The organism is Pseudochrobactrum saccharolyticum (assembly GCF_008801715.1).
Classification (GTDB): Bacteria; Pseudomonadota; Alphaproteobacteria; order Rhizobiales; family Rhizobiaceae; genus Pseudochrobactrum; species Pseudochrobactrum saccharolyticum.
In genome coordinates this window covers 398,275-513,617 of record NZ_VZPG01000003.1, presented here as the reverse complement: position 1 = coordinate 513,617, position 115,343 = coordinate 398,275, and the positions used below count along the sequence as shown (strand labels likewise).

Genomic DNA, 115,343 nt, shown 5'->3' with positions numbered 1-115,343 from the left:
ACCGAAGCAGTTACTGAAACCGGACTTATTTCCGGTTATGCATCCCGTTTCAATATTGAGGATCAGGGCGGGGATATAGTGACCGCAGGCGCTTATCTTAAAAGCTTATCAGTGCGCCACCCGCTGATGTTCTGGAGCCATAATATTGATCAACCAATCGGGAAATGGCTCAAGGTTGAAGAAGATACAACTGGCCTTCGGGTTGAGGGGCAACTTGCTCTTTCAACAGTGAAGGGGCGTGAGACGTATGATCTGTTGAAGATGGGGGCATTGAAAGGCCTGTCTATTGGTTACCGAACCCTGAAATCAGAATTGCAAGGCACTGCGCGCCTTCTGAAAGAGGTTGCGCTTTATGAGATTTCAGTAACGCCACTTCCGATGCAGGAGGAGGCCGGAATTGATGCAATCAAGAATATTGGTGAATTGATTTCAGCCGCGAAATCCAACGGAGATTTTACACCACTTAAACGTGCAGTGGAAAGCGCCATGCGTGATGCTGGTTTCCCTGCATGGTTAGCAAAAGCGCAGGCTGCGCTTGCGCCACAAATCCTGAGCGATGGACAGCGTGACGCGTCCGCTTCGGAGACCGCGAGGCTGATTAAAGACAGCTTCAAACTCTGATTGTCCATCTTTAGGAGAATACACATGGACTTGGAAATTAAAGAAGCGCTCGATAGTGCAAAGACCACACTCAACGAAGTTAAAAAGGCGCAGGCTGACCTGTCTGAACAGTTGGCTGTTCTGGAAGAAAAGAAGGCATCCGGCGAGGATGTCACTGATATCAAGTCTCGCATTGAGGATAGCCGTAACGAGCTAACCGAACTCGGCGAGGCTGTCACTGATCTGACCAAAAAAATGTCAGCTGGTCGTCAGGAAGAAAAGTCCCTCGGTCGCATTATTGCGGAGCAGAAAAACTTCAAAGACCGCATTCTTGGCCGTGAAACTGTCGAAGTAAAGGATATTACATCTGCTTCATTCGGCACGATCACATTGCCTGCCGGCGCGCGTCGGGGAAACCGTGGTATGATTGCTCCGGTTAATCAGGCGCTGTTTTTGCGTGATATTATTCCATCTGCATCAACTTCTGCGGCTGTGATCGAATATCTGCAGGAAAGCGGCTACACAAACGCAGCCGCAACGGTTGCCGCCGGTGCGCAGAAACCACAGTCCGAACTCACCTTTGCAGCTAAACAGGCCGCTATGGTGAAGATGGCGCATTTCTTCCGCATTAACGAAGAAACGCTGGATGATGTTGACGGACTGGAAGCTTACATCAATCAGCGTGGGCTGTACGGCCTGCTCCTGAAAGAAGAAGCCGAAGTGCTGAATGGCACCGGTGCGGCGAACCGTGTTGACGGTTTGATTAAAAACTCGACCGCTTACAATAACGCCCTTATTCCAGGTACAACACCAGAGAACGCAATGGATGATATTCGCGTTGCCATTGCGCAGGTTGCTGATGCTGATCTGATTGCCTCAGCGGTGGTCATGAATCATCTGGACGCTGCAGCACTTGATCTGGCGAAGGACAAGGACGGTCGCTATTTGCACCCTGCCTTTGCAGGGAATACGGCTTGGGGATTGCCTGTCGTCCGCACTAAAGGCCTGCCGCAAGGCAAGTTCATTGTTGGTGGCTTTGTCGGCAATACACTGCTCTGGCAGCGTAAAGGTATTGAAATCCGCCGTTCAACCGAAGACCGCGATAACTTTGTCACCAACAAGGTCACCATACTGCTTGAAGAGCGCATTCAGCTTGAAACGTTGCGTCCTGAAGGCATTGTGCATGGTGATCTGACTGTGGCTCCTGCTGGTACTGGTGGCTAAGCTTAAAGGGGCGCATCAAGCGCCCCTTTCTCTTGTAAGTGAGGCCACTATGAAAATTGAACAATCCGGCGAACCTGTGGGTGAAGTTGTTTCTTTGGATCTGGTGAAACAACATTGCCGCATTCGGCACAACGATGATGATGACTTGATCGGGCATTACATCAACTCAGCCGTTGAGTGGGTGAAGGATGCTTGTCAGACTACACTTCTGAAAACGGAATTTACTGCTACAGGGAAAAGCTTTCATCTATCTTTTGATGGTTATCCAAATCCTGAAATCGTTTCTATCGCTTACGTGGATATGTTAGGCGCAACCGGTACAATCACAGAATTTGAAATCTGCGATAATCGATTGGTCGTAGAAAATGCGCCACAAGTTTCGAGCGTAACGGTCGTATTCAAAGCAGGTCTTGGCGCCGGGAATGTGCCGGCCAAACTAGCACAAGCAGTGTTGATGTTGGCGGCCAGTTTTTACCTGCAACGCTCCGACATCACGGGAGATCTTACAAACAGCGTGCCTTACGGCGTGAAGGCGATGGTTGCGCATCACAGAAGTTTTGCATTTTGACCCGTGAGGCTTTTTACTTATCCCTCACTTTTGAAATTCTCTTAAGATACAAAGATGATTAATAATGCTGTGTGGGGAAGTAGATGGAAAAAGTTTTAAGTGGGTCTGATATTTTTAATTTGCCTTGGGCAACTCTTGTGACATTCGCATGTGGGTATATTGGGTATTTTATTTCACACGTAGGATTGCGAGATCATCATAAGCAAATTGATGTTGCTTTTGGGACTTTGGTTTTTGGGTTTGTCGCAGCGTTTGGTTATACGCTACTGCGAAAACATGAATTCGGTTTACAACTATCTTCGCTTTTTGCGGTATTAGTCGCATGTTCGTCAGGCGCATTTTGGAGACTAGTCGGGCGGCGATTATTCTATAAGGCGCTGCATGTGGGCAATGTAAGTCATGCTGATGATGTGCCGACAGCATGGTTGTCCTTATTTGGGGTAACAAACGTAAAAGCAACACAGCTATCGGTTCGATTGAAAGATGGAACGATATTGCTTTGTGAGGATTTACATAAGTTTTCTCAGAAACCTAATGGTCCGTTCGCATTCTGGGCGTCCGGTGACATTCTCATGTATGTTACCGACATTAAGAATACAGATGGCAAATGGGAAACTGAAGATGATGTCGATTATGACGGCTGGGGAGCCGCCATAACTTATATTCCTGTGTCTGAAATTGCCCGTGTAAGATTTAGACGAAAGTAAATTATTTTTTAGGCGGCGGTGGAACATCAATTTGTTGGGTCGGAGCGGTGTAATTCCCCTCAACACCGCTGCCCCCGCCTGATGGGACGGTTTTTGGTGAGTAACTTTTATGCTCAATATTATTATTTTGATTATTACTCATGTTTGATTCCTTTAAATTTTAATTAAGCCATCCAAGCTGACTCTCCTTGAATAGTCTAGCCGTTAAACCTCATCATAAATTACTATAAGACAGGTGTTCTGATGATCGACGCAGGGCAGATGGATTACTCTGTCGCATTCGATGCGCCTTCCAAGATACCGGATGGTCATGGCGGTACTGAAAATGGCTGGACTGCTGATAATGTTGCTGTGAAGGAATACGCTGCATTTCGCTTTCTACGTGGTGGCGAAACGGTTCAGGCTGCTCGCTTACAGGGTAAGCAGCCGGTCGTTGTTACGGTTTACAGCAATTCGGTTACACGCCAGATTACTACAGCCTGGCGTATGCGTGACGTTCGTGCCGGTGCATATGATGCCAAAGGCAATTGGCGCGGCGATGTTTATAATATCCGCTCTATTGTTCCAACAAATGACCGGCAATTTCTAGAAATTACTGCTGAAAAGGGCGTGGCGCTTTGAGTGTTTCTGTCAGCTTGCAAGATGTGATTTTGAACAAGCTACAAGCTGATCAAGCTATCGTGGCGTTGGTTGGTTCCCGCATTTATGACGGTGTGCCAGAGAATGCAGAGTTTCCCTATATCAGCTTTGGGGCGACGGATTATTCGCCTGATGATGCGGATTGTATTGCTGGTCGCCACGAGACAATTCAGCTTGATTGCTGGTCACGTGATCAAGGGAGAAAATGGCCGTGTAAAGCATTGGCGGATGCGGTCAAGAAAGCGCTCCACGATATTGATGCTGATATGAGCAATGGGGCTTTAGTTTCAATGACCGTGACTTTGGTTCGAGTGATTGATGATCCTGACGGCATCACGGCTCACGGCATTGTTCAAGTAACTGCAATTATAGAGGATGAATAATGGCGCGCGTTCGATTTACCGAAGATTACGATTATAAGCCCACAAAACAAACGACTGTAGCTTACAAGGCCGGTATTGAAATGACCGTGAAGCAAGAATGTGCAGATCGGGCGATTGCTGCGGGCAAGGCTGTATCATTAGATAATACAAAACAATCAGTGAAGGCCGCGGAACAGGTTGCAGAATAATGGCGACTGCTTCCCGTATTATCGGACTTGTCAAACTTCAGCGGAAGATTGGCCGATTATCGAAAGTTGCTAAACAGGAAATCAAGCAGGCTCTTGAGCAGTCAGCCGAAGAAATAGTCAGTCTGGCGAAAAGTCTTGTTCCTGTGGATCAGGGTGCTTTACGTGACAGTATTGGCTGGACATGGGGCAAGGTTCCCAAAGGGGCGATGACCATTGGTAAGGTTGCTGAGGCAAGTCTTGCCGGTGAACTGACCATCACCATTTATGCAGGCAATAGCGATGCCTTTTATGCGCGTTGGGTAGAATTCGGTACGCAGAAAATGGGCGCTCAGCCATATTTCTATCCGTCTTACCGAGCGAACAAGAAAAGCACCCGAAACCGTATCAGAAGTTCTGTGAGACAAGCGGCCAAGCAGGTCGCTTCGTCCTGATCCAGTGAAAATTTGATTATTCATCTCCTGCCTGTCCGGCGGGATTTTTTGTGCTGCCATTATAGGAGAAATCATCATGGCGCAGGCTACAACGATCAAAGGCGGCAAGTTCCGCGTCCTGATTGGTAACGATGCAACACCGGCTGTGTTTACTGCTCCGTGCGGTTTCACGCAGCGCTCAATCACACTGAATAAGGGACTGGAAGAAGTTCAGGTTCCTGATTGTGACGACCCTGACAAAGTGGATTGGATGGGGCGCGATGCCACTAGCCTATCCATGAGTGTGAACGGAGAAGGGGTTCTTGCCGCAGAAAGCGTTGAGAAATGGTTGGATGCATTTGACAGCATCGACTCTGTACCGGTGAAGGTTGAATGGGAATTCCCACTCAAGACTGTGACATGGACAGGCGCGATGCATATTGAAAGTCTTGAGGCTGGCGCTACCAACGGCCAGCGCGCAACACTCAATGTTTCAATGCAGTCTGATGGCGAAATGAAACGCGTGGTCACACCAGTATGAGCAGGGATGCATCTGTTGAACTCACATGGGCGGATGGGACTTATACCTTTCGCCTTGGGTGGGGTGAGATCGAAGCACTGCAAGAAGCTTGCGATGCAGGGCCGTGGGTTATCCTTGAGCGATTGGCGAATAAGACCTGCCTGATCGGAGAGATTGCCCATGTTATCCGGCAAGGTCTGATTGGCGGTGGTATGGTTCCGACTGATGCCACCAAGCTTGTTCAGCGGTATGTTGAACAGCGGCCAGCTTCTGAAAATCTGATTTATGCGATGAGTATATTGCAGATCGGGCTTCACGGATCACCGGAAGAACCAGTGGGGGAGCAGGAGGCGGCAGATCAGGAGGAGAGCAACTTGACAGCCTCCCCAACGGGAAAATCCGATTTGCCGCCATCTACGGAAACGGTGCAGCTTTAGGATATTCGCCGCAGCAAGTGCGGCGCATGTCTATGTGGCAGTTTATGGCCTCTCTTGACGGTTATATCGCCGCCAATACACCGGAAAACGACAAAGGCCTGACAGAAAAAGAAAAGAATGAGCTGTTCGAATGGCTATAATTGGCCGCGCATACAGCCGTATTAATCCGTGTGTATCTCCCTGCCAACAATCACCATAACAAGACCGATGAGTGTTAGCGTTGCAAGAATTGTTAGCAGCAGAGGCGATGGTGTGTGAATTTGGATTGCTCCACTCATTTCAGTGAGCCTTCTTTGAAATGCAGCTTCACCCTCTGACAGATTAGGCGGAGTAGATAACCAAACGGCTATTGGTGTTGGTAGTATGAATAAAGCAGCGCCAATCCAGCCAGACGCTGTTAGCCTATACCTTTGAATGCTCATTAGCCCCCTCCATTTTCATGCTCGCTTATGCGGGCTTTTTTCTTATCAGGATACAGAACTGAATGGCAACAGATCTTGAAAAGCTCGTTGTGCAGCTTTCTGCTGACATTAGAGGTTTTGACCGTGAGCTTGCCAAAATGAACGGCATCTCTAACCGTCAATTCCGCGCTGTAGAAAACCGCGCGCGTCAGATGAATAAAAATCTTGATGCAATTTTTGCACGGTCTTTTAGCGGCTTGACTGCCCCATTGACTGGAATTGGCGCCGCGCTGTCTGTACGTGAAGTGGCGCGATATGCAGATGCATGGACAGTGGCGGGGAATAAGCTTGCAGCTGCGGGTCAGGTGGCTAGTATGCAGGCCAGATCGCTTGAAGACCTGAACAAGATTGCCAATGATACTCGGAGCGGCATTTCTGAAACGGCTGATCTTTATGCCAAGCTTATGCGTTCGACAAAGGGCGTCGCACAATCTGAGATGGAAGTTGCCAGAGCAACCGAGATTGTGAACAAGGCATTCAAGGCTGGTGGCGCTGCGGCATCTGAGCAGGCGGCAGGTATCTTGCAGTTAGGGCAGGGGCTTGGTTCCGGCATGCTGCAAGGGGATGAACTACGGTCGGTGCGTGAAAATGCGCCAATGCTGGCACAGGCGATTGCGGATTATTTTAAAGTCAGCATCGCTGGTCTAAAAGACCTTGGTGCCGAGGGTAAGTTGACCTCGGATAAAGTTTTCAAAGCCATACTTGCAGCGCAGCCGCAAATTGAGGCCGCATTTAATAAAACGAACTCAACGATCTCAGACGGTTTGACCAAGGTCAACAATGCGATGACCCAATATGTTGGTGAAACCGACAAGGGTCTTGGTGCGTCTCAGCGGTTGATTGCCGGTTTGAACGCGCTAGCGGATAATTTTGATACAACGGCTGATATTGTTTTGAAACTTGCCGCAATCATTGCCGGTGCATTGGTTGGTCGCTCTATTGTATCTATGGTGCGTGGTCTTGGCTTGGCGACAAGTGCAACTTTGTCTTTGATAGCTGCATTACGTACAGCATCGAGCCTTTCAGGGCTGGCTACAGCATTTGGTGGTATAGGTGCTGCAGCAGGACCGTTGGGTATGATTATCGGCGGAACTGTTGTCGGTGCGCTTGCATTATTTTCAACGAGTTCAGGCCGTGCAGGTGATGGCGCAGATTTATTTGCACAGCGTCTGAAGCGGATGGGCGAGGAAGCCGAAACTGCGGGCAATAAGGTTGAAGAGGCTCGACGTAAAACTAATGGGGAGGATTTATTCCTTCGAGAAAAAGAAATAGAGGCTTCAACCAAAGCTGTTGAAGATGCTCGACAGGCTGTTGATAATCTTTTTGAGGCTTGGATACCTGTACAGTCAATGAGCCTTGTGACTGATGAGCAGCGTGAGGAGCTTAAGCGCCTTAAAGATGGATTGGATGACGGATCGTTATCCGCTGAGGATGCGAAAAGCGCGATATTTGATATGGCGCGTGCCGATTACAATTTTGAGGAGGCCGCAAATCAGTTCCAGCCAGTACTTGATATGCTTGCAAACGTTATCGCAGGCTCACAGCAGGCGAGAGCTGAATTTGCCGCATTGTCAGGCATGAGTGCTATGAAAGAAGGGCGTTCTGAACGATCTGCCCTCGATCCTTATATTAAGGCACGTTCTGCCGGTAACGACTACATCAAAGACGCTCAACGCCGGAACACCCTGACCAAAGATCAGCTTGCACTTGAAAATGAAATTGCTGCAATCCGCAAAAAATCTGTTGAGGATGGTTTTATCCTTACAGATCAGCAGATCAAGGCGCAGGCACAGGCTAATCTTGCCGCAGATGCAAGGCGTTCTGCGGAAGGTAAAAAGCCTCGTAAAGAGCGTAAAACACCGGAGCAGGACTTCTCGGAAGATTTGCAATCAATCGCTGATCGTACTGCCGCTCTGATTGCTGAAACGGAAGCGCAGCGACAGATTAACCCTCTTATTGATGACTACGGCTACGCCATTGAAAAAGCACGGGTTACGCAAGAGCTTTTAAATGCTGCGCAAAAGGCTGGTGTAGCGATTACACCTCAATTGCGCTCTGAGATTGCAGCAACTGCTGAGCAGTTTGCATTAGCCACTCAGGAAGCCGGTAAGCTAGCGCAGGCTCAGGATGATATTCGTTCCAGCCTTGAGGATTGGCGAAGTGTCGGGAAGGATGCCACAGGCGGCGTTCTGAATGATTTTATTGCTGGTAAATCAGCGGCAGAAGCATTTGCCGATGCTTTGAATAAGGTCTTGGATAAACTGCTGGAAATGTCTCTTAATGGCATTTTTGGACAGTCCGGTGGCAGTAATTGGTTCTCATCTCTGTTTGGTAGTATCGTCGGTCGGAAGAATGGTGGCGTTGTTTATGCCGCTACCGGCGGTCTCTTGCGTGGTGCTGGTGGACCCAGATCGGATAGTATTCCGGCAATGCTTTCTAATGGTGAGTATGTCGTCAATGCAGCGGCAACTAAGCAATTCAGGCCCATCTTAGAGGCTATAAACAGCGGGCGTGGTTTACGTTTGAATGATGGTGGCATGGCTACATTGAAAGCTCCGACAATGCCGATCTTGAAGGCTGCTGGCACCAAGAGTAACGATGTCGGTTCAACGAAAATCGATGTTGGTGTCAGTGTCGATCAAAATGGCAATCTGCAGGCCTATGTAAAGAACATTGCGCAAACAACGACACAAAACGGCATTAGATCATACGATAAAAGCGGGGCTGCGCGGCTAAGGCGTGATAGCCGTGAGGCAAATCGCAGGGGATTGGTATGATTGATCTTATCTCGTCTGTGCGGTTTAAGGCCTCATATCCGCAGCTTAAACGGTTCGTTTCATCATCAAAATATGGGGGCAGGGCAATATCATTTGTTGAGTATGCCGATCCTGTCCGGATTATTGATATGGAAACGCTGCCTTTGCGTGTGCGGGAGGTAGTGCAACTTCAGGCGTTTATCGCAGCTGCCCGTGATGGCATGGAAACAGTGATTTATCGCCCTACTGCAGTCTGTGTACCGCAAGCATATTGGGGGGATGCAAATCATCCGCATATTGTCGGCACGGCTGTTCGTGGCACTGTCACCAATGGCCGCACCGTACAGCTGACCGGTGTGATGCCGGGTCTAAAATTACTGGCCGGTGATCTGATTTCTTTCACTCACAACAATTACCGGCAAATGTCGCAGATTGTTATCGGTGCGACTGCTGTCAGTACGCAAATGTCCGTGACCGTGGATCAGCCGATTGCGGCCTATATTGCGGCAGGAGCAACAGTTCGCTTCAAGCGTCCGGAACTGAATACCCGGCTTATGCCTGGCTCATTTCAGCTTCCAAATGGTTCGCGTCCAGTTGCTACTTTTCAACTCGTAGAGGTTCCAAGATGAATAATGATCTACAGAAAGTCATACAAAATAAGGCGGAAAAATATCCGCCTTATTTTGTCAATATTGATGAAGTGCTGGTAAGTCGTATCCCTATCTTTGACCCATATAAAGATAACTACGACACCTTCATTAAGCAAATTTCCCCTCAACCATTTGATTGATCGTGGCAGCTACTTTTTTCATTTCCCCAGCAGGCATGGCAATTACGAACATTGCTTTACCGAACATAATTTGAAGTCGCGGTTCACCGCTTTCCTTGTGAAAAACAACGCCTGCCCCAGTTGGGTAAAGAATAGCTCCACCCTCTGGGGTAATGTCTCCGCTCATTTCTGCCTGTTGTGACATGCCAGCAAGAATTTGCGAAATGAATGCACTTACAATGGCAGATTGAAGAGTTTCCGTTTTCCCATCAATGCTGATTTCTACATTGCCGTTTGGTAATGCTTTATTGTCGATCATCTTTCAATATTCCCTCGCTTGTTAACTCTTACAAGAGACCTGACTCGTTCGGGAGTGTCCAGTTATTGCCATTGGAGAAAAAATGGCTTTTCCTACACGATTACAGCAGTTGCTGGCTGAGGGGCGGGTGATAGTCCGCTCTATGGGTGATTTCAGATTTGGTACCGGAACATGGTATATGTGGAACGGTGTTGCGGAGCTGCAATGGGGCGGGAATACCTATATCCCAAACCAGCTGATTGCCATTGAAGAGCCGCCGTTTCAGATGGGGGCAGAGGCTTTGCCTATTGTGATTACCATGCCGACAGCATCGGATTTTGGTATCACTCCGGATATTCTGGCTCAGATTGAAAGTGTGGATTACAAAGGCCGTACGGTTATTTTGTATGATGCTTATTTTGATCCTGATACACATGAGCTTCTGCTTGTTGAGCCTATGCATCGTGGTTTTATCGATACGATTGACCATTCCTTCGATAATGGTGAGTTTGTGCTCAAGGCAAATATCGAAACCTCGGCTCTGGAAAACCACAGAGACGGATATCGCTCTGCATCCCATGCGGATCAGCAGTTGGTTTCTGCCGGTGATAAATTCTTTGAATATGCATCTGTCATCAAGCGTGAAAACTTCTTCATAACGGTGCCTTAAAAATCATGAGACATTCCGATTGGGAAAAGCGCTTTGTGGCTGTCACAGAGCGTCACCTCAACACGCCTTGTGTTTGGGGAAAGAGCGATTGTTTGCTGACGGTTGCCGATGCTGTTGAGGCAATCACCGGCACCGATCCGGCAGCGGATATCCGCGGAAAATATCGCAGCATGACCGGTGCATATAAACTCATCAAAGCGCGTGGCTTTTCCGATGTTGCATCGGTTCTGGCGGGGCAGTTTGAGGAAATTGCACCCGCCTTGGCACAGCGCGGCGATATCGGAGTGTATGAGAAAACTGCCGGATATTTTTGTGAGTATGGCTTCGCTGTCAAAGGCGATGATGGCTTGCGCTTCATCCCGCGCACTATGGCTGAAAGAGCTTTCAAGGTAGCCTGATGAAAATCCTGTTATTGCTGGTCTTTGTGCTGTTGGCTTCACCGGCCTCTGCAGAGCCGATATCGCTTATTGTCGGTGCTATTGGTGCAGCTGGTTCGTGGCTGTTCGGCGGTACAGTTCTGGCCAATATTGTTTTGGGTGGGCTGGCAGCTGCTGCCAAATTTGCACTGACCTCAATCTTTGCCAAAAAGCCGAAGGCTCAAGCCTCTAAAACTGAGACGCAATATGGTGAAAACCTCGCCCGTGAAATCGGCATGGGTGTTTTTGGTACCATGGGGCATCACGTCTACCGCAATGCTTTCGAAGAAGGCAACCGCATGGTGCAGGACGTGTTTAAGGTTTCAGATTTTCGCTGTGTCAGCCTTGAACGTGTGATGATGGACGGGAAATGGAAGGCCATTTCTTCAGTTGAGGAAGAGTTTGGCCGGCGTGTGCTGGATGTTCATGAAGGTGGTGAAGTTTGGGTGCGTTTTTATAATGGCGCCATGGCGCAAGCTGCCGATCCGCAGCTTATTGGTTATTCCAATCCTTCAGGCCGCTGGACTGCTGATCATCGTGGTGCTGGCGTTTCCTATGTGGCTGTTACCTCGCGAATGGATCAGGATAACCTGACCGCCCCGCCTAGCCTGTTGTTTGAGGTGCGCGGTGCGCCGCTTTATGACCCACGCAAGGATAGCTCTGTTGGTGGCTCCGGTGCGCATCGGTGGAATGATCAGAACACATGGGAGTTTTCCGATAACCCTGCTGTTATGATGTATAATCTTGAACGTGGTTTGTTCAATGGCACTGAGATGATGGTGGGGCGTGGTGCGTCCGCAGACCGTTTGCCGCTTTCCGAGTGGTTTACTGCTATGAATATCTGCGCTGAGGGCATGCCAGACGGTAGCAAACGCTACACAGCTGCCTTGATTGCTTCATCCGGTGATGCAATTACCCATGACAGCAATATGACCCCGCTGCGCGAAGCTTGTGCCGCATCGTGGGTTGAGGCGGTCATGGGTGAATATCCGATAATCGGTGCCAATCAGGCTGTTGTTGCCACAATTACAGATGATGATATCAATCTGGAAAAGCCATTTAAGCTGTCCTTGTCACGTCCGCGTTCCGAATTGGTGAACACGATTGCCGGTACATATGTCAGTCCTGAGGCATTCTATGAAACGACACCTTTGCAGACACGAATTGACCAGAATGCTTTGGCTCAGGATCGTGAACGCTTTGCATCCAAGGTTGATTATACCGCTGTGACTGACCCACGTGTTGGTGATCGTCTGGCAGATATTGCGATCCGTGCATCGCGCTATCAGGCCAGTGCATCAATCTGTGTGCATCCTAAATTTTTGGAACTGAAGGTTGGCCAGTGGGTCACATGGCAGTCCGGTCGGTACAATTTCAGCAAGACGTTTCAGGTTCTTACAAAATCGCTTGGTGCATTGGGTGCTGATGGCACACGCGATATAACGCTGGCGCTGCAAGAAGTTGGCAACGGCATTTTTGACCCGACTGCTTACACCACCAATCCGCCTGTGCCGACACCCGCAGGTGATCCGGTTTATCTTTTAGAAGTGCAGCATCCGCAATATTTTGCGAATATTGTTGTTGGTTCTGCCGGTGAAGAGCATGCGGGTATTCGCATCTCATGGGATGAAATCAAAGATCTGACTGTGACTGGCGTTGATATTCAGTATTGGCCGGATACTGACGCGACACAGATATTCGATAAGCAGGTCAACCGCGATGTTTCTACCGTGCAGCTAACCGATGGCCTGACCAGTCTGACAGAATGGTGGGTGCGCACTCGTTTGCGTGTCGCCTCCGGCACTCGAGCGGTGGCGTGGACTGTGCCTGTACGTGTTCTCACGTTGGATGCGCGTAGTGAGCAAGACCCTGTTGATTATGATGGTCTGGAAAAAGACATGCAGGGACTGTTGAATTGGGTCACAGGTCAAACCCGTGAGTTGATCAGGCAGGCCGAAGAGCAGGCAACACTGACAGCGGATAATCACAACAGCATTTATTCCAATATTCAAACGCTAAGCCGTACACTGAGTAGTACGTTTGGAAATGCAAAGGCACAGTGGCGCGAAGATATTTACACGGCAACAGGACCTAACAGTGCAATCGGTCAGCAGTTGGTGCAGATCAATGTATCATTGAGCGATAAAGCCGATACCAGTATTGTTAATCTGCTGCGGGCTCGTGTTGACGGTGTTGATGAAGACATAACTGCGATCACTAATGCTTTGTTGCAAGTTAACGCGGCTGTTGGCGGTGATGTGTCTGAGGGTACCTTCCGTATGGAAGCTATTGCCGGTAGCGGCGGAACCAGCATGCGTATTTCTGCTTTCGCTCGTGTTGGGGCGGGTGAGTCATGGCGGCGCGCAGGCTGGTTCGTCAATGTCACCAAGGATTTTGGCCAGTTTATGGTCTTTGCTGACCAGTTTGCCGTAGTTGATCCAAGTGACCCCGATAATATGACATTCCCGTTCGTGGTGAGGGATCGCCAAGTTTATATTGAACGCGCTCGTATTGGCCAGGTTTTCTTTGATCAGCTCACTTCCAATAACGGCAGGCTGGTTATCACTGGTTTCGGGGATCGTGCCGAAATCCGGATGTATACGTGAGGGCAGATGGCACAGTTCTTTATGGGCTATAAGCCGGGTGTTGGTCAGGTTCTCAAAGTTCTGAAATACAATGATGATGATGCGCTGACATTGGCGAACACGGCCTATGATCGGTATCTCTTCAACAGTGAGACACAGAAGCTGGCTTATATCCGAGATCAATGGACAGCATCATTCAATTATCACAACCTTTCTAATGGTCAGGTGAACGATTATGAAGGTACAAGCTCTACAGGAAAATATGCTGCCTATACCATAAAATATGGAGGCAGTATCCATCTTACCAATACGAATATTTATGCTCGCTATAATAATATCTTCAAAGATATTTCTTATGTACCAATGGTGGAAGCGCGGATATTCGAACCTGATGGACGGGTGTATTGTGCGCAACGTGTTCTTCACTGGATATCAGACAGCTTAAATAACGAAAGTGCCGTAATTGGCACCTCTCAATTTGGTTCTGCGTGGTTTAAGCCTTCGATGTATGGCGGTACAGGTGATTGGATACGTAGAACGAATAATTCTCTATCTTATATGGGCCTAGACAGCTGGTTATGCTGGATTGGTGGCGCGCCAGCGCCTAACGATGCTAACCGACCCGGAGTTATTGCTACAAACAGTGATGGACCTGTAGAGAAAAAAGTTATTGTTGCTTATTGGGATTTGCCTGCTGACAGCAGCCCGATGACAACTTACCCTCATGTGCAGGGGCTGGAAGCTCTGAGATGGAACAGGCAGGAGTTCATCCTTTCCCGCCCTGGTTATTCGGTTGACAGTTCTGCTGGTACGCGGCACAGGATCATTGATAGCAGTCTCAATCTCGCTTCAATCATCATGGCGGGGGAGACAACAACCATTGGTACTGGCGGATCGGTTGTGCTGCCGGTGCCATATGGGTTTAAGCTTTCGCCTGATGCGATTGTTGATATGATGATCCGGCTGCAAGGTCAGCCGCAATATATTCCGCCTCATATGTTGGGCGGATATGTCCGCAACAATTACATTAATGTTTCCTACAAAGTGCATGAGCAAAGTGTTGAAATTTTCAATGAAAGCTCAGAGCCGGTCATTGTTACCTATATGGTCTCTAATATTGATTTTTCTGCGCGTTCAACAGGTGGCAGGGAAATCCTATATAAGGGGCATGACGGCCAGCAATATTTCATCCAGATCAAAAAGCCCGGAACTTCTGATCCTGCATCCCGCGCCAATGATGTGATGATGGATAGTCGCCTGCCGATGATCCAGATTGTGAAAGAGGGGTATATCCCTTTTGATCAGTTTTCATCAGGTGCGGCAGAAAATACCATGCTGTTTGGTGCACAAGCTCATGAACTAAACTTTGAGAATAATGGGTTTATTCCTTTCCTGAAATACAGTCTCGTATTCTCTGACCGGATCATGCCGCCTGCGATGGCAATTTATTACAGCTACACATCAAGTGGCGGTCCTCAATATGGCCCACCCAGCAATCATTCATCACTTGCCCGTCTGGAAAATAACAAGGTCAAATTTTGGATGAACAAAGGCGCATGGTCAGCAAAATTCTGGTCAAACAGCTCTGGTTCTGAGCGCACCGACTATTACGGTGATCCGCTTGGTATTCGTTATTACGTTCTCGGAATAGCGCGACCTTAAGCTAAAGATCTCACCCTAATCTCTGATCTTCAATGCCTCTTGCATATGCGAGGGAAGGAATAAATATGGCTGTTTTATCTGATTATCTATCTGGAACGATAACTGTCACCAAGGGCTCAACTGCATTTACCGGCACAGGCACTGCATGGCGCGTGGCAGGTTTCCGCGAAGGGGATACAGTACAGTTACAGGGATTTACTGCGGTAATCGCGGGAACGTCTGCTGTTGATCCGCTGATTAAGAGTAATAACACTGGTAATTTCACAGAACCGTGGGCTGGCGCCAGTGGCACGTTCGCTTATCGCATGCGCTACTTGCCAGATGGTGCGCGGGTTACCGCTCAGACCAGAGCACTGATTGATAAGCTCGGTAATGGCAACATTGATGCTTTTGCAGGTTTGAACAGTGTAGCGGATAAGGTGCCTTTTTTTAGCGGTACCGGCACGATGGATGTCTCAACGCTTACAGAGTTCGCCCGTACACTCCTTGCAGGCGATGACGCTAATGCAGTCTACACGGCTTTAGGGGTTATACCTGAAAACCAGCTACCCAATAGATTGAAGGCGACAGGTTCATACGTTTCAGATTTGAATGAATTCAAACAAAACGGGTGGATGGCTGCTGGATCGAACACAGCAAACAAGCCTACAAGCATAAATGGTTATGTTCAGGGGTACTTTGAAGGTGGCGGTGCATGGGGCGTTCAGGTATTTTATGAAGGGCGAACTTCAAACCAAATAATGTATATTCGGTCTTGGCGAAATACATCATGGACTTCATGGGAGCGAATAGCGACGAAATCAGAAATTGATGTAAAGCAAGATATTATATCAACTTCCCGAGGTTTTTCATCTGGTTATTTCACCATCCCATCGTCAACCGGAAATATAATTGTTCAGTTTGGAACTTCTTCGATTGCTGTAGATAGTGGCGGCAGGGGAACTATATCTTTGCCAATTTCATACCCAACCACGCATGTTACAGCCATTCTGTCATCTGGAAATTATTCAGCATATTCAGGAACCGTTGCGCCATGGACGGGTGGGGAGGCCGGTCTTCCGAAGGGCGCGATTGAGTTTAGAGCTTCAGCCACATCTACAAACGTCCGCGTCAACTATTTATCTGTGGGGTATTGATATGAAGCTAGCAACCTTAAGCGAAGATGGAAAAGTTTTAGCTTTTTATGATCCAATCATTAACTCTGACAATATCCCACCTCATGCTGTTGAAATCACCGAAAATCAGTGGCAAGATTTGCTTGAAGATCAAGCAAATAAGCGATTGATAAATGGCAACGTTGTTGATGCTACCCCACCTGAAAATATTCAGTCTGCACTTATAGCCTATGCTGCCGACAAACGCTGGCAGAAAGAAACCGGTGGGTTTGAATTTAATGGCCTGCATATTGCTACTGATGACCGTTCTAAGATCATGATTGCTGGTGCGCGTGAAGCCGCAAAAGCCAATCCAAATTTTACAACGCCTTGGGTCACATCAACAGGCGAGATTGCCGTACTGGATGCGGCAGCAATTATTGCAATATCTGATGCAGTCGGAGCGCATGTTAACAACGCCTTCGGCATTTATTCGCAGGTATTGCCGCAAATTCTGGACGGCACAATTATCGATCAAGCCCAGATCGACGCTGCTTTTGCCTGACCGGCAATAATCACTCCAGCCTGTTAGTCAGGCACAATCACAGGAAAAATCAGATGGATAAAACCGTGCCAGCTGGCGCGGCGATCTTGCTTGTACTTACGAAAGGAACGCTATGCGTGAGACCTTAACGACCGCGCTTGACCTGATGTTTGGTCATGAGGGCGGATATGTGAATAATCCGAAAGACCCGGGAGGTGCCACGAAATACGGCATTACTCACAAGACATTAGCCGCGCATCGCGGCGTGTCTAGCGTTTCGCCCGCTCAGGTCAAAGCCTTATCCAAAGAAGAAGCTGCAAAGATTTATCGGCGCTCCTATTGGGTGCAATCCGGCGGTGATCTGCTGCCGGTCGGTATCGATTTCATGGCTTTTGACTATGGCGTGAACAGTGGCCCCGCTCAGGCGGTTAAATCGCTGCAGCGCGTGGTTGGCGTGACAGCGGATGGCATTGTTGGCGGCCAGACTGTCGCTGCGGTCAATGCTTACAAAGGTGATCTGATCGACGCTTATGCCGCTGAACGTCTGCGGTTCATGAAAACCTTGAAAACGTGGTCGGTGTTCGGGCGGGGTTGGCAAAAGCGAGTATCAGCAGTGGTATCGCAGGCTCGTCATATCATACGGGGAATGCAACCAACTACAGATGCCCCCATCCACTCAGCAAAAGCCAACCCCAAAGATCAGTCAATCACGGAAACGCTGAAAAAACCAGAGGCATGGGCATCTGTTGGGGGGCTTTTATCCGGTCTTGGCGGTATGGCCTCTGGTACCGGTCCCATGCAGTGGGCGCTTGCAATCATCATGGTTGGGGCATTCGCTGTTGGTGCATATTTCCTCATCAAGCGTATGCAGGATCAGGTAGCATGAGGATCAGTCTTCAACACATCACTGGTGCGGTTATCGGAGGGGCAGTTTCAGGCCTCTTTTTTTATGCGCTCGGGCAACATGACGGCAAACAGGATGCGGCATTAAAAGCTGCTCAAGCTGTCACGCAAGCAATCCAGAACAGGGTAGGGATTAATGAAACGATCGACAATATGGATAGTGTTGCTCTGTGTATTGAGCTTGGCGGGCTGCGCGACCAGTGCGAACAATTGCGCAGGCTGGCAGAAGATCAGCATTAAACCGGAAACGGCAGTCTATCTGGCAGGCAATGACATGAATGCAGGTAAAGGCGTTGCCGGTCACAATGCTTATGGGAAAAAGGCGGGGTGCTGGTGATGGGGGAGGATATCAAATGGCTGATCGGGATATCTGCTTCAATGGCAGTTTCATTCATCATTGCTCTGATCGCTTCATTCCGGTCGCTGGCTGCATCAATTAAGGCCGGTGATGATGCTTTACACGAGCGGATCAATAGAACGCGTGATGATTATGTGCGCCGCGTTGATCTCGACGGGCATGTAAACCAGTTGCGCGAAGGGATGAAGGAATTGAAAGACGAGACAAGGGAAAGTACGAGAGAAACAAACAAGCGATTAGATCAGGTTCTTGCGGTGCTGACACAGGAGCGAAAATAGCCGTCTTACTGCGTTTTAATCAATTTGCTCGGCGATAGTGGCCGCTGCAGCTCTTTGTAGGATGGAGTGTATGATACTTTATATCATGGTTATTTGTGTGTAACGCTAAGGCAGCTTAAAGGCTGCCTTTTATATGGTGACTAAATCCCGTGCAAAAGCGCTTTATTCACGCTTATGTTATCCATCAATCACTAAACTTCACAGCTGAATAGCTTAATGCTTTCAGAGGCATCGGCTTAAACGTAATAGCGCTATTTCCCGTATATTCGACACTAAATGCCATTTCGTAACGATCGGGCCCTACCGCCCAAAAAATTGGTGCCTTACGCCTACGGAGGGCGGTAACTTTTTTGTAGGCATTTTTCTCTGTATCCTTGAGTGTAAGGATATCTAATTCTGGAATGGCGGCGTATTGATGCATTAGTTTCAAGAGGCTATCAATTTCTCTACGTGTTTTTTTTACTTCACAGGCGATGTACTCATCGCGGGAATCGTCGGAAATTTGAGTAATGGCATCAAAAGCCCAGTCAACTGATTGTGCGCCAATGAGGTGCGCCGGCCATTCAAAATCAAAGTGAAGTCTTGCAAGTACACCAATCGTAATAATTGGCTCAACGGAAAGGGAAAATGTTCTTGGTGTAACAGATTTAGGGCCAGACGAAAAAAAGCCCTCGGTCCCTCCCTTTACAGCCTTATATTTTCCTGATCCGACATACTTAATGAGGCCAGCATTCCAGGCTCTGGCAAAATCCGCTTTATCGATTTCAGAAACTTTAACGGATGTCGCTTTAATGTCGGATGGTATAAAACTATTGTTAGTCTTGCTACAAAAATTTGGTATCAGAACGTCATGCAAGATTGCATCAAACTGCATTTAGATTTCCTTATATAGCCCATAATTAAATAGATCGCATTTGTGTTATTACTGATCCATCACGCTTTATTGCGCCATTATAAATGGCTTTATAAAGTTTCCCTTTAATATGCCAGCTGTATTTGCTTTTGCCTGAGCTTCAGCGGAATTATATTGCCAATCTTACTTTTTTGCCAACGAACGTCTAGACGCGTTGATTCAGCTGGGCGCTATGCATTCTAATTTTATAGAGATTGCACATTCCATCCTCGCTTCCTAAGAAACGCAGGATCGTGCCCTTGGTTCATTTCGGCGTTTTTGCGCCATCGTCTTTGTGTTCAAAGCAGAACCATTCGACGCCATAGCGGCCGTTAAATCCCCAGCTACCCCATTTCTTACAACCCTCGTGCATGCACCAATGGATATAGAGTGCCTCCTGTTTGGCAGGTTTGCTTTCCCATGGCGGGGTATCATCGCTCATTGTGCTGAGTCCTCATTCAAAATAGTCTCCTCATACCGTCATCCTCCTGATAAATAAAATACGATCCTTGCAGATCGACTTGACCAGCAAGGATATCCACGTTACTCGCGCCGCGATAGCTGCAAACATGACAGCGCAGTCTGTTGGGGAGCGTATTAATATCGGTATTCTCACCGCACATCATGGCCATAAAACGCGACGGGATATCTCTGATCCGTCCGCAGCCTCCGCAGGTAAGGCGCAACAGGTCAAGGTGACTTAAGCTGCGTAAAGTTGGCATCATGCCAGCCCTCCGGTAAAGCCGGACATTTCATCCTGCCGAACCATGGCCATGCGCATTTGACCTTTGCAGCCCCGTGCCTTGCATCGGGCGCGTTTCTCTATCTCATCCAGATATAATTGTTCGCGTCCTTTGGCTGTGCAGATTGTGGCCTTGTTAATGTAAACAAGCCTGCTGCATTTTTTACAGATCATTTCCAGCTTTTGAGTGTCAGATAAATCACTGACCCTGTAATTGGTTTTCCAGTTGCCCATTTAGGCGCACTCCTCTGTGGCGCAAACGAGTGCGCAAAAGGTCGGTAAGTTTTTAAAAATTCAATTCTGTTCTACAAATGTTCTCTTCCGAGAAAAGAGTCAAGGAAGATTCGGGAGCGCTAATTGAGGCTGTGAATCAGTGTGGATGACGGGAAGGGCAAGATTCGATTCGGGCGAATGCCGTGCAAAACGGTTGTAGAACAAACCTTGCCAGAATCTTGCCACTTACATGCGTATAGCTATGCGCAGCTATGCATATTCAAAAATCTAAATGTTTGGGAAAAGCTAGGAAAACTGGTGCTGCGAGAGAGGATTGAACTCTCGACCTCTCCATTACCAATGGAGTGCTCTACCACTGAGCTACCGCAGCATACTGTCCGTTGCGGCGGACTTCTGGCATAAGATTCGTGAAACCGCAAGCCATCAAATGCATTTCTTTTGCTTAAAATACAAAAACCGTACAAACCTGTGCATATGTATGCTTTTCCAAACAGGTTTGCTGGTGTAAAAGAACCGCATAATGACTGATAAGCCTGATACCCCATCCCAAAAAGCAGAAGCAGATCAGCGTGCTAAGCGCCGTTCTGAACAATTGCGTGCGAATCTTATGCGCCGTAAAGCGCAGATTCGTTCAAGACGTTCCGGTGCGGAAGATGAGCGCGGCGAAGGATTGCCTGCTGCCGGTAAGACTGAGACTGACTGAATACCTCGTCCGGATGATATTTCTAAACTTTTTCAATTTAGGATCATGGCCGGAAGACGAAAGCCTGAATATTTACAGTTCGGGGCTGCATTATGAGCCTCCCGCATAATGCAAAGCTGCCAGACGGATCATGGCTTTAATGAAAAGTGTGATTTTAGAATAAAAGACACATTTCTGATTGAATCAGACTGTTGTGTTGGCACCAAACTGCTTTATGGCAGCATCAATATCAGCGCAGACTTTGCACGGCAAAGATATCTGTAACAGAAAAACCGGAACAGGACAGAAGCAGCATCTGCTGTGGCTGTCTGAAAACAGGCTGTCTCGACAAATGCAGGGAATGCGTTTTGTGCCGGAAGACATTGCCGTGAAAGTGAAAAATTATGGATCGTATTAAAATCACCGGCGGCAACAAACTGAACGGCATTATCCCGATTTCCGGCGCGAAAAATGCAGCTCTGCCACTGATGATTGCATCGCTTCTGACCAATGAAACGCTGACGCTTGAAAATATGCCGCATCTGGCGGACGTAGAGCTGCTGACACGCATTCTCGGCAATCACGGTGCGGATTATTCGGTCAACGGCCGTCGCGAACATCAGAACGGCTCCTATGAGCGCACTGTGCATTTCACCACGAAGAATATCGTCGACACCACCGCGCCTTATGAACTGGTTGCTAAAATGCGCGCCAGCTTCTGGGTTATCGGGCCGCTTCTGGCACGTGCCGGTGAAGCGATTGTGTCGCTGCCGGGCGGCTGCTCGATCGGCACACGTCCGGTTGACCTGATGCTCGATAGCCTGACTGCACTGGGTGCAAAGATCGAGATTGAAAACGGTTATGCCCGTGCAACAACCAGTTCGGGTCTTGTCGGAGCTGAATTCACATTCCCGAAAGTCTCTGTTGGTGCGACCCATGTGGCGCTGATGGCTGCCTGTCTCGCCAAGGGCGATACAATCATTCACAACGCGGCCTGTGAGCCGGAGGTGGTAAACCTCGCAGAATGCCTGAATGCCATGGGTGCGAAAATTGAAGGTGCGGGTACGCCGACTATTCACATTCAGGGTGTAACCAGCCTGAATGGCGCGCGTGTTCGCGTGATTCCTGACCGTATTGAAACCGGCACCTATGCCATGGCTGTTGCCATGACCGGCGGTGATGTGGTTCTGCAGAATACCCGATCTGACCTGTTGCAGTCTGCACTGGATGTCGTGCGCCAGACCGGCGCAGAGATCACCGATGTGGAAAACGGCATTCGCGTGGTGCGCAATGGTCACGGCATTGAGCCGGTGAATATTACGACCGATCCGTTCCCGGGTTTCCCGACCGATTTGCAGGCGCAGTTCATGGGTCTGATGACCAAAGCCAAAGGTACATCGCATATTACGGAAACGATTTTTGAAAACCGTTTCATGCATGTGCAGGAACTGGCGCGTCTGGGTGCAAAAATCTCCCTGTCCGGCCAAACCGCAACGGTTGAAGGCGTTGAACGCCTGAAGGGTGCGCCGGTGATGGCGACCGATCTTCGTGCCTCTGCAACACTGGTGATTGCAGGTCTGGCGGCAGAAGGTGAAACCACTGTGAACCGCGTGTATCATCTGGATCGTGGTTTTGAACGTCTGGAAGAGAAGCTGTCTAATTGCGGGGCCGAGGTTTCCCGCATCAGCGGTTAATCTGTTTGCAGGTTTTTCTGAACCAGACCCCGATCTGTTGTCGCAGGTCGGGGTTTGCTATTAATCAGTAGTGCTTTTTACTGTTAAGTGCTTATATCAATGGCATAGACCGTTCTTAGCGAATTGAAATGCTCAAGGAGAATGATTGCGAATGCTCAAGCTTGTGGCAATGGATGAGGAAGACTTACAGATTATTTCTGCACATATGCAGGATGCGGTTCTGAAAGTCGGCGATCTGGATTACCGCCCTGCGGAGCAGCGTTTTATTCTTGCCTGCAACCGTTTTGCCCGCGAACAGCAGCCTGTGCGCACACGCGGTAAAGAGAGCTATGAGCGCCGCCGCAGCGTGTTGCATTTTGACCGTGTAACGCAGGTACGTGTACAGAATATCGACCGCACCGCACCACAGGATGTGTTGTCTTTGCTGGCGATTAATTTTGAACCGGCTGATGCGCCTTCCGGTGTGATTGAACTGGTTTTTGCAGCAGATAAGACCATTCGTCTTACTGTTGAAGTGATTGAAATGCGCCTTGCTGATCTGGGACCTGCCTGGGAAACCGGCAATAAACCGGATCATATAGCTGCTGATAATATGACGAAATGAGGGGTTAGCGTGGTTCAGACGCTCATACAAAGTGCCGCAGATTTTGAAAACCGTTTTGCGGCGTTTCTGGCAGGCAAACGCGAAGTTTCAGAAGATGTTGACCGTGCCGTGCGTGAGATCGTGCAGCAGGTACGCGAGCGCGGCGATCATGCACTGATCGACTATTCCAAACGTTTTGACCGGATTGATCTGGAAAAGACCGGCATTGCTGTGACGGCTGAGGAAGTACAGGAAGCTGTTAAAAATGCTGACCAGTCTGTGATTGATGCGCTGATTGTGGCGCGCGACCGGATTGAATCCTATCATAAGCGTCAGCTGCCGAAAGACGATTATTATACCGATACACTCGGTGTTGAGCTTGGCTCACGCTGGACAGCTGTTGAATCGGTCGGGCTCTATGTGCCGGGTGGCACAGCCAGCTATCCGAGCTCGGTGCTGATGAATGCGGTTCCGGCTAAAGTCGCGGGCGTTGAGCGTATCGTTATTGTGGTTCCGTCACCGGATGGCGTGTTGAATCCTCTGGTGCTGGTGGCTGCGCATCTTGCCGGTGTTTCAGAGATTTACCGTGTGGGCGGTGCGCAGGCTGTTGCAGCTCTGGCCTACGGGACTGAAACCATCAAACCGGTTTCTAAAATCGTCGGTCCTGGCAATGCCTATGTTGCGGCCGCAAAACGTCTGGTTTTCGGCACAGTCGGTATTGATATGATTGCAGGCCCGTCAGAAGTGCTGGTTGTGGCTGACAGTGACAATAATCCGGACTGGATTGCCGCGGATTTGCTGGCGCAGGCCGAGCATGATGCTTTTGCCCAGTCAATTCTGCTGACCGACAGTGCGGATTTCGCCAAATCGGTGGAAGATGCGGTGGAACGTCAGTTGCAGACCTTGCCGCGTGCGGAAATCGCCCGTGCCAGCTGGCAGGATTTTGGTGCGGTCATTCTGGTAAATGATTTTGACAGTGCTGTGCCGCTGATTAACCGTATTGCTGCCGAGCATCTGGAAATCGCAGTGGCTGATACGGATGGTCTGCTGCCGAAAATCCGTAATGCCGGTGCGATCTTCATCGGTAAATATACACCGGAAGCGATCGGTGACTATGTCGGCGGGCCGAACCATGTTCTGCCGACAGCCCGATCCGCGCGGTTCTCTTCCGGTCTGTCGGTGATGGATTTTGTAAAACGCACCTCGCTTTTAAAACTGGGTGCAGAGCAGTTGCGTCTTCTCGGGCCATCCGCGATTACGCTGGCTGAAACTGAAGGATTGCAGGCACATGGTCTGTCGATTTCACGACGACTGAATATGTAACGATGAATGAGGGACAGCGGGCAGGTTTTCTGTATACCGCCTGCGTAAAGAGTGATGACCGGAAAAAGTGACAATGCCCGGCTGATCGATGTGGAACTGGACGAGACAATCGGCCAGTCTACGCCGGATATTGAGCATGAACGGGCCGTCGCTATTTTCGATCTTATCGAGGAGAACAGTTTTTCTCCGGTTGGTGACAGTAATGGCGGGCCTTATCGTCTGCGTTTGTCACTGGTTGAAAAACGCCTGATCTTCAATATTACGCGTGAGGCAGGGGAGCTTGTGGCAACGCATATTCTCTCGCTGTCTCCGCTGCGTAAAACGGTCAAAGATTATTTTCTGATCTGCGAAAGCTATTATGCAGCCATCCGCTCGGCAACGCCGAGCCGTATTGAGGCGATTGATATGGGGCGGCGCGGCTTGCATAATGAAGGTTCTCAGACCTTAATGAACCGGCTTGAAGGTAAGATCGACCTTGATTTCGATACGGCACGGCGTTTGTTTACGCTTGTCTGTGTGTTGCACTGGCGCGGGTGACGGATGAGCATAATTCCTGATCCGTTACCGGATGCTCATGCAGATGCTGTCACTGTCAAAAAACCGGCTTCCGTTCTGTTCGTTTGCGGAATGAATGCGATACGCTCGCCGATGGCGGAGATTCTCACCCGTTCCATGCTGCGGGGCAAAACCTATGTCGCATCAGCGGGTGTAACACGCGGTGAACGTGATATGTTTGTGGATGCGGTGCTTGAGGAAGAGGGGTTGTCACTGAATGAAAGACAGCCTGTCGGACTGGAAGAGCTGAATGACGGTTATTTTGACCTGATTATTACGCTGACACCGCAGGCACATCATGTGGTATTGGAGCGGATGCGCAGTTTTGCGGCCAATGTGGAATATTGGCCGATGCCTGATCCGACACTGGTCACCGGTTCACGGGAGCAGCGTTTATCGGCCTACCGCGACGTTCGCGATCGTTTAAAACAGAAAATTACTGAACGTTTTCTGTGATTCAGCAGAGCTTTTAACAGTTCTCCATTTCAGTTGTTCACAAACGGACTCTAATCATATAGGTTCCGCGCAAATTCAGACCTTCTGCATGATGCAGATTTATTAAACTAAAAGACAGGTTACGTATGGCTAAAGAAGAAGTCCTTGAGTTCCCGGGTATTGTAACGGAACTTTTGCCGAATGCTATGTTTCGGGTAAAACTCGAAAACGAACATGAAATCATCGCTCATACGGCTGGTCGTATGCGTAAAAACCGCATTCGCGTTCTGGCCGGCGACAAGGTACTGGTGGAAATGACCCCTTATGACCTTTCCAAAGGTCGTATTACCTACCGCTTTAAATAAAATTTCTGCTGCCGGACTCATATCTGACCATGAAGACAACAATGTCCTATCCTCTGGTACTGGCCTCGGCATCGCCGCGGCGCATTGAGCTTCTGGCGCAAATCGGTATTGAGCCTGCATTTCTGCAGCCTGCTGATATTGATGAAACACCACAGCGTTCGGAACATCCCCGTTCGCTGGCAAAACGTTTGTCAAAACAGAAAGCAGAAAGAGCCAAGGACAAGCTGAAGAATGATGCGGATTATAAATCCGCTTTCATTCTCGCAGCCGATACTGTGGTAGGCGTGGGACGGCAGATCCTGCCTAAGGCGGAGAGTGAGGATGTGGCGCTTGATTGTCTGCGCCTGCTTTCCGGCCGTGCCCATAAAGTTTTTACGAGTGTTTGTCTGGTCACGCCGAAAGGCAGCCTGCGTCAGGTATTGGTTGAAAGCCGTGTGCGCTTTGACCGGCTCAGCCGCCGCCAGATGGATGCTTATATCAGTTCCGGTGAATGGCGCGGCAAAGCTGGCGGCTATGCTATTCAGGGGCTGGCAGGCAGTTTTATTGTCAAAATGGTCGGTTCCTACAGTAATATTGTCGGCCTGCCGTTGCATGAAACGCAGGCATTGCTGGAAGGTGAAAATTTTCCGGTTTATGACCAGTGGCATGAAGGCAAAGTGTGATGGCGGATAAAGACAAACCTGCCGTCTCCTATGAAAATGTGACGCCGTTGCGTCCGACGCGGCCTTGCCCTGAATGCGGAAAACCCTCAATACGCGACTCTTATCCGTTTTGTTCGCCGCGCTGCCGCAGTGTCGACTTAAACCGCTGGCTGTCAGATGCTTATGTCATTCCCGGCAAGCCGGTTGACGACAGCGATCAGGAAAACAGCTGACAAAAACAGAAGCGGTCAGGGGAGCAATATGAATTTTCTGATTGTTTTTCTCGGAGCAGGGATCGGCGGGGCAGCCCGTTACGGCACCGGTTTGCTACTGTCACGTTTCTCTGCACTGACAATGTTTCCGCTCAGTACATTTGCGGTCAATATTACCGGCTCTCTGCTGATGGGGCTGATTATCGGCTATTTTTCAGCGCGTAGCGGCCTCGCGGAGAACTGGAAATTGTTTCTTACCACCGGTATTATGGGTGGTTTCACGACATTCTCTGCCTTTTCACTGGAAACAGTGCTGCTCATGGAAAGCGGGTATATTGGCACGGCACTGGCTTATATCCTGTCCTCTGTGATTTTTGGGGCAGCAGCCCTGATGGCAGGGTTGTATTTGATGCGCTTAATTTAGAGCGCATCCCGAAAAGTGCGAAGCGCCTTCGCGGGGAAAACAGTCCGGCGGACTGTTTTCTTATCCCGTTTCGATCGGATGAGATGCTTATTAAAATAAAGAGTCAGAGCGGTTCTGCCGATTCAATAATAACCGGAGCCGCTCTGGCATATCACCACATTTCAATATGGATTTTTGAGCCATCGCTGAAGCGGTTGATATGAAACGGTGAAGGGTCAACAACGGGCTTTTCACCGGTCACCATATCGGCGATCAGTTTTCCTGCACCGGGGCCGATACCAAAGCCATGGCCGGAAAACCCGGTGGCGACAATGCAATTCGGCAGATGATCCAGCGGCGAGATGACCGGTACAATATCCGGCGTCGTATCAATCAGACCTGCCCATTGCTGGGCGATTTGTACATTTCTGAAGGCAGGCAAAGCTTGTTGCAGCGCTTTGAAAACGGCCTGATTGCCAGCTTTATGCGGCTCCGGATCAAGAATACGGATTTTCTCGAAGATAGATGTCTGATCTGCGGGGCGTAATTTCCACTCAAAAGCTTCTTCAATAAAGCGCTGGCCGAACCGCAGGCGTACGGTTTTCCATTCAGTGCGCAATGCAGGAATGAATTTGGGCAGAAAGCGGAAACTGTCCGGCACGATATCGGCAATACTGCCTGAGAGGCTGGCAACTGTATAGCCGCCATCCATCCGTTTGCGCAGTGCGAAGTCTGAAAAGGCGATGGCAGACTCAACGCCGGCTTCAACCGGTGTGGTGCGCAAGACCGAGGAGCGCATTTTCAGTTGCGGCAGGGTAATACCCAGATCAGAGCAAATCAGACGGGACCAGCTGCCGCCGGCAATCACTACAGCTTCACACTCAATCGCGCCTTGTTCGGTAATTACAGTGCTGACGCGGCCATTGGTGGTTTCAATCCGGCGCACGGCACAATTTTGCATAATGACAGCGCCGAGCTCGCGCGCTTTTTCTGCAATGGCAGGCGCTGCTTTTTGCGGCTCTGCGCGGCCGTCAGCCGCGGTATAGAGCGCACCATAGAGTGAACGCTGCAGGCCGGGTGCCAGCGCTTCGGCCTGTTGTTTGCCTACAACCTGACTGTCAATGCCGTGCTCTTTGGCAATGCTCACCCATTCGCGCCATTTATCCAGATTTTCTTCTTTTTCCGCTGCAAAGGCGATGCCGGTGGTGCGGAAGCCGGTTTCCCTGCCGGTCAGCGCATTCATCTGCGCCCATTGTTTCATACTCTCAACAATCAGCGGCATTTCGCGGCTGTCGCGGCCGGTATGACGGCACCAGCCCCAATTGCGGCTGGATTGCTCACCGGCAATCACACCTTTTTCCAGCAGGGTTACAGGAATACCGCGCTGCGCCAGATAAAGTGCCGTGGACACACCGATAATCCCGCCGCCGATAATCGCGATCTGCGTTTTTGCCGGTAAGGACGGAGAGGACTGGACGCTGTCTGTCTGCGGACCCATAAGATATTCCTGTATGCCTGTATTAATTGTACTTTGCAGCTTCGGCTATTCCGGTTGATTCGACAATTGCAGAAACAACGGCGGAACTTGCCTGCTGATGAAAAAAACATGTCATAATCCGCGCTCAGTTTTGTCATCAAACCAATTTAATAGATAATTTGCGGGCGAGTTTTTCCACACCTTGTGTAAAAGCCATCGAAATCGGAAATTTTGTGCCTGAGATCGGGAAATTGCAGACATAAGTTGCAATCAAGCACTTGCTATTATGCAGGCCAAAACCACATAATAACAACCGGATTTAACGAGATAATTTCGTTTCTATTATGTAGTTTTATGAGAGTGAAAACCGCTCTTGAGGAATTTGAGGAGGGCAGGCGCGGATGGTGACGGACGGAAAAGTCCTTTTTTTGCTCATCATACTGCCATTTATTGGCTGCGCCCTTACAGGCCTTCTCAGATCGAATGACCGGCAGGTTGCTGTCTGGTTCGCGGGGCTGACCGCGGTTGCCGCATTGCTGCTGACTATTGCGCTTTATCCTTATGTGACCGGTGGTAAAGTTCTGCACACGCAGATGGCATGGTTGCCTGCCTATGGTCTCAATGTCACTTTGCGGATGGATGGTCTTGCCTGGCTGTTTGCCATGCTGGTCACAGGCATCGGCCTGCTCGTGGTGATCTATGCGCGCTATTATATGTCATCGGAAGATCCGGTGCCGCGCTTTTTCTCATTCTTTCTTGCCTTTATGGGCGCGATGCTCGGCGTGGTGCTATCGGGCAATATGATCCTGATGGTGGTGTTCTGGGAACTCACCAGTATTTTTTCCTTCCTGCTGATTGGTTACTGGTATCAGAATGTCAGCGCCCGTGACGGCGCGCGTATGGCGCTGACCGTTACCGGTCTTGGCGGTTTCGGCCTGTTGCTCGGTGTGCTGCTGCTTGGTCATATTGTCGGCAGTTATGAGCTGGATGTTATTCTGGCATCGGGTAATCTGATTAAAAACCATCCGCTTTATACGGTGGCTTTGGTGCTGATCCTGCTTGGTACTTTCACCAAGAGCGCACAATTTCCGTTCCATTTCTGGCTGCCGAATGCGATGGCCGCGCCGACACCGGTTTCAGCCTATCTGCACTCCGCCACGATGGTTAAGCTCGGCGTGTTTCTGATGGTAAGGCTGTGGCCTGCACTGGCGGGCACAGAAGAATGGTTCTGGCTGCTTGGGCTTGCCGGTCTGACGACTTTGCTGCTGGGCGCTTGGTTTGCGCTGTTCCAGCAGGACCTGAAAGGCCTGCTTGCCTATTCAACCATCAGTCATCTGGGGCTGATTACCGCTTTGCTCAGCCTTGGCAGTCCTCTTTCAGCTGTTGCCGCGATTTTCCATATGGTCAATCATGCGATCTTCAAAGCTTCGCTGTTTATGGCGGCGGGGATTATCGATCATGAAACCGGCACGCGCGACCTGCGAAAACTAAGCGGTTTGTTCCGCTTCATGCCGATTACGGCAACTTTGGCGATGGTTGCCAGTGCGGCGATGGCCGGTGTACCACTGCTGAACGGCTTCATTTCCAAAGAAATGTTCTTTGCGGAAACGGTGGAGACACATCTGTCTTCATGGCTCGATACGGTCACGCCTTATGTGGCAACGCTGGCGAGCGCTTTCAGTGTCGCTTATTCGATCCGCTTTATCTATTCGACCTTCTTTGGTCCCGCACCGGTTGACCTGCCGCATACACCGAAAGAGCCGCCGCAATGGGTACGTTTCCCGATTGAGTTGCTGGTGCTGCTCTGCCTGCTGATCGGTATTGTGCCGACATTGATTGTCGGACCGTTCCTGCACACGGCTGTCGTGTCGGTTCTTGGCGGTGCCACACCGGAATACAGCCTTGCAATCTGGCACGGCTTTAATGTGCCGCTGCTGATGAGTGTGATTGCGCTGATCGGCGGAACCGTGATCTTCATGGTGATGAAAAACTATCTGGCAAAATGCGATGAAGGGCCGCCATTGCTGCGCCATCTCAATGGTCAGCGTATTTTTGAGCTGGTGCTGGTAACTGTTTCATGGAAATGGGCGCGTAGTATTGAAAGCCGGTTCGGAACACGTCGCTTGCAACCGCAAATGCGGGTGCTGATGCTGATTGCGATTTTTGCCGGTGCCTGGCCTGTTTATCAGGCGGGACTATTTATGGGGCCATTGGTGCCGCTTCCTGTGGATCCGGTCTTTGCCATTGTCTGGCTGATCGGCGCGCTTTGTGCGGTCGGTGCAGCCTATCAGGCTAAATATCACCGGCTGGCATCGCTGATGTTGCTTGGTGGCGCCGGGCTTGTGACCTGTTTTACATTTGTGTGGCTCTCCGCACCGGATCTCGCGGTTACGCAGTTGCTGGTTGAGATTGTCACCACAGTTCTGTTGCTGCTTGGTCTGCGCTGGCTGCCGAAACGCTGGCAGGAAGATGAAAATGCAAGCATTCCTCTTGTACCGCGCTTACGCCGTTACCGCGATCTGATTATCGCACTGGCGGGCGGCGGCGGTATGGCGCTTGTGTCCTATGCAATGATGACCCGTTTCAGCCCTGCAACGCTTGCCGATTATTTCCTCGGCAATTCCTATACGGAAGCTGGCGGCAAGAATGTGGTCAATGTGTTGCTGGTGGATTTCCGCGGCTTTGATACGCTGGGAGAAATCACGGTGCTTGGTATTGTCGGTCTGACGGTTTATGCGCTGCTGCGTCGTTTCCGTCCGGCATCGGACACTATGGAATCCCCGCAACAGCAGAAAATCCAGAACGCTTTTGACGAGGCTGATCCGGAGCGTCATGCCGGTGCAACCCTGTCCGAATATCTCGCTGTGCCTTCTGTGATTATGCAATATTTGTTCGGCGTGATTATCGTTTTCGCCATGCATTTGCTGCTGCGCGGTCATGATCTGCCGGGTGGCGGTTTTGCGGCCGGTATTACGATGGCGATCGGCTTTATTCTGCAATATCTCGCCTTTGGTACCCGCTGGGTGGAAAGCCATTTGCGCATTCTGCCGGTGAAATGGATGGGCTTCGGTTTGCTGACCGCAGCGGCAACCGGTGCCGGTTCATTCTTTGCCGGTTATCCGTTTCTCACCACCTATTTTGATTATGCGGAAGTACCGCTGATCGGCAAAATGCCGGTGGCATCCGCACTGCTGTTTGACATCGGCGTCTTTACACTTGTGGTCGGTGCCACCGTTCTGATGCTGATTGCCTTGGCACACCAGTCGATCCGTCATCGCCGCTCGGAAAAAACACAATCGGAACAGGCTGAACAGGCCATACTCGTTAAGCAGGGAGAGGGACGCTAATGGAACTTATTCTTGCTCTCGGTATCGGTATTTTGACAGCTTCCGGCCTGTGGCTTTTGCAGCGTCCGCGTACTTTTCAGGTGATTATCGGTCTGTCACTGATTTCCTATGCGGTTAATCTGTTTATTTTCAGTATGGCCAGTCTGCGCACAGATTCCGCGCCTATTCTGGGCGATCAGCCTGATCCCGCTCTTTATACCGATCCGTTGCCGCAAGCACTGGTACTGACTGCGATTGTGATCGGCTTTGCCATGACAGCCCTGTTTCTGGTGGTCATGCTGGCTTCCCGTGGTCTGACCGGTACCGACCATGTTGACGGCAGGGAGAGCCAGTAATGCAGGATTGGCAGGAACATCTGATTATCGCGCCGATTCTGCTGCCGCTCATCACCGCAGCTTTGTTGCTGCTCTATGATGAGCGTCGCCGTGTGCTGAAAGCTGCAATCAGCATTGCAGCAACTTTTGTGCTGTTTGTTGTGGCGATCATGCTGGTCAATATGGCCAATACGCCGGACGACCGCGTACTTCCTTATCTGCTGGGTAACTGGCCGGCACCCTATGCGATTGTGCTGGTGCTGGATCGTTTCTCGGCAATGATGGTGCTGCTGACCAGCATTCTCGGACTGGCGGCACTGTGTTTTGCGCTGGCACGCTGGCACAAAGCAGGTTCGCATTTCCATACGCTGTTCCAGCTGCTGCTGATGGGGCTGAACGGCGCATTCCTGACCGGTGATCTGTTCAACCTGTTTGTGTTTTTCGAGGTGCTCTTGGCGGCATCTTACGGGCTGGTACTGCATGGCTCCGGTGCCACCCGCGTTAAAGCGGGCTTGCATTATATTGCCGTCAATCTCGCGGCCTCATCGCTGTTTCTGATCGGCGTCAGCATGATCTATGGCGTGACCGGCACACTGAATATGGCCGATCTGGCACAGCGCATTCCCAATGTACCGGCAGATGATCTGATGTTCCTGCAGGCTGGCGGTGCCATTCTCGGCACGGCATTTCTGGTGAAAGCCGGTGCATGGCCGCTGAATTTCTGGCTGCCGACAACCTATACGGCTGCGGCCGCACCGGTGGCCGCATTGTTCGCGATCATGTCCAAGGTCGGTATTTATGTTTTGCTGCGCCTGTCTTTACTGTTTTTCGGTGAGCTGACACCACGGACAACAGGTTTCGGTGATGCAGGACTGTTTTACATCGGTCTGGCGACGATCACTTTCGGTCTGATCGGGGTACTGGCATCGCAGGCGCTCGGGCGTATTGCCGGTTACAGCGTGTTGGTTTCTTCCGGTACATTGCTGGCGGCAATCGGTACGGGCAATGTGGCGGTAACCGGCAGCGCTCTGTTCTATATGATCAGCTCAACGCTGACGATTGCGGCTTTCTTTCTGCTGATTGAGCTGGTGGAGCGCGGTCAGGATGCGGCGGCCAACGTGTTGGCGGTGACGATTGAAGCCTATGGTGACGAGGAAGAAGAAGAGGAAGAGGAAGTCGGCACAGTTTTGCCTGCAACGCTTGCTATTCTCGGTGCCTGTTTTGCCGTCAGCGCTATTTTGCTGATTGGTTTGCCGCCATTTTCCGGTTTCGTGGCAAAAATCTCGCTGTTGTCGGCATTGTTCAATCCGGCTGGCATGGGCACGGATGCACCGATTTCCGCAGCAAGCTGGGCCTATGTCACGCTGATTATTCTGTCCGGTGTCTCGGCACTAATTGCGATGTCGCGCTCCGGTATCCGTACTTTCTGGGCGTCGATGGAAGGCAATGTACCGCGCGTGCTGATTATTGAGCTGGTGCCGGTGGCGGGGCTGTTGTTTCTGTGTCTCGCTCTGACCATTCAGGCGGCACCAGTGATGCGCTATCTCGATGCGACCGCGCAGGCACTGCATCGTCCGCATAATTATATCGACCATGTTCTGGACGCAAAACGCTCAGCGGGATTTGAACCGGCCGCTGCCAGTACACCGGCTGCGAAGGGAGACGCACAATGAGAGCATTGTTTCCGCATCCCGTTTTGTCGCTGAGCTTCTGGATCATGTGGCTGCTGCTCAACGGCTTCACACCCGGTCATACGATTTTGGGCTTTTTCATTGCATTGGGCGCAGGTCTGGCTTTTACCTCGCTGGATCCGGAACCGGTGCGGGTTCGCTCGGTACGGGCAATTATCGAACTGTTTTTCCGCGTTGTTGCCGATATTTTCTGGTCAAATATTGCGGTCATCAAAATCATTCTTTTTGACCGGCCAGAGCGTCAGGCAGGATTTGTGACCATCAGCCTGCAATTGCGCGGACGTTTGCCGCTCGGCATTCTGGCCTGTATCGTGACCTCAACGCCTGGTACGGCATGGGCAAATTTTAATCCCGTAACGGGTGTTTTGCTGATTCATATTCTCGATAAAGACGGAGAAGATGAGTTCCGCACCGTGATAAAACAGCATTATGAACGCCTGCTGATGGAGATTTTCACATGAGTACAGTGATTTTATCCTGGGCGCTGCTTTTGTCCCAGCTTTGTCTGGGTGCAGCTCTGCTTTGTGCAACATGGCGTCTGATCGCAGGGCCGCGTGCGCAGGACCGTATATTGGGTCTGGATACGCTTTATGCGACGATGATGATGTTGTTTATCACCTTCGGTATTCGTACCGGCACATCGATTTATTTTGAAGCTGCCTTGGTGATTGCGCTGCTGGGCTTTGTGTCCAGCGTGGCGCTGGCAAAGTTCCTGATGCGCGGCGAGGTAATCGAATGAACCATGCAACGCAACTGCCGCTCTGGGCAGCCATTCTGGTTTCGGTCTTTTTGCTGGGCGGATCACTGATTACGCTGATCGGTGCGATCGGTCTTTTGCGCTTTAAAAAGTTCTATGAACGGATTCATGCCCCGACACTCGGCACGACTTTTGGCGTCGGCGGCATTCTCATTGCATCAATTATTTTCTTTACAGTCTTGCAATCGCGACCGGTTTTGCATGAACTGTTAATTACCGCTTTTGTGTTTGTGACAACGCCGGTAACACTGATGCTATTGACGCGGGCAACCATGCATCGCGATAAAACGGATGACAGCCGGCAATTGCCGACCTCAAACGACCTTTATTAGCGATTTCTGGACGTGCCTCTTCTCTGATTTGTGTTGCGACTTATTGTCCAGACCTGCTTTGCGGGTTGCGGAGGAGCAACAATAATAATATCTGAAATTTCAGTAATTTCTGAAAGTTCAGAAAATACGGGAGCAACTGATTTGGAATTGTCGCCAATCGTACAATCATTTGTACTGCACTTCGGTGAAATGGGCAGCCGCTGGGGTATCAACCGCACGGTCGGGCAGATCTATGCCTTGCTCTATCTTTCTAAAGACCCGCTCTGTGCCGATCAGATCGTGGATGCCCTTGGCGTCTCACGGTCGAATGTTTCTATGGGTATCAGAGAGCTGCAAGGTTGGAACCTTGTTTTGCTGAAGCACATTCCGGGTGACCGTCGCGATTTTTATTCCACACCGGGCGATGTCTGGCAGATTCTGCGCACATTGGCGGAAGAACGCAAAAAACGCGAAGTCGATCCGACTTTGAGTGTGTTGCGTGAAATTCTCATGGAAAAGCCGACAACGGAGAGTGATGCATTTGCGCAAGCGCGTATGGGCGATATGCATGGTCTGATTGAACGCCTGACCAACTGGTATGATGATGTGAAATCGCTCGAAACCGAACGACTGACAATGCTTTTGAGCATGGGGTCAAAGGTCACGCGTTTCCTTGAAGCCAAGGACAAAATCGTCTCGCTCGGCCGCAGCCGTGCGCAGAAAAAAGAAGGACAATCAGAGTGAAAGGAGGGACGGAGTGAGTGAAGCTTTATCCGGTTCGTCTGCCCCTTCGGAAATTCCGGCGGCAACGCCGGAACGATCCATGTCTGATGCAGCAACAGTTACCGGCAGCGACAAGGCTGCCGGAACTGTAAAGGCGTCTGCACGACGCCGTAAAAAACGTGCACAACCGGCCAATTTACGCAAAGGCGGCTGGTTACAGGTTCTGGCGGCGCTGATCTGGCTGCCGCAGGCGGGCCTGATGGCCTATGCGATTAATGAGCTGACCGTCAGCGGGACAGTCAGCAATCTTCTGACGATCGTTGCCGGTATTTTTCTGCTTGGCCTGCTGCGTACCATTTTGCAGGGCGCGGGCGAGCGGATTGCCTTTAAAACATCGCGCGCGGCACTGTCTGATCTGCGTGCAAAATCGGTGCAGGCGCTGGCTGACCGCTCCCCGCTGGATCGCAACCGTGCGGCATCGGGTGAGGCGGCAAGCATTCTCGCCGAACAGGCCGAAATGGTAGTGACTTATTGGTCGCGTTACCAGCCGGTGCAGATGAAAGTTATGATCGTTCCGATTGTCTTTCTCATTGCTGTGCTGTGGTATTCATGGGCTGCGGCACTGGTCTTGCTGGTTGCGGCACCGCTTATTCCGGTTTTCATGGCGCTGATCGGTTATCGCGCCAAAGCCGCCAGTGAAGAACAGCTGGTGGAAATGGGGCAGATGAATGGTTTCCTGCTCGACCGTTTGCGCGGACTGGCAACAATCCGCACATTCCACGCTGTTGACCTGACCGCACAGCGCTTGCGCCATAATGCGGAAACGCTGCGCCATAAAACCATGATCGTGTTGCGTATTGCTTTCCTGTCCTCAGCGGTACTGGAGCTGTTTTCTGCGCTCGGCGTGGCGATGGTTGCGGTTTATATCGGCTTCCACCTCTTGGGCGAGCTGAATTTCGGCGCGTGGGGCGCAACGCTGACATTGGGGCAGGGGCTGTTTATCCTGCTGCTGGCGCCGACATTTTTTGAACCGCTGCGCGAACTTTCTGCCGTCTGGCATGACCGCGCTGCCGGTGAAGCCGCGATTGATGCGCTGGAAAATATCAGTGCAGGCGGTATGAAACTCACCGCGGTTGCTGCGAATGCGATACCCGCTGAGACAGAAAAAAACCATGCTGTCACACTGCGCGATGTGGATTTCAGCTATGATGCAGATGACGAGACTGATCTGCTCTCCGGCTTTAGCTTGCAGATTGCGCAAGGCGAGCATGTTGCTCTCCTGGGGCCAAGCGGTAGCGGTAAATCAACGCTGCTGGCGATGATGGCCGGTCTGATCGCACCACGCAGTGGTGATGTTCTGATCCATGATACCGTGCTCGATCAGAGCAGTGCTGACACGCTGCGTCAGCAATTCTCATGGATCGGCCAGAAGCCGCATATTTTTTCCGGTTCTGTGCGTTCCAATATTACGCTCGGCCGTGAAGGTTTTGCCCTGAGCGATGTGCAGGCTGCATTGAAGACAGCAGCGCTGGATAATGTGGCCTCTGCCGCTGCAGCCAGTGATCTTGGTGAAAACGGCACCGGTCTTTCCGGTGGTGAAGGCCTGCGTCTGGCATTGGCAAGGGCAGCTCTGAAATCCGGTGCGGATATTATCTTTGCCGACGAGCCGACTGCCCATCTCGACAGTGAAACCGCGCTCAAGGCAACAGAGGGTCTTCTGGCTATGGCGCAAGGCAAGACATTGATTATTGCCACCCATGATGAAGAACTGGCGCGCAAAATGGGACGCATCATTCGCGTTGACAGGCTGAGCGGTGCGGAAAATCTGCATGTGCAGGAAGACAGCGGCAATGCTGCTGCACCTGTATGTTCTGCACGGAGGGCGGCAGAATGAAGAAACTTGCAGTTCTGAAACCTGTTCTCAAACTGTTTTTCTCGGAAAAGCGCGGCAAATTATGGGCCGGTATGTTGCTCGCTGCTGTGACTGTTTTGTGCGGTATTCTGCTGCTTGGTCTGTCCGGCTGGTTTATCACAGCAACGGCAATTGCCGGTCTGGCAACGGCCACAGCTTTGGCTTTCGACGTATTTGCACCGGCTGCGGGTATTCGTCTGCTGGCTATTCTGCGCACTGCGTCGCGCTATGCGGAGCGTCTGGTTACGCATGATGCAACGCTGGCTGTGCTGGCGGCATTGCGCGAGAAATTGTTCCGCAGCTGGGCTGCACCGCAGGCAGCAAAAGAACTTTTGCGCCGTCCGAGCCGTCTGCTGTTCCGCCTGACGGCGGATATTGATGCGCTGGATGCGCTTTATCTGCGCGTGCTGGTGCCTGCCGGTGCGGCTTTTGTCACCATGCTGGTGGTTGGTTTTGCTTTCTGGCTGATGGATAGCACTTTCTCGCTGGCAATGGTGGCGGTTTTGGTACTTGCCGGTTTTGGCCTGCCGTTGATTGCAGCACTCTGGGCGATGAAGCCGATGCGCCGCCGTGCCAAAGCTGTTGAAGCCGTACGCGCGCGCAGCATTGATCTGGTCTCCGGCCAGACCGATCTGCTGATGGCGGGACGATTGCAGGCGCAAAGCGCAAGCATATGTGCGGCTGACAAAAGATTGTCCGATGCTGATGATCAGCTCAACCGGATTGAAATTTCGGTCGGTGCCGGTTTTGGTATCGCTACGGCTTTGCTGCTCTGTGTTGCTTTGCTCGGCGGTGTCTGGCTTGCAGAGGCTGGCACTATTTCACCTGCTGTTGCTGCCTTTGCGCTGCTGATGGCACTGGGTGCGATGGAACCGTTTGCAGCATTACGCCGTGGTGCCATGGAACTTGGCCGCACGCTGATGGCTGCGCACCGCGTTGGCGACCGTTATGAAACCCAGCCGCATTTCTATGTGCCTGTACAACCGGCCGATCCTCATGAGGCTGTTTATCTGGAACAGATCAATATGCGCTATGAGGACAAGATGCCTCTGGTGCTGCAGGATATCAGTCTGAGCGTGCGCAAGGGTGAAAAACTGGCGATTGTCGGCACAAGCGGCACAGGTAAATCGACGCTCATGGCTTTGCTGGCCGGTGAGGTGACCGCGGATTCCGGTATTATCCGTCATGAGGCAGCAACGTTGCTGACGCAGAAAACCCAGCTGTTTCAGGATAGTCTCGCGGAAAATCTGCGTCTTGCTCAGCCAAAGGCAACGGACGATGATCTGATGCAGGCACTGGAAATGGCCGGCCTGTCAGAAACGGTAGGTGACATGCCGCAGCAGTTGGAAACAATGCTTGGCGAGGGCGGCCTTGGTCTGTCCGGCGGGCAGGCTCGCCGTCTCGCACTGGCGCGCCTGTTTTTGCACAATACCCCGCTCTGGCTGCTGGATGAACCGACAGAAGGGCTGGAGAAAGCCACTGCGCAGGACATTCTGCAGCGGCTGGCACAGGCCACAAGTCAGAATGGTGGCCACGGCAGAACTATGATTATTGCGACGCATCTGCGCCGTGAAGCTGAGATTGCCGACCGTATTGTCGTAATGAGCAATGGTCGCATGACGGCAGAAGCACTGAAAGGAACGCAGGCATTTTCAGATATTCTGAAGACACTGCGTCAGGTTTAACAAGAATACCTGTCCGGAGCCGGACGCGTTAACAGCCATGTCTTTGAAAAGGAAGCCCCGCTTTATGAAGCATGATCTTTTATACATAATCAGAGGGATGATCTGACAAAAACGGATCACATTATCTGATTTTGAAAGCGGTTTTCTCCCAAGCGCCGCTTTCATTCCCACACTGTGAGAACCCTGTAACCGGCCGGTATTACCAGCCGGAACGGATATGCATTTCCTGATGCTATAAATTAGTATAATCTAGAATTGGTCTATTTTAAGCGTGTCCCGAAAAGTGCAAAGCGGTTTTCGGACAAGATACGAATAAAAGCAAATAGATAGAGCATATCCGCCCTGCAGGTTTCTCACAGACATTTCCGGCAACAATGCCGGTCATACGGACTGTTTGATATACGCGCATTTTGACCGGAATGCCCCCTATTTTCCGGAGAGACGCGTAAAAGCTTTGTTTTCAAGCATAGTTTGCCGGATACCGAATAGTTTCCGGCGCTAAGCTACAACAGGAGCGCCGCGCCCCCGCGGCGGATGATGATGGAACTGGATATTGTTTCACTATCCCGTCTGCAATTTGCAGTCACCGCCATGTACCACTTTTTGTTTGTTCCTTTGACGCTCGGCCTGTCTATTCTGCTGGCGATCATGGAAACGGTCTATGTGATGACCGGCCGCCTGATCTGGCGGCAAATGACAAAATTCTGGGGTACATTGTTTGGTATTAACTTTGTAACCGGTGTCGCCACCGGCGTTGTGATGGAATTCCAGTTCGGTATGAACTGGAGTTATTACAGTCACTATGTCGGGGATATTTTCGGTGCGCCGCTGGCGCTCGAAGGGCTGATGGCTTTCTTTCTGGAAGCAACCTTTATCGGCCTGTTTTTCTTCGGCTGGGATCGCCTGTCCAAAATCGGCCACTTGACCGTGACCTATCTGATGGCGATCGGCTCCAATATTTCCGCTTTGTGGATTCTGGTTGCCAATGGCTGGATGCAAAATCCGGTCGGATCGCGCTTTAACCCTGAAACCATGCGTATGGAAATCACGGACTTCTTTGCCGTTGTTTTCAACCCTGTTGCGCAGGCCAAGGTCGTGCACACAGTATCTGCCGGTTATGTCACAGCTTCCATTTTCATTCTCGGTGTTTCGGCATGGTATATGCTCAAAGGCCGTCATCTGGAACTTGCCAAACGCTCGATGACTGTGGCGGCTTCTTTCGGTCTGGCCGGTGCTTTGTCGGTTGTGGTGCTGGGGGATGAAAGCGGCTATCTGACATCCGACCATCAGAGCATGAAAATGGCTGCGATTGAGGCCATGTGGGATACAGAACCGGCTCCGGCATCCTTCACGCTGATTGGTGTGCCGGATCAGGAAAACCGTGTGACCCATTATGCCATTCACATTCCCTATGTGATGGGGCTGATCGGTACGCGCTCGCTGACCATTGAAATTCCGGGTATTAACCAGCTGGTTTTGCAGGCTCAGGATCGCATCCGTGACGGCATCAGGGCCTATGATGCCTTGCAGACAATCAAAGCGACGCCACGGGGCGAGCAGGCACCGGCAGAAGCCAAACAGGCTTTTGAACAATATGGTGAGCGTCTGGGTTATGGTCTGCTGCTGAAGAAATATGTTGATGATCCGCGCACTGCTACGGATGAGCAGATCGTGGCTGCCGCCAATGATACTGTTCCAGGTGTGCTGCCGCTGTTCATTGCCTTCCGTGTGATGGTGGGCTTGAGCTTCTATTTCCTGTTGCTGACCGGTACCTTCTTTTTCCTGTCTGCACGCAGAAAACTGGACAAACACCGCTGGCTGCTCTGGGTTGCGGTCTTCTCTATTCCTCTGCCTTGGCTGGCTGCAGAAATGGGCTGGCTGGTTGCGGAATTCGGCCGTCAGCCATGGAGTATTGAAGGGGTTCTGCCAACAGCCGTGGCGGTTTCCAATCTCAGCCCCGTAACCGTGCTGATCTCGCTGACCGGATTTATCCTGATCTATACAGTTCTGTTCATTATTGAGATGGGCGTGATGATCCGTGCGATCCGCAACGGGCCGCAGCCGGATCATGCTCCGGTTTCCGCACCCTTTGAGAAACCTGTTCCCAGTAAACCGGTACAAATCGGGGAGGCAAAATAATGGTTTTGTCCGAACTTCTTGATTATTCAACCTTACGTCTGATCTGGTGGGTATTGCTGGGTGTGCTGCTCATCGGCTTTGCGGCGATGGATGGTTTTGACCTTGGTATTGAAACCATGCTGCCATTTGTTGCCCGCACCGATCTGGAACGCAGACTGGTGCTGGAAACCATTGAACCGGTCTGGGAAGGCAATCAGGTCTGGCTCATTCTGGCCGGTGGTGCGATTTTTGCCGCATGGCCGCAGCTTTACGCGGTGTCTTTCTCCGGCTTCTATCTGGCGATGTTCATCATTTTGTTCGCACTGATCCTGCGGCCGGTCGGCTTTAAATACCGCAACAAGCGTGAAAGCGCGCTGTGGCGCAACAATTGGGACCGGGCATTGTTCATCGGTGGTTTTGTGCCGTCACTGATTTTTGGTGTGGCTGTCGGCAATGTGCTGCTCGGCGTGCCGTTCCGTATCAATGACGATATGATGATCTTCTATGAAGGTTCATTCTTTGCCTTGCTTAACCCGTTTGCGCTGCTGGCAGGTCTGATGTCGGTCATCATGCTGGCCATGCATGGTTGTGTGTGGCTCTGTGTCAAAACCACAGGCATTGTGGCTGAGCGTGCTAAAAAATACGGTACGCTTCTTGCATTGCTGACAGTGGTCTTTTATGTCGCCGCAGGGCTGTATCTCTGGAAATCCGGTCTGGGTTACCGCATTACCAGTGAGATTGATCCGAACGGCCCGTCTAACCCGCTGTTTAAAACCGCAGTGGTTGAGCAAGGCGCATGGCTTGCCAATTATCTGCGTTATCCGGCTCTGTGGGCTGTACCTGCACTTGGCCTGCTGTCGCCTTTCGCGGTGATCCTCTTTTTGTGGGCACGGCGTCCGCTCGTGGCATTGCTGTTCGGTAAATTGTCGATCTTCGGTGTGATTACATCGGTCGGTGTGGCGATGTTCCCGTTCATTCTGCCATCCTCGCTGAATCCGAGTGCCAGCCTGACGGTTTGGGACAGCTCATCCAGCCATCTGACCCTGTTCATCATGCTGATCAGCACCGGCATTATGCTGCCGATCATCATGCTCTATACGAGCTGGGTCTATTATGTGCTGCGCGGAAAAGTGACGGAAAGCGATCTGGAAGAGGGGCATTACTGATGCCCGTTTCCGTCATCATTTCTGTCTCTTATATAATATGAGGTTTTAAATGTGGTATTTCGCCTGGGTTTTAGGACTACCTCTCGCAGCGGCTTTCGCGGTGCTCAACGCCATGTGGTATGAGCTGGTGGATGATGCTGCCAAACGCAAAGAACATGGCCATACAGGCTCTGAACATTAAATAAAAAAAGCCGGTCTGAGAAACTCAGACCGGCTTTTGAGCCCTGTCAGAACCGGTAATTCACACCGATTTTGAATGTATGAAAATCAAGCGAATTGGATGCTTTGCGTCCGTTTTTAACACTCGACGATCCTTCATGTTTGACGGTCTCATAGATCGCTTTTTCGTAAGGCTCACAATATTGCGGGAACTGAGTGCAGAAGTCACCCATGCCCGGCTGTTTTGACGGGTCAACAATCTCAACACCAATCTTTTCCTGTGTTTCCCAGTCACGCATGATACCGGCACGGGCATTGTTAAAGTTGAAATTGGTTTTGCCGAAACGTGTGTAGGAATAATCCGCCATCACCGACCACCGGTCATTAATGGCATATTCAATCCCGCCGCCGGCTGTCCAGCCGAATCGTGTTGCTTTCTCCTTTTCAGTCAGCGCAATTTCTGTGACCTTGTCAGAACTGTCTGCACTGACACGATATTGCTCGCGCGACTGGCTCTCGCGGGCAAAGGCCACACCGCCGCTGCCATAGAGCATCCATTTATTGTCAAAAGCATAGCCGAGTTTACCGCGCACAGCGGCAGTCCAGTCAATGTCATAGAGGGTCTGCGCCTGCACATTGCCGGTGCCGGCAAAATCGCCCTCTGTTGTGCGGGCTTTATGTGCAGCATTCAGATAGGTCTTGCTCCAGTCGGCAGCGATGCCCAGCACCACACGGTTTGGCAATTGCCAGTTATAACCGGCCTGCACACCAAACAAACCGCTATCCATGCCGAAATCAGCGGATTCCGTTGCTGCAACCGCATTGGATGTGCCGTCGAGAGCGGTTGTGTTGCCCCATGTCCGGCCAAAAACACCGCCTGCATGGGCACCGGCATAAAGGCCTGTCCAGTCAATCGGAGCGCCTTCAGCCGTTGGACGCCGTGTCAGGAAGGACGGCAGGGACGGCAATTGCTGTTCACCGCCGATATCAGCTGTGAGGCTGGCATAGAAAGTACGGCCCGGACCCGGCTGCGTTACAAGACCCAGAGGATCAATGTAGAATTTATCAAACACATTCTCGACGCGGAATGCCGCTGTCAGATTGTCAGTGATTTTATATTCTGCAAACAGGTCAACAAGCGCATAGGGTTTCCAGAGCACCGGTGTGATGAATTCAGATGCGCCTTGTGCAGTTACATCGCCATGACCGATAGCGCGCGGCCCCGTATAGGAGACACGACCGCCGAGCATCAGCCGTTCTTCCAGTAGTTTCTGCGACAGGGTCAGGTCAACCGAATATTTGGGCTGCACATGGTTGGTGGCATAGTCACCATAAAGGCTCTTGCCGTCGCAACTGTCGGATGTGCGGCAATATTCAACATTCAGATAATAATTGGCTGCCAGATCAGCTGTGAAACCGTCCAGCTCATAGCGACCGGAAAATTCCAGACCGGAAAACTTTGCACGGTGGATATTGCCGATATTCAGGGCAAAATTGCTCGGATTTTTAGTGTCATAAACAATATTGCGCGAGATGTAGTTTTTAACATCCCAGTTAAAGTAACCGAGTTTAAGCATACCCGTATCTTCATCGGTAAGCAGGCTGTTACGGACGACATTGGTGCCGATTTCCCAGTTGCTGGAACGCTCCGGTTTTACATCCGTATTTGCGGTAACGCTGTTGAACGCGGAAACGGATTCAATAATGCTCGGCGCGCGCAGCGTATTGGAATAATTGACATAGAACTGGGTCTGTTCCCACGGTTCAAAAGTCAGACCGACAGACGGGCTGAAACCGCCATCATTGGTTCTGGAACCCTGTCCCTTTGCATTCTTGATCTGATTGCGCTCATAGGGATCAAAGCGGTCTTTCGACCAGAAATGCGAATAGCGCAAGCCGCCATTCACAGTAAGCCAGTCAACAGGCTTATAGGCAGCCTTCGTATAAACGGCGACTTCATGGCGGATCGCATCGCGCGGTGTCATCCAGCCTTCCAGAGCTGCGGAATGTTCACTGCCGCGCGTATCTTCCACACGGAAAGACGTGCCGTAAGTCAGATCCAGATCGCCTGCATCAAAAGTGAAAGCGGATTTGTTCTGGATATCACCGCCCCACATATCACTGTCAGATCCGACACGGAAATCGGCAGGCAGGCCGATCCCTCCCGGTGTAACACCACGACCGCCACGTACCGGATTACGCAATTGCAGATGCGTCCAGTAGAGATTGGCGCGCAGATCAATCAGCTCATTGTCTTCCGGTTTCCAGTTATAACGCGCAGTCACCGTGTCGAGGCTGGTTCCCGCGGTTTGCTCTTGCTGTATGGACTGGTCTTTAATGCCGCTCAAGCGTGAGGCCAGCCTGTCACCGGCCTCGCTGCGATAACCCATATAGCCGAGCTGCACTTCATGATCATCCGCAAAACGGGCATTGAGTTTTGCCAGCCATGACTCGGTTTCCAGCTGAGTGTTGAGGACTTCCTCACCCGGACGGTAATTGGTCAGCCCCTGATTGGCATAATATTCGTTCCAGTAATTGCCCGGGCTTCTGGGTGTGCAATGAATGGCAATCATTGAATTGCAATAAGGCTGTCTGCCCAGATTGACCGGATCGGCAGCTGCAGAGCCACGCGTTCCTGCATGATAATTACCCTGTTTACGCCGTGCATAACCGGCCAGAACATCGATTGCATCGCCTTTATAGGCGCCGACAATACTGCCGGAAGCGGATGTCGGAGACAGGAATGACGGCCTGTCCAACCCGTCTTTTGAGCCGACAGGTGCTTTCATTGCATCCCACGGCGCATAGGGCCACTGATAACCGCTCAGAGCACCAGCCAGTGGTTTGGACGTGTTGCCGCCAATACCGCCTTTAACGCGGATACCCCAGTGATTACCGTCTTTAACAATATCGTCCACGCCGACAGTGCGCATGCTGACCGAACCGGCATTGCCCCATGAAGCGGTGTCCGCCCCCTTGTTGATTTCCACACCGGCAATAAAATCAGGATCAACAAAGGTGCGGTTGGAAACACCCTGATAGCCCTGATAGACGGTGACGGAGTTTTCCGCGCCGTCAATGGTTGTGGATACGCGCCCCATGCCTTGCATACCGCGAATATTGACATCAATTGATCCTGCACCATTGCGGGCTTCACCGGATTTGACACCGGGTGTACCGCGAAACATATCCGCAGGGCTGGAACCGCGATAACGCTCAATTGTTTCGCCGGAAATATAGGTGGTTGGTGCTGCCGTTTCATAAGGCGCTGTTGCGGCGGCGATTGCTCCGCCACTGGAAACAGTTATCTGGTTCAGAATGAGTGAGCCGTCCGGCGCAGCGCCGCCGGTATTGGCGGCAAGTCGCTCAGTAATCAGTACGGATTTTGTGCCGGTGAAATTATAGGTCAGGCCGGAACTCTGCAAAATCCGCGCCAGTGCCTGCTCCTTGGTGGCTGCACCTGAAATTCCCGGAGAAGATTTCCCGCGTACGACAGCAGGTTCATAGGATAGCTGGGTGCCGGATTGGCTGCCAAAGGCTGCGAGTGCGCGGTTGAGTGGACCGGACGGAATATTGAAGCCTGTCTGTTGCTGTGCCTGTGCATTGAAGCTGGTTGCTGTCAGAACCACGCCGGTTATCATTGCGGTGGTTGCCAGCAAAGCGGCTATCATGGCTTTGCTGCATTTGGTGTGTCGTGCCGCTTGTTTGGTGGCGCCTGTCATGCCTGCTCACTCCGTCGGTCAATCATTACAGGCGTTTTTTCTGCATGAGAAAACGCCCTCATATTCTTCTTTACGAGTGGCGGATAAAAATATTCAGTTTTTACTCATATTTTATACGGAAGAGACAATTGTCAGCAAAGACGCAATTTTTCGTGTCTTGGCGCCAAAAGGCCGGACAACTGCTGCAATGGCTGCATCAGGGTCGTTAAGATCAAACACACCGCTGACCGTGCGCGATCCGAGTGAAGGATCAGCGATCAATACGCGCCCGTTTTGCCAACGGGAAATTTTTGCACAAAGGGCGGCAACAGTTTCATTTTCCGCAAACAGCATGTTGGAGCGCCATGCTGCAATTTGTGATGGTTCCTGTTCACCGCGGGTAATCCGGTTAGTGGCGCTGTCAAAACTAAGCCACGTACCGGCCTCCAGCTTTTCTCCTGCCGGTGTGCCGGTTCTGGCTTCAACACTACCATGCGCCACGGCCACAGAGAGAAAGCCTTTTTCTGCAGAAACATCAAAAGCCGTGCCCAGCGCAGTGACCAGCATAGGGCCGGTTGAGACGGTAAAAGGCCTTGCGCTGTCCGGCTGAACTTGAAAATACGCCATGCCGGACAGCAGCCCGATACGACGACCTTGCTCGGAAAAATCAACGGCAATTGCACTGTCAGGCCCCAGCGTTGCGAGGCTGCCGTCAGGCAGGGGAAAGTCTCTGATCTCTGCCGTGGAGGTGATGTGATCGGCCTGCGACAGCAGCCACAGATGCGGCACTGTCAGCGCGCCGGTGGTCAGGGCTCCAAGGCCGAGTGTGGTTCCGGCGATAAAATTGCGGCGGGATAGTTTGCTTTTCTCCGGTATTTTCCGGTTTTCTGAGAACAAAGTGCCGGTCATGCCATGAATGGCAGCCACACGCGCCCAGGCTGCGGCATGGGCAGGGCTGCGGGTGACCCATGTTTTAATCATGTCGGCAGAAACGGGATTAACGGGGTCATTTTGCAGACGGATAGCCAGATCGGCTGCTTCACGAAACAGCCGCTGTGCTTCTTCTGTCTCATCAGCGGAATTGGTCATATGTTTCAAGCCTGTCCGGATAGATTACTGTCTCATTTCTGTTTACGAATGAGCGTGGTTAATTTTCAGTGTATGGGAAAATTTGTCACAGTCCGGTAAGGCGCCTGTCAATAAATTCATAGGCATCTCTGATGAGCGTCCATGTCCTGCCCACGGAGAGATTAAGTTCCGCTGCAATTGCCGCAATGGTCATCTCATCCATACGGTGCATCTCGAATGCTTTGCGCGTTCGGTCGGGCAGTTCCTGCAAAGCTTGTTGTGCCAGCATCAGTTTTTGCCGGTCATAGACCTGTTTTTCCGGTGAGGGGGAGGGGTCAGCAATGGCAGAAAAATCTTCGGGTGTGAGATCGGCTCTGCGCAGCAAACCTTCACGCCGCTGATGATCTGTACCGAGGTTGCGCGCAATTCTGAACAAATAGGCTGCGGGATTATAAGTGGTTTTGCTTTCCGCAGGGGGAGAAACCAAAACGCGTAAAAACGTGTCCTGCGTCAGATCGGCAGCCGTTTCTTCAGGAAGCCCTCTGCGGCGTAATGATTGTATAATATCACGCGCATGTTTTTTAAAAAGATGATGGAGATCCCACATCTGTGTAACCGTTTTCTGAAAGCATAGCGTCCGGCTCGTCAGGCAATGACGATAGAATAAATCTTGACTATTATAATCAAGTTTATTTTGCAAGGCATAAATCTACGCTTCAGATACGGGCAGGGGCTATGCCGGTGCGTGTGACCCAACGGCATAGCGGTCTGGTTGTCCCTGTGAGTTTTAAAAATTGGCCGTCAGAGATGCATAGAATGTCCGGCCTGGTCCCGGCTGCTGTGCAAGGCTGAGCGGATCGACATAGAACCGGTCTGTCAGATTTTCCACGCGCACGCTGGCGGTATAAGTGTCGTTGATTTTATATTCTGCAAACACATCCACCAATGTGTAAGGCTGCCAGTTGATCATAGTAATAAACTGCGACATACCCTGACCTGTGACATCACCATGTCCGCTCGCACGCGATGCGGTATAGGAAATGCGGCCGCCGACTGTGAGTGCATCATCCAGTAATTTCTGGGTCAGGGTCAGGTCTATACCATATTTAGGCGGTACGTGATTGGTGGCATAGTCGGCATAGAGAGATTTGTTTTCACAGGTTTCAGCGGTACGGCAGAACTCCACATTCAGATAATAATTGGCAGCCAGTGTGGCTTCGAAACCGCCGAGCGCATAATTGGCCGACATTTCAAGACCGGAGAAACGGGCGCGGTCAATATTGAAAATGCGCACATTCGCAGAGTTCGCATATCTGTGGAATTCGCGGGCGATGTAATCTTTTACATCCCAGTTGAAGTAACCCAGTTTGAGCATTGCACGATCTGTCCCGGTAATCAGGTCGTCCTGAATGAAGTTTGCACCGATTTCCCAGTTGTTGGAACGCTCTGCTTTGGCATCTTCATTCACGGTCATATTGAAAGCGGACACGGCTTCCATAATGCTCGGCGCGCGTAAGGTGCTGGAATAATTGGTGTAGAATTGTGCACCTTCAAATGGTTCGATTGTTACGCCCAATGACGGGCTGAAGCCGCCCTGTTTGAAACGCGCTTTGCCGTAAACCATATCAGGATGAACATATTTTGTGCGGCTGCGATCGCGCGACCACATATGGGAATAGCGCAGGCCGCCATTGACCGTTAGCCAGTCAACCGGTTTATATGCTGTCTTGATATAGGCTGCGGCTTCTTTGCGGGTGCCGTCACGCAAATCAAGAAATGTGTCCCATTTCCTTGTTCCTTCGGTCGGCTTGGTATCTTCTTCTTTGTAAGACGCGCCATAGGTCATATCAAAATCACCATAGGCAGTCGTGAACTGTGAACGGTTGCTGATATCGCCGCCCCATGTCCACAGATCAGGTCCGGATTTAAAGTCGACCGGTGCATCTGCCGGCAGCCAGTCGACCGGATTGCGTTGCTTCAGCTTCGTACCCCAAAGATTGGCCTTGAGATTAATCAGGTCATTCTCTTCAGGGTCCCAGCGATATTTAAATGTTCCTGTATGCGCTTCAATATCTGTCGTCAGGCGCTGTTGTCTGGCTTGTTGTCCGAGCGTACTCAAGGCATTTGCCTTAAAAGTACCAGCTTTGCTTTCAAAGCCGGTATAGCCAAGTTGAACACTATGCCCGTCGCCGAACATAACCTTGCCTTTCAGCAGCAGGGATTTCGTTGCCATCTGGGTGTTGAGAACCTGCTCACCTGGGCGGTAATTGGCCAGACCTGTGTTCTCAATATATTGCGGATACCATCTGTATTCAGGATTGGGTAAGTTACAAAGAAAACTGCATACGCTCATCCCGCCGAGATTGGCGATACCGGCGGCAGGGCCGTTTTTACCGGCATGGTAATTGCCGCGCTCGCGATAGGCATAGCCTGCCAGCAGTTCAATATTTTCGTCCTGCATGGCTGCAACGATACTGCCTGAACCATTGGTCGGCTTCAAAAAAGCCGGACGGTTCATGGTGTCATCCGAACTCTTAACACTTGGTACATAGAGGTGATCGAATTCCGGCTGCAGATCGCCGGGATAACCGCTATTGATAATTTCGTAGCCAGCAACGTTACCCTCTTCAGGCTTGCTGGAATTGGTGCCGAAACCGCCTTTGACACGCAGGCCGAAGCGGTTGCCTTCCTTGACTATATCGCCCGCCTCAATTGTGCGCATGGCGACCGTACCGGCAATACCGCTGGAAGCAGCATCGGAGCCTTTTTGGATATCAATGCCGCCGAGAAAATCCGGATCAACAAAGGTGCGGTTCGAGATACCCTGATAGCCCTGATAGACATTGATGGCATTTTCCGCACCGTCGATAGTGGTCGCGACGCGCCCCATGCCCTGCATACCGCGGATGTTCACATCAATCGCACCGGCACCATTGCGGGCTTCACCGGACATCACGCCCGGTGTGCCGCGGAAAATATCAGCAGGGCTTGCGCCGCGAAAACGCTCAATCGTCTGCTCTGAAATATAAGAGGTCGGTGCTGCCGTGTGATATGGCGCTTCAGCCGCGGCGATTGAACCGCCATTGGTCACGGTGATTGTGTTCAGTGTCACGGTGCCGTCTGGTGCAACTACGGATTGGGCGCTTCCTGCCGGATCATGAATTGTGAGCGTTGTGCCCTGAATGGAGTAATTCAGGCCGGAGCCGGACAGCAATCTGCCCAGTGCCTGTTCCCGTGTCATCATGCCTTGCACCGCAGGGCTTGTCTTGCCGGATACCATATCGGATCGCATCAGCAGTTTGAGGCCGGCACGGTCGGCAAAACCGGCAAGTGCTGAACCCAGATTTTGTGCGCGGATATTGAAACTGATCGTCTGCGATACAGTGGTCTGCGCATGGGCAATCATCGGCAATCCGGTGCCAAGCACTGCAATAAACGCAACCGAAGCCAGAAGTCCGGCCTTTTGCGCATGTTGGGACAAAGAGCGCTTTTTCGCCTTGATGATAGCCTGCATGGAAATATTCCGCCTTACCAATATGACACATTCCGGCCTCCGCTCATGACGGAAATTCCGGCCTCATAATTCAAAGACGAAACGGCGTGGCTGATCTTGCACCGGTAAAATATAAAAATATGATTATTCTTATCATAAATTTGAAACGAATAGTTTTTAGCGCAAAATTGTCACAAAAGGCAGGCGGATAACGGAAATCGGCAGGGTGGTTTCAATAGCCTGTAAAATCTCTTCCGGCTGGCTGAGATCAAAAACGCCGGTGACCTGCAGTGTTTGCAGACGGCTGCTGGCAAGAACAATTGTTCCGCCGCGATGGCGCTCAATTTCTGTAACCACATCGCCGAGCGGCTTGGCGTTGAAAATCAGTTTGCCGCGGCGCCATGCGGTTTCAATGTCGGAATCCACCTCTTCCGGTGCGGAGATATTACCTGTGTCTTCATAGCGGATGCGGGTATTAGCACCGGCGACAACCATATTGCTTGTCTGGTTTGCGGGCTGTATCCGGCTGCTGACGCCGACAGTGCCTTCAATCACCGTGACAGCAACCTGCTGAGGTTTGATATCAATATCAAAAACCGTGCCCAGAGCACGGGTCTGCCCGTCAAGCGCCTCAACAATAAACGGGCGTGTTGTGTCTTTTGCGACAGTAAACAAGGCTTGCCCTTCATAGAGGGTCAGGCGTCTCTCATTTGCTGACATATCAACGGAGAGTGCAGAACCGGCATTGAGAAACACGGTTGAACCATCAGTCAGCGTAATGCTGCGCTGCTCACCCGTAGCGGTTGTATAATCGGCATAGAGACGCGACCCGATGAGTCCCGTCTGATGCAGCGCGGCACCACCGGTTATCAGTCCGGCTAGCCCGAGAACCGCGCGTCTGGTGAATTGTTTTTGCTTTGCGGATTTGCGGATGCTTTTACCGGCACTGCCAATGCCGTGCCACAGTGCCTCAGCCTCGCGTGCTGCCATTTCATGCTCGGCGCTTTGACGACGCCAGTCTGCAAAACCCGCATGGTCCTGTGCTGTGGCTCGTCCTGAGCTCAGCTGTACAATCCGGTCGATTGCCTCATCGCTTAAGCTGATATCCGTTTTATATCTGATTTTTTCGGGCATAGCGGCTCAGGCGAGTGTACGGAAATGATCGCGGCAATGGCGCAATGCCTGCGCGAGATAACGTGCGACCATGCTTTCCGATACGCCCAGACGGCGGGCAATCTCATAATGGGTCAGCAGGTCACAGCGTGCCAGCAACAAGGCTTTGCGCGGTTTTTCCGGTAATTGCAGCAGGGCGTAAATAAGTTGCCGCAATTGGTCGCGGTCAATCGCAAAGACCTCCGGTGTCGGCGCAGTATCGGCAATCGCCTGCAAAATCTCTTCATCACTGAGGCAGGCTTTGTGGTGGCGCTGCTCTTTGCGCAGCAGATCAATCGCAATATTATTGGCAATCCGCATGATGAAGGCGCGATGATCGCGAACCTCAGAAGAGCGCTCCTGTATTTTGGACAGGCGCAGCCATGTTTCCTGCAATGCATCATCGGCCAGCTCATGGGAGCTGGTGCGTTTTTTGAGCATTTCGCGCAGCCATTTCAACTGCCGTAAATAGACAGACAACAGGTCTTCAGAATGGTCGGTTGATGGAATGCTCATGCCGTGTGACTGCGTGCAAAGGGAGGCGGATGAATAGATTTTTAATACTATACAAAAATACTCATATTTAAAAGCTGAAAAATTTCTGCACGGAAATATCCTGTGTGTAGCTGTGAAAGGACTGCTGAAAGGCCGAAATCGCCGCGTTTGGGCGGGTTCTGCAGTTTTCTGTATTTCCTCCGCTGAAGCTTAACAAAAATATTGTTTGTGTTGCCGTTCCGGATGCAGTTCCGCCAACCTGAAAGGTAATCAAATATGAGGTTTCTGTTGTGCCTCTCCCTGTCCGCATATTCTCTGGCCGCTTCGGCGGCTTTTTCGGCGGAGGCTGCTCCTTCAGACGCAGCGATTGCGGGGGCTCAGATCGCCGTGGCGGAGCGCACTGTCACCACCTCCGTTGCCAAGCCGGTACCAACGGAATGGAAACTGGGTTTTAACGGGCTGTTTGTGCCGCGCGAAGAAGTGGCTGTAGGCACAACATTGCAGGATCAGCGTATTGCCGCGGTTGAAGCGGAGGCCGGTGATTATGTAACCGCCGGACAGGTGCTGATGCGGCTGGATACGGTGAAACTGGATATCAAGCTCAGAGAAACAGAAGCGCGTGTTGCCCGCGCCCGTGCATGGCTGGCTCAGCAGGAGGCGACACAGGCGCAGGCGCAGTCCAGCCTGAACCGCACACAGCGCCTGCGCAGCAATGGTGCTGTCAGCGAGCAATCCTATGATGACAAGCTGTCGGCGCTGAATATTGCCGAGCAGAGTGTGGGAGTGGCAAAGGCCGAGTTCACGCAGGCTGAGGCGCAACTGGCGGAGGCGAAAAGCGAAAGGGCACGGGCTGTTATTCATGCACCGGTCAGCGGTATCATTTCAGAACGCAATGCGCGTGTCGGTGCACTGGCGGGTAGCGGCACACTTTTCAGCCTTATCCGCGACGGCGAGATAGAATTTGCGGCTGAAGTACCGGAAAGTGAAATCCTGCTGATGAAGGCAGGTCAGGCGGCGCATGTCACACTGCCTGACGGGAAAATCGCAGCCGGACATATCCGCTTATTATCGCCGAAAATCGACCGCCAAACGCGGCTGGGCAGAGCCTATATCGCGATTGAGGGCAAACAAATATCGCTCTTCTCCGGTGCTTTCGGCAGGGCAGACGTGGTGTTTTCGCAAAGCAAGGCAATTTTGGTCAATGACTCTGCGCTTTTGCATGGCCGTGAGGCATCCGATGCCTCGGTCTTTGTTGTTGTCGGCGGTAAGGCTGTCAAGAAAACAGTCAAGCTCGGCTTGCGCAAGAACGGAGCTGTTGAAATCCGTTCGGGTTTAAGCGCAGGCGATCACATCATTGAAAAAGCAGGGCCGCTGCTCCGCGACGGCGAGACGGTAACACCTGTTCCTGCACGGGCGCCTTAAAAATCCGGATTCCCTGAAAGTATTGTTTATGACCAGTAATATTTCCGCCTGGGCAATCCGCAAGCCGGTGCCGACGCTTGTTCTTTTCATTGTTCTGACCCTTGCCGGCTGGGCTGCATTCAATAAGCTGCCGGTGAATGCCAATCCCAATGTATCCTTTCCGGTGGTAACGGTTGCGGTAACGCAGGCCAGTGCTGCCCCTTCCGAAATGGAAGCGCAGATTACACGCCGTATTGAAGGTGTGGTATCCGGCATCGCAGGGGTCAAACATCTGCGCTCCTCCATTGCGGATGGTGTGTCGACGACTACAGTGGAGTTCCGCATCGGAATTAATCCCGACCGTGCCACCAATGATGTCCGTGAGGCCGTGGCGCAGATCCGCTCAGATTTGCCGCAGACTATTCAGGAACCGGTGGTCAGCCGTGTCGATGTTGAAGGCGGGGCAATCCTTTATTACACGATTTCCGCGCCGGATATTTCGGCGGTTGATATGTCATGGTTTGTGGATGATACGATTACCCGTGAATTACTGGCTGTGCCCGGTGTGCAGAAAGTGCAGCGACTGGGCGGTGTCAATCGTGAGGTGCGTATTGCGCTGAAACCGGAGCGGTTGCTGGCACTTGGTGTATCGGCGGATCAGGTCAATTCTGCTTTGCGCGAGCTGAATGTGAATGTGCCGAGCGGGCGGGGCAATATCGGCGACAGGGAGCAGTCGCTGCGCACGATTGCAAGCGCCAGAACGGTGGAAGAGCTTTCCGCTTTAACGATCTTATTGCCGGGCAACCGGTGGATCCCGTTGCGTGAGATTGCCACAATACAGGACGGGGCGGGTGAGCCGCGCGGCTTCTCCCGTCTGGACGGCAAAGCCGTGGTTGGCTTCTCCGTGTTCCGTGCAAAGGGCTATAGCGATACGGTTGTTGCCAATGGTGTCAAAAACCGGCTTGAGGACATAAGGCAGCTCAATTCGGGCACAGAGATCAGGGAGGTCAGCTCCACGGTCGAATATACTGTGCAGAGCTATAATAATGCGATAACCACACTGCTGGAAGGCGCTGCGCTGACGGTTGCGGTGGTGTTTCTTTTCCTTCGCAACTGGCGGGCGACCGTGATCGCAGCGGTGGCCATGCCGCTATCCATTTTGCCAACATTTGCGGCGATGTATCTCCTCGATTTTACACTCAACAGTATCAGTCTGCTGGCTCTGACACTTGTCATTGGTATTCTCGTTGATGATGCGATTGTGGAGATAGAGAATATTGAGCGCCATATTCATATGGGCAAGCGCCCCTATATTGCAGCGCTTGAAGCATCAGATGCGATCGGGCTTGCTGTTGTTGCGACAACCCTGACGATCGTCGCTATTTTTGCACCGGTCAGTTTTATCGGTGGTGCGGTCGGGCAATATTTCAAACAGTTCGGCCTGACTGTTGCGATTGCAGTGCTGGTTTCCCTCGCTGTTGCGCGTTTGCTCACGCCGCTGATGGCTGCCTATATGTTGCAGCCGCATCCGGTGAGTGGTAAAGCGCCGGGATCTTCTGTACTTGGCCGTTGGTATCTCGGATTGCTGAGCTGGACGCTGCATCACCGTAAAGCAACCTTTGCCATGGTGGCGGGTATTTTTGCCGGTTCAGTCTACCTCATGACATTGCTGCCCACCGGCTTCATGCCGCAAAGCGACTCCAATGTTTCACAAATCAGCGTAACTCTGGCACCGGGTACCCGCCTTGATGAGACCGCCCGTGTCTCAGACGACATTGTCAATCAGCTGCTGAAACGACCTGAGATAAAGGATATTCTGGCCACATCATCAGATGGTGTGAATGAGTTCTCCCTGCTGATTAATCTTAAGCCGCGTGCGGAACGGGAGACAAGCCAGAAGGAATTTGAAGCGGTTATCCGTCCTTTGGTGGCTGCAATACCGGATATTCAGTTCACCTTTACAAAAGACGGCGGCGGCAAAGAAGTGGCTATTATTCTCGTCGGCAATAGCGGAGAAAATCTCACCCGTGCTGCCCGCGAGCTGGAAGCCCAGATGCGTGAACTGCCGGAACTCGCCAATGTGGTTTCATCAGAACCTCTGCCTGCACCGGAGCTGCATGTAAAACCGCGTCTGGATGAAGCTGCGCGCCTTGGTGTGTCACCGGCCTCGATCGGTATGGTTGCCCGCATCGGAACAGTGGGTGAGACGGATGCCAATTCGGCGCAGTTTAATCTGGGTGACCGGCAAATACCGATCCGTGTTCTGCTGGAGAATTCTGCCCGCAGCGATCTGGATATGCTGAAGAACCTGAAAGTGGGAACCGCAACGGGCAATCCGGTTCCGCTTGCATCCGTTGCGGATATTTCCTTCGGTTCTGCGGAAAGCCGTGTGGAGCGTCTGAACCGGATGCGGATGATCGAGGTGCAGGCTAATCTGGATAATAATGCGACGCTCGGCACGGCACTGGCAGCGATTGCTGCGCTGCCCGCCTATAAAAACCTGCCTGAAGGTGTCCGCGAAGTGGAATATGGCAGTGCGGAATATATGGCAGAAATGTTCAGTAATTTCGGACTGGCGCTGCTAACCGGTATTCTGATGGTGGCGGCAGTGCTGGTGCTGTTGTTTAAGGACTTCCTGCAACCTTTTACCATTCTGATTGCCTTGCCGCTTTCCATCGGCGGTGCGGCGATAGCACTGCTTCTCTATGGTGCGGCTTTGGATCTGTCATCGGTTATCGGTATTCTGATGCTGATGGGGATTGTCTGCAAAAATTCTATTCTGCTGGTTGATTATGCCATTGAGTGCCGCAAGGAAGGTCTTGATCGCGATGCGGCCTTGCTGAAAGCCGGTATCACGCGTGTCCGGCCGATTATCATGACCACAATCGCTATGGTGGCGGGGATGGTGCCTGCTGCCATTGGTATCGGCGGGGATGCGGAGTTTCGCGCGCCGATGGCGGTTGCTGTGATCGGCGGGCTGATAACCTCAACGGCACTCAGTCTGGTTTTCGTGCCGGTTATGTTTACCGCTATGGATGATCTGAACAGCTGGCTGAGCAGAAAGCTGAAAAAGCTGACTTGGGTAACCGATGAAGACAGAAAACATACTGTCTCGGGTGAGGTGCTCTGAATGTGCGGATATAGCAGGCAGGGAGCGGATTATGCTCCTTGCCTGCTATTGGCTATCTGTCCGGCAATTTATATTTATTGCGCGGCGGCGGGTGTTTCCGTCAGATTTTCATGCACGATTTTGCCGTCTACAATGGTCAGAACCGAGCGTATCTTGTCGATTTCTTCTGCCGGAACGGTCAGGTAAGGCTGATCCAGAACTGCGAGATCGGCCTGTTTTCCTGTCTCCAGTGTGCCGCGGTTCTGCTCCGCAAAACCGATCCATGCCGCGTTTTTCGTATAGAGCGCGAGAGCCTCTTCACGGGACAGCAGTTGATCCTCTGCTTTTTGGATAACACCGCCGAGCGAACGGCCGGTAACGTGATATTCAATCGCCTGCCAGATGCCATAAATGCCGATACGCGTTGAATCCGTGCCGCCTGCAACCAGAATATTTTTATCAATAGCTGCACGGGTTGGCGGGGATTTGGCAGCAATATCTTCGCCATTGGCTTTCAGAATTGCGGGGCCTTCAAAATAAGGACCCATCTGTACGGTGTAGGACAGTCCCAGCTTTTTCATCCGCTCCAGTGTAGCTTCTGAACCGGTATTGAGATGCGCGAGAGACCACCGTAAATCCTGCAACGGATAAGCCCTATTCACATCTTCAAACACGGTCAGAATATCGCTGGCTGCATCATCGGTATAGGCATGAATTTCCAACGGAATACGCCGTTGTGCTGCAAATTGCGCGACTTTGCGTAACTCGTCTTTGGCTGCCTGCGGAGAGGTAAAACCAGGCCCCATTTGAACGCCGTCATTCATGGCTGCGACGATGGATTCACCAATGCCGAGAAAGCTGACCATGCCGGTGTCATAATAAGGCTGGCGGAAAGCCATGAGGTTTTTGAACCATTCCGCTTCTGTACCGGATTGCATGGCCGGAATGCGATATCCTGCGCGAAGTGTCAGTTTGCCGTCCATTTGCAAGGCAAAGAGGTTTTCATATGCGGAAGAAGGGCCTGCGGATGGATCAATAAAACCGGTCATACCGGCACTGTTAAGTGCCGAGAAAAACTCCTGCATGCTTTGCAGTTGTTGTTGGCTATCTGCGGGCATCATCTTGGCAAAGAGTGCATTATAGGAACCGATATGCCCCAGTAATTTACCTGTTGCCTTGCCATTCGCATCGCGCTCAACCTGAATACCCTGCGGTAGGACCGGTTCGGCTTCATTGAGCTTTAAGGTTTCGATACCCTTCTCATTGAGCAAAGCATAATCATACAAATATTGAACATAGACCGGATGGTCGGGAACGGCTTTGCTCCGTTCCGCCACAGTCGGGGCGCGGTTTTCTTCAAACTGTTCCGGTAACCATGAACCGACAACGGCAACCCATTGATCCGGTTGTTTGCCTGCTGCTGCCTCTTGTAAGGTTTTCAGAGCGTCCGACAGTTTGGTTTCGTTATACCAATAGGTTTCGGATGTATAAGTCTGACCGCCGCGAATGGCATGAATATGGGTATCGACCAGACCCGGAATGACAGTCTTGCCTTGCAGATCAATGCGGCGGGTTTTGTCAGTGCTGAATTTTTCTGCGAGCGTGTCATCACCAACAGCAAGAATATGATTGCCCGAAATCGCCAGTGCTGTTGCAGCAGGCTGGTTTTCATTCATGGTGATGATGTTGCCGTTGTAAAGAATGAGATTTGCGTCATTCGCTGCGGCAGGATTCATCAGCGCAGCCAGACCGGCAAATATAAGAGGGGTGGTTTTGAGAACAGAACGCATGGCTTGATATCCCTTCCGAATAGTTGAAGCGGAATTCAGATATTTATTGCTTGTGTTAGTATTAATGAAAAAACGGCAGGCGGAAACCGCCTGCCGTTTTTGTTGTTACTTGCGCATTGAGTCGAGAACTTCGTGGTTTTTCTCAACTTCCTGTGCCTTAACATAGCTTTCAATCAGAAGCTGGTAGGCAGGGAAAATCTTGGTGTAGACTTCAGCCCATTCCTGAGCGTCCGGACGGTTCCAGCTGCGCTGGATTTCAGAAGCCACAGCAGCGGTATCAATCGGCACAACGCCGGCCTGCATCACACGTGCCAGAGTAATTTCCTGTGCCATTTTCGAATAAGTGCCGGAAGCATCGATAACAGCAAAGACTTTATAACCATCCTGCACAGCGCTGATTGACGGGAAGGCCATGCAAACACTGGTGATTGTACCGGCAATAATCAGGGTTTTGCGGCCGGTTGCTTTAACGGCTGCAACAAAGTCCGGATTATCCCATGCATTGATTTCGCCTTTACGGGCAATATATTGCGCATGAGGCGCATTGGCATGGATTTCCGGGATCAGCGGGCCGTTCGGACCCTGCGGAACAGAAGCGGTGGTGATAACCGGAATATTGGCCAGTGTTGCGATCTTGGCAAGCGCAGTTGCGTGATTGCGCAGAACAGGCATTGGCATATCGCCGACAGTCTGGAACAGGCCGCTCTGATGGTCGATCAGCAGCATAACTGCATCATTTGGGTCGATAACAGGACGCTGGCCGTTGAAATTTGCCGGATTGGTCATTTTAAGTCTCCTCAGTTGTTAATCCGCCTCGCGGACGGGTTATATGCTGTGCGGTCAGACAGCTTGTTCTGCCGCGTAATTTCCTCTGATAACGCTCACTGACTGATGGCTGGTTGTTTGTGCTCAGCCGGCGGTTCGTGAAGTGTTATCGTCTGGATATGAACATAAAACTGCACCAATCATCTGTATATATCGAAGTTTACGCCTTAATGTCCTGATTATGAGACAATGACAGGTGTTGTGAAATGTAATGTGAAACTTCCAACCGGATTGGCTTAAAAGCACAGCATTGACGGGGAGGGAACTGAGAAAACGGTAATTTCGTACGCAGTTTTATCAGTCGGGCGTGTTCAATGATTGTTACGATAATACAACCTGTAATTGTTTGTCGTGCAGAGATCTACAATGGTTGTATTTTTCAACTTTAGCATCGCAATAATCTGAAATATTAAGATTCTTGTAAATTTTATATTTAAATCAATAGGATAATAAAAATACGGACAGGGAATTAAAAATTTAACTTGTCTCGTAAAAATTTAATTGCATGGTTAATACAACCTATGGTAGATATTTTGTGAAGAGTGAGGTTGCGTAAAACAGGTTGTGTAAATCGGGGTGCCATCCCGCTGCCGTATAGCAGTTTCTGCAAATGCGGGCAGGAGGGGAAAGGCAAAATATTACAAGTAAATAATGTTTAATTCATTGGGGTGCGAGATGAACAATCTATTTACAGCCAACGGCGAAGATCATGCTGCAATTTCACAAGGGATTTTATTCCGTGAGGCGGATGGACAACTGAACAGCAGTTTCTCTGATACATTTAAGAATCTGGTGCATTACAATAATCAGATTGCCTATATTGTGAGCCATAGCGGTAAATTCAGCTGTGAGCATAATCATTATGTGGTCATTATCACGCTTGCGGCGATCAAAGACCTGCATTGGTCTTTGCCGGGCAAATTCGGGGAAAGTTTTGATGCACCAGCCGGTTCAGTGCTGATTATTCCGCAAGGTGCGGAATATGTTATGAGTTGGCCAATTGAAACGGATTATATCCAGATTGCACTGGATGACGGTCTGCTGGGCGACTTACAGGATATTACCGGTGGTTTGTCACTCAAAGAATTATTCCCGCATCCGACAAGACTGCCAAATCCGAAAGCATTGCTGATTGCCAATCTGCTGCGCGCGGAACTGCTTAAAAATGCGCCGGTCAGCGCAGGCTATATCAAAGCTTTATTGTCAGTTCTGATGGTGCAACTGGTGCAGAACCATTCTTTCCTGAGAGCAGGGAGCGGGCGGCAGGAAAGCGGTGGCCTGTCTTATCAGGCATCAAGGCGTATCGAAGCTTATTTGCGTGAAAACTATATGCGCAAATTATCGATCTCCAAAATGGCGGATATATTGGGTGTTTCCGGCGGGCATTTCCTGACATCTTTCCGCGAGAGCTTCGGGCAGACACCGCATCAGTTTTTGCTGATGCTGCGGTTGAATGCGGCGGAAGAAATGCTGCTCGGCAGTGATATTTGTCTGGCGGAAATTGCTGACAGGGCAGGTTTTTCCAGCCAGAGCCATATGACTACAGCCTTGAAAAAATGCCGGATGGTGACACCGGGTGAATTGCGCCGCAAAAGATTGAGTGCTGTCAAAACACACAAGTAAAATTGCAAGCAGGATTCATAAATAAAGCCGCCGCCTGAGAACAGGCGGCGGCTTTTTTACGCTGTAATCTGAATTATGCGCCGTATGGCACCCAGATGTTTTTCACCTGCACTGCACGGCGCAGATAATCACGTCCCTGACCCTGTGCTGTATCCAGCCAGTTACGCTGGCGGCCATTGCTTACCCATGTGGCTTTGAGATTGCCGGTCGAGGCTTTCTCAACCATGGCACTGCCTGCCTGCGAGCCGACATACCAGAGCGCGGATACGGCATCATGCTCAGCCAGCGTTTTTGCCAGCACATCGCGTTCACCGGTGATGAGATTGACCACACCGGCCGGTACGTCTGATGTATCCAGCACCTGATAGAAAGCACCGGCGATCAATGGGTGACGGCCGGACGGCACAACGACAGTCCGGTTGCCCATAGCAATGGCTGGCAGGATCAGTGAGACCATTGAGAGCAATGGTAATTCATCAGGACAGACAATACCGGTCACGCCCCATGGCTCATTCATGGCCAGTGTGACATGACGCGATTTGGTGGAGTGAACGGCTCCGTCAAACTTGTCTGCCTGTGCGGCATAATAGAAAATACGACGGATTGAAGCGTCGAATTCTTCTTCTGCCTTTTTCTCGGAAACACCGGTGCTGGTGGTGAGTAATTCAATGAATTCAGCACGGCGCTGTTCGAGATTTTCGCCTAAGTAATACAGTACCTGTGCACGGTTATGGGTGGTTGCACCGCCCCATGATCCGGCTTTTGCTGCTGCTTCCACGGCATTGCGGATATCTTTGCGGTTGCTGAGCGGTGCTTCACCGATGACAACATTGCCTTTGCCGTAAACCGCATAGCTTGCACCACCGTCAGGGCGTGCCTGATTGCCGCCGACATAGTTTTTCATGGTGCGGTCGATAGAACCGGTAGCCACTTTTTCACCGGCGACAGGCAAAGCGGAGAAAGATGGTGCATCAGTTTCTTTAACGAGCGGCAGAGCTTTTTCCCAGTCGCTGACCAGATATTCATAGAGACCTTCGCGTGCGCCTTCACGGCCGAAACCGCTTTCACGATAACCACCGAAACCGGCACCGGCATCGAGCATATTGGTGCAGTTGATCCAGACAACACCGGCCTTAACGGAAGCTGCAATATCCAGAGCGGTATTGATATTTTCCGACCAGATGGAAGCGGCCAGTCCGTAAGAAGTGTTATTGGCCAGTGCAATCGCTTCAGCCGGTGTGCGGAAGGTTGTTGCTGCCGCAATCGGGCCGAAGATTTCAACCTGACAAACTGTGGAAGCCTGATCCACTTCTGTAAAGAAGCCCGGCGCGATGAAGCTGCCTTTGGCTGGCAGGGCATTCGCGGTCTGCCACAGTGCACCGCCTTCTTCCACACCTTTGGCGATCAGCGCGGAAATACGCTTAACCTGCAACGGGGAGACGATTGCGCCGACATCAGTGGATTTATCTAGCGGATCACCGACGCGGATTGTTTCAAGACGCTTGCGCAACTTGCTATAGAAGCGCTCGGCAATGCCTTCCTGAACCAGCAGGCGGGAACCTGCACAGCAAACTTCACCCTGATTGAACCAGATTGCATCAACAACACCTTCAACAGCGCTGTCGAGATCGGCATCTTCAAACACGATGAATGGTGACTTGCCGCCGAGTTCCAGCGACAGTTTTTTGCCGGAACCGGCAATCTGTTCGCGGATGACACGGCCGACATTGGTCGATCCGGTAAAGGCAACCTTGTTGACATCCTCATGGCCGCAGATCAGCGCACCGGTTTCGCCGTCGCCCTGTACGATATTGACCACACCGGCAGGCAGACCGACTTCATGGCAGATTTCTGCAAAGGCGATCGCTGTCAGCGGTGTCAGATCGGCAGGCTTCAGCACAACCGTATTACCGGCAGCCAGAGCAGGGGCGATTTTCCATGCCAGCATCAGTAGCGGGAAGTTCCACGGGATCACCTGACCGCAAACACCGACAGGGGAGAAACCACGGAACTCATCTTCCACCATCTCAGCCCAACCGGCGTGATGGTAAAAATGACGGACAGCCAGCGGCACATCAATATCGCGGCTTTCGCGGATCGGTTTGCCGTTATCCATGCTTTCCAGCACGGAGAAGAAACGCTCACGCTTCTGCAGATGTCGGGCAATCGCGTAGAGATATTTGGCGCGTTCATGGCCGGAGAGTTTCGACCATTTGCCGAAAGCTGTGCGCGCGGCTTTGACAGCCGTATCAACATCTTCCGCAGTGCCCTTGGCAATACCAGCCAAGCGCTGCTCCGTTGCCGGATTGATAACATCAATAATCTGCGCATTGCCTGCATCAGTAAAGCGGCCATTGATGAAGTGACCAAATGGTGTGGAATGATTTTTCAGCCATGCAACAACATCGCCATTGGCTTCGGGAGACGGACCATATTCCATTGTGTTCAGAATATCCTTGATCTGTGCCATAGTCGTAATTCCTTATGCCGCAGCGTGACGGGAGAGGTCGGCATAACGGCCGGTCACATAATGTTCGAGCTGGCGTTCAATATCGCCGAGCAATGAGGATGCGCCGATACGGAACAGATCCGGCTGCAGCCAGTCATGACCCAGCTCTTCCTTCATCATCGACAGCCAGACGAGGGCTTCTTTTGCAGTACGCAGGCCACCGGCAGGCTTGAAGCCGATAATCTGGCCTGAGAGTTCGCCGTAATCGCGCAGTGCACGTACCATGGTCAGGCTGACCGGTAGTGTTGCATTGGCTTCTTCTTTGCCTGTCGAGGTTTTGATGAAGTCGGAACCGGCCTGCATTGCAACCATAGATGCCTTATAGACATTGGTCAGCGTTTGCAGGTCGCCGGTGGCCAGAATGGCCTTCATATGGGCTTCACCGCAGGCTTCGCGCATCGCAGCTATTTCATCATAAAGCGCCTGCCAGTTCTGGGTCAGAACATGCTCGCGGGTGATGACGATATCGATTTCTTTCGCGCCTTCTTCAACCGCATAACGGATTTCAGCCAGACGCAGCGGCAGCGGAATAAGACCGGCAGGGAAGCCGGTGGCGACGGAAGCAACGGGGATATTTGTGCCTTCCAGCGCTTTAACCGCATGGGGAACCATTGTCGGATAAACGCAGACCGCACCGGTGGTGATATTGGCATCAGCGAGGCCAAGACCTTCCAGAATATCCGCACGGATCGGGTTTTTGGCTTTGGCGCAAAGGCGGCGCACACGACCGGCAGTGTCATCACCGGCCAGTGTTGTCAGGTCAATGCACTGGATGGCGCGTACCAGCCAGGCAGCCTGATATTCCTTTTTCACCGAACGGCGGGCGGGAATGGTCGCGGCACGGCGCTCAAGTGCCGAGCGGTTGACGTTGATATCGTCAAACCATTCGGTTTTCAGCGGGGTTCCGGTGTTACGTGCATGAGAAGTGCTCATCGTATATCCGTAAAATTGGGGTGCAATCAGAGGCCTGTTCTGGGTGGAAGCAAGCTGTCCTGACAGGTTTCCGGCTACGGGGGTAAAACCGGAAAGCTGTCAGTTCCGGTGATTGCACCGGTTAAATCAACGCGCTGTTCTGCCTGTTATCAGGCGTTTGGCGCAGCATATTTAGGAGCACTTTCCAGCAAAAGTGGGAACCGGTTTTGCGTTCGGAAATGCGTTAGGCAAATAGATAGAGCGGTTCCAATGGTTCAATATTGGCTGGAACCGCTCTGGTTTAGCTATGGCTTTTGCAGAACTCTGCAAACTCTTCGAGAGATGCATAGGATTTCTGCGTGCCTGTCTTTGTAATGCTGTCGGCGGCATAGAGACTGGCGCTTTTCAGAGCCTCCGCCACATTGCCGTGTTCGGCATAGAACCGTGCGAAAGAGCCGATAAAGGCATCGCCTGCGCCGGTTGTATCTTTCGGGGTGACTTTGACCGGTGCGATATTGACCAAATCATCAGCGGTTACCAGACGCGCACCGCGACCACCGAGGGTTACGATGACAGTGCGGATACCTTTGGCAATCAGCGAGCGGGCAGCAGCAATAGTCTCTTCGTCTGTCGAGGTCGGCATGCCGGAAAGCAGCGCCAGCTCGGTCTCGTTCGGTACGAGGAATGACACTTGGCGGATACGTTCAGGATCAAGGTCAGCCGCAGCCGGTGCCGGATTGAGAATGGTTTCAATCCCATTGGCCGCTGCAAAGGCGATGGTGTGGTAGACGGTCTCGACCGGTACTTCCATCTGCATCAGGATCAGGCCGCATTGTTTCAGATCTTCGGCTGCATCATCCACATCTTGCGGCAGCAGATCGGCATTGGCGCCCTTAACGATGAGAATGGAGTTTTCGCCGCTTTTATCGACAAAAATCGGGGCGACGCCGCTGGATTTACCTTTGATAACGCCGACATGCTTGGTGTCGATACCGGCTTTTTTCAGGTTGAAAATAGTATTGTCGCCGAAAATATCATCACCGACTTTGGTTACCATCATTACATCGGCACCAAGTCGTGCCGCAGCAAATGCCTGATTGGCACCTTTGCCGCCGCAGCCCATTTCAAACAAAGGCGCTTCCAGCGTTTCGCCCAAGACCGGCATACGATCCATATAGGTAACCAGATCGACCATATTGGAACCGACAACAGCGATTTTTCTCGACATCAGAACTACTCTATCTCTTTGTTTCCGCACTTAATCTTATTCGGAACACCATCAGTTGTTCCGGATCAGTGCCTTAAAGCGCAGTGATCATCTGCTCAAATTCATCAGCTTCCGCAGGTGCCAGATAGCCGAGGCGTACAGGGAAAGTCGCGCGTTCGCCCGGAGCCAGCAGGCGCACATTGCCTTTGGCTTTTTCTGCCAGATAGCCTTCCGGTTCGCAGGTGGAAGGCAGGGCAAAAGCTGCAACCTGCGCATCGCCATTGACCAGAACCCAACGCACGCATTTCGGGAAATCTGCCGCCGGATAGGAGATGGCAAAAGCCTCACCCTGTTCCAGCTTCATCATCTGATGAATCGTGCCGTTTTCATCCTGTTTCAGATTGCGCAGATAGAAAACCTGCTCAGGATCATAGCGGTCAGGATCGTCCAGCACTTCCATGACGGACGGGTCTTTGGCCAGCTCGTCAATCAGCGCCAGATAGTCAGGATTTGGTGTCACATGGGCAGGCACGGAGGTGCGCACTTTAGTATCTTCCGGCGAGAAGGAGGTCGGCTGAATGATACGGGCATCTTCGTCATAGGCGAAGTTGACATGGCACATATACATCAGTTCCATCGGGGCATAGGAGAGGTTCTCCACGTCCATTTCGATGTCGAATAATGTGTCATCCGCATAAAGGCGCACGGACGGGCGTGCCAGATAATGCGCACCAAAGCCCATCACATATTCATATTCGCCTGTCACTTCGACATAGGCGCCCTGTTCATCCTCACCAAAGATGAGACCTGCAACATCCATATTGGCACATGGCATTTCGCCATGCGCGGCATGGGTATCCTGTGCCGATGGCACACCATTGCGCAGCAGGCCAGAATGGAAGGCAAAGCAGCCATAGGTCTCGGCAATGGTTTTGGCAGGGCGCGGCATGGCAAAGCTGTTGCCCATGGTCAGATCAACGCCGTCAAATTCCGCACCCCAGACCATCTGCCCCATATAGGGCAGCACGATCAGATGGCCGCGCTGATTTTCAATCATCAGCGCTTCAACGCCGGTGGCGTAGCGGAATGCAGTAACGGTCAGACCATCCGATGAAGCAATTTCATGCGGCTTGTCGGTGAAATCCTGACGGCGAAGATGAACGGAAATATCCTGCATGGCTTTACCTGTCTGAATTGCGGAATGCATTGATTGCAATCACCAGAATGAGGAATGCACCCCAGATGAAATCAATCAGATGATTGGAGAAACGCAGCATCTGGAAACCCGATGACAGCAGCATCAGCGCCACAAGCGCAATACCCACACCCAGCACACGCCCTTTACCGCCAGCCGGATTGGTGCCGCCGAGTACGGCAATCAGCACGGCCTGCAGCAGATAGGATGCGCCGTAATCGGATTTTGCAGCATTGGTACGGCCGGACAGGATGATACCGGCCAGTGAGGCGAGCATACCTGTAAGCATGTAGGAATAGAGGATCATGCGGTCTTTTTTCAGACCTGCAAATACCGCAGCTTTCGGATTGGTGCCGATCAGCATCAGATTGAGGCCGAGGGTGGTGCGGCTGAGCAGCAGCGCAATCAGACCGGACACAGCAACAAAGATGATGAAAGGTGTGGCAATACCGAAGATTTTGCCATTGCCGATCATGTTCCATGCATCAGGAAAGCCGACAATCGCAGGGCCGCCGGTGAGTACCAGTGCCAGCCCCATAAATACCTGACCGGTGCCAAGCGTGGCGAGAATTGGCGTGATGCGTAATTTAGCGATCAATATCCCGTTGACCAGCCCTGCCACCAGTCCCATCAGCAAGGCAAGCAGCACACCGATCACCGTATAGAACAGCATATTGCTGTCGGAATTTTGAGCGGCCTGCACCATGGTGGAGTGGAAATAGACACCGGCGAGAATGCCGGAGAGATTGGCGATGCCCACAACCGACAGATCAATACCGCCGGTCAGCATGGCGATCATCATGGCAATCGACAGAATGCCGAGCTCGGGCATGATGTAGCTGATCGATTCAAAATTGTAATAGCGCAGGAATTTATCCGGATTGAGCCAGCTCATGGCAGCAAAAACCAGCACGGTGATAATCACCAGCTGCAGGATATTGCGATCCATATTAGCAGGGCTCAGGAAACGGCGCGTATCAATATCTTTTTTCATATCTTTATCCCCGCCGCTCACACCAGATTTTTCCGGTCACGCCATGCGGTAATTGCCGTGGCGATGATGATGATGAGACCAACGACAACTTTCTGCCATGTGGTGTCGACTTTCATGATAATCAGCGAGTTCTTGACCATCACCAGCATGAAAACGCCGAGCAAAGTGCCAAGCACCGAGCCGCGTCCGCCGAAGATCGACGCGCCGCCGAGCACAACCGCTGCAATCACTTCCAGCTCAAGGCCGGTAAAGTCACGCGGATTGGCAAGCCAGATCATCGAGGAATGCAGCAAACCTGCAAAACCGGCCAGCGCACCGGCCACACAATAGACCACGAAAATGGTTTTGGCGGTGCTGAAACCAACGCGTTTTGCCGCCTCAGGCGAACCGCCATAGGCATAGATCGAGCGGCCGATCATGGTATATTTCAGCATCAGATGAATGAGCAGCGCGATGCCTAAGTAAACCAGCACCATCGCCGTGAGGCCGAAATTCGTACCGGTGGCCGAGGTCATAGAAACGACGTCGGTCTTGCCGAATTCGATCAGCTCTTTCGGCATCTTGTTGATGTTGACGATACTGGTGCCGACCAGACCAAGAACCAGACCACGCACAATGGAGCCGGTGCCGAGTGTCACGATCAGCGGGATCATACGGAACTTGTAAATAATCGCCGCGTTGAAAGCGCCGAGTGCCAGACCGATCAGCGTGGCCGCGATAAACGGAATGACCACACCGTCATAGCCGATGGCGACCATGGCTTTAACAGTCAGATACATAGCCGCAATCGCGAAAGCGGTGAAAGACACGTCAATCCCGCCGGAGATCATCACCAGCAATACGCCAAGCGCCATAATGCCGATCACAACATTGGAGCGCAGCAGGCCGAACATATTGTCCAGCGACCAGAAGGCCGGATTGATAAAACCGATAGTAATCATGGCCAGCAGCAGAACGCAGGCGATGATAAATTCTGTTGTTTGATAGAACTTCATGACCGGTTCCTCAGTTCAGTGTCTTCAGCCGGTCATTGACGGCATCTTCAGTCATGGCACTGCCGGACAATTCATCCACCAGCTTGCCCCGATGCATCACGACAACACGATTACAATTCTGCACCAGCTCCGGCACATCATCGGAGATCATCAGAACAGCGAGACCGTTATCCTTGGCGAGTTTGCGGATAATCGCATGAATCTGCGCCTTGGAGCCCACATCCACACCAACCGTCGGGCCGTTGAGGATCAGCACTTTTGCACCGGTCAAAAGCCAGCGGGCAAGCACCACGCGCTGCGCATTACCACCGGACAGATGGTTGACCGGTGTATGCGGACCCGGTGCTGCAATCTGCATGGCGTCGAACATTTCTTTCGTGACCTGATCGACTTTTTTACGGTTGATGAAGAGGCCGCTCACCATCTTATCCAGCGAGGTCACAATAATATTGCGCTCAATCGACTGGGTGAGGAACAGACCTTCCGTGAGGCGGTCTTCCGGCACATAGGCAATACCGAGATCAATGGCCTGACGCACTGATTTCGGATGAATGGTTTTGCCGTTCAGCTGCATTTTTCCGGTGCATTGCGGCAGCATACCAAACAGCGACAAAGCGAACTCTGTACGGCCGGAGCCGATCAGGCCGGAAATACCGACAATTTCACCGGCATGGAGCGACAGGTTTACCCCGTCGAGCAGCACATTACCGGTCGCTGAATCTTTGGCTTTCAGGTCTTCAACCTGAAGTACCGGCTGTGTGCTCTGTTCTTGTGCCTGCCAGACATAGCTGTCCGGTTTCAGATCCAGACCGGTCATCGCACGGGTAATTGCCGGTTCGTCAAATTCACTGATCGGGCCTTCCGCGACTTTCTTACCGTTGCGGAATACGGTGAGGCGTTCGCTGATTTCCAGCATCTCGCGCATTTTGTGGCTGACAAACAGCACGGCAATGCCCTGTGCCTGAATATCGCGCACGATCTTGAAGAGTGCATCCACCTCATGGCGGGTCAGCGCTGTTGTCGGCTCATCCATGATGATGAGGCGCGCATCGGCCATAACCGCACGGGCAATGGCAACAATCTGTTTGCCAGAGGTTGGCAGACTGTCGACTTTTGCATCGAGATTAATTTTTACATCAAGGCGGTCGAGCGCCTTCTGTGCCAGTTCGCGAACCTGTTTCCAGTTGATGGTTTTACGGCCTTCGATCAGGAAAGTGTTCAGCGCCAGATTTTCGGCAACGGTCAGATTTCCGAACAGGGAAAAGTCCTGATAAATCACCTGAACGCCGTGATGAACGGATTTGACAGGATTGAGCTTGCCGGCAGGTTTGCCGTCAAACAGGATTTCGCCGTCCTGCGGTGTGTAAACACCGGACATCACTTTGATGATTGTGGATTTTCCGGAGCCGTTTTCACCGGCTAGGCAATGGATTTCACCGCGGCGGATGGTCAGCGACACATCATCAAGGGCTTTAACACCCCCGAAGCGCATGCCGATATTGCGCAGTTCTATCAGATTTTCAGTCATATTATTCCTGCCTGTGACAGAACGGATGTGTTCCCGCAGAGCTGGAGCATTTCACAGTCAACCCGGATCAATTCGGACATCTGTGATATGCGGCCATTAAAGAAACCAGAGAAATGCCCATGATTGAATTTGGACATAGTCTGCTCCGGTAAAAACAGAGGCGGCAACAAGCCTGTTACCGCCTCCGGCTCTTTACAGATTAGAAGTCGTATTCAGCCATGTTGTCTTTGGTTACGCCAACCCAGCCTGCACCATAGAGCAGATGCGGCTGTGCAGCATCCGGAGCGAGCAGAGAATTGTAACCGGCAAGGCCGAGGTCAAGACCGGCTTTGATCTGGTCGTTTTTCTTTTCCAGAGCAGCAACAGCCAGCATGTTCATGGCATAACCGGCAACAGCAGGATCCCAGAACTGGATATACTGGATATCGTCATTCTTCAGATATTCACCGGCAACCGATGGCAGACCTGTACCTGCGAAGAAGACTTTGCCTTTCAGACCACCTTCAGCGATCAGACGACCGGCACCGGCAGAAGTCGGCATCGGCGCACCCAGAATACCGGTAATGTCCGGATAGGTGGTCATTGCTTCTTTCAGCTTGGTGTAGTCGGTATTGGCATCGTCATAGGTTTCCAGACGCTCAGTTGCCTGCGACATTTCCGGGAAATTGGCTTTCTGATATTCCACAGCGCCGTCAATCCAGTCCATCTGGGACTTCGAGGTGAGGCTGCCGACAGTGGCAACATATTTGCCTTTGCCGCCCATATATTCGCCGAGCTGTTTCATCAGATTAGCGCCGTAAGCCTTGTTGTCGAAGGCTTCGATGTCATAATCGACGTTTTTGATATTGGATGCTTCGTGGGAGATAACCACGATGCCGCGCTCGCGGGCTTTTTTCAGAACCGGCTCAACCGCTTCAACCGAGAACGGTACGATGGTGATAGCGTCAACGCCCTGTGCGATCAGATTTTCAACGATCTGCACCTGAGCGGCCGCGTCAGCCTGACTTGGGCCAACCATCCATACGTCATGGCCGGTTTCATCTTTAAACTGAGCCACACCGTCACGCATACGGTCGAACCATGCAATACCATCGACCTTAACAACGGTCGCAATGGTATATTTCTTGTCATTGGCTGTGGTGATGAGGTCTTTATTGACCTTGGATGTGTCGATTACACCTTCCGCGAAAGCGGATGGCATAGCGATGGACATTGCAACTGCAACAGAAGCGAGAAGTTTTTTCACGCGATCCTCCCTGAGAAACCCTACCTGTTAAACATCCTGTTATCCGATAATTTCCTTCACCCCGGATCATGGAAATTATCTGACAATAAGACGGATATTATATTGTTAGTATCCGATCATTATGTTTGGATCGTTTCACTAAATAATTTAATGTGTCAAGTCTGCAAAGACTGCCGCTTCACGCAACGCACTATTTTTTGTAGGTGGGAGAGTAAAATGATTCAAAAAGGGGGAGAATCTTGAGCAGAACCAGCCGCAGAGACGAGCGTCTCACAGAGCTCGCAGCATTGATGGAAAAACAAGGTGTGATGCGTTTGCGGGATGCGGCAGCGCAACTCGGTGTTTCTGAAATGACCATCCGCCGTGATATGGCGCAGCGGGATCTCAACGGCGGGGATCTGGCGCGCTCGGATAGTGATGTGCTCAAGGGGCTGAATTGCCTTGGCGGTTATATTTTCTCTGCGCAGGATAATAATGGTCACAGCGATTACAGTCTTGACCACGAAAGTGATTGCCATGCGGGTGCCAAGGCGCAGGCTTGCGCGGAAGCTGCCGCGATGATTGAAGAACATGACACGATTTTCATCGATTGCGGTACGACCACGCCGCATCTGGCGCGTCTGGTGCCAGAGAATAAGTCTGTTACGGTTGTTTGCTATTCGCTCAATGTTGCGGAAATCCTGTCATCCCGTGAGGATGTACGCCTGATTGTGCTGGGCGGCCTGTTCCACCGCTCCGCTGCCTCTTTCTCCGGTGAGGAGGGGATTGAGACATTGAAGAAAATCATCATCAATAAGGCCTTTATCTCGGCGGGCGGTGTGCATGATGAACATGGCGTGACCTGTTCGCATTTTCATGAGATTCCGGTCAAACAGATGGCAATTGCCCGCGCGATGGACTCTTATCTGGTGGTGGATGGCAGCAAATTCGGCAAAGTGCGCTCGGCACCATTTGCGCAAATTATGCAATTCCGCAGGATTTTCAGCCATTAGACTGTACTAATTGCGAGCAAGGGCAGGGTATAGCCGGTTTTCAAAAACTCTCTATTATTTCATTGATTTTTTAAAAGGTGAATCATGCAGCTTATAGAGATTGTAATGCATACGCCGTGGTGGGTATGGGTTCTGCTTGCATATCTTATTTATAGCGGTGTTTCTCTTTTGTCTCCCAACGAGACGTCTCTTTGGAGAATGCTTTTGATGCCATGCATTTTTTTGCTCTGGGGCATCTATGGTATTTTCAGCAAGTTACATATGCCGTGGACGGCACTTTTAATTTATGTTGCTGCTTTGATAGCTGGCTTGTTTCTTGGCAAGTTCATTATGGCAAAGCGTCGCCCTGCGGTGTTGGATGCGGCAACAGGAATGGTCCAGCGTCCCGGCTCCAAGGTGCCGTTGGTTGTTGTTTTGTTTAGTTTTAGTTGCTTATATATTGTGAATGTCTATGCCGCTTATCATCCGGAAAGCCCTGCTGAATTGAAATTTGTAGTCATTTATAGTTTGGCCTCAGGCTTGGCTGCCGGTGCGTTTTTGGGGATCTCTATCGCTGGCATAATGAAAGCACTTCTCGGCACAGTTGTACGGGTCGGTACCTGACGATATTGAATTTTTCTGATTTCCGACTTGTTCATCATTATGTGCAGCTGTTAATCACATAGGCTCCCGAAATGTGATAGTGGTTTTCTCAAATGTCCTCGCCTGAAAAAAACGGCAGCCGTCTGAAACGCACGGCAGACCGTCTTTTTGCGCCCTTGCTGGCCGGTGCAACTTTTCGTTCCCGACTGATTGCCAGTCTTGGTATTCTGCTCTGTGTTGTTGTGACCGGCATGGTCAGCGCATGGCTCTATGACCACACCACGCATTATGTATTTCTGATCGCACCGGTCGGTGCCTCGGCCGTATTGCTCTTCATTGTTCCGACCAGTCCGATGGCGCAGCCATGGGCAATTATTGGCGGGAATACGATTTCTGCCCTGATCGGCGTTATTGTCTATCAGCTGGTGAAAGAGCCGTTTCTGGCGGCCGGTCTGGCGGTTTCTTTGTCCGTGCTTGCCATGTCGCTGGCACGTGCCATGCATCCGCCCGGCGGAGCGATTGCGCTTACTGCCGTGATCGGCGGCCACACAGTGACCGAGGCGGGCTTCTTGTTTCCTTTTACGCCGGTGGCGCTGGATTCTGCGATTGTGGTGCTGTTTGGCATTGTTTTTCACAGGCTGCTGAGACGCCCTTATCCGCACACAATACCGGTCATAAATCCACACCAGACGCAGGATACGCCGACACAAATGCGCGGCGGCCCGACCTCCGCTGATATTGATGCTGCGTTGTCTGAAATGCAGGAGAGTTTCGATATCAGCCGTGAAGATCTGGAAGTCTTGCTGCGGCAAATCGAGATGCAGTCTGTCATGCGTAACAATGCTGCAGGTAAAGCGGGGCCCGATTGCGCGTCGATCATGTCACGCCACGTTGTGTCTGTGAAAGCGGATGATACGGATGATTATGCCCGTTCATTATTGCTCCGGCATAATATCCGCTCGCTGCCGGTGGTTGATGATCGCAATGTGTTGCTTGGCACCGTGGGCTTGCGTGAATTGCTGAAAGGCAAGGGTGCTGTTGCAACGCTGATGACCAGTCCGCCTGTGGCTCAGCCGCAAGATACGGCTCTGAGTCTTTTGCCGGTGCTCACCAATGGCCGTTCTCATGCGGTGATTATTGTAGATCAAGACCGCCATGTGCAAGGTTTGATCTCGCAAACCGACCTGCTTGCAGCCCTCGCGCGACTGGTGCAGCCGGATATGCCGGTGAAAAGCTCCGGATAAGATAATACAAAGTTGATTTCTTTTATCCACTTATCTATAGCATAAGGCAAAGCGATGAGGCATGTCAGAAATGATGTTTGCCTGCCGTGTAGCGAGTTTTGTACGCCCCATTGGGCGCACGGCGCTCTGAACGCCTATAGGGAGTGAATATGCAAATGACACCGGATCAGACGACACCAGTACAGACCCCGCCGGCAGGCCGTCCGCAACTGCGTCAGTGGGAACTGACTGTAACCGCTGTGGCGGATGCTCCGGCCAATATGCGCCGTGTCACTTTTACCGCACCGGATATTGCAGAATTCACCTATCGTGCAGGACAGGCCATTGTGATGATGCTGCCGACCGGCGATGGCGAATTTGGCCGCCGTGACTATACAATCCGCAGCCTTGATAAAGAAAAAGGCCTGCTGGATGTGGATTTTTTCATGCATGGCGACGGTACACATCTGACACCCGGACCGGCTTTTGCCCGTGATGCCAAGATCGGCGACAAAATCAGTGTACGTGGTCCGCGCGGTGGCGCATCTTTCCGTGAGGATGCTGACTGGCATCTGATTACCGGTGATGAATGCTGCATTCCGGCGATTTTCCATATTCTTGAAACCATGCCTGCAAAAGCGCAGATGCATGTTCTGATCGAGGTGGACAGTGTGGCCTCGCAGATCGCGCTGAATGATGTCCGCGAAGGATTGTCAGCGACGCAGATCACATGGCTGCATCGCGGTGATCAAAAAGCAGGTCCGAGCGATCTGATGGCAGAGGCGGTTGCCGGCTTTATGCTGCCGCATGGCCGTGGCCATGCCATTCTGATCGGTGAAACCAGCAATGTGCGCAAGCAGCGCCAGAATCTGATCTCGCGCGGCCTGACCCGCGAGCAGATCGCTTCTGAAGGCTATTGGCGTCCGGGTCGTATCGGCGGCCATGACCATGTTGAAGACTGATACGTGAATTTCGAAAATCTGCCGGATAAATCAGGCTATTGAAGAGGAAAAGCAATGAAACGGATGACAGGACTTTTCGCAAGCATCGCTGCCGGTGCCCTAATGTTTGCAGGCGCGGCTCTTGCCGGTGAAGTCACCGTGAAACACGCACAGGGTGAAACCAAACTGCCGGATGTTCCGCAGAAGGTTATCACTTTTGACCTTTCATCCCTTGATACGCTGGATGCATTGGGCGTTAAGGTTCTGGGTGTTCCGACCATCAAAAAGCAGGATTACCTGACCAAATATGATGCCGATGAATATATCAAGATCGGTACATTGTTTGAGCCGGATTATGAAGCTGTCAACGCTGCACAGCCGGATCTGATTATTGTTGGTGGTCGCTCCGCTGCCAAATATGCTGAACTGGCAAAAATCGCGCCGACAATCGACCTGACTGCCGACGCTGCAAATTTCGTGAAAAGCTCGGAAGACAATGTCCGCACTCTGGCTAATATTTTCGGCAAAGACAAAGAAGCTGAAGATGCGCTGACCAAGCTGAATGCCAAAAAAGACGAGCTGAAAGCGCTGACTGCAAAAGCAGGCACAGGTTTGCTGGTTCTGACAACCGGCGGCAAGATCAGTGCCTATGGTCCAGGCTCGCGCTTTGGTGTGCTTTATGACGATCTCGGTGTGAAGCCTGCTGCTGATGATATCAAGCCGGGCGGTCACGGTCAGCCGATCTCCTTCGAATATATCCTCGAAAAGAATCCAGACTGGCTCTATGTGATCGACCGTGACGCAGCGATCGGCCGTGAAGGTGTGGCTGCCGAGAAATTCCTCGACAATGCTGTGGTTGCCCAGACCAATGCCTGGAAGAACAAGCAGGTCATCTATCTGGACGGTTCCGCATGGTATCTCAATGCCAGCGGTCTGACCTCAATGGGCAATATTGTCGATGAACTGATTGCCGGTTTAAAGAAATAAGCCTGCGGAAATAAGATTCCGGACGGCTTTACGGATAAGCGGAGTAAATATGTCGTGTTTTGACTTTACCCCGCCGGTTCTTTCAGGTTAAAGCATCCGGATTGTCTGCAAGGATATCAAAAAAGGCGGCAATGCATTGTCACTGCTGCCTTTTGTTTGTCCTGTATTATGCCCCCGCCGCTGACCGCAATTGTCAGAGCCTCTCTGTCTGCGGAATAGCTTGTTGTGTGTCTGTGCGTCCTGTTCCGTTTTTGGGATGCGCCTAGAACGGTTGCCGCCTTGTGAAACTGATCGCTGCAACATGCCTGCTGGTTCTTCTTGCTCTGATAAGTCTGTTTATCGGTGTGAGCGACGTGTCTTTACAAAGCCTGTTCGGCGATGAGACCGCACGGCGTGCGCAATTTGTACTGGTGGAAACCCGCATTCCACGCACGCTTGCGCTGATCCTTGCCGGTGCAGGCATGGCCGTCTCCGGCACAATCATGCAAATTCTGGCACGCAACCGTTTTGTAGAGCCGTCAACGGCCGGTACGGTGGATTCTGCCTCACTCGGTATTCTCACCGTGATGATCCTTGCACCCGGTTTGCCGGTCTTTGGCAAAATGCTGGTTGCAACCAGTTTTGCACTCGCAGGCACTGCGCTGTTCATGCTGATTTTGCGTCAGATTCCGCTGCGCTCACCGGTGATTGTACCGCTTGTCGGCATCATGCTCGGCGGTGTGATCTCGGCAATCACCACATTTTTTGCCTATCGTTTTGATTTGCTGCAATCCATGGGCGCATGGACGACAGGTGATTTTTCTGCCGTGCTGCGCGGGCGCTATGAGCTGTTATGGCTGTCTTTCGGCCTGACCATTGCCGCCTATATTGCCGCTGACCGTTTTACTGTCGCAGGTATGGGCGAGGCATTTACCACCAATCTCGGTCTGAATTACCGCCGCGTGATGACTTTGGGTCTGACCATTGTCTCCATGGTCACGGCCTGCGTGGTGACGACTGTTGGTATTGTGCCGTTTCTCGGTCTGATTGTGCCCAATGTGGTGAGCATGGTGATGGGCGACAGTATGCGTCGCTCGCTGCCGTGGATTGCGCTGCTTGGTGCAGGGCTGGTGCTGATCTGCGATATGATCGGCCGCACGATTAACGCGCCTTATGAAATTCCTGTCGGTACAATTCTTGGCGTGCTGGGCAGTGCCTTCTTCCTGTATCTCGTTTTAAGGAAGTCCGCCCGTGGTGCATGAAACAATCTATCCGGTGCGCAGTGAAGGCACATTGCCGGTTGAAAATCCGGCCAATCGCAGAAGCGCTGTGAAACGGCTGATCTTGCTTGGTGCATTGGCACTGATTGCGATGGCGGCTTTCATGACCATTGGTGCCAAGGGCAGCTGGAGCTTTGTCTTGCCGTTTCGCGGCACCAAGCTCGCGGCCATGATTTTGGTGGCCTATTCCATCGCTTTGTCGACGGTTTTGTTTCAGACCATTACCAATAACCGGATTCTCACACCTTCCATCATGGGCTTTGACGCGCTTTATGCGTTGTTGCAGACGGTGCTGGTGTTCTCGCTGGGTGCTCATGCGGTTTCAATGGCCAATCCGAAGCTGATGTTTCTGGTTGAAATCGCTTTGATGATGGGCTTTTCCGGTCTGCTCTATCGCTGGCTGTTTGCCGGTGAGGGGCGCTCGCTGCATCTTTTGATGCTGGTGGGGATTATTTTCGGCGTGTTTTTCCGCTCCGGTACCGGCTTTATGCAACGGATTATCGATCCGAATGATTTTGTTGTGTTGCAGGACCGGTTATTTGCATCATTCAACACGATTGACAGCCAGCTGCTCGGCCTCTCATCCCTTGTTGTCGGGCTGGTGTCTGTTGCGGCATGGCGTATCGGCCACCGGTTCGACATTCTGTCACTTGGGCGCGAGACAGCCATCGGCTTGGGTATTAATTACAAGCGCACAACAATGATCATTCTGATGATGGTGGCTGTGCTGGTTTCGGTGTCCACTGCCTTGGTGGGGCCCGTCACTTTCTTCGGACTGCTGGTGGCCAATCTGGCCTATATGATTATGCCGGTTACCCGTCACCGTTACACAATACCTGCTGCCGTGCTGCTGGCTGTGATTGCTCTTGTCGGCGGGCAGCTCATTCTCGAGCGCGTTTTCGCTTTCAACACCGCCTTGGGTATTGTGATCGAATTTGTCGGTGGTCTGTTCTTTATTCTGATGCTGGTACGAGGAGTTGCCCGATGATCGAGGTCAAAGCCGTCAGTAAAACCTATGGCGAAACTCTGGTTGTGAATGATGTCTCACTGACATTGCCATCCGGCGGTATCACATCAATTATCGGCCCCAATGGCGCGGGAAAATCCACGCTGTTATCGATGATAAGCCGCCTTATTCCGGCTGATCAGGGGCAGGTTCTGGTCGACAATATGGATGTGGCGCGTACCGCCGGCGATGTGCTGGCCAAGCGTTTGTCGATCCTGCGTCAGGAAAACCATATGACGGCGCGCCTGACTGTGCGCGATCTGGTGACCTTCGGCCGTTATCCTTACAGCAAAGGCAGGCCGACTGCGGAAGATGCGCAATTTGTGGCGCGTTCTATTCAATATCTGAACCTGAATGATCTGGCTGATCGTTTTCTTGATGAATTGTCCGGTGGTCAGCGTCAGCGCGCTTATGTGGCAATGGTACTGTGTCAGGACACGGATTATACGCTGTTTGACGAGCCGCTGAACAATCTCGATATGAAACATTCTGTCGAGATGATGAAACTCTTGCGCAAAGCAGCGGATGATCTGGGCAAGACGGTTGTCGTTGTGCTGCATGATATTAATTTCGCATCCTGCTATTCCGACCATATTGTTGCAATGCAGCACGGCAAGCTCTTCTGTCAGGGTACGCCGGAAGAAATCGTTTGTCCTGTGGTGCTGGAATCCATCTATGGCACCGTGTTCAAAGTGCAGGATGTGGAAGGCAAACGCATTGCTACCTATTTCATGTAAGATCACGCTGTTGATGAAAAACAGCGTGATGTATTTTGCTGCGCGCCTCTATAAATCGAGCTGGTAGCTCCGGTTTTTTCTATAGATCGAGCTGATAGCTCTCAGGAACATACCGGTACCCCTGATCCATCGCCTGCAAATAGCCGATAGCCGGAAACGGCATATGATAACCGATAAATGGCAGGCGTTCCGAAGCGATCATATCAAAGATGCGCTTGCGGGTTGCAGCCGCCATTTCTTTGTCGGCATCAAAAACCACATGCCATTCCGGTCTTTGCAATGTGATGACGAAATGATTGGCCGTGTCGGCAATCAGGATGATCTGCTTACCGCCGGATTCAACGCGGAAAGCCATATGGCCGGGTGTATGGCCGAAAGCAGCAAGTGCCGTAATACCGGAAACAACAGCATCCCCGTCTTTAAGAAAACTGGTTTTGTCTGCCAGCGGTTTGACATTGGCGAGAACAATTTTTTGCACGCCTTCGGCCGGTGTGCCTGCACGGTCAGGACTGGTCCAGAAATCATATTCTGCCTGACCTGTAATATAGCGCGCATTGGCAAAGGCGGGAGCGCCGTTTTCCATTAACCCGCCAATATGGTCAGGGTGGAAATGAGTGAGTACCACAATAGTGATCTGTTCCGGTTTGTAACCGGCAGCTTCAATCATTGCCGGTAATTTTCCCTGTCCGTTTTCGCGGGCAGCGGCACCCATGCCGGTATCAAACAGGATCAGTTCTGAGCCGGTATTGATCAGTGTCGGTGTGAATCCGTTGACGAAACGATCAGCAGGCAGAAGATTGGCTTTCAACAAGTCTGCAACCGCTTCTTCCGGTTGATTGATGGCATAGGTTTTTTGCGGGGCTTCACCGGCGCGCAGGCCATCCAGTAAGACTGTGATCTGAAAATCACCGAGCATGAAACGGTGAAAACCGGGTGATGAGACACCGGAAAGCGGTACATCAGCAAAGGCCGCACGGGTTAAAATCTGCGGCGCAGCAAGGCCGGTGAGTGTTGCAGCCGTGGCGAGGCTGAAGATATTTCTGCGGGTAAGGGACATTCGATTACCTCATATCATTGGTTTTGATCGGGTCGAAAGAATGCTGCATTATCCGTCAGGATTGCGGGGCTGCCAACCGCACAGACAGATTTTTTAAATTTTTCCGGTAATAGCTGCATATTTGCGGGCCCAAAACGCGATTACGGCAAAGCTTTATCAGCCCTTATTTAAACCGTCATATTAAGCCCCTATATAAAGGCAGATATAATCTGACACCCAAAGTAGAGGCGGACGGAGGTTTTTTATATTGCGATCTGTATAAATTTATAAAATCAGTTTCGATTTTGAAGATTATGCAGTAAAGAAAGCTACCGCAATCCGGCAGTCTTGCCGCGCGGTCTCCTGTTAACAGGATAAATTTCCCCGCCAAAACACGTAACAGTAACGGACCGGACAAACGAATTGACGATCAAGACCCCGTATTACCTCATTGATAAGACCAAACTTCTGCCAAATCTGGAAAAGATTAAATATGTGCGTGAGCAGTCCGGCGCGAAATCGCTGCTGGCACTGAAATGTTTTGCCACATGGTCCGTGTTTGATCTGATGAGTGAATATATGGACGGTACAACTTCGTCTTCGCTCTATGAAGTGCGTCTTGGCAAAGAGAAATTTGCCGGCGAAACACATGCTTATAGTGTTGCCTATGCGGATGATGAAATTGAGGATGTACTCGCGAACAGCGACAAGATCATCTTCAATTCCATTGGTCAGCTGACCCGATTTGAAGAAGTATCCCGAAACCACATTCGTGGTCTGCGTGTGAACCCGCAGGTTTCCACTTCCGACTTCTCACTGGCCGATCCGGCGCGTCCGTTCAGCCGTCTTGGCGAATGGGATGCTGCGAAGATCGAAACCGTGATGGATAAAGTCTCGGGCTTCATGTTCCACAACAATTGTGAGAACGATAAATTCGAGCGTTTTGATGAGATGCTCGGCATTATTGAAGAGCGTTTCGGCCATCTGATTTCCCGCGTGAAGTGGGTCAGCCTCGGCGGCGGTATCCACTTTACCGGTGAAAACTATCCGCTGGATCAGTTCTGCGCACGTCTGAAAGCTTTCTCCGAAAAATATGGTGTACAGGTCTATCTGGAACCGGGTGAAGCTGCGATTACCAAATCCGCTACGTTAGAAGTGACTGTGCTCGATACGTTGTTCAACGGCAAAAATCTTGCGATTGTCGACAGCTCGATTGAAGCCCATATGCTTGATCTGCTGATCTATCGTCAGACTGCGAAGCTGGAGCCGAATAAAGGCGATCATGAAATCATGATCTGCGGCAAGTCCTGCCTTGCCGGTGATATTTTCGGCGAATTCCGTTTTGAAAAACCGTTGCAGATCGGTGATCGTCTCTCCATCCAGGATGCGGCCGGTTATACAATGGTCAAGAAGAACTGGTTTAACGGCGTTAAAATGCCATCCATCGTTGTCCGTCAGCTCGACGGAACTGAAGAGCTTGTCAAAGAGTTTACCTTTGACGACTTTGCTGCCGCCCTTTCCTGAGGCAGATACTATAAAATGCAAACGATGCGCTTTGTGCGGAGCAATCTGTACAGGGCGTATCATTGATTAGTGCATAATCATTATCAGAAAAATTTGTGATTATGCCGAAAAGGCTACTATGGAGCGTACCGCGTGAAATGAAAAAAAATGTCCTGATTATTGGTGCCGGAGGCGTGGCGCAGGTTGTGGCGCATAAATGTGCGCAGAACAACGATGTACTGGGTGATATTCACATTGCTTCGCGAACGAAATCAAAATGCGATGATATGGTCGCAAGCGTTCGTGAAAAGAAAAGTATGAAGGTCGAGGGCGTATTGGAAGCCCATGCACTGGATGCTTTGGATATTGAAGCCACGAAGGCACTGATTACCAAGACAAATTCACAGATCGTGATTAATGTCGGTTCGCCTTTCATCAATATGTCGGTGCTGCAGGCCTGTATCGAAACCGGCGTGGCTTACATGGATACCGCTATCCATGAAGAACCGAACAAGATTTGTGAGACCCCGCCGTGGTATGCAAACTATGAATGGAAGCGCCGCGAACTCTGCGCTGAAAAAGGTATTACTGCTATTCTCGGTATCGGCTTCGACCCGGGTGTGGTGAATGCCTATGCTCGTCTGGCTCAGGACGAGTATTTCGACAAGATCACCGATATTGATATCATTGATATCAATGCCGGTTCCCATGGCCGTTGGTTCTCCACCAATTTCGATCCGGAAATCAATTTCCGTGAATTCACCGGTCGCGTTTATTCGTGGCAGAAGGGTGAATGGCAGGTCAATAAGATGTTTGAAGTGGGCAAGGAATATGATCTTCCTGTCGTCGGCAAGCAGAAAGCCTATATGACCGGTCATGATGAAGTGCATTCACTGGCACGCAATATCGAGGGTGCGGATGTGCGCTTCTGGATGGGTTTCGGCGATCATTACATCAACGTCTTTACCGTGCTGAACAATCTCGGCCTGTTGTCGGAACAGCCTGTTAAAACCGCTGAAGGTCTGGAAGTTATTCCGCTGAAAGTGGTCAAGGCTGTGCTGCCTGATCCGTCATCACTGGCACCGGATTATACCGGCAAGACCTGTATCGGTGATCTGGTTAAAGGCAGCAAAGACGGTAAAGACCGTGAAGTCTTCATTTATAATGTGGCAGACCATAAGGATGCCTATAATGAAGTTGGTTCACAGGGTATTTCCTACACTGCCGGTGTTCCGCCGGTAGCGGCTGCCATGCTGGTTGCGACCGGTGAGTGGGATGCCAAGACAATGGTCAATGTTGAAGAACTTGATCCGCGTCCGTTCCTCGCTCAGATGAGCAAAATCGGCCTGACTACCTGGATCCGTGATGAGCAGGGCGAACGTCAGATTTTCTGATTTTGATCTGTTCCGGAATTAAATTAAGCTCAGGGGCGCAAGTCTCTGAGCTTTTTTATTGCGCTTTATTATGAGGGCGATAGTATTGCGTCAGTTTTGTCCGGTTAAAAATGAGGCGCAATGATGGGTTATTCTGTTTTATCGCATTTAAAACATCTTGCTGCGCCGCTGGCAGCATTGATGGTGCTTTCCGCTTGTAGTGTTTCAGTTGACGAGGGCAGGCCGCAGCGCCCGCCAGTCCGGCCGGATCGTCCGCAAATGTGCACGATGGAATATGCACCGGTCTGCGGCGTGCGTAACGGAAAAACCCGTACATTGGGCAATAGCTGTCAGGCACGCGCCGAGGGCTATCGCATTATCAGCAATGGCGAATGCAGGCCGTCCCAATCCCGTCCGCCGCAGTGGCAGCAACATCCTGATCGTCCCGGCGGAGCTATGCGACCGGATTATCCAAGTGGAGCTATGCGACCGGATTATCCAAGCGGCGCGATGCGGCCGGGTCGCCCGTCAGGCAACTGGGGCGGCAATAATGGCGGAAACTGGGGTGGTAATAACCGTCCGCAAACTGCCTGCACACGCGAATATGCGCCGGTTTGCGCTACCAGCCGCGGCCGCAGCCAGACATTTCCGAATGCCTGTGTCGCGCGCAATGCCGGTTATGAAAATATGCGCAACGGAGCTTGCCGTTAACTCCGTCTTACCGCTTGTAAAATATACAAGATTTAAAGCTGCGATATGGGCTTATAATATCGCAGCTCTTCTTTGAATATTTTCGGCTGGTGACAGACAGGATGATATACGGATTGCATGAAGCAAAACGTCTGCTGAAATACTCCGTTATCCGTGCAGGGCTGGATGCGATCTCCGCGCTGCATCTGGGTAAAATCCTGCCGTCTGCTGCTCAAAACGGCCTGATTTTTACGCTGCATCATGTACGGCCGGAAAACGCCGCGCAGCATTTCTCTCCCAACGCAATTCTCTCGGTCACGCCGCAATTTTTGGAGCAAGCGATACAGGAAGTTCTGCAGGTAGGAATGATCCCTGTGCATGTGCATGATTTGCCGGAGCTGCTGGCGAATAATCCTGAAAACAAGCGCTATGTCTGTTTTACGCTGGATGACGGCTACCGGAACAATGCGGATTACGCTGCTCCGATATTCAGGCGCTATAATATCCCCTATACAATTTACATCACGTCGGGCTTTGCAGAACGTAAGAATATTCTGTGGTGGGAAGTTATTGAACAAATCCTGCGTGATAAAGACAGTCTGACATTTGATTTCGGCGCAGGCGCCAAAACCTTGTCATTAAAAACGCGATGGGAGAAGACAAAGGCTTTTGCCCGCTTCGCTTGTTATGTCGACAGTCATGATGAAGATGAAGCGGTGAGTCATATTGCGGATCTCGCTGTGCAGAGCGGCATTGATCCGTTACGCCTCACGCGCGATCTGACAATGGACGTGTCGGAATTGCGGGCCTTACAGCAGTGTGACAACGGGTTGGTGCATTTCGGTGCGCATACGGTGAGCCATATTAATCTCAGCCGCGTTGATCATCAGCGTATGAAATATGAGATCGAAACATCCGCACGATGGCTGAAAGATGAGCTGGGAGCGGCTCCGCAATCATTTTCCTATCCATATGGGTGGAAGACTGCGGTGAGTGAAAATACTTTTGCTGCGGCGCGTGAGTCGGGTTTTGCAATGGCTGTGACAACGCAACCCGCGATGCTGAATGCAGCTTGTTTGCAGCATCCGCAATCATTTCCGCGCGTATCATTAAACGGCTATTTTCAGAAAAAGCGCTATGTGAGGGCGCTTATTTCCGGCATTCCCTTTATAAACACATGATAATTTAGAGATAGCCGCATTATGAATATTTATGATGTGCTCTATCAAAATTATAAATTTAATTATGGCGCATTAAAAAGTTAAGCTTCTTACAAAGAAGCAGCAATCTGATTGCAAACTTCTTGGGATTCCCGAACAGGGTAGCCATGAGAGTTCATACGGGGGCATGATTATCATGGTGTCGCCGATTGCCAGCAAGCGCAGGCATCGGCGACAATAATCCCGAAATTGCTTTCGGGATCACCAATTTCATAACATCAAACGGTCAGTTCAATGCGGTTGCCATCCTTGTCGAAGCAATGGAGGGCAGATTTTGCTGCGCTGACTTTCAGCACTTCACCACTTGCAATCGTGCTGCGTCCGGCAACGCTGAAGATGATGGCTGTGTCATCTGCAAGACGGGCATGGACATAGCTTTCCGCACCCACGAGTTCGACCGCATCAACAGTCACATCCGTGGTGAAGGCCGCATTTTCTGTGCCAATCATAAAGCCTTCCGGACGCACGCCGACAGTTGCAGTGCCGGCCGGTACAACCGAGCTGAGTTGCTGCATCCATGGTGCATCTTTGCCGGAAGCATCTTTGCAGGACAGCAGGTTCATCGACGGCGAACCGATGAAAGTTGCAACAAAGGTTGTTGCAGGCTTTTCATAAAGCTCGATCGGTGTGCCGACCTGCTCAATATGACCGGCATTGAGCACCACCAGACGATCGGCCAGTGTCATGGCTTCCATCTGGTCATGGGTTACGTAAACGCTTGTCACGCCGAGGGAACGCTGCAGACGCTTGATTTCCACACGCATATGCACGCGCAACTTGGCATCCAGATTGGAGAGCGGCTCGTCAAACAGGAACGCAGCAGGCTCACGTACAATCGCACGACCCATGGCAACGCGCTGGCGCTGACCACCGGAAAGCTGACGCGGTTTACGCTCCAGAAACTGCTCGATTTCCAGCGCTTTAGCGGCTTTGGTAATGCGCTGTTCAATCTCGGCTTTTGGCGTGTTGCGGTTCTTCAGACCATAGGCCAGATTCTGGCGCACAGTCATATGCGGATAAAGCGCATAATTCTGGAACACCATCGCAATATCGCGTTCTGCCGGTTCCAGCTCATTGACCACGCGGTCAGCGATCGAAACAGTACCGGAAGTAATGCTTTCCAGACCGGCAATCATGCGCAGCAAAGTGGATTTGCCGCAGCCGGACGGGCCGACCAGAACAACCAGTTCACCATCGGCGATTTCCAGCGAGATGCCTTTAATGGTCTCGACATGACCGCCATAGACTTTTTTTACATTTTGAAGAGAAATGCGGGCCATTATTTTTCCGTTTCAACAAGACCTTTGACGAACCATCGCTGCATCAGAACCACGACGATGATCGGAGGGATGATCGCAAGGATCGTTGTCACCATCACAAAATGCCATGGTGTTGCGGCATCGGCGAAGTCCACCATTTTGCGCAATGCGATGATGATTGTGTTCATCTTTGCATCATTGGTGACCAGCAGAGGCCAGAGATATTGTGTCCATCCGAAAATGAACAGAATAACAAAAAGTGCTGCAATATTGGTTTTGGACAGCGGCAGCAGAATGTCTTTCATAAAGCGCCACGGTCCGGCATTATCGATGCGGGCTGCTTCCACAAGCTCTCCCGGAATAGTCAGGAAGAACTGGCGGAACAGGAATGTCGCCGTTGCTGAAGCCATTAATGGCAATGTCAGACCGGCATAAGTATCGATCAGTCCGAGATCCACGATCACTTTATAGGTCGGCAGAATACGCACTTCCACCGGCAGCATCAGCGTGATGAAGATCATCCAGAAGAACACCATGCGGAAGCGGAAGTTGAAGAACACAATCGCAAAAGCAGAGGTGAAAGAAATGATGATCTTACCGATGGCAATCGCCAGCGCCACGACTGTCGAGTTGAACAGCAGACGTTCAAGGCTCACACCTACGGTGCGTTCAACACCGCCGGTCATTGCATCACGGTAGTTTTCAATAAAGTGGTCACCCGGCCAGAGCGGGATCGGAGGGCGGAGGATTTCCGCCGACGTCATAGTTGAAGCCACAAATGTATAATAGATCGGGAAGGCAACAATGATGATGCCGATAATCAGCGCCAGATGGCTGATTGCGATAGTAACGGGATTACGTTCAATCATTGTCTGACCTCAGGAATAATGCACGCGCTTTTCAACAAAGCGGAACTGGAACGCCGTAAGGGCAATAACGATCACCATCAGCACCACGGACTGTGCTGCAGAGGAGCCGAGGTTCAGATTGACGAAACCGTCATTATACACTTTGTAGACCAGAGTTTCAGTGGACTTGGCAGGGCCGCCGCCGGTAACCGCATGGATGATACCGAATGTGTCGAAGAACGCATAAACAGTATTCACAACCAGCAGGAAGAACGTGGTCGGAGCCAGAAGCGGGAAGGTGATCGACCAGAACCGCTTGACACCGCGTGCGCCGTCAATCGCTGCTGCTTCCAGCAGGGATTTCGGGATCGCCTGAAGACCGGCCACAAAGAACAGAAAATTATAACTGATCTGCTTCCACGAGGCGGCAAAGATAACCAGTGCCATCGCCTGATCGCCTTTGAGCAGCGGATCCCAGTCAAAACCGGCATTGCGCAGCAGATAGGCGAGAGTTCCCATCGCAGGGGAGAACATGAACAGCCACAAAATACCGGCAATGGCTGGTGCCACGGCATAAGGCCAGATCAGCAGGGTGCGGTACAGATTTTTACTGCGCACGACTTTTTCCGCAGCGGTTGCCAGAAACAGGGCAACAGCCATCGACAGCAAGGCAGTCGCAATACTGAAGAAGATCGTAATCTGGAAAGAATGCAGATAATTCGGATCGGCGAACAAGGCCTGAAAATTTTTCAAACCGACAAAAGCGCTGCGCAGACCAAACGGATCTTCACGCATCATCGACTGATAAATAGCCTGACTGGCCGGCCAGAAAAAGAACACGAATGTGAGTATGAGCTGCGGCGCAACTAATAAATAGGGTAGCACCTTGTTGGGAAAAACAACACGCTGCACAAAGATCTCCTTCAAATTGCAGCGCCACACACCGAAAAGGTGCTGAAGGGGCACAGCAAGATTTTTGAAATGTTACACAATTTCTGATGCTCTCGGCAGTCAGAGACTGTGCTGTCAGTTCAGAGCATTTCCGTCCTGCGCGGACATCATGAAATACTCTGTCTGATCGTTTTACACACTTCCGGAGGCGGTAAGACTTTTCCGGAATGTGCTCTGACATATAAGCCAATCCTCAACGCAATCCTGAAGATGGGTTTATATGCAGAGTGAAGAAAACCGCGCATCCTTTGCAGGATGCGCGGCTATGAGTATTAGCGGTTTACAGCTTCAGCAATGGCTGCATTGCCACGCTCAACGGCGTTTTTCAGCGCAGTTTTTGCATCCTGTTTACCGGCCAGCATCGCTTCATATTCTTCATTGAGAATATCACGTACCTGCGGCAGGTTTACGAGACGTACGCCCTTGGAATTGGCGGTCGGCTCTTTGCCCATCATCTGCAGGATTGGTGTTTCACGACCTGGATTCTTGTCGTAGAAACCGGATTTCTTGGTTTCTTCATAGGCTTCCAGTGTTACCGGCAGATAGCCGGACACCTGATGCAGGCGAGCCTGAATCTTGGTCTGGGACAGGAAGTTGAAGAACTGGGCAATGCCCTTATATTCTTCATCGCTCTTGCCGCCGAATACCCAGAGGCTGGCGCCGCCCGGAATGGTGTTCTGCGGACGACCTTCACCTTCATAATAAGGCAGCTGGCCGATACCGTAATTCATGCCGGATTTAACCACATCGCCCAGACCACCGGAGGATTCTGTCAGCATCGCGCATTCACCGGAAGTGAAGAGCTGCTTGGCTTCCGATGTGCGGCCGCCGTAACGGAACGCGCCGTCTTTGGCGAGATCAGCCAGACCCTGGAAATGCTGCTCGAACAGAGGCGCATTGATTTCCAGTTTTACGTCCAGACCGGCAAGACCGTTTTCATTGGTGCCGTAAGGAACATTGTTCCATGCAGCGAAGTTTTCTGTCTGGATCCATGTCAGCCATGTAGAGGTATAACCGCAGGCTGCTGCGCCGCTGGATTTGATCTTGCGTGCTGCTTCAAACACTTCAGGCCATGTTTTTGGCGCAACTTCAGGATCAAGACCGGCCTTTTTGAAGGCGTCTTTGTTGTAATAGAGGATCGGCGAAGACGAATTATACGGGAAGGACAGCATGGTGCCGTCTGCTTTTGAATAATAAGCGGTAATACCGGCGAGGTATTTTGATTTATCAAATGTGAAGCCGCCTTTTTCCAGCACTTCGGCAACCGGCATAACCGCGCCTTCAGCACCCATCATCACGCCGCTGCCAGCATCAAAAACCTGCAGAATTGCCGGTGCCTGCTTGGCGCGGAATGCAGCGATACCCGCATTCAGAGTTTCAGGATAGGTGCCTTTATAAACAGGAACGATTTTGAATTCGCTCTGGCTTTCATTGAATTCTTTGGAGAGCTGTTCAACAACTTCGTTGTTGGAGCCGGCCATACCGTGCCACCATTGCAGTTCGGTAACCGCAAATGCGTTGGATGCGAATGCAACGGACATTGTTAATGCCGCTACTGAAACAGTCATCAGACGTTTGGACATGACTTCTCCCTGAAGGTCCCTGAAGATCAATGAAACGGAATATCGCTGAGCCGGTGTTATGTGTACGCCGTTCAGACGAGAGTTCCGCGGTTGCCATTAAGCTCTTTCGTTTTAGCGCATATAACATTTAATACGAAAGAGAAAAGCACAATTACGAAAGCTATTCACGCATAATTCTATGCGCAGACACATTTTGGCGAAGAGTTTGTCACAAAACAAGCGATAATAAAATTGCGTGCCATAAAGTTCGTGATTTCAGGAAAATGCTGCGGGCAGGGTGATTCTTTGCCACTTACAGGTGGAAAATCCACAATTCAGGCAGAAAAAAAGCCGGACTAAAAAGCCCGGCTGAATTTAAGAAGACATTTAGATGCCTTCGAGGGGAACACTTGCAGCGCGAAATGGGAGGAAGCGCGCCAGCAAGTGACCTTCATATGGAGCAAGCGTTAAATAAGTTCAAGGTCATGTTCACAGTTTTTTTGACCAAAACGTAAAATAATTGCGCCTGTGTATTTCAGCCACAGTTTTTGCAGGGCGCTTTGATATGTCTATGCATATAATCGTCCCGACAAGTGGTCAGCCGCGCCTTGCCTGCATAATGCCGGCGATGACGATGAGGCCGCCACAAATCTGCCAGATGCTCAGCGGTTCTGACAGCAGGATCCATGCCAGAATTGCTGCCACAACAGGCTGGATCAAAAGTGTGAGCGAAGAAAACGCAACCGGCAGCCATGCAATGGCAAATGTAATCAGGCTTTGCCCGGCGGCTTGCGTCATCCATGCCAGAGCGCAGACAACAACCCAGCCAAACAAGGTCAGCGGGAAATATTGCGTTTCAAAAATCAGTGCGAGCGGCAGAATAGTCAGAGTTGCACTGATTGTGGTGCAGAGCATGATCGTCGAGGTGGAAAAACGGCGGCGCGTGAAGCCGAGCATCAGAATATAAGCGGCATAAAGAATGGCAGCGCCCAGAGCCACGGCATCGCCTTTGAGGCTGCTGTGGCCGGAAAGGTCAGGGCCGCCTTTGAGGATCAGCACGCCAAAAATTGCGATAACAAGACCGCTGATGAAAATCCGGCTGATTTTCTGTTTCAGAAACAGCCAGCCGCCAAGCGCTACAAAAATCGGTGACAGGTTCACAATCAGCGTCGAATTAGCAACGGATGTCATGGTCAGCGAAATATGCCAGACCACCAGTTCCAGCCCGATCAGAATGCCCGGAACAGCAAGGATTGCCAGATCGCCAAGAGAAGCCGGTTTGACCTGATCCACGCCATGCTTCATCCGGTTATTCAGGATCAGCATCGGGATAATCGCCAGCGCCAGCCGCCAGAAAGCCGTAACAATCGGGCCGGTTTCGGCAAAACGCACCAGAATAGGCGAACAGCTGATGAGCAACCCGCCAAGCAAAAGCGCGATAATCGCTTTTCTCTGTGTCTCAGGCGTGCTTTGCAGCAGGCCGGTTGCGTTGATTGACGCGGCTTCGGAGGGTGACTTGTTCATGTTTAACCTGCCGCTCCTTATGAAGCAGCCTTATATGTGAGAATGCAGCATAAGTGCAGGCATCTGCTGGCAGGATATGCTGGCCGTATTTTGAGTGATCCGCTGCCTGCGACATGCTTTGTCATCGGAGAGAGTATCTCTCAGTTGCGCGCTTCGGCAGATAGTCAGTCTTTATGTGATATATATCAAAACAATTATATAAAATAGCGCGTCTTTTGACGGACGCGCTATTTCTTATCTCTCTATAGCCGGTGCTTATTCTTCAAAGCCGACGATACCTTTGATTTCGACAAATTCACGCAGGCCGAAAACGCCGTATTCACGGCCATTGCCCGACTGTTTGTAACCGCCGAAAGGTGCCGCACCGTCCCATGGCGCATCATTAATATAGACATTGCCGGTGCGCAGACGTTTCGACAAAGCCTGCGCTTCTTTCAGATCACCCTGAATATAGGACGCAAGGCCGTAGACCGTATCATTGGCCATTTCGACCGCTTCATCCAGATCATCATAGCCAATCATCGACAGAACAGGGCCGAAGATTTCCTCGCGGGAAATGCGCATATCATGGCCGACACGGGCAAAGATGGTCGGGCGCACATAATAACCGGCATTGAGTTCCGCAGGGCGGCCGGTGCCGCCGGTTACAAGTTCCGCACCTTCATCAATACCGGCCTGAATCAGATCCTGAATCTTGTCGAACTGCAACTGGCTGACGACCGGGCCGAGATCGGTATTGGCGGAATTCGGATCGCCGGTGCGGAATTTTTCTGCTGCATCACGGGCGATTGCAATCGCATCATCCATAGCTTCCTGCGGTACTAGCATACGGGTCGGCGCATTGCAGGACTGGCCGCTATTGCCAAAGCAACGGGTGACACCGGTACGCACGGCCTTATCCAGATCGGCACTACGCAGGATAATATTCGGGGACTTGCCGCCGAGTTCCTGATGTACACGTTTTACGGTCGGCGCTGCAGTCTGTGCAACGCTGACACCGGCGCGGGTAGAGCCGGTAAAGGACACCATATCCACATCTTTATGGCCGGAAAGCGCGACGCCGACAGTCGGGCCGTCACCATGAACGAGGTTGAACACGCCTTTCGGCACACCGGCTTCATCCATGATTTCTGCGAACAAAATGGCACTGACCGGCGCAATTTCTGAAGGCTTCAGCACCATTGTGCAGCCGGTAGCAATGGCTGGTGCAACTTTTGCGGCAATCTGATTGATCGGCCAGTTCCAAGGCGTAATCATTGCCACCACGCCGATCGGTTCATGCACAACGCGGGTTGTGCCCTGCATATAGGCATATTCAAAAATTTCAGCGGCTTTAATTGCTTCCATCAGATGGGCGGTGCCGGAACCGGCCTGTGCAGCTTTAGCCATGGCCAGCGGTGCGCCCATTTCCTGCGAGATTGCGGCGCCGATTTCATCCGAGCGGCGGATGAAAATTTCGAGAATGCGCTTGAGCAGAGCGAGACGCTCTTCTTTCGTGGTGACGGAGAAGCTCTCAAAAGCGGCTTTGGCGGCGGCTACTGCCTTGTCGACATCGGTGGCGGTGCCCATTGCGATTTTGGTAAAAGGCTGCTCGGTTGCAGGATTGATGACATCCAGTGTTGTAATTGGGCTTATTGCCGGATCAACCCATTCACCGTTGATATAAAATTTGAGCGCGTGATCCATAGTTCCCATCCTGTCATGCTGTTTATGCGGTTTTTTAGAAATTTTCCGCGCAGTTTAGACCTAAACCCCGTGATTACAACTGCATAAACGGCATGGGGTGATGAAATTTTCCGCTCTTAAAGATCGTTGCAATGTAGTTATTTCTGATATTTGCGCTTTGTTTTTCTGTATTATTATTAAGTAATGATACGTATTATTGATATTTAAAGTATATATTGCACTATTGACTATTGATAAATTGAATAATTATAGAAGTATAGTTTTGGCAATTTAGAGATTATATTTAATTAGTTTGCTTAATTATAAATTTATATTTTAATAATGCATATTGAATGTGTTTTTGCTTGGAGCCTTGCCGGAACAAAAACAATAAATGCGCTGCAACGGACTGTGCGTGCATTTGATACATGTGATCGGGTGAGGCAAATGCAGACAAACACTGTTATTCAGAGTGGGAAATTCAACTCTGTGCAAATCTTGCGCGGCCTGGCGGCATTGCTGGTCGTTATCGGTCACACATTACAGCATCCGATGGCTGAACCGCCGCCGATACTGGGTGTTTTGGGTGCTTTTGGTGTTTCAATTTTCTTTGTAATCAGCGGATTTATTATCAGCTATATTCATCCGCGTGACTTCGCACCTGCAGGTTTTTTGTGGCGGCGCATTATACGCATCGTGCCGCTTTACTGGCTCTGCACAATATTTCTTGCGCTCTGCGCGGTTTATTTGCCGAACTTGTTTAAGTCGACAAGTTTTACGCCATATTATTTGTTTAGCTCGCTCGCTTTTATTCCGGAACTGGTGCCGGGGACTGTTGATGACTGGCGCCCTTTGCTGAAGCCGGGCTGGTCACTCAATTATGAGATGTTTTTCTATCTCATCTTTATTCTGTTCTGGTGGTGTGAGAGCAGTTTGCGGCGCATAGTCTTCATGAGTCTGGCACTCGGTGTGCTGATTGCAGGTGCGTTTTTTGTTGAGCGAAACAGCAGTGTTACAGCTTTTTATCTTAACTTTAATCTGATGCCGTTTCTTGCCGGTATGTGGCTTGCTGAAATGCAGCGCCGCGGTTTCTGGAGTGATTTTTCCGTCAACTCCCTGCCGGTATTGTTGTTTTTCGTGACGCTCAGCATTGGTTTGCTGTTCAGTGTTGATCTGACGGTGTTGCCGCTGTTTATCGAAAATCTTGCTTATCTGACCGCATCCGTGCTGCTTGTTGTAACGGCGCTTTGTACGGATCGCTGGGTCAAAACTTTATCGCCGCGTAATCTGTTTGTACAAATTGGCGACAGTTCCTATTCGCTCTATCTGACACATATGTTTGTCGTTGGTGCGGGCTGGGCGGTCTTCAACCGGCTTGGTTTGGGTGGCTGGGCTTTTCCGCTGGCGGTGGTTGCAATTATTATTGCAAGTCTTGTTGGCGCGAAAATTTCTTATCTGATTATTGAGAAACCGTTTATGCGTTTGGGGCGTAACAAAGCAAAGCTGCAATCTCCGGTGCCACAGCCGTCCTAATATCACGAAAAAGGCCTCCGCTGTATAGCGGAGGCCTTTTTCAATTTTGCGGTTATAAATGCAGCAATCTTACGCCCAGGTTTTTTCGAGGACGCGGATCCAGTTTTTATAGGCGATCTTGTCGATGGTTTCCTGATCGTAACCGGCTTTGCGCAATTCGGCGATCAGCAGCTGCAGATCAGCGGCGCTGCCCAGAGCATCCGGAATGGTCGTGCCGTCAAAGTCGGAGCCGAGAGCCACATGGTCAACACCGATACGGTTGATGATGTAATCAATGTGGCGCACCATTTCGCTGAGCGGTGTGGCCGTGATTTTCTGACCGTCTGCACGCAGGAAGGACACGCCGAAATTGATACCCATCAGGCCGCCGGTTTCCTTGATGGCGTCCATCTGTTTTTCGGTCACGTTGCGGCTGTGTGTGCACAATGTGTGTGCGTTGGAATGGCTGGCAACGAGTGGTGCATCGGAAATCGCTGCAATATCCCAGAAGCCTTTGTCATTCATGTGCGACAGGTCGACCATGATTTTCAGCTCGTTACAGGCGCGGATCAGGGCTTTGCCCGCATCGCTGAGGCCCGGGCCGATATCCGGTGTGCTCGGGAAGCGGAACGGCACGCCATATGCGAAAATATTCGGACGGCTCCAGACCGGACCCAAAGTGCGCAGGCCTGCCTGATGCAGCACATAAAGTTCATCCAGATCGGCGCTGATCGCTTCAGCACCTTCAATATGCAGTACTGACGCAAATGCGCCATTGGTCATCGCGGTGCGGATATCATCGGCAGAACGGCAGATTTTCAAGCCGCCTGCGGACTTCGCTTCAATCTTCGCCAGAAGCGCGGCCATGCCGAGGGTGATTCTTAAGGCGCTGTCGTGTTCCGGCGTCGGATAATCGCCGTTTGCGTCTTTTTCCATCGAAGGGGATGGCACATAAATTGCGCAGAGGCCGCCTGCGAGGCCGCCCTTTTTAGCGCGCGGAAGATCAATATGACCCACCTTTTCGCCATCAATAAAGCGATCGACCGGATTGGCTTCGCTTGACGACCACAGACGCAGCAAAACGTCATTATGGCCATCAAAGACAGGGGTGAAATTGTCTGCCGTTGAGGAACTGGACATGGGAAAGGGAACCTTACTTTTCTGGCTGGCGAAATAAAATATGTCGCAAACAGAAACATTTAGCGGATTAAATCCTGTTATTGCATCTCGTTAGCAACGGTATTCCTCTGAGATTTCAGGGAGGCACCTGCGATTCTGCGGTTTTTCATCGCGGAAATACAAGTCGTCGCGTGATTTGCGAGACTGACCATTTTGCAACCAAATTGCAAATGCCTTTTCTTGCAGGGGATAGTCCTCTTCTGCATATTAATTTAAATTAGAAAATAACAAAGTTTTGAACAAGATTTTGCATGCAAACCATGCATAGCCACTGGCAAAATCTGCATTGGCCGCGTTATTGGGCTTCATGATAACTGAACCGGACATTAGACGGTTTTCTTATACACATTGTTTTGATGCAGTTTCGGGTGGATCGGAACGGGCAAAAATCGGTCCGGTGGACGATCTCCCGCGAAGATAACTCATTTTCAAAGCTGTTAGAAAACTTAACCACTGGCAGGGGCAACCCGGCCGGTTTCTTGCGTTTACGGATAGGGAAGAGGAAATCACCGTGATTTCAAGACGTAATTTTTTGGCGGGCGCTGCTGCTGTTCCGTTCCTGTCATATGCCGGCATGCTGCCTGCGATCGCTGCCGGTCGTCAGGACATTCTGGTTGTGGCCATGCAGCTGGACAACATGACATCGCTCGATCCGCATGAGAGCTTTGAAGCTGTCGGCAGCGAAATCTGCAACAACATGTATCAGCGTCTTGTGCATCCGAGCTTTGAAAATCCTGAAAAGATTGAAGGCGGCGTAGCCACTTCATGGGAAGCTGATGCTGAAGGTAAGGTTTATACTTTCAAAATCAACCCTGAAGCAAAATTTGCGACCGGCAATCCGATCACCGCTGAAGATGCTGCGTTCTCGCTGCACCGCGCGATCAAGATGAACAAAGGCCCTGCTTTCATCATCGGCCAGTTCGGTCTGACCCCTGAGAATGTTGAGAAAGCTGTTGTCGCGACCGATGCCGGTACGCTGACCATTTCTCTCGACACCCCGACTTCCCTGTCCTTCCTGCTTTATTGCCTGTCTTCCAGCGTCGGTAGCGTTGTTGAGAAGAAACTGGTGATGGAAAATGCAGCCGGTGACGATCTCGGCAACGAATGGCTGCGTAAAAACAGCGCCGGTTCCGCTGAATGGACTCTGGCTGCATGGAAGCCAAGCGAAAGCGTTATGCTGAACCTGAACCCGCACGGCGCCTATAAAGGCAATGTAAAGCGTATCGTTCTGCGTCACGTTGCTGACCCTTCATCCCAGCTGCTGATGCTTCAGAAAGGTGACGTGGATATCGCCCGTAACCTGACTTCCGAGCAGCTGCGCGTGATCCAGAACGACGAAAACTTTACGCTCGTGCGTAAAGGTATTGCCGGTATCGGCCTGATGTCGCTCAACCAGAAAGTTGAAAAGCTGACCAATCCTAAGGTTTGGGAAGCAATCAAATGGGCGATCGACTATAAGGGCATTCAGGAAAATATCGTGCCTTTGACCCACCAGATCCATCAGACCATTATTCCTGAAGGTTTCCCGGGTGCAGTTAACGACACACCATTCCAGAAAGACACTGCGAAGGCAAAAGCTCTGATGGCTGAAGCAGGTCTCACCGATGGTTTCTCCATCAGCATGGACCACTATTCCGCACAGCCTTGGCCGGATATCGCTCAGGCCATTCAGGCAAACCTCGCAGAAATCGGCATCAAGCTGGAACTGCGTGCTGCTGAAAACCGTCAGGTTCTCACCAAAATGCGTGCCCGTGAACATGAAATCGCCCTGACTTCATGGGGTTCGGACTATTTCGATCCGAATACCAATGCGGACGTATTTTGCAACGTGACCGACCTGTCGGACGATGCAAAGAGCAAGCCTTTCGCATGGCGCTCAAACTACCAGAACGCAGATTTCGCGAAGAAATCGCTGGCTGCCCGCGATGAAAAAGATCCGGCAACCCGCGTTAAGCTTTACGAAGACCTGCAGCGCGAATTCATGAACAACAGCCCGTTTGTTGTCATGCTGCAGACTGTAATGACTGCTGCCTGCCGTAAAGATGTTACCGGCATGCGTCTCGGCGTTCTGTCCGATACCCACTCTTACGCAGGGATTGCGAAAGCTTGAATAAGAGACTGAAAACTCTGACTGGTACTCTGAGCAGCGTGTTAATCACGCTGTTCGGACTTGCTATTGTCACTTTCATGATCGGCCGCGTTATGCCGGTTGATCCTGTGATTGCAGCCGTCGGCGATAATGCGCCGGAGGCTGTTATTCAGCGTGTGCGCGCGGAGATGGGGCTGGATCAGCCACTCGTCGTGCAGTTCTTCCATTATATCGGTCAGGTTTTGCAGGGTGATCTCGGCAATTCCATTTTGACCCGCAACCCTGTTACCACGGATATTGCCCGCTATTTTCCGGCAACCCTTGAACTGGCCACCGCAGCGCTCCTCCTCGCTGCTTTGATCGGTATTCCTCTGGGTGTCTGGGCAGCGGTGCGTCAGGGCACTCTGACGGATCAGACGATCCGTGTTATCTGTCTGGCCGGTCACTCCGTGCCGACCTTTGTGCTGGCGCTGATTTCGCTTCTGGTTTTCTATGCCGCGCTCGGTATCGCACCGGGACCCGGCCGTCAGGATATTATTTTTCAGGACATGATCCCGCATGTCACTGGTATTCTGACCATTGATACGCTGATCGACGGCGATATGGATGCTTTCTGGGATGCGCTCGCGCATATGGCCCAGCCGGTTATCATTCTCGCTTATTTCAGCATGGCCTATATCACCCGTATGACCCGTGCATTCATGCTGGATGCACTCAAAGGTGAGTTTGTTGTTACAGCCCGCGCCAAGGGCCTGTCCGGCACCGCAGTTATCTGGAAACACGCTTTCCCGACTGTGGCCGTACAGCTGGTGACCGTTCTTGCACTGACCTATGCCGGTCTGCTTGAAGGTGCCGTTGTAACCGAAACCGTGTTCAGCTGGCCTGGTCTTGGTCAGTATCTGACTGTTTCGCTGATGAATGCAGACATGAACCCTGTCGTCGGCGCCACTCTTCTGATTGGTGTTATCTATGTCGGGCTCAATCTGCTTGCTGACATTCTCTACAAGGTACTGGATCCACGCGTCAGATGATTTTTTCCAATTTTCATAACTGGGCACTGGACGAAACTCCGTCCTCGCCGTCGCAGGCTCTCTGGGGCCGGCGCTACCGTATCTGGCTCAATCTGAAGTCAAATCCGCTGGCGATGATCGGCCTGTTCATCATTGCGGTCTTTGTTTTCATCGCCATTTTTGCGCCATGGCTGGCACCGCATGATCCGAGCATTCAAAATCTCGGTAATCGTCTTGCGGCACCTTCCGCTCAGCATTGGTTCGGTACGGACGAGCTGGGACGCGATATTTTCTCGCGTATCCTTTATGGTGGCCGCGTAACACTCGGCATGGTTATTGCCGTTGTTATTCTGGTTGCGCCGCTTGGTCTGATTATCGGCTGCGTTGCAGGTTATTTCGGCGGTATCGTCGATACAATCCTGATGCGCGTAACCGATGTGTTCCTCGCTTTTCCGCGTCTTATTCTGGCTCTGGCTTTCGTAGCCGCGCTGAAACCGGGCGTTGAAAGCGCGATTCTGGCGATTGCACTCACAGCCTGGCCGCCTTATGCGCGTCTGGCCCGTGCGGAAACCATGACCATCCGTAACACCGATTATATCGCAGCCTATCGCCTGACCGGCGCCAGCCCTGCACGTATTATCGCCTGTCATATTGCACCTCTGTGCGTGCCGAGCCTGATTGTACGTATTACGCTGGATATGAGCTCGATCATTCTGACCGCTGCAAGCCTTGGCTTCCTCGGTATGGGCGCGCAGCCGCCGTCACCGGAATGGGGTGCGATGATTGCAACTGCCAAACGCTTCATTTTTGAGCAGTGGTGGGTTGCTACAATTCCGGGTATTGCGATCTTCCTCGTTTCACTCGCGTTCAACTTCCTCGGCGACGGTCTGCGTGACGTCCTCGATCCGAAGCAGAATTGAGGGATAAAATGCTGGTAGATATTCAAAATCTGAGAATCGCATTTGAAACCCGCACCACCCGTTTTGAGGCGGTGCGCGGTCTCTCTCTGCAGCTTGGCCGTGAAAAGCTGGGTATTGTGGGTGAAAGCGGCTCGGGCAAGTCTCTGACTGCCCGTGCTCTGATGAAACTCCTGCCGAATATTGCGGAAGTCAAAGCTGATCGCTTAAGCTTTGACGGACAGGATCTGCTGACCGCATCTGAAAAACAGATGCGTCAGATCCGTGGTAAGCGCGTTGGTTTCATTCTGCAGGATCCGAAATACTCGCTGAATCCGGTAAAGACCATTGGTGTGCAGGTGGCGGAAGCCTGGCGCACACACAAAGGCGGCAGCAAAAAACAAGCTCTGGAAGCGGCAATTGATCTGCTCGATCAGGTGAAAATCCGCAATCCGCGTGAAGTGGCACATACCTATCCGCACGAAGTATCGGGCGGTATGGGGCAGCGTGTCATGATCGCTATGATGCTGGCACCGGATCCGGAACTGTTGATTGCCGATGAGCCGACTTCGGCGCTTGACGCAACCGTGCAGGCTGAAATTCTGCGTCTGATCGATGACCTCGTCGACAGCCGCGGCATGGGGCTGATTCTCATTAGCCACGATCTTCCGCTTGTTTCCCATTTCTGTGACCGCGTTATGGTCATGTATATGGGACAGGTGATGGAAGAGCTGAAAGCATCGGAACTCAATAATGCTCAGCATCCTTATACCAAGGGTCTCCTGAACTGTATTCCGTCGCTGACGCATCCGCGTGATCGTCTGCCGGTAATGACCCGTGATCCGGAGTGGCTGAAATAATGATTGAAGTTGATAATCTGAAAATTCAGTTCGGTGACAAGCAGGTCGTTAAGGGCGTTTCGTTTAACGTCGAAAAAGGCGGCAGCTTCGGTATCGTGGGCGAGAGCGGTTCGGGTAAGTCGACAATCCTGCGTGCGATGGCCGGTCTGAACGAAAGCTGGAGCGGACGTGTTGCCTTTGACGGCAAAGACGCGCCGCTGAAGCGGACACCGGAATTTTTCCGTTCTGTTCAGATGGTGTTTCAGGATCCGTTCGGCTCCCTGCATCCGCGCCAGACCATTGACCGTATTCTGAGCGAGCTGTTGCTGGTTCATAAGATCGACAATGTTGAAGGACGGATCAAGCAGGCTCTGTCTGATGTGGCTCTGCCGCAGACGGCGCGTTTCCGCTATCCGCACCAGTTGTCCGGTGGTCAGCGTCAGCGTGTGGCAATTGCCCGTGCTCTGATTGCAGATCCGCAGGTATTGCTGCTCGATGAGCCGACTTCGGCACTGGATGTTTCCGTTCAGGCGGAAATTCTCAACCTGTTGTCGGATCTGCGTGAAGAACGCAATCTGACCTATGTGCTGGTGAGTCATAACCTCGCGGTTATTGCCCATCTCTGCCCGGAAGTGGGCGTGATGCAGAATGGTGTGATGGTGGAACAGCTGACAGCAGAAGATCTGCGTTTAGGCCGCACCACCCATCCGCATACTACAGAGCTACGCGAGTTGAGCGTAACGGTTGAAGAACCAAAGTAAGACTATGAAACAGGCCGGATTTTCCGGCCTGTTCTTTATGCAATATTGAATTAAAAACCTGCATGAACAGGGGCATGGGAAGAAGCGATCATGGCTATGAACTGGGACGCCGCCTTATCAACCGCACAAAAACTGACTGCACAATGGCCTGCCAATGAGCCGGGAGGCGTGATTATCGGCTTTGATGCCGATGGTATCCGTTTCAGCACTGCCAGCGGTGTGGAAAGTCTGGCAACCCATAAGCCGTTTTCTGCTGATAGTGTTGTGCGTTATGCTTCTGTGACCAAGCATGTCTTTGTTTCTATGGTGCTGAAACATGCAGACAAGATCAACCTTGATGATCCGCTCGGCAAACATCTGCCGGAGCTGAAAAAGCCTTTGAGCGAAGTGACTGTCGGTCAGGCGCTGGATATGAGCGGCGGTCTGCCCGACACGCGCGAATGTCTGACTTTGCTCGGCCTGTCGATTTATACGGAAACCCATAATGACCGGCTGATGGACTTCCACGCGACGATGGAACGCCTCAATTTTGATGCCGGTACGCAGGTCTCCTATTCCAATACCGGTTACCGTCTGGTGGAAATTGCGCTGGAGCGTCTGGGTCTGCGCTTTGATGATTATCTGCAAAATGAAATCGTACCATTGCTCGGCGTACAGCTGAAAGCACCGGATGTCTGGAATGATCCGGTGGATGGTCTGGTGCCGGGTTACTGGCATGATGGTAAAAAATGGCAGCTCAGTTCAGCCGGTCTTTATATTTCTGCGGCCGGTAGCCTGACCGGTAGCGGTACAGCGCTGGCGACCTGGGCGCAGGCTCTGATGTGCGGCAAAGGTCAGCTTTCCGGTGTGATTGAGAAGATCAGCGCGCCACGCAAAATGGCTGATGGCCGTTTGTCTGCCTATGGTCTCGGTTTTGTTGCTTCTGAACTTGATGGTCTGAAGCTGGTCGGTCATGGCGGCTCGCATCCGGGTTATAAGAGCTATGTGCTGATTTGCCCTGAGCATCAGTGTGGTTTTGTGGTTGTCGCCAACCGTGATGACGCCAATGGCAGCAAGATGGCGCAGGCTGCAATGGCTGCGCTTGCAGGTCGTTCGTTACCGCAGACCGGAAGTACAATTCCGGATGGTTTTTATGTCACCGAAACCGATCATCACTGGGTTGAGATGAAGGGCGGTAACGTCACTTATATCGACAATGAAGATGCGCTCTATTATGAAGGTAATGGCTGGTTTTCATCCCGCTCGGCTACGTCACCAATCCTGCTGCGCTGGACAGGTGAGGTGCTGGAAGGGGAACTTGGCCATGCACCGCGCCGTCTTTATCCGGTAACACCAAAGCCTGCCGGTAATGAACTCGACGGTAGCTGGAAGTCGGTTTACGGTGCTGCTTTTGAGATCGCCAACGGCACGGTAATTATGGGTGTCGGCCCTGTTCAACAGACAATGCCTGTCACCGATCTTGGCAATGGCCGCTATCTGTTTACGCTCCATGACGGCCCGTGGGTGAAACGGGTTTGCATCAATCGCCTGAGCGATAATCGCGTTGAACTGGTGCTGAGCCGCAGCCGTATGCTGGAATATACCCGCTAATCTTCAGTAACTGAAGTGACTGCCGTTCTCTGATATCTGCGGATATTTAAGAGAGCGGCCGTTTTTTATGTTTCTGTTCAAATATGCTGACATATCGTATAAGGCCTATTCTGAACCTGCATGCCTGTATGCAAAACAGGCAATCATGACGAAGGATCCGTATTGTGGAAATTAAGTGGGTTGAAGACTTTCTGGCGCTTGCTCATACTTTAAATTTCTCCAAAGCTGCAGATGAACGCCACGTTACCCAGTCTGCTTTCAGCCGCCGCATCAAGCAGCTGGAAACATGGCTCGGCACGACCCTGATTGACCGTGCGACTTATCCTTCGCGGCTCACCGAGGCCGGTGAAAAATTTATTCCGGTGGCGCAGGAAACACTGAAGTCACTCTATCAGGTGCGTCAGGGCTTTCAGGCAAACCAGACACTGGAAGCACAGACGATTTCTTTCATCGCATTGCATACATTGTCCTTCACATTTTTTCCGCAATGGGTGAAGGAAACCAGTGATAATACCGCACCGGTTTTCACACGGTTGCGGCCGGATACAGGCAGTGTTGAAGGCAATGTGAATGCACTTGTTGACGGCGATTGTGATTTTCTGCTGACCTATGTGCATCCGTCTGTGCCACTGCTGCTCGATGCTGCAGACTTTGATTATAAGGTTGTCGGCTTTGAGCAGATCATTCCGATCAGCGCACCGGATGCTGATGGCAACCCGCTGCATATGGTTGGCCGCGGCGAGCAACCGTTTGATTATATCGGCTATGAAAAATCATCCTTCTTCGGTCATTTGCTGAGTGAATTATTTGCGCTGAAAATGCCGGAACATCGTCTGGTTCATGAAGGCAGTATGTCCATCGGGCTTAAAGGCATGTCGATGGCCGGATGGGGCGTGGCATGGGTGCCGCGCAGCCTTATTGCAGAAGAGCTGGCCACCGGCCAGCTGGTGCATGGTGCGGATATGTCATGGAATATTCCGCTGGAAATCCGTCTTTACCGCTCCAGAAACAATCAGCGTTCTGTGATTGAGAAATTCTGGAACCGGTTGCCGGATTTGAAACAGACAAAAGATGACCATTAAAAAGGGCGCTTTAAGCGCCCTTTTTATTATACCGGCTGTGCCTGCCGCACACCTGCCACTTGTCGCATCAGCACAGGAACGAGCAGTGCCAGACCCAGCAGGGATGTATAAATTTCCGGTACGACCAGCAGGATTGCCGCAATAATCAGCAGCACCTGTTCCCAGCGTTTGGTACGCACCAGCATAAAGCCGGACAGCGCAGCACCCAAAGCGGTAATCCCGATCACGCAGCCGATAAAGGCGGTGAAGAATTCGCCCCATGAGAAATTGGCATTGACCAGCAAGAGTGACGGCGAGAATACAAACACAAACGGTACCAGCACTTTACCCAAACCTAAGCGGAAGGCGGTATTACCGGTTTTAAACGGATCGGCACCGGCCATCCCCGCAGCCGCATAGGCTGCAAGCGCCACCGGCGGCGTGATATCGGCCAGAACCCCGTAATAAAACACGAAAAAATGCGCAACAATCGGTTCAACACCGAGCAGTGCCAGTGTCGGTGCGGCAATGGTTGCCATGATGATATAATTTGCCGTTGTCGGAATACCGCAACCCATCAGAATACAGACAATGCCGGTCATGATGAGGGTAAACAGCAAAGTCAGCGTTGAGGCACCGATCAGCGCGGCAGGCAGGAATGTGCCAAACCATGCGGCAATATCCGCCGCTGTTGTGGTCACAATATAGGAGATTTTGAAGCCGACACCGGTGAGTGTGACCACGCCGACAACAATGCCGACTGTTGCCGCTGCTGCACCGACGGCGAGGGCATATTTTGCACCGTCGCGCAGGCTTTCAAAAATCTCTTTGACGGACATGCGTTTGCGCGGATTGAGCAGACCGACCGCAATACACAGCGTGATCCCCCAGAACGCCGCAAGATAAGGTGTGTAACCGGACAGAAGTACGCCAACCAGCACAACAAGCGGTATAACCGTCGGCCAGTCCCGTTTGAAAGCTTCTTTCAGATCAGGCATTTCATCCGGGGTCATGCCGCGCAGGCCTGTACGCTTGGCTTCAAAATGCACCTGCATCAAAACGCCGAAGAAATGCATGAAGGCCGGAACAATCGCGGCAATAATAATGGTGGTGTAAGGCAGATTGAGGAACTCAATCATCAAAAAGGCGGCAGCGCCCATAATCGGCGGAGTAATCTGACCACCGGTCGAGGAAGCAGCTTCAACTGCGGCTGCGAAATTGCGTTTATAGCCAAGGCGGATCATCGCCGGAATGGTGAGCGAGCCGACGGTTACTGTATTGGCAACAGAGGAGCCGGAAATCATACCAAACAGCGCCGAGCCGAAGATCGAGACCTTTGCAGGGCCGCCTGCATAGCGCCCTGCAACCCATGCGGCACAATCAAGAAACAGTTGTCCGAGACCAATACGGGTGGCAAAAACACCAAACAACACGAAGTGGAACACATAGGTAGCAACCACGCCAAGCGCGATACCGTAAACACCCTGTGTTGTCAGATAAAGATGGTCAACGATCTGAGAAACGGACGAACCCGGATGCACCAGAATACCGGGCATGGACGGACCGAAATAGGCATAAAGCATAAACAGCACGGCGATTATCGGCAGCGGCCAGCCGACCGAACGGCGTGTGGCCTCCAAAAGCACGATAATCAGCAGACCGCCGAGCATCACATCGGTTGTTGTCGGATTGCCGACGCGGAAGGCCAGATCATCCAGCGGGATGAGCGGCACATGCATAACCGCAACGACAGCACCAATCGCCAGCGCCCAGTCGATGATGGAAATACCGAGTGGCCGCAGCAAAGTGGATTTTGCCGGTTCCGTATAACCTTTTGGCGAAAACGGAAACACCAGAAACACCAGACCCAGCACGAATGCCAGATGGATGCCGCGATGCATGGTTTCAGACAGAATACCAAAACCGGCCGTATAATAGTGAAACAGTGAGAGAATAATCAGCAATGTGCCGACTATCCGGGCAGTGACAGGCAACAACGGGCGAAAGCGGATTTCTGAATCGAATTTCTCTTCGAGTTCGCGCGCTTTTTCTTCATCCAGCTCCATAGGTTTCAACGATTGTTGCTCTGTGGTCATGGGGAAATTTCCTGAAAATATGGCTAAAGGCGCTGGCGTTCACGGCTGACTGTAGCAGCCGGACGCACTCGCCCGTCAAAATGCGTATTGTAAACCTGTGAGAAAATCCTGCACCGGACTTTATGAGAGTCTGGTGCAGGATAAACGATTTTTTATTTCAGCAGGCCGGCTTCTTTGTAGAAGCGTTCAGCACCCGGATGCAGCGGAATACCAAGGCTGGTCACTGCATTCTGCAGGGTAATCATTTTACCCTTCGCATGGCCGGCATCAAGCGCCTTGCGGGTTGCATCATTCCACATGGTCTTGGTGATGTTATAGACCAGTTCATCGGACTGTTTCGCGCTTGTCACCATCTGGGCGGCAACGGAAATTGTATCGGTTGCACCGACATCTTTATAAGTATCGGCCGGTACAGTATCCTTGGCGAAGAAGCTGTATTCTTTGAGGATTTTCTCCATTTCCGGTCCTTCAATCGGAACCAGAGAAATACCATTGGTGCTGGCGAGTTCGGAAATCGCACCGGTCGGGTAGCCGCCAACGAAGAAATAGGCATCCAGCGCGCCGTCTTTCAGGCGGTCACCGGCAGGACCCGGTTTCAGATACTCGGCCTTCACGTCTTTTTCAGTCATGCCATAGGCACCAAGTACAATACGGGCATCGACAATGGTACCGGAACCCGGCTCATCAAGTGAGACGCGTTTGCCTTTGAGATCAGCAACAGATTTGATGCCTGCATCTTTACGGGCAACCAGATGCACGGTTTCTGGATAGAGTGTTGCGATCAGACGCAGATCTTCCACCTTGCCTTTGCCTTCATAAAGGCCGGTGCCGGTATAGGCCCAATAGGCGACGTCAGACTGGGTAAAACCGGCTTCAAGACCACCGCTTTGTACTGCATTAATATTGGCGACAGAACCGTTGGAAGAGACTGCGGTTGCCACCAGACCCGGAACGCCCTGATCGCCATTGCCGGAGATCGCATTGGCGATCAATCCGCCGATCGGATAATAAGTGCCTGCGGTACCGCCGGTGCCGATACGGAAAAACGAAGGTGATTGTGCAGTTGCAATGGTTACGCCGAGTGCTGCCGTTCCCAAAACAGCTGCGGCCATAAAGCGGCGAAAATTTTTGCCAAATTTCATATTCTCTCTCCCTCTGGAATATCCTCTGCAGTGAACATGAAAAGACCGGCGCGACTTGTCAACCTTTCTGATATAGATAGAAACCACATTATACTTTAGTATAATAAGAAAAAACTCCTTTGAATTCAGTGCCCTGACGGGAGGCAATCACTTCTCAGGCGGTCATATAAGGAGCAAAATTCGTCTGCGCCTCATCAACCTGTATTGTGGAATAGAGCGGCGGGAACGCACGTTGCGGGCATTTTTGCCGTTCGCAGATTTTACATCCTGCGCCGATCGGTGTGCGTGCCGCCGGATCATCAAGGATCATACCTTTGGAATAGACCAGCCGGTCGGCATGATGCAGATCACAACCCAGTGCAATGGCAAAGCTTTTTGAAGGCGCTTTATAACCGCCTTGCCGGTGGCGGATCATTTTGGCAATCCAGAAATAAGTGCGGCCGTCCGGCATTTCGGCCTGCTGGGTCAGGATACGATCCGGTGAAGAAAAAGCCGCATAAATATTCCACAGCGGGCATGTGCCGCCAAAGCGTGAAAAGTGAAAATCGGTCGCCGACTGGCGCTTGGAAATATTGCCCGCACGATCCACGCGGATGAAGAAAAACGGCACGCCGCGTGCCTCCGGCCGTTGCAAAGTGCTGAGCCGGTGGCAAATGGTTTCGAAACTCACGGCATATTTTTGCCCAAGTAATTCAATATCATAGCGTAATTGTTCTGCACTTTGCAGAAAATGCATATAGGGCATCAGCACGGCACCGGCGAAATAATTGGCAAGTCCGATCCGCGCCAGCACCCGTGCTTCAGGGCTGGAAAATGCCGTCTTTTCCAATAACTGATCCAGCAGATGTTTCTGTTCCATAAAGGCGATTTGCGTTGCCAGCTGAAAGGCCTGCTGGCCTTCATCAAGACGCGGGGAGAGAGAGAGCAGGCGGGTGCTGCTGTCGTAATGACGAACCTTGTCTGAACTGTCGGGCCCTGATTGTTCAACCAGCCGCACGCCGTGCATTTGCATCAGCCGCTCTGCCAGCGCATGTTTCATTTTGCCGACAGGAAGACCGAGTTTGTGGCTCAGCGCCTCACCTTCATGGTCGAGTTCCGGAATATAATTGCGGTGTGCATAGAAATATTCGCGCACTTCCTCATAGGGTGTGGAGAGCATCACCGGCAGATCGGCGGAGCGGTCATTGCCAAGCTGGTTTGCAAGATATGCAGATTGCTCCTGCGCCTCGCCAAGCTGTTTATGCATTTCCACAATCAGCCGTCCGACAGCGGGCATATTGGCGGCAAGTTCGCGGATTTCAGTTTTGCCGAGTTGCTCATTCAGGCGCGGATCGGCAAAAACTTCGCGCAGATCGCTGAACAGCCGCGCCTCATCGGCTTCAGAAAAAAGCTGAACATCTATGCCGAAGACCTCATTGAGCCGTAACAAAACCTGTACGGTCAGCGGGCGCTGATTATTCTCGATCTGGTTGAGATAACTCAAAGAAATCCCTAGGCTTTTCGCCAGAGACATCTGGGTGAGCTGACGCTCTTCCCGTAGTTTTCTCAATTTTATGCCAACAAAAGTCTTACGCATTCTTCAGGCCCTCCCGACCTTTCAGATCAACGCTGTTCTCGTCATTCCTTTTATTTGCATGCGGTTTGCGAAACTGTGACGACTTCGCAAGTTTCACAATTTCACAAAAAATCACCGCCGTCACTTCGCTTTTTCAACCATAGGCGCAAAGATTTGCCGCTGTATAGTTGGTTTACAGAGTGCATTCGGCTTCGCAAGTTACACAATTCACTGCTGTCGGAGGACGGCAGAAACGGGTTGTCATAGTCTTTGGCTAAGACAGAGAGGGATTTTTCTGTGAAACTCCATAAAGTGCGTACCTATAAATCTGCAGAACATCTGGCGCGTGAAGATCAGCTGGCATGGAAATTTGCCGCCATGGCCGCCGATGATGTGCCGCTGGACGATGATGTTGTTGAAATGATCGGCAACCGTATCATCGACAATGCGTCTGTGGCGGCGGCATCACTGATGCGCCGTCCGGTTGTCAGCGCAAGAATGCAGGCACTTGCTCATCCTTATAAGCGCGGTGCCACAGTGTTCGGGTTGCCTGCGGATCAGCGCGTGTCACCGGAATGGGCAGCATGGGCGAATGGTGTTGCGGTACGCGAACTGGACTTTCACGATACATTTCTCGCAGCCGATTATTCCCATCCGGCGGATAATATTCCGTCGATGCTGGCGGTTGCGCAGCATTGTGGGCTCAACGGTTCTGCGCTGGCACGCGGTATTGCTACCGGTTATGAAATTCAGGTCAATCTCGTGAAAGGCATCTGTCTGCACGAATTTAAGATCGACCATATTGCCCATTTGGGACCTTCGGCTGCGGCCGGAATCGGCACCATGCTTGGCCTGAGCACTGAGCAGATTTATCAGGCTATTCAGCAGGGTCTGCACACCACAACCACCACACGTCAGTCGCGTAAAGGCGAGATTTCCAGCTGGAAAGCCTATGCGCCTGCTTTCGCCGGTAAAATGGCAGTGGAAGCCGTTGACCGTATCATGCGCGGTGAGGGTGCGCCGTCTCCTGCATGGGAAGGTGAAGACGGTTTCATCGCATGGCTGCTTGGCGGCCCGAAGGCTGAATATTTTGTGCCGGTGCCGGAAATCGGTGAGCGCAAACGTGCGATCATGGATACTTATACGAAAGAACATTCGGCTGAGTATCAGAGTCAGGCGCTGATCGATTTGGCACGGCGTATGCGTTCAAGTGTTAGGGATTTCTCTAAGATTGCCAGCATTGTGCTGCATACCAGCCATCATACTCATTATGTGATTGGTACCGGTGCCAATGATCCGCAGAAAATGGATCCGAATGCCAGCCGTGAAACGCTTGACCATTCGATCATGTATATTTTTGCAGTCGCACTGGAAGACGGCACATGGCACCATGAACATTCCTATGCACCGGAGCGTGCCAAACGTCCGGAGACAGTTGCGCTGTGGCACAAGGTTAGCACGGTGGAAGATCCGGCATGGACAAAGCGCTATCACAGTCATGATCCGAATGAAAAAGCCTTTGGTGCCCGTGTGGTGATTACCATGCAGGATGGTTCGGTGATCGAAGATGAACTGGCGCTGGCCGATGCGCATCCGTTGGGTGCCCGCCCGTTCAAACGGCCGGATTATGTCCGAAAATTCCGCACACTGGCTGAGGGTATTATCAGCGAGCAAGAGCAAGATCGTTTTATCAAAACCGTTGAACGCCTGACTGATCTCACAGCTGATGAACTGGCCGGTCTCAATATCACAGCGCTGCCGGGCAAATGCGAACCGGGCAAAGCGCATGGTATTTTCGACTGGCAGAGTTGAGTGGGTCTCTGCGGGTGCCGCATTTGATGGCACCCGTTATCCGCAACGCACAATCTGAGTTGCAGGCATAGTCTCCGCGATGATCCGGGAGGGATCGGAGATAGTGCTTTGTAACCAAGGGAGAGAATGATGAGCATTGCAGAAAGTGAAACAAATGCACCGGTGACACCGCCAAAAAAGAAATCCGTGGCTTTGTCCGGCGTGGTTGCCGGTAATACTGCCCTTTGTACCGTGGGGCGCAGCGGTAATGATCTGCATTATCGCGGCTTCGATATTCATGATCTCGCCTTGCAATGCGATTTTGAAGAAGTCGCGCATCTTCTGGTGCATGGCACGCTGCCGACCAAACGCGAATTGATTGCCTATCAGCAAAAGCTCAAAGCGATGCGCGGTTTGCCGACCAATGTGAAGGCCGCGCTCGAATTGCTGCCAGCCGCCAGCCACCCGATGGATGTGATGCGTACCGGCGTTTCCGTCCTCGGCTGTGTGCTGCCGGAAGTCAGCGGCCATCCGCAAGCGGGTGCCAAAGATATTGCTGACCGGCTGATGGCTTCCCTCGGTTCCATGCTGCTCTACTGGTATCACTTTGCCCATCATGGCCGCAGGGTGGAACTGGAAACTGATGATGACACAATCGGCGGGCATTTCCTGCGTGTTCTCCACGGCAAAGAACCAACACCGGCAGCCGTGCGGGCGATGAATATCTCGTTGATCCTCTATGCTGAGCATGAGTTTAACGCGTCCACTTTCACGGCGCGTACCATCGCGGGAACTGGCTCTGATGTCTATTCCTGCATTGCCGGAGCCATTGGTGCGCTGCGCGGGCCTAAACATGGCGGTGCCAATGAAGTAGCGCTGGAAATTCAGCAGCGTTATGCCGATCCTGATGAAGCGGGGGCCGATATTCTGCGCCAGCTGGAGCAGAAACAGGTGGTGATCGGTTTCGGTCATCCGGTCTATACGATTGCCGATCCGCGTAATGAGATCATTAAAAAAGTCGCGCTGGAACTGTCGGAAGAAGCCGGCACAACCAAAATGTTCGACATTGCCGAGCGTATTGAAACAGTGATGATGGACAACAAGAAAATGTTCCCGAACCTCGATTGGTTCAGCGCGGTTTCTTACCATATTCTCGGTGTGCCGACCGCAATGTTTACGCCGCTTTTTGTGATTGCCCGCACCTCCGGCTGGGCGGCGCATATTATCGAACAGCGTATCGACAATAAAATCATCCGTCCGTCCGCGAATTATATCGGCCCTGACAATCTGACTTTTGTGCCGATTGATGAACGATCCGCATCCACTCCTAAGACTATTTAACTGAGACAGCCTGAGTGAGTATTATGCCTTATTTATCTGCATCTGATCTGCCAACCAAAGCCGCCGGTGAGCGGTTTCGTGACTTGATGAACAGACCCGGCATTGTGCAATTGCCGGGTGCGCATAATGGTATGGCGGCCATTCAGGCGCGCAATGCCGGTTTTGAGGGGCTTTACCTCTCCGGCGCAGCTATGACGGCTTCAATGGGTTTGCCGGATCTTGGTATTATTACGGTTGATGAAGTGGCTTTTTTCATTCGTCAGATTGCCCGCTCCAGTGGTTTGCCGCTCGTGGTCGATGGTGATACGGGTTATGGCGAGGCGCTCAATGTGATGCATATGGTGCGCACATTTGAAGATGCAGGCGCTGCCGCTGTGCATATTGAAGATCAGTTGCTGCCGAAAAAATGCGGCCATCTGAATGATAAAAAACTGGCCGGTGCTGAGGATATGGCCGCAAAAGTGGCTGCTGCTGCCAAAGCACGCCGTCATTTATATCTGATTGCCCGTACCGATGCCGCTGCCAGTGAAGGCATGGACGGTGCTGTGGCACGTGCCAAGCTTTATATGGAAGCTGGTGCCGATGCGATTTTCCCGGAAGCGCTGAACACGGCTGAAATGTTCCGTGAATTTGCCAGACGTATGCCCGGCGTGCCACTGCTGGCCAATATGACCGAGTTTGGCCGTACACCTTTCTTCACCGCGCAGGAATTTGAGGAGATGGGTTATAAAATGGTGATCTGGCCGGTGTCCTCTCTGCGTGTCGCCAATAAAGCGCAGGAAAAACTCTATGCCACGATCAAGCGTGATGGCGCCACCAAAGCCATGGTTGATGAAATGCAGACCCGTGCGGAGCTTTATGATGCAATCGGGCTGAACCAGTATGAAGAACTTGACCGCACGATTATCAAAAGTATCGTTCCGTCAATGGATTAAGCGGAATTTGTCTGATGAGATGAAATATGGGCGGGCAGAGATAAAACTGTGGTCTCGCACTTGAAAAACCACAATTCGCAACCCAAGTGCAAATCCTGACCAATCAGGAGGCCCTTAATAATGCTTTGCCCTATCGATAATACCGAGCTTGTCATGTCTGACCGGCAGGGAATTGAAATCGACTATTGCCCGAAATGCCGTGGTGTATGGCTGGATCGTGGTGAGCTGGACAAGATTATTGAGCGCTCAGTTCCTGCAGAACCTGTGCGCACAGCGAGCAAGGATGATCACCGCTCCGACAGCCGCGGTCATGACCGTGATCGCGATTATGACCGTGACCGTCGTGATCATGATGATTACGGCCATGGCAAGCCATATCGTAAAAAGAAATCGCTGCTGGGCGAGTTGTTCGACTTCTGATCTGGCAAGCTATTACAAGCAGGAGCCTGCACCGGAATCACCGGTGCAGGCTTTTTAGTTTTTAAGGCCATGGTGTCGGTAAAAACGGCTACTCTTTTGCAGGTAAACAGGCGGCATCAGTATGATGATTGTATTTTTATGAGTTTTTAAAAAGGGATAGAGATTTTCTGCCGGTCTTCGGGTTTTTAGAAAAATCTGCCCGCTCCCATGTTTTTGCGTTGTCGGAAATAACGGTTTCGTGTAAAAGGTGACTTTAATTCACATGTTTAACTGTCTTTGCTTAGACCTCTGCTTTTACTGAATTAGTGATCGTTCCGGCCGGGCATTTTCATTGTTGCGCAGGCTTTTCCGGCTTGCATTTGTTTAAACGACACTGAGAGCAAGCCGATGTTGGCACCGTTTCTGATTATGTTGCGTGAGGGGCTGGAAGCTGCTCTTCTCACCAGTATTATTGCGTCTTATCTGAACAAGACCGGACGCTCATCCTATATGCCTGCCGTCTGGATCGGCATATTTCTGGCCATTGCGCTGTCTTTTTTGGCGGGCGCTGCCTTGCAGATCATCAGCGCTGAATTTCCGCAAAAAATGCAGGAATTGTTCGAGGCCATTGTCGGCTTTGTCGCGGTGATCGTGCTGATGTCGATGGTGTTGTGGATGAAGAAAGCCGCACGCTCCCTCAAAGATGAATTGCAGCATTCCGTTGAACATGCACTTGCCGCGAAATCAGCTACTTGGGCACTGATTGGCATGGTGTTTTTTGCTGTGGCACGTGAGGGGCTGGAATCCGTGTTCTTCCTGCTGGCGATTTTTCAGCAGAGCGAAGGCTATGCGGCGCCACTTGGTGCTTTTCTGGGGGTAGCTGTTTCTGTCGTGCTCGGCATGTTGATTTATCAGGGCGGGTTGCGCCTGAATTTGCGGCTGTTTTTCCGCTGGACAGGTATTCTGATTATTTTTGTTGCTGCCGGTTTATTGTCCGGCTCACTTCGCAGCCTGCATGAGGCTGGCATCTGGAATTATTTGCAGACACCTGCATGGGATTTGAGCCATGTGCTGCCGCTGTCTACACCGCTCGGCACATTGCTGTCCGGCTTGCTCGGCTATCACGATACACCGGCGATTGGCGAAGTGATTGCCTATTTTATCTTCCTGTTTGCGGCACTGGCCATTTATCTGCGGCCGGTACCTGCACAAAAAACCGCTGCTGCGTAAGAGGCTATGATGAGTAAGAATCCATCCGCACCTTCATCAGGCCTTATGAAACTGGCTGTTGCCGGTTCCGCTGTTTTGGCAGTGGCTGCAGGCGGGTTGTTTTATTATGCAACCATCACGAAAAACACGACAGGTAATGAAAAGCTAATCCCGATTGAGGTTGGTGCCAAAGCCTGCGATCCGATGAACCTGACTTTGCCGTCCGGCTTTCACAGTTTTGAAATTCACAACCGTTCCGACCGCCCTGTTGAGTGGGAAATTCTCGACGGTGTGATGGTCGTAGAAGAGCGTGAAAATATTATCCCCGGCATGAAATCCGTGCTGCGTGCGCAGTTGCTGCCCGGTGAGTATGAGATTACCTGCGGTCTGCTTTCCAATCCGCGCGGCAAATTGACGGTAACGCCGTCCGAACATTCTGCGCAGAC

General features: G+C 51.5%; 106 protein-coding genes and 1 tRNA gene (2 of these 107 only partly in view). 73 read left to right on the top strand and 34 right to left on the bottom strand.

Going from position 1 to position 115,343, the window contains the following annotated elements; genetic code table 11:
- The 4 genes from F7P81_RS12340 to F7P81_RS12325 all read left to right on the top strand — a co-directional run.
- Nucleotides 1-621, top strand: the 3' portion of a protein-coding gene (locus F7P81_RS12340; protein ID WP_151159717.1) for an HK97 family phage prohead protease. 33 nt of this gene lie to the left of the window's left edge; the window shows 621 of its 654 coding nt (coding positions 34-654); its start codon lies off the left edge, out of view; its stop codon occupies nucleotides 619-621.
- 24 nt (nucleotides 622-645) lie between these two features.
- Nucleotides 646-1,824, top strand: coding sequence for a phage major capsid protein (locus F7P81_RS12335; protein WP_151159716.1), 1,179 nt, complete (start codon nucleotides 646-648; stop codon nucleotides 1,822-1,824).
- A 49-nt stretch (nucleotides 1,825-1,873) separates the two neighbouring features.
- Nucleotides 1,874-2,392: a head-tail connector protein gene (locus F7P81_RS12330; protein WP_151159715.1), complete on the top strand. Its 519-nt coding sequence runs from the start codon at nucleotides 1,874-1,876 to the stop codon at nucleotides 2,390-2,392.
- Between the two features lie 83 nt (nucleotides 2,393-2,475).
- On the top strand, nucleotides 2,476-3,099 hold the full coding sequence (locus F7P81_RS12325; protein ID WP_151159714.1) for a hypothetical protein: 624 nt from the start codon (nucleotides 2,476-2,478) through the stop codon (nucleotides 3,097-3,099).
- Nucleotide 3,100: 1 nt separating this feature from the next.
- Here the strand turns inward: F7P81_RS12325 and F7P81_RS17125 are convergent, their stop codons facing one another.
- Nucleotides 3,101-3,241 (bottom strand): hypothetical protein, encoded by a 141-nt coding sequence (locus F7P81_RS17125; RefSeq protein ID WP_170265274.1) that lies wholly within the window; start codon nucleotides 3,239-3,241, stop codon nucleotides 3,101-3,103.
- Nucleotides 3,242-3,342: 101 nt separating this feature from the next.
- On the opposite strand from F7P81_RS17125, the gene F7P81_RS12320 reads away from it, so the two are divergent.
- The 8 genes from F7P81_RS12320 to F7P81_RS12285 all read left to right on the top strand — a co-directional run bounded on the left by F7P81_RS12320 (nucleotide 3,343) and on the right by F7P81_RS12285 (nucleotide 9,522).
- Complete coding sequence (locus F7P81_RS12320; RefSeq protein WP_151159713.1) at nucleotides 3,343-3,720, top strand: head-tail adaptor protein; 378 nt, start codon at nucleotides 3,343-3,345, stop codon at nucleotides 3,718-3,720.
- Nucleotides 3,717-4,121 carry a DUF3168 domain-containing protein gene (locus F7P81_RS12315; protein WP_151159712.1) on the top strand — a complete coding sequence of 135 codons (405 nt, stop codon included), beginning with the start codon at nucleotides 3,717-3,719 and terminating at the stop codon, nucleotides 4,119-4,121. Before F7P81_RS12320 ends, F7P81_RS12315 begins: the two co-directional genes overlap by 4 nt.
- Nucleotides 4,121-4,309 carry a hypothetical protein gene (locus F7P81_RS12310; RefSeq protein ID WP_151159711.1) on the top strand — a complete coding sequence of 63 codons (189 nt, stop codon included), beginning with the start codon at nucleotides 4,121-4,123 and terminating at the stop codon, nucleotides 4,307-4,309. The genes F7P81_RS12315 and F7P81_RS12310 overlap by 1 nt, the downstream gene beginning before the upstream one ends.
- Nucleotides 4,309-4,740: an HK97-gp10 family putative phage morphogenesis protein gene (locus tag F7P81_RS12305; protein ID WP_151159710.1), complete on the top strand. Its 432-nt coding sequence runs from the start codon at nucleotides 4,309-4,311 to the stop codon at nucleotides 4,738-4,740. Before F7P81_RS12310 ends, F7P81_RS12305 begins: the two co-directional genes overlap by 1 nt.
- 76 nt (nucleotides 4,741-4,816) lie before the next feature.
- Nucleotides 4,817-5,260: a phage tail tube protein gene (locus tag F7P81_RS12300; protein WP_151159709.1), complete on the top strand. Its 444-nt coding sequence runs from the start codon at nucleotides 4,817-4,819 to the stop codon at nucleotides 5,258-5,260.
- A complete protein-coding gene (locus F7P81_RS12295; RefSeq protein WP_151159708.1) occupies nucleotides 5,257-5,676 on the top strand; it encodes a gene transfer agent family protein in 420 nt (139 codons plus the stop codon). The genes F7P81_RS12300 and F7P81_RS12295 overlap by 4 nt, the downstream gene beginning before the upstream one ends.
- A gap of 484 nt (nucleotides 5,677-6,160) precedes the next feature.
- Nucleotides 6,161-8,914: a tape measure protein gene (locus F7P81_RS12290; protein ID WP_151159707.1), complete on the top strand. Its 2,754-nt coding sequence runs from the start codon at nucleotides 6,161-6,163 to the stop codon at nucleotides 8,912-8,914.
- A 128-nt stretch (nucleotides 8,915-9,042) separates the two neighbouring features.
- Nucleotides 9,043-9,522, top strand: a complete 480-nt coding sequence (locus F7P81_RS12285) for a hypothetical protein (protein WP_151159706.1) — start codon at nucleotides 9,043-9,045, stop codon at nucleotides 9,520-9,522.
- 129 nt (nucleotides 9,523-9,651) lie between these two features.
- On the opposite strand, the gene F7P81_RS12280 is transcribed toward F7P81_RS12285, so the two are convergent.
- The gene (locus F7P81_RS12280) at nucleotides 9,652-9,981 is read right to left on the bottom strand and encodes a hypothetical protein (RefSeq protein ID WP_151159705.1); all 330 of its coding nucleotides are present in this window, start codon (nucleotides 9,979-9,981) and stop codon (nucleotides 9,652-9,654) included.
- Between the two features lie 82 nt (nucleotides 9,982-10,063).
- Here F7P81_RS12280 and F7P81_RS12275 point away from each other — a divergent pair, with 82 nt between their 5' ends.
- The 9 genes from F7P81_RS12275 to F7P81_RS12240 all read left to right on the top strand — a co-directional run bounded on the left by F7P81_RS12275 (nucleotide 10,064) and on the right by F7P81_RS12240 (nucleotide 18,470).
- Nucleotides 10,064-10,630 carry a hypothetical protein gene (locus F7P81_RS12275; RefSeq protein WP_151159704.1) on the top strand — a complete coding sequence of 189 codons (567 nt, stop codon included), beginning with the start codon at nucleotides 10,064-10,066 and terminating at the stop codon, nucleotides 10,628-10,630.
- Nucleotides 10,631-10,635: 5 nt separating this feature from the next.
- Complete coding sequence (locus tag F7P81_RS12270) at nucleotides 10,636-11,028, top strand: DUF6950 family protein (protein WP_151159703.1); 393 nt, start codon at nucleotides 10,636-10,638, stop codon at nucleotides 11,026-11,028.
- The gene (locus tag F7P81_RS12265; protein WP_151159702.1) at nucleotides 11,028-13,652 is read left to right on the top strand and encodes a phage tail protein; all 2,625 of its coding nucleotides are present in this window, start codon (nucleotides 11,028-11,030) and stop codon (nucleotides 13,650-13,652) included. Before F7P81_RS12270 ends, F7P81_RS12265 begins: the two co-directional genes overlap by 1 nt.
- A gap of 6 nt (nucleotides 13,653-13,658) precedes the next feature.
- Complete coding sequence (locus tag F7P81_RS12260) at nucleotides 13,659-15,293, top strand: hypothetical protein (protein ID WP_151159701.1); 1,635 nt, start codon at nucleotides 13,659-13,661, stop codon at nucleotides 15,291-15,293.
- Nucleotides 15,294-15,358: 65 nt separating this feature from the next.
- Nucleotides 15,359-16,429 (top strand): pyocin knob domain-containing protein, encoded by a 1,071-nt coding sequence (locus F7P81_RS17120; RefSeq protein WP_170265273.1) that lies wholly within the window; start codon nucleotides 15,359-15,361, stop codon nucleotides 16,427-16,429.
- A 1-nt stretch (nucleotide 16,430) separates the two neighbouring features.
- Nucleotides 16,431-16,952, top strand: coding sequence for a DUF4376 domain-containing protein (locus F7P81_RS12255; protein WP_170265272.1), 522 nt, complete (start codon nucleotides 16,431-16,433; stop codon nucleotides 16,950-16,952).
- Nucleotides 16,953-17,064: 112 nt separating this feature from the next.
- Nucleotides 17,065-17,817: a glycoside hydrolase family 108 protein gene (locus F7P81_RS12250; protein ID WP_246176113.1), complete on the top strand. Its 753-nt coding sequence runs from the start codon at nucleotides 17,065-17,067 to the stop codon at nucleotides 17,815-17,817.
- Nucleotides 17,814-18,074: a hypothetical protein gene (locus F7P81_RS12245; RefSeq protein ID WP_151159699.1), complete on the top strand. Its 261-nt coding sequence runs from the start codon at nucleotides 17,814-17,816 to the stop codon at nucleotides 18,072-18,074. The genes F7P81_RS12250 and F7P81_RS12245 overlap by 4 nt, the downstream gene beginning before the upstream one ends.
- 96 nt (nucleotides 18,075-18,170) lie before the next feature.
- Nucleotides 18,171-18,470, top strand: coding sequence for a hypothetical protein (locus F7P81_RS12240; RefSeq protein WP_116088193.1), 300 nt, complete (start codon nucleotides 18,171-18,173; stop codon nucleotides 18,468-18,470).
- Between the two features lie 184 nt (nucleotides 18,471-18,654).
- On the opposite strand, the gene F7P81_RS12235 is transcribed toward F7P81_RS12240, so the two are convergent.
- The gene (locus F7P81_RS12235) at nucleotides 18,655-19,344 is read right to left on the bottom strand and encodes a hypothetical protein (RefSeq protein ID WP_151159698.1); all 690 of its coding nucleotides are present in this window, start codon (nucleotides 19,342-19,344) and stop codon (nucleotides 18,655-18,657) included.
- Between the two features lie 283 nt (nucleotides 19,345-19,627).
- Nucleotides 19,628-19,804 (bottom strand): hypothetical protein, encoded by a 177-nt coding sequence (locus F7P81_RS17115; protein ID WP_170265271.1) that lies wholly within the window; start codon nucleotides 19,802-19,804, stop codon nucleotides 19,628-19,630.
- 127 nt (nucleotides 19,805-19,931) lie between these two features.
- Between F7P81_RS17115 and F7P81_RS17235 the strand changes: the two genes are divergently transcribed.
- Complete coding sequence (locus tag F7P81_RS17235) at nucleotides 19,932-20,066, top strand: hypothetical protein (protein ID WP_281348909.1); 135 nt, start codon at nucleotides 19,932-19,934, stop codon at nucleotides 20,064-20,066.
- Between the two features lie 17 nt (nucleotides 20,067-20,083).
- Here F7P81_RS17235 and F7P81_RS12230 read toward each other — a convergent pair whose 3' ends face one another.
- Together F7P81_RS12230 and F7P81_RS12225 are read right to left on the bottom strand one after the other, a co-directional pair.
- Complete coding sequence (locus tag F7P81_RS12230; protein WP_151159697.1) at nucleotides 20,084-20,338, bottom strand: hypothetical protein; 255 nt, start codon at nucleotides 20,336-20,338, stop codon at nucleotides 20,084-20,086.
- Nucleotides 20,339-20,633: 295 nt separating this feature from the next.
- Nucleotides 20,634-20,708, bottom strand: a tRNA-Thr gene (locus tag F7P81_RS12225).
- 150 nt (nucleotides 20,709-20,858) lie between these two features.
- Between F7P81_RS12225 and F7P81_RS12220 the strand changes: the two genes are divergently transcribed.
- The 10 genes from F7P81_RS12220 to crcB all read left to right on the top strand — a co-directional run bounded on the left by F7P81_RS12220 (nucleotide 20,859) and on the right by crcB (nucleotide 27,252).
- Nucleotides 20,859-21,041, top strand: a complete 183-nt coding sequence (locus tag F7P81_RS12220) for a hypothetical protein (protein WP_022709168.1) — start codon at nucleotides 20,859-20,861, stop codon at nucleotides 21,039-21,041.
- Nucleotides 21,042-21,424: 383 nt separating this feature from the next.
- A complete protein-coding gene (gene murA, locus F7P81_RS12215; protein ID WP_022709169.1) occupies nucleotides 21,425-22,714 on the top strand; it encodes a UDP-N-acetylglucosamine 1-carboxyvinyltransferase in 1,290 nt (429 codons plus the stop codon).
- Between the two features lie 145 nt (nucleotides 22,715-22,859).
- Nucleotides 22,860-23,318 carry a DUF2948 family protein gene (locus F7P81_RS12210; protein WP_151159696.1) on the top strand — a complete coding sequence of 153 codons (459 nt, stop codon included), beginning with the start codon at nucleotides 22,860-22,862 and terminating at the stop codon, nucleotides 23,316-23,318.
- 9 nt (nucleotides 23,319-23,327) lie between these two features.
- Complete coding sequence (hisD, locus tag F7P81_RS12205; RefSeq protein ID WP_151159695.1) at nucleotides 23,328-24,620, top strand: histidinol dehydrogenase; 1,293 nt, start codon at nucleotides 23,328-23,330, stop codon at nucleotides 24,618-24,620.
- Nucleotides 24,621-24,674: 54 nt separating this feature from the next.
- Nucleotides 24,675-25,157, top strand: a complete 483-nt coding sequence (locus tag F7P81_RS12200; RefSeq protein ID WP_022709172.1) for a UPF0262 family protein — start codon at nucleotides 24,675-24,677, stop codon at nucleotides 25,155-25,157.
- Between the two features lie 3 nt (nucleotides 25,158-25,160).
- On the top strand, nucleotides 25,161-25,631 hold the full coding sequence (locus F7P81_RS12195; RefSeq protein ID WP_151159694.1) for an arsenate-mycothiol transferase ArsC: 471 nt from the start codon (nucleotides 25,161-25,163) through the stop codon (nucleotides 25,629-25,631).
- 125 nt (nucleotides 25,632-25,756) lie between these two features.
- Entirely contained in the window at nucleotides 25,757-25,975 is a 219-nt protein-coding gene (gene infA / locus F7P81_RS12190; RefSeq protein ID WP_022709174.1) for a translation initiation factor IF-1, read from the top strand.
- 41 nt (nucleotides 25,976-26,016) lie between these two features.
- Nucleotides 26,017-26,637 carry a Maf-like protein gene (locus F7P81_RS12185; protein ID WP_246176112.1) on the top strand — a complete coding sequence of 207 codons (621 nt, stop codon included), beginning with the start codon at nucleotides 26,017-26,019 and terminating at the stop codon, nucleotides 26,635-26,637.
- Nucleotides 26,637-26,849: a DNA gyrase inhibitor YacG gene (gene yacG, locus F7P81_RS12180; RefSeq protein WP_151159692.1), complete on the top strand. Its 213-nt coding sequence runs from the start codon at nucleotides 26,637-26,639 to the stop codon at nucleotides 26,847-26,849. The genes F7P81_RS12185 and yacG overlap by 1 nt, the downstream gene beginning before the upstream one ends.
- A gap of 28 nt (nucleotides 26,850-26,877) precedes the next feature.
- Nucleotides 26,878-27,252, top strand: coding sequence for a fluoride efflux transporter CrcB (gene crcB / locus F7P81_RS12175; RefSeq protein ID WP_121993571.1), 375 nt, complete (start codon nucleotides 26,878-26,880; stop codon nucleotides 27,250-27,252).
- A gap of 151 nt (nucleotides 27,253-27,403) precedes the next feature.
- On the opposite strand, the gene F7P81_RS12170 is transcribed toward crcB, so the two are convergent.
- On the bottom strand, nucleotides 27,404-28,729 hold the full coding sequence (locus F7P81_RS12170) for an NAD(P)/FAD-dependent oxidoreductase (RefSeq protein ID WP_151159691.1): 1,326 nt from the start codon (nucleotides 28,727-28,729) through the stop codon (nucleotides 27,404-27,406).
- A 380-nt stretch (nucleotides 28,730-29,109) separates the two neighbouring features.
- On the opposite strand from F7P81_RS12170, the gene F7P81_RS12165 reads away from it, so the two are divergent.
- The 12 genes from F7P81_RS12165 (at nucleotide 29,110) to cydX (ending at nucleotide 42,913) form a co-directional block, all read left to right on the top strand.
- The gene (locus F7P81_RS12165) at nucleotides 29,110-32,055 is read left to right on the top strand and encodes a monovalent cation/H+ antiporter subunit A (protein ID WP_151159690.1); all 2,946 of its coding nucleotides are present in this window, start codon (nucleotides 29,110-29,112) and stop codon (nucleotides 32,053-32,055) included.
- Nucleotides 32,055-32,390 carry a Na+/H+ antiporter subunit C gene (locus F7P81_RS12160; RefSeq protein ID WP_022709181.1) on the top strand — a complete coding sequence of 112 codons (336 nt, stop codon included), beginning with the start codon at nucleotides 32,055-32,057 and terminating at the stop codon, nucleotides 32,388-32,390. The genes F7P81_RS12165 and F7P81_RS12160 overlap by 1 nt, the downstream gene beginning before the upstream one ends.
- Nucleotides 32,390-34,042, top strand: coding sequence for a monovalent cation/H+ antiporter subunit D (locus F7P81_RS12155; RefSeq protein ID WP_022709182.1), 1,653 nt, complete (start codon nucleotides 32,390-32,392; stop codon nucleotides 34,040-34,042). The genes F7P81_RS12160 and F7P81_RS12155 overlap by 1 nt, the downstream gene beginning before the upstream one ends.
- Nucleotides 34,039-34,521 carry a Na+/H+ antiporter subunit E gene (locus F7P81_RS12150; protein ID WP_022709183.1) on the top strand — a complete coding sequence of 161 codons (483 nt, stop codon included), beginning with the start codon at nucleotides 34,039-34,041 and terminating at the stop codon, nucleotides 34,519-34,521. The genes F7P81_RS12155 and F7P81_RS12150 overlap by 4 nt, the downstream gene beginning before the upstream one ends.
- On the top strand, nucleotides 34,518-34,799 hold the full coding sequence (locus F7P81_RS12145) for a K+/H+ antiporter subunit F (protein ID WP_022709184.1): 282 nt from the start codon (nucleotides 34,518-34,520) through the stop codon (nucleotides 34,797-34,799). The genes F7P81_RS12150 and F7P81_RS12145 overlap by 4 nt, the downstream gene beginning before the upstream one ends.
- Nucleotides 34,796-35,149, top strand: a complete 354-nt coding sequence (mnhG, locus tag F7P81_RS12140; RefSeq protein WP_028233201.1) for a monovalent cation/H(+) antiporter subunit G — start codon at nucleotides 34,796-34,798, stop codon at nucleotides 35,147-35,149. The genes F7P81_RS12145 and mnhG overlap by 4 nt, the downstream gene beginning before the upstream one ends.
- Before the next feature lie 141 nt (nucleotides 35,150-35,290).
- Nucleotides 35,291-35,872: a GbsR/MarR family transcriptional regulator gene (locus F7P81_RS12135; RefSeq protein WP_033315780.1), complete on the top strand. Its 582-nt coding sequence runs from the start codon at nucleotides 35,291-35,293 to the stop codon at nucleotides 35,870-35,872.
- Between the two features lie 79 nt (nucleotides 35,873-35,951).
- Nucleotides 35,952-37,745 carry a thiol reductant ABC exporter subunit CydD gene (gene cydD / locus F7P81_RS12130; RefSeq protein ID WP_151159748.1) on the top strand — a complete coding sequence of 598 codons (1,794 nt, stop codon included), beginning with the start codon at nucleotides 35,952-35,954 and terminating at the stop codon, nucleotides 37,743-37,745.
- Nucleotides 37,742-39,448 carry a thiol reductant ABC exporter subunit CydC gene (cydC, locus tag F7P81_RS12125; protein WP_151159689.1) on the top strand — a complete coding sequence of 569 codons (1,707 nt, stop codon included), beginning with the start codon at nucleotides 37,742-37,744 and terminating at the stop codon, nucleotides 39,446-39,448. The genes cydD and cydC overlap by 4 nt, the downstream gene beginning before the upstream one ends.
- A gap of 540 nt (nucleotides 39,449-39,988) precedes the next feature.
- On the top strand, nucleotides 39,989-41,587 hold the full coding sequence (locus F7P81_RS12120; RefSeq protein WP_151159747.1) for a cytochrome ubiquinol oxidase subunit I: 1,599 nt from the start codon (nucleotides 39,989-39,991) through the stop codon (nucleotides 41,585-41,587).
- Entirely contained in the window at nucleotides 41,587-42,732 is a 1,146-nt protein-coding gene (gene cydB, locus F7P81_RS12115; protein WP_151159688.1) for a cytochrome d ubiquinol oxidase subunit II, read from the top strand. The genes F7P81_RS12120 and cydB overlap by 1 nt, the downstream gene beginning before the upstream one ends.
- A gap of 49 nt (nucleotides 42,733-42,781) precedes the next feature.
- On the top strand, nucleotides 42,782-42,913 hold the full coding sequence (gene cydX, locus F7P81_RS12110) for a cytochrome bd-I oxidase subunit CydX (protein ID WP_075656476.1): 132 nt from the start codon (nucleotides 42,782-42,784) through the stop codon (nucleotides 42,911-42,913).
- Nucleotides 42,914-42,959: 46 nt separating this feature from the next.
- On the opposite strand, the gene F7P81_RS12105 is transcribed toward cydX, so the two are convergent.
- From F7P81_RS12105 to F7P81_RS12080, 6 genes are all read right to left on the bottom strand, one after another.
- Nucleotides 42,960-46,613, bottom strand: coding sequence for a TonB-dependent receptor domain-containing protein (locus F7P81_RS12105; RefSeq protein WP_246176111.1), 3,654 nt, complete (start codon nucleotides 46,611-46,613; stop codon nucleotides 42,960-42,962).
- Nucleotides 46,614-46,724: 111 nt separating this feature from the next.
- Entirely contained in the window at nucleotides 46,725-47,681 is a 957-nt protein-coding gene (locus F7P81_RS12100) for a FecR family protein (RefSeq protein WP_151159687.1), read from the bottom strand.
- Between the two features lie 85 nt (nucleotides 47,682-47,766).
- Nucleotides 47,767-48,267: an RNA polymerase sigma factor gene (locus tag F7P81_RS12095; RefSeq protein ID WP_116088339.1), complete on the bottom strand. Its 501-nt coding sequence runs from the start codon at nucleotides 48,265-48,267 to the stop codon at nucleotides 47,767-47,769.
- Between the two features lie 180 nt (nucleotides 48,268-48,447).
- Nucleotides 48,448-51,174 (bottom strand): TonB-dependent receptor, encoded by a 2,727-nt coding sequence (locus tag F7P81_RS12090; RefSeq protein WP_151159686.1) that lies wholly within the window; start codon nucleotides 51,172-51,174, stop codon nucleotides 48,448-48,450.
- Nucleotides 51,175-51,330: 156 nt separating this feature from the next.
- Complete coding sequence (locus F7P81_RS12085; protein WP_151159685.1) at nucleotides 51,331-52,287, bottom strand: FecR family protein; 957 nt, start codon at nucleotides 52,285-52,287, stop codon at nucleotides 51,331-51,333.
- Nucleotides 52,288-52,293: 6 nt separating this feature from the next.
- Nucleotides 52,294-52,821, bottom strand: coding sequence for an RNA polymerase sigma factor (locus tag F7P81_RS12080; protein ID WP_116088336.1), 528 nt, complete (start codon nucleotides 52,819-52,821; stop codon nucleotides 52,294-52,296).
- 255 nt (nucleotides 52,822-53,076) lie between these two features.
- Here F7P81_RS12080 and F7P81_RS12075 point away from each other — a divergent pair, with 255 nt between their 5' ends.
- Nucleotides 53,077-54,222 carry an efflux RND transporter periplasmic adaptor subunit gene (locus F7P81_RS12075; protein WP_151159684.1) on the top strand — a complete coding sequence of 382 codons (1,146 nt, stop codon included), beginning with the start codon at nucleotides 53,077-53,079 and terminating at the stop codon, nucleotides 54,220-54,222.
- A gap of 28 nt (nucleotides 54,223-54,250) precedes the next feature.
- Entirely contained in the window at nucleotides 54,251-57,331 is a 3,081-nt protein-coding gene (locus F7P81_RS12070; protein WP_151159683.1) for an efflux RND transporter permease subunit, read from the top strand.
- Nucleotides 57,332-57,405: 74 nt separating this feature from the next.
- Here the strand turns inward: F7P81_RS12070 and F7P81_RS12065 are convergent, their stop codons facing one another.
- Nucleotides 57,406-59,100: an amidohydrolase gene (locus F7P81_RS12065; protein ID WP_151159682.1), complete on the bottom strand. Its 1,695-nt coding sequence runs from the start codon at nucleotides 59,098-59,100 to the stop codon at nucleotides 57,406-57,408.
- A gap of 105 nt (nucleotides 59,101-59,205) precedes the next feature.
- On the bottom strand, nucleotides 59,206-59,886 hold the full coding sequence (locus tag F7P81_RS12060; RefSeq protein WP_022710659.1) for a hydrolase: 681 nt from the start codon (nucleotides 59,884-59,886) through the stop codon (nucleotides 59,206-59,208).
- A gap of 714 nt (nucleotides 59,887-60,600) precedes the next feature.
- Between F7P81_RS12060 and F7P81_RS12055 the strand changes: the two genes are divergently transcribed.
- Nucleotides 60,601-61,548 (top strand): AraC family transcriptional regulator, encoded by a 948-nt coding sequence (locus tag F7P81_RS12055; RefSeq protein ID WP_170265270.1) that lies wholly within the window; start codon nucleotides 60,601-60,603, stop codon nucleotides 61,546-61,548.
- A 73-nt stretch (nucleotides 61,549-61,621) separates the two neighbouring features.
- Here F7P81_RS12055 and F7P81_RS12050 read toward each other — a convergent pair whose 3' ends face one another.
- From F7P81_RS12050 to F7P81_RS12015, 8 genes are all read right to left on the bottom strand, one after another.
- Entirely contained in the window at nucleotides 61,622-64,018 is a 2,397-nt protein-coding gene (locus F7P81_RS12050; RefSeq protein ID WP_170265269.1) for an aldehyde dehydrogenase family protein, read from the bottom strand.
- A 12-nt stretch (nucleotides 64,019-64,030) separates the two neighbouring features.
- Nucleotides 64,031-64,990: a deoxyribose-phosphate aldolase gene (gene deoC / locus F7P81_RS12045; RefSeq protein WP_151159680.1), complete on the bottom strand. Its 960-nt coding sequence runs from the start codon at nucleotides 64,988-64,990 to the stop codon at nucleotides 64,031-64,033.
- A 280-nt stretch (nucleotides 64,991-65,270) separates the two neighbouring features.
- Nucleotides 65,271-66,197, bottom strand: coding sequence for a ribokinase (gene rbsK / locus F7P81_RS12040; RefSeq protein ID WP_151159679.1), 927 nt, complete (start codon nucleotides 66,195-66,197; stop codon nucleotides 65,271-65,273).
- A 73-nt stretch (nucleotides 66,198-66,270) separates the two neighbouring features.
- Entirely contained in the window at nucleotides 66,271-67,353 is a 1,083-nt protein-coding gene (locus tag F7P81_RS12035) for an aldose 1-epimerase family protein (protein ID WP_151159744.1), read from the bottom strand.
- Nucleotides 67,354-67,357: 4 nt separating this feature from the next.
- Entirely contained in the window at nucleotides 67,358-68,365 is a 1,008-nt protein-coding gene (locus tag F7P81_RS12030; protein WP_151159678.1) for an ABC transporter permease, read from the bottom strand.
- A 17-nt stretch (nucleotides 68,366-68,382) separates the two neighbouring features.
- Nucleotides 68,383-69,360, bottom strand: a complete 978-nt coding sequence (locus F7P81_RS12025; protein WP_022709626.1) for an ABC transporter permease — start codon at nucleotides 69,358-69,360, stop codon at nucleotides 68,383-68,385.
- A gap of 10 nt (nucleotides 69,361-69,370) precedes the next feature.
- Entirely contained in the window at nucleotides 69,371-70,888 is a 1,518-nt protein-coding gene (locus F7P81_RS12020) for a sugar ABC transporter ATP-binding protein (protein WP_151159677.1), read from the bottom strand.
- Between the two features lie 199 nt (nucleotides 70,889-71,087).
- The gene (locus F7P81_RS12015) at nucleotides 71,088-72,134 is read right to left on the bottom strand and encodes an autoinducer 2 ABC transporter substrate-binding protein (protein WP_075656504.1); all 1,047 of its coding nucleotides are present in this window, start codon (nucleotides 72,132-72,134) and stop codon (nucleotides 71,088-71,090) included.
- Nucleotides 72,135-72,373: 239 nt separating this feature from the next.
- Here F7P81_RS12015 and F7P81_RS12010 point away from each other — a divergent pair, with 239 nt between their 5' ends.
- The 8 genes from F7P81_RS12010 to F7P81_RS11975 all read left to right on the top strand — a co-directional run bounded on the left by F7P81_RS12010 (nucleotide 72,374) and on the right by F7P81_RS11975 (nucleotide 79,861).
- On the top strand, nucleotides 72,374-73,126 hold the full coding sequence (locus tag F7P81_RS12010) for a DeoR/GlpR family DNA-binding transcription regulator (RefSeq protein ID WP_022709629.1): 753 nt from the start codon (nucleotides 72,374-72,376) through the stop codon (nucleotides 73,124-73,126).
- An 84-nt stretch (nucleotides 73,127-73,210) separates the two neighbouring features.
- On the top strand, nucleotides 73,211-73,729 hold the full coding sequence (locus F7P81_RS12005) for a DUF6622 family protein (protein ID WP_151159676.1): 519 nt from the start codon (nucleotides 73,211-73,213) through the stop codon (nucleotides 73,727-73,729).
- A gap of 92 nt (nucleotides 73,730-73,821) precedes the next feature.
- Nucleotides 73,822-74,952: an HPP family protein gene (locus tag F7P81_RS12000; RefSeq protein WP_022709630.1), complete on the top strand. Its 1,131-nt coding sequence runs from the start codon at nucleotides 73,822-73,824 to the stop codon at nucleotides 74,950-74,952.
- Nucleotides 74,953-75,101: 149 nt separating this feature from the next.
- Complete coding sequence (locus F7P81_RS11995) at nucleotides 75,102-75,893, top strand: siderophore-interacting protein (RefSeq protein WP_246176110.1); 792 nt, start codon at nucleotides 75,102-75,104, stop codon at nucleotides 75,891-75,893.
- A 54-nt stretch (nucleotides 75,894-75,947) separates the two neighbouring features.
- Entirely contained in the window at nucleotides 75,948-76,859 is a 912-nt protein-coding gene (locus F7P81_RS11990; protein ID WP_075656512.1) for a siderophore ABC transporter substrate-binding protein, read from the top strand.
- Between the two features lie 281 nt (nucleotides 76,860-77,140).
- Nucleotides 77,141-78,100: an ABC transporter permease gene (locus tag F7P81_RS11985; protein ID WP_022711978.1), complete on the top strand. Its 960-nt coding sequence runs from the start codon at nucleotides 77,141-77,143 to the stop codon at nucleotides 78,098-78,100.
- Nucleotides 78,101-78,209: 109 nt separating this feature from the next.
- A complete protein-coding gene (locus tag F7P81_RS11980) occupies nucleotides 78,210-79,106 on the top strand; it encodes an iron chelate uptake ABC transporter family permease subunit (RefSeq protein WP_083647156.1) in 897 nt (298 codons plus the stop codon).
- Nucleotides 79,103-79,861, top strand: a complete 759-nt coding sequence (locus F7P81_RS11975) for an iron ABC transporter ATP-binding protein (RefSeq protein WP_022711980.1) — start codon at nucleotides 79,103-79,105, stop codon at nucleotides 79,859-79,861. The genes F7P81_RS11980 and F7P81_RS11975 overlap by 4 nt, the downstream gene beginning before the upstream one ends.
- 79 nt (nucleotides 79,862-79,940) lie before the next feature.
- On the opposite strand, the gene F7P81_RS11970 is transcribed toward F7P81_RS11975, so the two are convergent.
- Entirely contained in the window at nucleotides 79,941-80,918 is a 978-nt protein-coding gene (locus F7P81_RS11970) for an MBL fold metallo-hydrolase (protein WP_151159675.1), read from the bottom strand.
- Between the two features lie 408 nt (nucleotides 80,919-81,326).
- Here F7P81_RS11970 and F7P81_RS11965 point away from each other — a divergent pair, with 408 nt between their 5' ends.
- The 4 genes from F7P81_RS11965 (at nucleotide 81,327) to F7P81_RS11950 (ending at nucleotide 85,644) form a co-directional block, all read left to right on the top strand.
- A complete protein-coding gene (locus tag F7P81_RS11965; RefSeq protein ID WP_075656923.1) occupies nucleotides 81,327-82,421 on the top strand; it encodes a carboxynorspermidine decarboxylase in 1,095 nt (364 codons plus the stop codon).
- A gap of 137 nt (nucleotides 82,422-82,558) precedes the next feature.
- Entirely contained in the window at nucleotides 82,559-83,794 is a 1,236-nt protein-coding gene (locus F7P81_RS11960) for a saccharopine dehydrogenase family protein (protein WP_151159674.1), read from the top strand.
- A 120-nt stretch (nucleotides 83,795-83,914) separates the two neighbouring features.
- On the top strand, nucleotides 83,915-84,484 hold the full coding sequence (locus tag F7P81_RS11955) for a hypothetical protein (protein WP_246176109.1): 570 nt from the start codon (nucleotides 83,915-83,917) through the stop codon (nucleotides 84,482-84,484).
- A gap of 113 nt (nucleotides 84,485-84,597) precedes the next feature.
- Complete coding sequence (locus F7P81_RS11950; protein WP_246176108.1) at nucleotides 84,598-85,644, top strand: polysaccharide deacetylase family protein; 1,047 nt, start codon at nucleotides 84,598-84,600, stop codon at nucleotides 85,642-85,644.
- 257 nt (nucleotides 85,645-85,901) lie between these two features.
- Here the strand turns inward: F7P81_RS11950 and F7P81_RS11945 are convergent, their stop codons facing one another.
- The 6 genes from F7P81_RS11945 to F7P81_RS11920 form a co-directional block, all read right to left on the bottom strand.
- Complete coding sequence (locus F7P81_RS11945) at nucleotides 85,902-86,963, bottom strand: sn-glycerol-3-phosphate import ATP-binding protein UgpC (RefSeq protein WP_151159672.1); 1,062 nt, start codon at nucleotides 86,961-86,963, stop codon at nucleotides 85,902-85,904.
- Nucleotides 86,963-87,811, bottom strand: a complete 849-nt coding sequence (ugpE, locus tag F7P81_RS11940; RefSeq protein WP_022711987.1) for a sn-glycerol-3-phosphate ABC transporter permease UgpE — start codon at nucleotides 87,809-87,811, stop codon at nucleotides 86,963-86,965. Before ugpE ends, F7P81_RS11945 begins: the two co-directional genes overlap by 1 nt.
- A 9-nt stretch (nucleotides 87,812-87,820) precedes the next feature.
- Nucleotides 87,821-88,702, bottom strand: a complete 882-nt coding sequence (gene ugpA, locus F7P81_RS11935; RefSeq protein WP_028233882.1) for a sn-glycerol-3-phosphate ABC transporter permease UgpA — start codon at nucleotides 88,700-88,702, stop codon at nucleotides 87,821-87,823.
- 311 nt (nucleotides 88,703-89,013) lie between these two features.
- Nucleotides 89,014-90,324: a sn-glycerol-3-phosphate ABC transporter substrate-binding protein UgpB gene (gene ugpB / locus F7P81_RS11930; protein ID WP_151159671.1), complete on the bottom strand. Its 1,311-nt coding sequence runs from the start codon at nucleotides 90,322-90,324 to the stop codon at nucleotides 89,014-89,016.
- A gap of 576 nt (nucleotides 90,325-90,900) precedes the next feature.
- The gene (locus F7P81_RS11925; protein ID WP_151159670.1) at nucleotides 90,901-91,827 is read right to left on the bottom strand and encodes a DMT family transporter; all 927 of its coding nucleotides are present in this window, start codon (nucleotides 91,825-91,827) and stop codon (nucleotides 90,901-90,903) included.
- Between the two features lie 255 nt (nucleotides 91,828-92,082).
- Nucleotides 92,083-93,513, bottom strand: coding sequence for an aldehyde dehydrogenase family protein (locus tag F7P81_RS11920; RefSeq protein ID WP_151159669.1), 1,431 nt, complete (start codon nucleotides 93,511-93,513; stop codon nucleotides 92,083-92,085).
- A gap of 426 nt (nucleotides 93,514-93,939) precedes the next feature.
- On the opposite strand from F7P81_RS11920, the gene F7P81_RS11915 reads away from it, so the two are divergent.
- Nucleotides 93,940-95,025, top strand: a complete 1,086-nt coding sequence (locus tag F7P81_RS11915) for an acyltransferase family protein (RefSeq protein WP_210307632.1) — start codon at nucleotides 93,940-93,942, stop codon at nucleotides 95,023-95,025.
- Between the two features lie 69 nt (nucleotides 95,026-95,094).
- On the opposite strand, the gene F7P81_RS11910 is transcribed toward F7P81_RS11915, so the two are convergent.
- Nucleotides 95,095-96,144, bottom strand: coding sequence for a dipeptidase (locus tag F7P81_RS11910; RefSeq protein WP_151159668.1), 1,050 nt, complete (start codon nucleotides 96,142-96,144; stop codon nucleotides 95,095-95,097).
- A gap of 550 nt (nucleotides 96,145-96,694) precedes the next feature.
- Here F7P81_RS11910 and F7P81_RS11905 point away from each other — a divergent pair.
- The 7 genes from F7P81_RS11905 to F7P81_RS11875 all read left to right on the top strand — a co-directional run bounded on the left by F7P81_RS11905 (nucleotide 96,695) and on the right by F7P81_RS11875 (nucleotide 104,450).
- On the top strand, nucleotides 96,695-98,293 hold the full coding sequence (locus tag F7P81_RS11905; RefSeq protein WP_075656530.1) for an ABC transporter substrate-binding protein: 1,599 nt from the start codon (nucleotides 96,695-96,697) through the stop codon (nucleotides 98,291-98,293).
- Nucleotides 98,290-99,303: an ABC transporter permease gene (locus F7P81_RS11900; RefSeq protein WP_022711996.1), complete on the top strand. Its 1,014-nt coding sequence runs from the start codon at nucleotides 98,290-98,292 to the stop codon at nucleotides 99,301-99,303. Before F7P81_RS11905 ends, F7P81_RS11900 begins: the two co-directional genes overlap by 4 nt.
- A complete protein-coding gene (gene nikC / locus F7P81_RS11895; RefSeq protein WP_151159667.1) occupies nucleotides 99,300-100,202 on the top strand; it encodes a nickel transporter permease in 903 nt (300 codons plus the stop codon). Before F7P81_RS11900 ends, nikC begins: the two co-directional genes overlap by 4 nt.
- Nucleotides 100,203-100,210: 8 nt before the next feature.
- Entirely contained in the window at nucleotides 100,211-101,038 is an 828-nt protein-coding gene (locus tag F7P81_RS11890; RefSeq protein WP_075656534.1) for an ABC transporter ATP-binding protein, read from the top strand.
- A complete protein-coding gene (locus F7P81_RS11885; RefSeq protein WP_151159666.1) occupies nucleotides 101,038-101,778 on the top strand; it encodes an ABC transporter ATP-binding protein in 741 nt (246 codons plus the stop codon). The genes F7P81_RS11890 and F7P81_RS11885 overlap by 1 nt, the downstream gene beginning before the upstream one ends.
- A 90-nt stretch (nucleotides 101,779-101,868) precedes the next feature.
- Nucleotides 101,869-103,368, top strand: coding sequence for a serine hydrolase domain-containing protein (locus F7P81_RS11880; protein WP_151159665.1), 1,500 nt, complete (start codon nucleotides 101,869-101,871; stop codon nucleotides 103,366-103,368).
- Between the two features lie 164 nt (nucleotides 103,369-103,532).
- Complete coding sequence (locus F7P81_RS11875; protein ID WP_022712001.1) at nucleotides 103,533-104,450, top strand: LysR family transcriptional regulator; 918 nt, start codon at nucleotides 103,533-103,535, stop codon at nucleotides 104,448-104,450.
- Between the two features lie 26 nt (nucleotides 104,451-104,476).
- On the opposite strand, the gene F7P81_RS11870 is transcribed toward F7P81_RS11875, so the two are convergent.
- The 3 genes from F7P81_RS11870 to F7P81_RS11860 all read right to left on the bottom strand — a co-directional run bounded on the left by F7P81_RS11870 (nucleotide 104,477) and on the right by F7P81_RS11860 (nucleotide 109,243).
- Complete coding sequence (locus F7P81_RS11870) at nucleotides 104,477-106,525, bottom strand: TRAP transporter permease (RefSeq protein ID WP_151159664.1); 2,049 nt, start codon at nucleotides 106,523-106,525, stop codon at nucleotides 104,477-104,479.
- Nucleotides 106,526-106,677: 152 nt separating this feature from the next.
- Nucleotides 106,678-107,667: a TAXI family TRAP transporter solute-binding subunit gene (locus F7P81_RS11865; RefSeq protein WP_075656542.1), complete on the bottom strand. Its 990-nt coding sequence runs from the start codon at nucleotides 107,665-107,667 to the stop codon at nucleotides 106,678-106,680.
- Nucleotides 107,668-107,821: 154 nt separating this feature from the next.
- On the bottom strand, nucleotides 107,822-109,243 hold the full coding sequence (locus F7P81_RS11860) for a short-chain fatty acyl-CoA regulator family protein (RefSeq protein WP_022712004.1): 1,422 nt from the start codon (nucleotides 109,241-109,243) through the stop codon (nucleotides 107,822-107,824).
- Nucleotides 109,244-109,519: 276 nt separating this feature from the next.
- Here F7P81_RS11860 and F7P81_RS11855 point away from each other — a divergent pair, with 276 nt between their 5' ends.
- From F7P81_RS11855 to efeO, 6 genes are all read left to right on the top strand, one after another.
- Nucleotides 109,520-111,034, top strand: coding sequence for an MmgE/PrpD family protein (locus F7P81_RS11855; protein ID WP_151159663.1), 1,515 nt, complete (start codon nucleotides 109,520-109,522; stop codon nucleotides 111,032-111,034).
- Between the two features lie 129 nt (nucleotides 111,035-111,163).
- Entirely contained in the window at nucleotides 111,164-112,354 is a 1,191-nt protein-coding gene (prpC, locus tag F7P81_RS11850; protein WP_151159662.1) for a bifunctional 2-methylcitrate synthase/citrate synthase, read from the top strand.
- 23 nt (nucleotides 112,355-112,377) lie between these two features.
- Entirely contained in the window at nucleotides 112,378-113,289 is a 912-nt protein-coding gene (gene prpB, locus F7P81_RS11845) for a methylisocitrate lyase (RefSeq protein WP_151159661.1), read from the top strand.
- A gap of 120 nt (nucleotides 113,290-113,409) precedes the next feature.
- Nucleotides 113,410-113,709, top strand: coding sequence for a TFIIB-type zinc ribbon-containing protein (locus tag F7P81_RS11840; RefSeq protein WP_075656552.1), 300 nt, complete (start codon nucleotides 113,410-113,412; stop codon nucleotides 113,707-113,709).
- A 387-nt stretch (nucleotides 113,710-114,096) separates the two neighbouring features.
- Nucleotides 114,097-114,918 (top strand): iron uptake transporter permease EfeU, encoded by an 822-nt coding sequence (gene efeU / locus F7P81_RS11835; protein ID WP_151159660.1) that lies wholly within the window; start codon nucleotides 114,097-114,099, stop codon nucleotides 114,916-114,918.
- Between the two features lie 9 nt (nucleotides 114,919-114,927).
- A protein-coding gene (gene efeO, locus F7P81_RS11830; RefSeq protein WP_170265268.1) for an iron uptake system protein EfeO crosses the window boundary here: on the top strand, nucleotides 114,928-115,343 show its beginning. It continues 763 nt past the right edge of the window; 416 of the gene's 1,179 nt are visible here — the first part of the coding sequence; its start codon is at nucleotides 114,928-114,930; its stop codon lies beyond the right edge, outside the window.

Bases quoted from the DNA above. Each gene is read 5' to 3' on its own strand.
- F7P81_RS12335 (WP_151159716.1), top strand. From the start codon at position 646: ATGGACTTGGAAATTAAAGAAGCGCTCGATAGTGCAAAGACCACACTC.
- F7P81_RS12330 (WP_151159715.1), top strand. From the start codon at position 1,874: ATGAAAATTGAACAATCCGGCGAACCTGTGGGTGAAGTTGTTTCTTTG.
- F7P81_RS12325 (WP_151159714.1), top strand. From the start codon at position 2,476: ATGGAAAAAGTTTTAAGTGGGTCTGATATTTTTAATTTGCCTTGGGCA.
- F7P81_RS17125 (WP_170265274.1), bottom strand. From the start codon at position 3,241: ATGAGTAATAATCAAAATAATAATATTGAGCATAAAAGTTACTCACCA.
- F7P81_RS12320 (WP_151159713.1), top strand. From the start codon at position 3,343: ATGATCGACGCAGGGCAGATGGATTACTCTGTCGCATTCGATGCGCCT.
- F7P81_RS12310 (WP_151159711.1), top strand. From the start codon at position 4,121: ATGGCGCGCGTTCGATTTACCGAAGATTACGATTATAAGCCCACAAAA.
- F7P81_RS12305 (WP_151159710.1), top strand. From the start codon at position 4,309: ATGGCGACTGCTTCCCGTATTATCGGACTTGTCAAACTTCAGCGGAAG.
- F7P81_RS12300 (WP_151159709.1), top strand. From the start codon at position 4,817: ATGGCGCAGGCTACAACGATCAAAGGCGGCAAGTTCCGCGTCCTGATT.
- F7P81_RS12295 (WP_151159708.1), top strand. From the start codon at position 5,257: ATGAGCAGGGATGCATCTGTTGAACTCACATGGGCGGATGGGACTTAT.
- F7P81_RS12290 (WP_151159707.1), top strand. From the start codon at position 6,161: ATGGCAACAGATCTTGAAAAGCTCGTTGTGCAGCTTTCTGCTGACATT.
- F7P81_RS12285 (WP_151159706.1), top strand. From the start codon at position 9,043: ATGGAAACGCTGCCTTTGCGTGTGCGGGAGGTAGTGCAACTTCAGGCG.
- F7P81_RS12280 (WP_151159705.1), bottom strand. From the start codon at position 9,981: ATGATCGACAATAAAGCATTACCAAACGGCAATGTAGAAATCAGCATT.
- F7P81_RS12275 (WP_151159704.1), top strand. From the start codon at position 10,064: ATGGCTTTTCCTACACGATTACAGCAGTTGCTGGCTGAGGGGCGGGTG.
- F7P81_RS12270 (WP_151159703.1), top strand. From the start codon at position 10,636: ATGAGACATTCCGATTGGGAAAAGCGCTTTGTGGCTGTCACAGAGCGT.
- F7P81_RS12265 (WP_151159702.1), top strand. From the start codon at position 11,028: ATGAAAATCCTGTTATTGCTGGTCTTTGTGCTGTTGGCTTCACCGGCC.
- F7P81_RS12260 (WP_151159701.1), top strand. From the start codon at position 13,659: ATGGCACAGTTCTTTATGGGCTATAAGCCGGGTGTTGGTCAGGTTCTC.
- F7P81_RS17120 (WP_170265273.1), top strand. From the start codon at position 15,359: ATGGCTGTTTTATCTGATTATCTATCTGGAACGATAACTGTCACCAAG.
- F7P81_RS12255 (WP_170265272.1), top strand. From the start codon at position 16,431: ATGAAGCTAGCAACCTTAAGCGAAGATGGAAAAGTTTTAGCTTTTTAT.
- F7P81_RS12250 (WP_246176113.1), top strand. From the start codon at position 17,065: ATGCGTGAGACCTTAACGACCGCGCTTGACCTGATGTTTGGTCATGAG.
- F7P81_RS12245 (WP_151159699.1), top strand. From the start codon at position 17,814: ATGAGGATCAGTCTTCAACACATCACTGGTGCGGTTATCGGAGGGGCA.
- F7P81_RS12240 (WP_116088193.1), top strand. From the start codon at position 18,171: ATGGGGGAGGATATCAAATGGCTGATCGGGATATCTGCTTCAATGGCA.
- F7P81_RS12235 (WP_151159698.1), bottom strand. From the start codon at position 19,344: ATGCAGTTTGATGCAATCTTGCATGACGTTCTGATACCAAATTTTTGT.
- F7P81_RS17115 (WP_170265271.1), bottom strand. From the start codon at position 19,804: ATGAGCGATGATACCCCGCCATGGGAAAGCAAACCTGCCAAACAGGAG.
- F7P81_RS17235 (WP_281348909.1), top strand. From the start codon at position 19,932: ATGACAGCGCAGTCTGTTGGGGAGCGTATTAATATCGGTATTCTCACC.
- F7P81_RS12230 (WP_151159697.1), bottom strand. From the start codon at position 20,338: ATGGGCAACTGGAAAACCAATTACAGGGTCAGTGATTTATCTGACACT.
- F7P81_RS12220 (WP_022709168.1), top strand. From the start codon at position 20,859: ATGACTGATAAGCCTGATACCCCATCCCAAAAAGCAGAAGCAGATCAG.
- murA (WP_022709169.1), top strand. From the start codon at position 21,425: ATGGATCGTATTAAAATCACCGGCGGCAACAAACTGAACGGCATTATC.
- F7P81_RS12200 (WP_022709172.1), top strand. From the start codon at position 24,675: ATGACCGGAAAAAGTGACAATGCCCGGCTGATCGATGTGGAACTGGAC.
- F7P81_RS12195 (WP_151159694.1), top strand. From the start codon at position 25,161: ATGAGCATAATTCCTGATCCGTTACCGGATGCTCATGCAGATGCTGTC.
- infA (WP_022709174.1), top strand. From the start codon at position 25,757: ATGGCTAAAGAAGAAGTCCTTGAGTTCCCGGGTATTGTAACGGAACTT.
- F7P81_RS12185 (WP_246176112.1), top strand. From the start codon at position 26,017: ATGTCCTATCCTCTGGTACTGGCCTCGGCATCGCCGCGGCGCATTGAG.
- yacG (WP_151159692.1), top strand. From the start codon at position 26,637: ATGGCGGATAAAGACAAACCTGCCGTCTCCTATGAAAATGTGACGCCG.
- crcB (WP_121993571.1), top strand. From the start codon at position 26,878: ATGAATTTTCTGATTGTTTTTCTCGGAGCAGGGATCGGCGGGGCAGCC.
- F7P81_RS12170 (WP_151159691.1), bottom strand. From the start codon at position 28,729: ATGGGTCCGCAGACAGACAGCGTCCAGTCCTCTCCGTCCTTACCGGCA.
- F7P81_RS12165 (WP_151159690.1), top strand. From the start codon at position 29,110: ATGGTGACGGACGGAAAAGTCCTTTTTTTGCTCATCATACTGCCATTT.
- F7P81_RS12160 (WP_022709181.1), top strand. From the start codon at position 32,055: ATGGAACTTATTCTTGCTCTCGGTATCGGTATTTTGACAGCTTCCGGC.
- F7P81_RS12155 (WP_022709182.1), top strand. From the start codon at position 32,390: ATGCAGGATTGGCAGGAACATCTGATTATCGCGCCGATTCTGCTGCCG.
- F7P81_RS12150 (WP_022709183.1), top strand. From the start codon at position 34,039: ATGAGAGCATTGTTTCCGCATCCCGTTTTGTCGCTGAGCTTCTGGATC.
- F7P81_RS12145 (WP_022709184.1), top strand. From the start codon at position 34,518: ATGAGTACAGTGATTTTATCCTGGGCGCTGCTTTTGTCCCAGCTTTGT.
- mnhG (WP_028233201.1), top strand. From the start codon at position 34,796: ATGAACCATGCAACGCAACTGCCGCTCTGGGCAGCCATTCTGGTTTCG.
- cydD (WP_151159748.1), top strand. From the start codon at position 35,952: ATGTCTGATGCAGCAACAGTTACCGGCAGCGACAAGGCTGCCGGAACT.
- cydC (WP_151159689.1), top strand. From the start codon at position 37,742: ATGAAGAAACTTGCAGTTCTGAAACCTGTTCTCAAACTGTTTTTCTCG.
- F7P81_RS12120 (WP_151159747.1), top strand. From the start codon at position 39,989: ATGGAACTGGATATTGTTTCACTATCCCGTCTGCAATTTGCAGTCACC.
- cydB (WP_151159688.1), top strand. From the start codon at position 41,587: ATGGTTTTGTCCGAACTTCTTGATTATTCAACCTTACGTCTGATCTGG.
- cydX (WP_075656476.1), top strand. From the start codon at position 42,782: ATGTGGTATTTCGCCTGGGTTTTAGGACTACCTCTCGCAGCGGCTTTC.
- F7P81_RS12105 (WP_246176111.1), bottom strand. From the start codon at position 46,613: ATGACAGGCGCCACCAAACAAGCGGCACGACACACCAAATGCAGCAAA.
- F7P81_RS12100 (WP_151159687.1), bottom strand. From the start codon at position 47,681: ATGACCAATTCCGCTGATGAGACAGAAGAAGCACAGCGGCTGTTTCGT.
- F7P81_RS12095 (WP_116088339.1), bottom strand. From the start codon at position 48,267: ATGTGGGATCTCCATCATCTTTTTAAAAAACATGCGCGTGATATTATA.
- F7P81_RS12090 (WP_151159686.1), bottom strand. From the start codon at position 51,174: ATGCAGGCTATCATCAAGGCGAAAAAGCGCTCTTTGTCCCAACATGCG.
- F7P81_RS12085 (WP_151159685.1), bottom strand. From the start codon at position 52,287: ATGCCCGAAAAAATCAGATATAAAACGGATATCAGCTTAAGCGATGAG.
- F7P81_RS12080 (WP_116088336.1), bottom strand. From the start codon at position 52,821: ATGAGCATTCCATCAACCGACCATTCTGAAGACCTGTTGTCTGTCTAT.
- F7P81_RS12075 (WP_151159684.1), top strand. From the start codon at position 53,077: ATGAGGTTTCTGTTGTGCCTCTCCCTGTCCGCATATTCTCTGGCCGCT.
- F7P81_RS12070 (WP_151159683.1), top strand. From the start codon at position 54,251: ATGACCAGTAATATTTCCGCCTGGGCAATCCGCAAGCCGGTGCCGACG.
- F7P81_RS12065 (WP_151159682.1), bottom strand. From the start codon at position 59,100: ATGCGTTCTGTTCTCAAAACCACCCCTCTTATATTTGCCGGTCTGGCT.
- F7P81_RS12060 (WP_022710659.1), bottom strand. From the start codon at position 59,886: ATGACCAATCCGGCAAATTTCAACGGCCAGCGTCCTGTTATCGACCCA.
- F7P81_RS12055 (WP_170265270.1), top strand. From the start codon at position 60,601: ATGAACAATCTATTTACAGCCAACGGCGAAGATCATGCTGCAATTTCA.
- F7P81_RS12050 (WP_170265269.1), bottom strand. From the start codon at position 64,018: ATGGCACAGATCAAGGATATTCTGAACACAATGGAATATGGTCCGTCT.
- deoC (WP_151159680.1), bottom strand. From the start codon at position 64,990: ATGAGCACTTCTCATGCACGTAACACCGGAACCCCGCTGAAAACCGAA.
- rbsK (WP_151159679.1), bottom strand. From the start codon at position 66,197: ATGTCGAGAAAAATCGCTGTTGTCGGTTCCAATATGGTCGATCTGGTT.
- F7P81_RS12035 (WP_151159744.1), bottom strand. From the start codon at position 67,353: ATGCAGGATATTTCCGTTCATCTTCGCCGTCAGGATTTCACCGACAAG.
- F7P81_RS12030 (WP_151159678.1), bottom strand. From the start codon at position 68,365: ATGAAAAAAGATATTGATACGCGCCGTTTCCTGAGCCCTGCTAATATG.
- F7P81_RS12025 (WP_022709626.1), bottom strand. From the start codon at position 69,360: ATGAAGTTCTATCAAACAACAGAATTTATCATCGCCTGCGTTCTGCTG.
- F7P81_RS12020 (WP_151159677.1), bottom strand. From the start codon at position 70,888: ATGACTGAAAATCTGATAGAACTGCGCAATATCGGCATGCGCTTCGGG.
- F7P81_RS12005 (WP_151159676.1), top strand. From the start codon at position 73,211: ATGCAGCTTATAGAGATTGTAATGCATACGCCGTGGTGGGTATGGGTT.
- F7P81_RS12000 (WP_022709630.1), top strand. From the start codon at position 73,822: ATGTCCTCGCCTGAAAAAAACGGCAGCCGTCTGAAACGCACGGCAGAC.
- F7P81_RS11995 (WP_246176110.1), top strand. From the start codon at position 75,102: ATGCAAATGACACCGGATCAGACGACACCAGTACAGACCCCGCCGGCA.
- F7P81_RS11990 (WP_075656512.1), top strand. From the start codon at position 75,948: ATGAAACGGATGACAGGACTTTTCGCAAGCATCGCTGCCGGTGCCCTA.
- F7P81_RS11980 (WP_083647156.1), top strand. From the start codon at position 78,210: ATGGCGGCTTTCATGACCATTGGTGCCAAGGGCAGCTGGAGCTTTGTC.
- F7P81_RS11975 (WP_022711980.1), top strand. From the start codon at position 79,103: ATGATCGAGGTCAAAGCCGTCAGTAAAACCTATGGCGAAACTCTGGTT.
- F7P81_RS11970 (WP_151159675.1), bottom strand. From the start codon at position 80,918: ATGTCCCTTACCCGCAGAAATATCTTCAGCCTCGCCACGGCTGCAACA.
- F7P81_RS11960 (WP_151159674.1), top strand. From the start codon at position 82,559: ATGAAAAAAAATGTCCTGATTATTGGTGCCGGAGGCGTGGCGCAGGTT.
- F7P81_RS11955 (WP_246176109.1), top strand. From the start codon at position 83,915: ATGATGGGTTATTCTGTTTTATCGCATTTAAAACATCTTGCTGCGCCG.
- F7P81_RS11945 (WP_151159672.1), bottom strand. From the start codon at position 86,963: ATGGCCCGCATTTCTCTTCAAAATGTAAAAAAAGTCTATGGCGGTCAT.
- ugpE (WP_022711987.1), bottom strand. From the start codon at position 87,811: ATGATTGAACGTAATCCCGTTACTATCGCAATCAGCCATCTGGCGCTG.
- ugpB (WP_151159671.1), bottom strand. From the start codon at position 90,324: ATGTCCAAACGTCTGATGACTGTTTCAGTAGCGGCATTAACAATGTCC.
- F7P81_RS11925 (WP_151159670.1), bottom strand. From the start codon at position 91,827: ATGAACAAGTCACCCTCCGAAGCCGCGTCAATCAACGCAACCGGCCTG.
- F7P81_RS11920 (WP_151159669.1), bottom strand. From the start codon at position 93,513: ATGGATCACGCGCTCAAATTTTATATCAACGGTGAATGGGTTGATCCG.
- F7P81_RS11915 (WP_210307632.1), top strand. From the start codon at position 93,940: ATGCAGACAAACACTGTTATTCAGAGTGGGAAATTCAACTCTGTGCAA.
- F7P81_RS11910 (WP_151159668.1), bottom strand. From the start codon at position 96,144: ATGTCCAGTTCCTCAACGGCAGACAATTTCACCCCTGTCTTTGATGGC.
- nikC (WP_151159667.1), top strand. From the start codon at position 99,300: ATGATTTTTTCCAATTTTCATAACTGGGCACTGGACGAAACTCCGTCC.
- F7P81_RS11890 (WP_075656534.1), top strand. From the start codon at position 100,211: ATGCTGGTAGATATTCAAAATCTGAGAATCGCATTTGAAACCCGCACC.
- F7P81_RS11885 (WP_151159666.1), top strand. From the start codon at position 101,038: ATGATTGAAGTTGATAATCTGAAAATTCAGTTCGGTGACAAGCAGGTC.
- F7P81_RS11880 (WP_151159665.1), top strand. From the start codon at position 101,869: ATGGCTATGAACTGGGACGCCGCCTTATCAACCGCACAAAAACTGACT.
- F7P81_RS11870 (WP_151159664.1), bottom strand. From the start codon at position 106,525: ATGACCACAGAGCAACAATCGTTGAAACCTATGGAGCTGGATGAAGAA.
- F7P81_RS11865 (WP_075656542.1), bottom strand. From the start codon at position 107,667: ATGAAATTTGGCAAAAATTTTCGCCGCTTTATGGCCGCAGCTGTTTTG.
- F7P81_RS11860 (WP_022712004.1), bottom strand. From the start codon at position 109,243: ATGCGTAAGACTTTTGTTGGCATAAAATTGAGAAAACTACGGGAAGAG.
- prpC (WP_151159662.1), top strand. From the start codon at position 111,164: ATGAGCATTGCAGAAAGTGAAACAAATGCACCGGTGACACCGCCAAAA.
- prpB (WP_151159661.1), top strand. From the start codon at position 112,378: ATGCCTTATTTATCTGCATCTGATCTGCCAACCAAAGCCGCCGGTGAG.
- F7P81_RS11840 (WP_075656552.1), top strand. From the start codon at position 113,410: ATGCTTTGCCCTATCGATAATACCGAGCTTGTCATGTCTGACCGGCAG.
- efeU (WP_151159660.1), top strand. From the start codon at position 114,097: ATGTTGGCACCGTTTCTGATTATGTTGCGTGAGGGGCTGGAAGCTGCT.